Source organism: Cupriavidus gilardii (assembly GCF_013347325.1).
In the GTDB taxonomy this organism is placed as follows: domain Bacteria; phylum Pseudomonadota; class Gammaproteobacteria; order Burkholderiales; family Burkholderiaceae; genus Cupriavidus; species Cupriavidus gilardii.
On record NZ_CP054624.1, the window covers coordinates 940,671 to 1,052,621 of the forward strand.

Annotated in this window: 108 protein-coding genes and 2 pseudogenes (1 of these 110 cut by a window edge); 54 read left to right on the plus strand and 56 right to left on the minus strand. The window is 68.2% G+C overall.

Going from position 1 to position 111,951, the window contains the following annotated elements; all coding sequences use genetic code 11:
- Positions 1-249, plus strand: partial view of a CaiB/BaiF CoA transferase family protein gene (locus tag FOB47_RS04410; protein WP_174780074.1) — the final stretch only. It extends 894 nt beyond the left edge of the window; the window shows 249 of its 1,143 coding nt (coding positions 895-1,143); its start codon lies off the left edge, out of view; it ends in the stop codon at positions 247-249.
- A 37-nt stretch (positions 250-286) separates the two neighbouring features.
- Here FOB47_RS04410 and FOB47_RS04415 read toward each other — a convergent pair whose 3' ends face one another.
- The 3 genes from FOB47_RS04415 to FOB47_RS04425 form a co-directional block, all read right to left on the minus strand.
- Entirely contained in the window at positions 287-1,336 is a 1,050-nt protein-coding gene (locus tag FOB47_RS04415) for an Ldh family oxidoreductase (protein ID WP_174780075.1), read from the minus strand.
- Positions 1,337-1,380: 44 nt separating this feature from the next.
- Positions 1,381-2,949 carry a DASS family sodium-coupled anion symporter gene (locus FOB47_RS04420; RefSeq protein WP_174780076.1) on the minus strand — a complete coding sequence of 523 codons (1,569 nt, stop codon included), beginning with the start codon at positions 2,947-2,949 and terminating at the stop codon, positions 1,381-1,383.
- 103 nt (positions 2,950-3,052) lie between these two features.
- Positions 3,053-3,223, minus strand: a complete 171-nt coding sequence (locus FOB47_RS04425) for a hypothetical protein (RefSeq protein ID WP_174780077.1) — start codon at positions 3,221-3,223, stop codon at positions 3,053-3,055.
- Here FOB47_RS04425 and FOB47_RS04430 point away from each other — a divergent pair.
- Complete coding sequence (locus tag FOB47_RS04430; protein ID WP_174780078.1) at positions 3,222-3,470, plus strand: RNA recognition motif domain-containing protein; 249 nt, start codon at positions 3,222-3,224, stop codon at positions 3,468-3,470. The two genes, FOB47_RS04425 and FOB47_RS04430, sit on opposite strands and share 2 nt — an antisense overlap.
- A 37-nt stretch (positions 3,471-3,507) precedes the next feature.
- Here FOB47_RS04430 and FOB47_RS04435 read toward each other — a convergent pair whose 3' ends face one another.
- On the minus strand, positions 3,508-4,530 hold the full coding sequence (locus tag FOB47_RS04435) for a LysR family transcriptional regulator (RefSeq protein ID WP_244959289.1): 1,023 nt from the start codon (positions 4,528-4,530) through the stop codon (positions 3,508-3,510).
- 97 nt (positions 4,531-4,627) lie between these two features.
- On the opposite strand from FOB47_RS04435, the pseudogene FOB47_RS26095 reads away from it, so the two are divergent.
- From FOB47_RS26095 to FOB47_RS04450, 4 genes and pseudogenes are all read left to right on the plus strand, one after another.
- Positions 4,628-4,801 (plus strand): annotated as a pseudogene (locus FOB47_RS26095) (haloacid dehalogenase); the annotation flags it as partial.
- Positions 4,788-5,012, plus strand: a complete 225-nt coding sequence (locus tag FOB47_RS04440; RefSeq protein WP_226994950.1) for a tripartite tricarboxylate transporter substrate-binding protein — start codon at positions 4,788-4,790, stop codon at positions 5,010-5,012. The pseudogene FOB47_RS26095 and the gene FOB47_RS04440, both read left to right, overlap by 14 nt.
- Before the next feature lie 51 nt (positions 5,013-5,063).
- Positions 5,064-6,197, plus strand: a complete 1,134-nt coding sequence (locus tag FOB47_RS04445; RefSeq protein WP_053824068.1) for an alanine racemase — start codon at positions 5,064-5,066, stop codon at positions 6,195-6,197.
- 5 nt (positions 6,198-6,202) lie between these two features.
- The gene (locus tag FOB47_RS04450; protein WP_174780079.1) at positions 6,203-6,679 is read left to right on the plus strand and encodes a RidA family protein; all 477 of its coding nucleotides are present in this window, start codon (positions 6,203-6,205) and stop codon (positions 6,677-6,679) included.
- A gap of 16 nt (positions 6,680-6,695) precedes the next feature.
- Here FOB47_RS04450 and FOB47_RS04455 read toward each other — a convergent pair whose 3' ends face one another.
- From FOB47_RS04455 to FOB47_RS04475, 5 genes are read right to left on the minus strand one after another with little or no spacing between them, the layout of a single operon-like run.
- Positions 6,696-8,297, minus strand: coding sequence for a gamma-glutamyltransferase family protein (locus FOB47_RS04455; protein ID WP_244959290.1), 1,602 nt, complete (start codon positions 8,295-8,297; stop codon positions 6,696-6,698).
- Positions 8,297-10,897 (minus strand): branched-chain amino acid ABC transporter ATP-binding protein/permease, encoded by a 2,601-nt coding sequence (locus FOB47_RS04460; RefSeq protein ID WP_053824067.1) that lies wholly within the window; start codon positions 10,895-10,897, stop codon positions 8,297-8,299. Before FOB47_RS04460 ends, FOB47_RS04455 begins: the two co-directional genes overlap by 1 nt.
- Positions 10,894-11,769 (minus strand): branched-chain amino acid ABC transporter permease, encoded by an 876-nt coding sequence (locus FOB47_RS04465; RefSeq protein WP_174780080.1) that lies wholly within the window; start codon positions 11,767-11,769, stop codon positions 10,894-10,896. The genes FOB47_RS04460 and FOB47_RS04465 overlap by 4 nt, the downstream gene beginning before the upstream one ends.
- A 58-nt stretch (positions 11,770-11,827) precedes the next feature.
- Positions 11,828-13,003 (minus strand): ABC transporter substrate-binding protein, encoded by a 1,176-nt coding sequence (locus FOB47_RS04470; protein WP_174780880.1) that lies wholly within the window; start codon positions 13,001-13,003, stop codon positions 11,828-11,830.
- Positions 13,003-13,383: a hypothetical protein gene (locus tag FOB47_RS04475; protein ID WP_174780081.1), complete on the minus strand. Its 381-nt coding sequence runs from the start codon at positions 13,381-13,383 to the stop codon at positions 13,003-13,005. The genes FOB47_RS04470 and FOB47_RS04475 overlap by 1 nt, the downstream gene beginning before the upstream one ends.
- Here FOB47_RS04475 and FOB47_RS04480 point away from each other — a divergent pair.
- The 3 genes from FOB47_RS04480 to FOB47_RS04490 are packed head-to-tail and all read left to right on the plus strand — an operon-like array spanning position 13,373 to position 15,814.
- A complete protein-coding gene (locus tag FOB47_RS04480; RefSeq protein ID WP_174780082.1) occupies positions 13,373-14,374 on the plus strand; it encodes a polysaccharide deacetylase family protein in 1,002 nt (333 codons plus the stop codon). The two genes, FOB47_RS04475 and FOB47_RS04480, sit on opposite strands and share 11 nt — an antisense overlap.
- Positions 14,375-14,378: 4 nt before the next feature.
- Positions 14,379-15,149 carry a GntR family transcriptional regulator gene (locus FOB47_RS04485; RefSeq protein ID WP_174780083.1) on the plus strand — a complete coding sequence of 257 codons (771 nt, stop codon included), beginning with the start codon at positions 14,379-14,381 and terminating at the stop codon, positions 15,147-15,149.
- Between the two features lie 29 nt (positions 15,150-15,178).
- On the plus strand, positions 15,179-15,814 hold the full coding sequence (locus FOB47_RS04490; protein ID WP_174780084.1) for a flavin reductase family protein: 636 nt from the start codon (positions 15,179-15,181) through the stop codon (positions 15,812-15,814).
- A 6-nt stretch (positions 15,815-15,820) separates the two neighbouring features.
- Here the strand turns inward: FOB47_RS04490 and FOB47_RS04495 are convergent, their stop codons facing one another.
- Positions 15,821-16,372, minus strand: a complete 552-nt coding sequence (locus FOB47_RS04495; RefSeq protein ID WP_174780085.1) for a TfoX/Sxy family protein — start codon at positions 16,370-16,372, stop codon at positions 15,821-15,823.
- 205 nt (positions 16,373-16,577) lie between these two features.
- Here FOB47_RS04495 and FOB47_RS04500 point away from each other — a divergent pair, with 205 nt between their 5' ends.
- Positions 16,578-18,194, plus strand: coding sequence for an acyl-CoA synthetase (locus FOB47_RS04500; protein WP_174780086.1), 1,617 nt, complete (start codon positions 16,578-16,580; stop codon positions 18,192-18,194).
- Positions 18,191-18,799: an SAM-dependent methyltransferase gene (locus FOB47_RS04505; protein WP_174780087.1), complete on the plus strand. Its 609-nt coding sequence runs from the start codon at positions 18,191-18,193 to the stop codon at positions 18,797-18,799. The genes FOB47_RS04500 and FOB47_RS04505 overlap by 4 nt, the downstream gene beginning before the upstream one ends.
- On the opposite strand, the gene FOB47_RS04510 is transcribed toward FOB47_RS04505, so the two are convergent.
- Positions 18,781-19,788: a LysR family transcriptional regulator gene (locus tag FOB47_RS04510; protein ID WP_226994948.1), complete on the minus strand. Its 1,008-nt coding sequence runs from the start codon at positions 19,786-19,788 to the stop codon at positions 18,781-18,783. The two genes, FOB47_RS04505 and FOB47_RS04510, sit on opposite strands and share 19 nt — an antisense overlap.
- 133 nt (positions 19,789-19,921) lie before the next feature.
- On the opposite strand from FOB47_RS04510, the gene FOB47_RS04515 reads away from it, so the two are divergent.
- Positions 19,922-20,887: a DMT family transporter gene (locus tag FOB47_RS04515; protein ID WP_174780088.1), complete on the plus strand. Its 966-nt coding sequence runs from the start codon at positions 19,922-19,924 to the stop codon at positions 20,885-20,887.
- 26 nt (positions 20,888-20,913) lie between these two features.
- Here the strand turns inward: FOB47_RS04515 and FOB47_RS04520 are convergent, their stop codons facing one another.
- The 7 genes from FOB47_RS04520 to FOB47_RS04550 form a co-directional block, all read right to left on the minus strand.
- Entirely contained in the window at positions 20,914-22,485 is a 1,572-nt protein-coding gene (locus tag FOB47_RS04520; protein WP_174780089.1) for an MFS transporter, read from the minus strand.
- Positions 22,482-23,669, minus strand: a complete 1,188-nt coding sequence (locus FOB47_RS04525; RefSeq protein ID WP_174780090.1) for an HlyD family secretion protein — start codon at positions 23,667-23,669, stop codon at positions 22,482-22,484. The genes FOB47_RS04520 and FOB47_RS04525 overlap by 4 nt, the downstream gene beginning before the upstream one ends.
- A 16-nt stretch (positions 23,670-23,685) precedes the next feature.
- Complete coding sequence (locus tag FOB47_RS04530) at positions 23,686-23,925, minus strand: hypothetical protein (protein ID WP_053824057.1); 240 nt, start codon at positions 23,923-23,925, stop codon at positions 23,686-23,688.
- 150 nt (positions 23,926-24,075) lie between these two features.
- Positions 24,076-25,020 (minus strand): LysR family transcriptional regulator, encoded by a 945-nt coding sequence (locus tag FOB47_RS04535; RefSeq protein WP_053824056.1) that lies wholly within the window; start codon positions 25,018-25,020, stop codon positions 24,076-24,078.
- 23 nt (positions 25,021-25,043) lie between these two features.
- Positions 25,044-25,694 (minus strand): FMN-binding negative transcriptional regulator, encoded by a 651-nt coding sequence (locus FOB47_RS04540; RefSeq protein ID WP_174780091.1) that lies wholly within the window; start codon positions 25,692-25,694, stop codon positions 25,044-25,046.
- 157 nt (positions 25,695-25,851) lie between these two features.
- Entirely contained in the window at positions 25,852-27,426 is a 1,575-nt protein-coding gene (pdxR, locus tag FOB47_RS04545) for a MocR-like pyridoxine biosynthesis transcription factor PdxR (RefSeq protein ID WP_151021940.1), read from the minus strand.
- A 46-nt stretch (positions 27,427-27,472) separates the two neighbouring features.
- Positions 27,473-28,447, minus strand: a complete 975-nt coding sequence (locus FOB47_RS04550) for a LysR family transcriptional regulator (protein WP_053824054.1) — start codon at positions 28,445-28,447, stop codon at positions 27,473-27,475.
- Positions 28,448-28,669: 222 nt separating this feature from the next.
- Between FOB47_RS04550 and FOB47_RS04555 the strand changes: the two genes are divergently transcribed.
- The 4 genes from FOB47_RS04555 (at position 28,670) to FOB47_RS04570 (ending at position 34,420) form a co-directional block, all read left to right on the plus strand.
- Complete coding sequence (locus FOB47_RS04555) at positions 28,670-30,412, plus strand: IlvD/Edd family dehydratase (RefSeq protein WP_053824053.1); 1,743 nt, start codon at positions 28,670-28,672, stop codon at positions 30,410-30,412.
- 47 nt (positions 30,413-30,459) lie between these two features.
- Positions 30,460-32,046: an aldehyde dehydrogenase (NADP(+)) gene (locus tag FOB47_RS04560; RefSeq protein ID WP_174780092.1), complete on the plus strand. Its 1,587-nt coding sequence runs from the start codon at positions 30,460-30,462 to the stop codon at positions 32,044-32,046.
- A gap of 101 nt (positions 32,047-32,147) precedes the next feature.
- Positions 32,148-33,470, plus strand: a complete 1,323-nt coding sequence (locus tag FOB47_RS04565) for an MFS transporter (RefSeq protein ID WP_174780881.1) — start codon at positions 32,148-32,150, stop codon at positions 33,468-33,470.
- Between the two features lie 17 nt (positions 33,471-33,487).
- Complete coding sequence (locus FOB47_RS04570; RefSeq protein WP_174780093.1) at positions 33,488-34,420, plus strand: dihydrodipicolinate synthase family protein; 933 nt, start codon at positions 33,488-33,490, stop codon at positions 34,418-34,420.
- Between the two features lie 104 nt (positions 34,421-34,524).
- Here FOB47_RS04570 and FOB47_RS04575 read toward each other — a convergent pair whose 3' ends face one another.
- On the minus strand, positions 34,525-35,826 hold the full coding sequence (locus FOB47_RS04575) for a UDP-N-acetylglucosamine 1-carboxyvinyltransferase (protein ID WP_174780094.1): 1,302 nt from the start codon (positions 35,824-35,826) through the stop codon (positions 34,525-34,527).
- A 219-nt stretch (positions 35,827-36,045) separates the two neighbouring features.
- Between FOB47_RS04575 and FOB47_RS04580 the strand changes: the two genes are divergently transcribed.
- The gene (locus tag FOB47_RS04580; RefSeq protein ID WP_053824049.1) at positions 36,046-36,447 is read left to right on the plus strand and encodes a hypothetical protein; all 402 of its coding nucleotides are present in this window, start codon (positions 36,046-36,048) and stop codon (positions 36,445-36,447) included.
- Between the two features lie 110 nt (positions 36,448-36,557).
- Here FOB47_RS04580 and FOB47_RS04585 read toward each other — a convergent pair whose 3' ends face one another.
- On the minus strand, positions 36,558-37,481 hold the full coding sequence (locus FOB47_RS04585; RefSeq protein WP_198752310.1) for a LysR family transcriptional regulator: 924 nt from the start codon (positions 37,479-37,481) through the stop codon (positions 36,558-36,560).
- Between the two features lie 124 nt (positions 37,482-37,605).
- Between FOB47_RS04585 and FOB47_RS04590 the strand changes: the two genes are divergently transcribed.
- The gene (locus FOB47_RS04590) at positions 37,606-38,862 is read left to right on the plus strand and encodes an MFS transporter (protein WP_174780095.1); all 1,257 of its coding nucleotides are present in this window, start codon (positions 37,606-37,608) and stop codon (positions 38,860-38,862) included.
- On the opposite strand, the gene FOB47_RS04595 is transcribed toward FOB47_RS04590, so the two are convergent.
- The 3 genes from FOB47_RS04595 to FOB47_RS04605 all read right to left on the minus strand — a co-directional run bounded on the left by FOB47_RS04595 (position 38,847) and on the right by FOB47_RS04605 (position 41,372).
- The gene (locus FOB47_RS04595) at positions 38,847-39,497 is read right to left on the minus strand and encodes a 4-carboxy-4-hydroxy-2-oxoadipate aldolase/oxaloacetate decarboxylase (RefSeq protein WP_053824048.1); all 651 of its coding nucleotides are present in this window, start codon (positions 39,495-39,497) and stop codon (positions 38,847-38,849) included. The two genes, FOB47_RS04590 and FOB47_RS04595, sit on opposite strands and share 16 nt — an antisense overlap.
- Positions 39,498-39,547: 50 nt before the next feature.
- Positions 39,548-40,579 (minus strand): Bug family tripartite tricarboxylate transporter substrate binding protein, encoded by a 1,032-nt coding sequence (locus tag FOB47_RS04600; RefSeq protein ID WP_226994947.1) that lies wholly within the window; start codon positions 40,577-40,579, stop codon positions 39,548-39,550.
- 97 nt (positions 40,580-40,676) lie between these two features.
- Positions 40,677-41,372, minus strand: a complete 696-nt coding sequence (locus FOB47_RS04605; protein ID WP_174780096.1) for an RraA family protein — start codon at positions 41,370-41,372, stop codon at positions 40,677-40,679.
- A gap of 87 nt (positions 41,373-41,459) precedes the next feature.
- Here FOB47_RS04605 and FOB47_RS04610 point away from each other — a divergent pair, with 87 nt between their 5' ends.
- The 9 genes from FOB47_RS04610 to FOB47_RS04650 all read left to right on the plus strand — a co-directional run bounded on the left by FOB47_RS04610 (position 41,460) and on the right by FOB47_RS04650 (position 49,736).
- Entirely contained in the window at positions 41,460-42,392 is a 933-nt protein-coding gene (locus tag FOB47_RS04610; RefSeq protein ID WP_174780097.1) for a LysR family transcriptional regulator, read from the plus strand.
- Positions 42,393-42,676: 284 nt separating this feature from the next.
- A complete protein-coding gene (locus tag FOB47_RS04615; protein ID WP_174780098.1) occupies positions 42,677-43,705 on the plus strand; it encodes a sulfonate ABC transporter substrate-binding protein in 1,029 nt (342 codons plus the stop codon).
- Positions 43,702-44,913 carry an FMNH2-dependent alkanesulfonate monooxygenase gene (gene ssuD, locus FOB47_RS04620; protein ID WP_174780099.1) on the plus strand — a complete coding sequence of 404 codons (1,212 nt, stop codon included), beginning with the start codon at positions 43,702-43,704 and terminating at the stop codon, positions 44,911-44,913. Before FOB47_RS04615 ends, ssuD begins: the two co-directional genes overlap by 4 nt.
- Before the next feature lie 5 nt (positions 44,914-44,918).
- Complete coding sequence (ssuC, locus tag FOB47_RS04625; RefSeq protein ID WP_174780100.1) at positions 44,919-45,779, plus strand: aliphatic sulfonate ABC transporter permease SsuC; 861 nt, start codon at positions 44,919-44,921, stop codon at positions 45,777-45,779.
- 61 nt (positions 45,780-45,840) lie between these two features.
- Positions 45,841-46,737 (plus strand): ATP-binding cassette domain-containing protein, encoded by an 897-nt coding sequence (locus tag FOB47_RS04630; RefSeq protein ID WP_174780101.1) that lies wholly within the window; start codon positions 45,841-45,843, stop codon positions 46,735-46,737.
- Positions 46,737-47,354 (plus strand): NADPH-dependent FMN reductase, encoded by a 618-nt coding sequence (gene ssuE / locus FOB47_RS04635; RefSeq protein WP_174780102.1) that lies wholly within the window; start codon positions 46,737-46,739, stop codon positions 47,352-47,354. Before FOB47_RS04630 ends, ssuE begins: the two co-directional genes overlap by 1 nt.
- A gap of 38 nt (positions 47,355-47,392) precedes the next feature.
- Entirely contained in the window at positions 47,393-47,611 is a 219-nt protein-coding gene (locus FOB47_RS04640) for a TOBE domain-containing protein (protein WP_006577405.1), read from the plus strand.
- A gap of 17 nt (positions 47,612-47,628) precedes the next feature.
- A complete protein-coding gene (locus tag FOB47_RS04645) occupies positions 47,629-48,597 on the plus strand; it encodes an aliphatic sulfonate ABC transporter substrate-binding protein (RefSeq protein ID WP_174780103.1) in 969 nt (322 codons plus the stop codon).
- A 773-nt stretch (positions 48,598-49,370) separates the two neighbouring features.
- Positions 49,371-49,736, plus strand: a complete 366-nt coding sequence (locus FOB47_RS04650) for a TraR/DksA family transcriptional regulator (RefSeq protein WP_174780104.1) — start codon at positions 49,371-49,373, stop codon at positions 49,734-49,736.
- Positions 49,737-49,789: 53 nt separating this feature from the next.
- Here the strand turns inward: FOB47_RS04650 and FOB47_RS04655 are convergent, their stop codons facing one another.
- The gene (locus FOB47_RS04655; RefSeq protein ID WP_174780105.1) at positions 49,790-50,920 is read right to left on the minus strand and encodes an NADH:flavin oxidoreductase; all 1,131 of its coding nucleotides are present in this window, start codon (positions 50,918-50,920) and stop codon (positions 49,790-49,792) included.
- Positions 50,917-51,315 carry a RidA family protein gene (locus FOB47_RS04660; RefSeq protein WP_174780106.1) on the minus strand — a complete coding sequence of 133 codons (399 nt, stop codon included), beginning with the start codon at positions 51,313-51,315 and terminating at the stop codon, positions 50,917-50,919. The genes FOB47_RS04655 and FOB47_RS04660 overlap by 4 nt, the downstream gene beginning before the upstream one ends.
- 156 nt (positions 51,316-51,471) lie before the next feature.
- On the opposite strand from FOB47_RS04660, the gene FOB47_RS04665 reads away from it, so the two are divergent.
- Together FOB47_RS04665 and FOB47_RS04670 are read left to right on the plus strand one after the other, a co-directional pair.
- Complete coding sequence (locus FOB47_RS04665) at positions 51,472-52,395, plus strand: LysR substrate-binding domain-containing protein (RefSeq protein ID WP_174780107.1); 924 nt, start codon at positions 51,472-51,474, stop codon at positions 52,393-52,395.
- A gap of 48 nt (positions 52,396-52,443) precedes the next feature.
- On the plus strand, positions 52,444-53,298 hold the full coding sequence (locus FOB47_RS04670) for an AraC family transcriptional regulator (RefSeq protein ID WP_174780108.1): 855 nt from the start codon (positions 52,444-52,446) through the stop codon (positions 53,296-53,298).
- 49 nt (positions 53,299-53,347) lie between these two features.
- Here the strand turns inward: FOB47_RS04670 and FOB47_RS04675 are convergent, their stop codons facing one another.
- On the minus strand, positions 53,348-53,935 hold the full coding sequence (locus FOB47_RS04675) for a LysE family translocator (protein ID WP_174780883.1): 588 nt from the start codon (positions 53,933-53,935) through the stop codon (positions 53,348-53,350).
- 146 nt (positions 53,936-54,081) lie between these two features.
- Positions 54,082-55,407, minus strand: a complete 1,326-nt coding sequence (oxlT, locus tag FOB47_RS04680; RefSeq protein ID WP_174780109.1) for an oxalate/formate MFS antiporter — start codon at positions 55,405-55,407, stop codon at positions 54,082-54,084.
- 488 nt (positions 55,408-55,895) lie between these two features.
- Between oxlT and FOB47_RS04685 the strand changes: the two genes are divergently transcribed.
- The 4 genes from FOB47_RS04685 (at position 55,896) to FOB47_RS04700 (ending at position 58,555) form a co-directional block, all read left to right on the plus strand.
- Positions 55,896-56,147 carry a hypothetical protein gene (locus tag FOB47_RS04685; protein ID WP_174780110.1) on the plus strand — a complete coding sequence of 84 codons (252 nt, stop codon included), beginning with the start codon at positions 55,896-55,898 and terminating at the stop codon, positions 56,145-56,147.
- Between the two features lie 47 nt (positions 56,148-56,194).
- Positions 56,195-56,887 (plus strand): putative glycolipid-binding domain-containing protein, encoded by a 693-nt coding sequence (locus FOB47_RS04690; RefSeq protein ID WP_174780111.1) that lies wholly within the window; start codon positions 56,195-56,197, stop codon positions 56,885-56,887.
- A 265-nt stretch (positions 56,888-57,152) separates the two neighbouring features.
- Positions 57,153-57,971, plus strand: coding sequence for an RNA polymerase sigma-70 factor (locus FOB47_RS04695; protein ID WP_232963125.1), 819 nt, complete (start codon positions 57,153-57,155; stop codon positions 57,969-57,971).
- 104 nt (positions 57,972-58,075) lie between these two features.
- The gene (locus FOB47_RS04700; protein ID WP_174780112.1) at positions 58,076-58,555 is read left to right on the plus strand and encodes a carboxymuconolactone decarboxylase family protein; all 480 of its coding nucleotides are present in this window, start codon (positions 58,076-58,078) and stop codon (positions 58,553-58,555) included.
- A gap of 109 nt (positions 58,556-58,664) precedes the next feature.
- Here the strand turns inward: FOB47_RS04700 and FOB47_RS04705 are convergent, their stop codons facing one another.
- The 3 genes from FOB47_RS04705 to FOB47_RS04715 all read right to left on the minus strand — a co-directional run bounded on the left by FOB47_RS04705 (position 58,665) and on the right by FOB47_RS04715 (position 62,907).
- Complete coding sequence (locus tag FOB47_RS04705; protein ID WP_174780113.1) at positions 58,665-60,464, minus strand: methyl-accepting chemotaxis protein; 1,800 nt, start codon at positions 60,462-60,464, stop codon at positions 58,665-58,667.
- Between the two features lie 198 nt (positions 60,465-60,662).
- Positions 60,663-61,430, minus strand: coding sequence for an SDR family NAD(P)-dependent oxidoreductase (locus tag FOB47_RS04710; RefSeq protein WP_174780114.1), 768 nt, complete (start codon positions 61,428-61,430; stop codon positions 60,663-60,665).
- A gap of 142 nt (positions 61,431-61,572) precedes the next feature.
- Entirely contained in the window at positions 61,573-62,907 is a 1,335-nt protein-coding gene (locus FOB47_RS04715; protein WP_174780115.1) for an SGNH/GDSL hydrolase family protein, read from the minus strand.
- Between the two features lie 163 nt (positions 62,908-63,070).
- On the opposite strand from FOB47_RS04715, the gene FOB47_RS04720 reads away from it, so the two are divergent.
- A complete protein-coding gene (locus FOB47_RS04720; RefSeq protein WP_174780116.1) occupies positions 63,071-63,976 on the plus strand; it encodes a LysR family transcriptional regulator in 906 nt (301 codons plus the stop codon).
- Positions 63,977-63,992: 16 nt separating this feature from the next.
- Here the strand turns inward: FOB47_RS04720 and FOB47_RS04725 are convergent, their stop codons facing one another.
- Positions 63,993-64,886 carry a LysR family transcriptional regulator gene (locus FOB47_RS04725; RefSeq protein ID WP_174780117.1) on the minus strand — a complete coding sequence of 298 codons (894 nt, stop codon included), beginning with the start codon at positions 64,884-64,886 and terminating at the stop codon, positions 63,993-63,995.
- A 91-nt stretch (positions 64,887-64,977) separates the two neighbouring features.
- Here FOB47_RS04725 and FOB47_RS04730 point away from each other — a divergent pair, with 91 nt between their 5' ends.
- Positions 64,978-65,817, plus strand: a complete 840-nt coding sequence (locus tag FOB47_RS04730) for an NAD(P)H-dependent oxidoreductase (RefSeq protein ID WP_174780118.1) — start codon at positions 64,978-64,980, stop codon at positions 65,815-65,817.
- Here the strand turns inward: FOB47_RS04730 and FOB47_RS04735 are convergent.
- Positions 65,814-68,285, minus strand: coding sequence for a penicillin acylase family protein (locus FOB47_RS04735; RefSeq protein ID WP_174780119.1), 2,472 nt, complete (start codon positions 68,283-68,285; stop codon positions 65,814-65,816). The genes FOB47_RS04730 and FOB47_RS04735 overlap by 4 nt on opposite strands.
- A gap of 278 nt (positions 68,286-68,563) precedes the next feature.
- On the opposite strand from FOB47_RS04735, the gene FOB47_RS04740 reads away from it, so the two are divergent.
- Positions 68,564-68,704, plus strand: a complete 141-nt coding sequence (locus tag FOB47_RS04740; RefSeq protein WP_174780120.1) for a hypothetical protein — start codon at positions 68,564-68,566, stop codon at positions 68,702-68,704.
- A gap of 43 nt (positions 68,705-68,747) precedes the next feature.
- On the opposite strand, the gene FOB47_RS04745 is transcribed toward FOB47_RS04740, so the two are convergent.
- Positions 68,748-69,566 carry a metal-dependent hydrolase gene (locus FOB47_RS04745; RefSeq protein ID WP_053824031.1) on the minus strand — a complete coding sequence of 273 codons (819 nt, stop codon included), beginning with the start codon at positions 69,564-69,566 and terminating at the stop codon, positions 68,748-68,750.
- Between the two features lie 129 nt (positions 69,567-69,695).
- Here FOB47_RS04745 and FOB47_RS04750 point away from each other — a divergent pair, with 129 nt between their 5' ends.
- The gene (locus FOB47_RS04750) at positions 69,696-70,316 is read left to right on the plus strand and encodes a TetR/AcrR family transcriptional regulator (RefSeq protein WP_053824030.1); all 621 of its coding nucleotides are present in this window, start codon (positions 69,696-69,698) and stop codon (positions 70,314-70,316) included.
- Between the two features lie 93 nt (positions 70,317-70,409).
- Positions 70,410-71,270, plus strand: coding sequence for an alpha/beta hydrolase (locus FOB47_RS04755; RefSeq protein ID WP_174780121.1), 861 nt, complete (start codon positions 70,410-70,412; stop codon positions 71,268-71,270).
- Between the two features lie 63 nt (positions 71,271-71,333).
- Here the strand turns inward: FOB47_RS04755 and FOB47_RS04760 are convergent, their stop codons facing one another.
- The 5 genes from FOB47_RS04760 to FOB47_RS04780 all read right to left on the minus strand — a co-directional run bounded on the left by FOB47_RS04760 (position 71,334) and on the right by FOB47_RS04780 (position 76,435).
- The gene (locus FOB47_RS04760; RefSeq protein ID WP_174780122.1) at positions 71,334-72,710 is read right to left on the minus strand and encodes an MFS transporter; all 1,377 of its coding nucleotides are present in this window, start codon (positions 72,708-72,710) and stop codon (positions 71,334-71,336) included.
- A gap of 313 nt (positions 72,711-73,023) precedes the next feature.
- Positions 73,024-73,638 (minus strand): pyridoxamine 5'-phosphate oxidase family protein, encoded by a 615-nt coding sequence (locus FOB47_RS04765; RefSeq protein ID WP_174780123.1) that lies wholly within the window; start codon positions 73,636-73,638, stop codon positions 73,024-73,026.
- Between the two features lie 32 nt (positions 73,639-73,670).
- On the minus strand, positions 73,671-75,035 hold the full coding sequence (locus FOB47_RS04770; RefSeq protein ID WP_174780124.1) for an adenylosuccinate synthetase: 1,365 nt from the start codon (positions 75,033-75,035) through the stop codon (positions 73,671-73,673).
- Positions 75,032-75,502, minus strand: coding sequence for a RidA family protein (locus FOB47_RS04775; protein ID WP_174780125.1), 471 nt, complete (start codon positions 75,500-75,502; stop codon positions 75,032-75,034). Before FOB47_RS04775 ends, FOB47_RS04770 begins: the two co-directional genes overlap by 4 nt.
- Before the next feature lie 147 nt (positions 75,503-75,649).
- Positions 75,650-76,435, minus strand: coding sequence for an AraC family transcriptional regulator (locus FOB47_RS04780; protein WP_174780126.1), 786 nt, complete (start codon positions 76,433-76,435; stop codon positions 75,650-75,652).
- A 141-nt stretch (positions 76,436-76,576) separates the two neighbouring features.
- Here FOB47_RS04780 and FOB47_RS04785 point away from each other — a divergent pair, with 141 nt between their 5' ends.
- Positions 76,577-77,437 (plus strand): alpha/beta hydrolase, encoded by an 861-nt coding sequence (locus tag FOB47_RS04785; protein WP_174780885.1) that lies wholly within the window; start codon positions 76,577-76,579, stop codon positions 77,435-77,437.
- A 13-nt stretch (positions 77,438-77,450) separates the two neighbouring features.
- Here FOB47_RS04785 and FOB47_RS04790 read toward each other — a convergent pair whose 3' ends face one another.
- On the minus strand, positions 77,451-78,686 hold the full coding sequence (locus FOB47_RS04790) for a YbfB/YjiJ family MFS transporter (RefSeq protein ID WP_174780127.1): 1,236 nt from the start codon (positions 78,684-78,686) through the stop codon (positions 77,451-77,453).
- 178 nt (positions 78,687-78,864) lie between these two features.
- Between FOB47_RS04790 and FOB47_RS04795 the strand changes: the two genes are divergently transcribed.
- Together FOB47_RS04795 and FOB47_RS04800 are read left to right on the plus strand one after the other, a co-directional pair.
- On the plus strand, positions 78,865-79,458 hold the full coding sequence (locus FOB47_RS04795; RefSeq protein ID WP_174780128.1) for a TetR/AcrR family transcriptional regulator: 594 nt from the start codon (positions 78,865-78,867) through the stop codon (positions 79,456-79,458).
- Between the two features lie 181 nt (positions 79,459-79,639).
- Entirely contained in the window at positions 79,640-80,401 is a 762-nt protein-coding gene (locus tag FOB47_RS04800; protein ID WP_174780129.1) for an SDR family oxidoreductase, read from the plus strand.
- A gap of 21 nt (positions 80,402-80,422) precedes the next feature.
- Here FOB47_RS04800 and FOB47_RS04805 read toward each other — a convergent pair whose 3' ends face one another.
- Positions 80,423-81,379, minus strand: a complete 957-nt coding sequence (locus tag FOB47_RS04805) for a GlxA family transcriptional regulator (RefSeq protein ID WP_217488913.1) — start codon at positions 81,377-81,379, stop codon at positions 80,423-80,425.
- A gap of 259 nt (positions 81,380-81,638) precedes the next feature.
- On the opposite strand from FOB47_RS04805, the gene FOB47_RS04810 reads away from it, so the two are divergent.
- A complete protein-coding gene (locus FOB47_RS04810; RefSeq protein WP_174780131.1) occupies positions 81,639-82,280 on the plus strand; it encodes an HD domain-containing protein in 642 nt (213 codons plus the stop codon).
- 77 nt (positions 82,281-82,357) lie between these two features.
- Here FOB47_RS04810 and FOB47_RS04815 read toward each other — a convergent pair whose 3' ends face one another.
- From FOB47_RS04815 to FOB47_RS04850, 8 genes are all read right to left on the minus strand, one after another.
- A complete protein-coding gene (locus FOB47_RS04815; RefSeq protein WP_198753644.1) occupies positions 82,358-82,780 on the minus strand; it encodes a GFA family protein in 423 nt (140 codons plus the stop codon).
- Between the two features lie 166 nt (positions 82,781-82,946).
- The gene (locus FOB47_RS04820) at positions 82,947-83,966 is read right to left on the minus strand and encodes a Bug family tripartite tricarboxylate transporter substrate binding protein (RefSeq protein WP_174780132.1); all 1,020 of its coding nucleotides are present in this window, start codon (positions 83,964-83,966) and stop codon (positions 82,947-82,949) included.
- Between the two features lie 69 nt (positions 83,967-84,035).
- Positions 84,036-84,959, minus strand: coding sequence for an HpcH/HpaI aldolase/citrate lyase family protein (locus tag FOB47_RS04825; protein ID WP_174780133.1), 924 nt, complete (start codon positions 84,957-84,959; stop codon positions 84,036-84,038).
- A gap of 61 nt (positions 84,960-85,020) precedes the next feature.
- A complete protein-coding gene (locus FOB47_RS04830) occupies positions 85,021-86,247 on the minus strand; it encodes a CaiB/BaiF CoA transferase family protein (protein WP_174780134.1) in 1,227 nt (408 codons plus the stop codon).
- Complete coding sequence (locus tag FOB47_RS04835; protein ID WP_174780135.1) at positions 86,244-86,735, minus strand: MaoC family dehydratase; 492 nt, start codon at positions 86,733-86,735, stop codon at positions 86,244-86,246. Before FOB47_RS04835 ends, FOB47_RS04830 begins: the two co-directional genes overlap by 4 nt.
- A complete protein-coding gene (locus tag FOB47_RS04840; RefSeq protein WP_064576619.1) occupies positions 86,732-87,976 on the minus strand; it encodes an acyl-CoA dehydrogenase family protein in 1,245 nt (414 codons plus the stop codon). Before FOB47_RS04840 ends, FOB47_RS04835 begins: the two co-directional genes overlap by 4 nt.
- Entirely contained in the window at positions 87,973-88,488 is a 516-nt protein-coding gene (locus tag FOB47_RS04845) for a MaoC family dehydratase (RefSeq protein ID WP_244959291.1), read from the minus strand. Before FOB47_RS04845 ends, FOB47_RS04840 begins: the two co-directional genes overlap by 4 nt.
- On the minus strand, positions 88,485-89,837 hold the full coding sequence (locus tag FOB47_RS04850; protein WP_174780136.1) for an MmgE/PrpD family protein: 1,353 nt from the start codon (positions 89,835-89,837) through the stop codon (positions 88,485-88,487). Before FOB47_RS04850 ends, FOB47_RS04845 begins: the two co-directional genes overlap by 4 nt.
- A 215-nt stretch (positions 89,838-90,052) precedes the next feature.
- On the opposite strand from FOB47_RS04850, the gene FOB47_RS04855 reads away from it, so the two are divergent.
- Positions 90,053-90,970 (plus strand): HpcH/HpaI aldolase/citrate lyase family protein, encoded by a 918-nt coding sequence (locus FOB47_RS04855; protein WP_174780137.1) that lies wholly within the window; start codon positions 90,053-90,055, stop codon positions 90,968-90,970.
- On the opposite strand, the gene FOB47_RS04860 is transcribed toward FOB47_RS04855, so the two are convergent.
- The gene (locus FOB47_RS04860) at positions 90,967-91,692 is read right to left on the minus strand and encodes an IclR family transcriptional regulator (RefSeq protein WP_174780138.1); all 726 of its coding nucleotides are present in this window, start codon (positions 91,690-91,692) and stop codon (positions 90,967-90,969) included. The genes FOB47_RS04855 and FOB47_RS04860 overlap by 4 nt on opposite strands.
- A 308-nt stretch (positions 91,693-92,000) precedes the next feature.
- Between FOB47_RS04860 and FOB47_RS04865 the strand changes: the two genes are divergently transcribed.
- The 5 genes and pseudogenes from FOB47_RS04865 (at position 92,001) to FOB47_RS04885 (ending at position 96,886) form a co-directional block, all read left to right on the plus strand.
- Positions 92,001-93,014, plus strand: coding sequence for a hydroxymethylglutaryl-CoA lyase (locus FOB47_RS04865; RefSeq protein WP_244959292.1), 1,014 nt, complete (start codon positions 92,001-92,003; stop codon positions 93,012-93,014).
- A 22-nt stretch (positions 93,015-93,036) separates the two neighbouring features.
- Positions 93,037-94,188: a CaiB/BaiF CoA transferase family protein gene (locus FOB47_RS04870; RefSeq protein WP_174780140.1), complete on the plus strand. Its 1,152-nt coding sequence runs from the start codon at positions 93,037-93,039 to the stop codon at positions 94,186-94,188.
- Positions 94,189-94,279: 91 nt separating this feature from the next.
- On the plus strand, positions 94,280-95,314 hold the full coding sequence (locus FOB47_RS04875; protein ID WP_244959293.1) for a Bug family tripartite tricarboxylate transporter substrate binding protein: 1,035 nt from the start codon (positions 94,280-94,282) through the stop codon (positions 95,312-95,314).
- Between the two features lie 50 nt (positions 95,315-95,364).
- Positions 95,365-95,883, plus strand: a pseudogene (locus tag FOB47_RS04880) (gamma carbonic anhydrase family protein); the annotation flags it as partial.
- Between the two features lie 103 nt (positions 95,884-95,986).
- Positions 95,987-96,886: an MBL fold metallo-hydrolase gene (locus tag FOB47_RS04885; protein ID WP_174780141.1), complete on the plus strand. Its 900-nt coding sequence runs from the start codon at positions 95,987-95,989 to the stop codon at positions 96,884-96,886.
- Positions 96,887-96,949: 63 nt separating this feature from the next.
- On the opposite strand, the gene FOB47_RS04890 is transcribed toward FOB47_RS04885, so the two are convergent.
- From FOB47_RS04890 to atzF, 5 genes are all read right to left on the minus strand, one after another.
- Complete coding sequence (locus FOB47_RS04890; protein ID WP_174780142.1) at positions 96,950-97,786, minus strand: GntR family transcriptional regulator; 837 nt, start codon at positions 97,784-97,786, stop codon at positions 96,950-96,952.
- A gap of 76 nt (positions 97,787-97,862) precedes the next feature.
- Complete coding sequence (locus FOB47_RS04895; RefSeq protein WP_174106537.1) at positions 97,863-98,684, minus strand: ABC transporter ATP-binding protein; 822 nt, start codon at positions 98,682-98,684, stop codon at positions 97,863-97,865.
- Positions 98,681-99,517, minus strand: a complete 837-nt coding sequence (locus FOB47_RS04900; protein ID WP_053824016.1) for an ABC transporter permease — start codon at positions 99,515-99,517, stop codon at positions 98,681-98,683. Before FOB47_RS04900 ends, FOB47_RS04895 begins: the two co-directional genes overlap by 4 nt.
- A gap of 5 nt (positions 99,518-99,522) precedes the next feature.
- Positions 99,523-100,485, minus strand: a complete 963-nt coding sequence (locus tag FOB47_RS04905) for an ABC transporter substrate-binding protein (RefSeq protein WP_053824636.1) — start codon at positions 100,483-100,485, stop codon at positions 99,523-99,525.
- Between the two features lie 175 nt (positions 100,486-100,660).
- Positions 100,661-102,358: an allophanate hydrolase gene (gene atzF / locus FOB47_RS04910; protein ID WP_174780143.1), complete on the minus strand. Its 1,698-nt coding sequence runs from the start codon at positions 102,356-102,358 to the stop codon at positions 100,661-100,663.
- 161 nt (positions 102,359-102,519) lie between these two features.
- Between atzF and FOB47_RS04915 the strand changes: the two genes are divergently transcribed.
- From FOB47_RS04915 to FOB47_RS04930, 5 genes are read left to right on the plus strand one after another with little or no spacing between them, the layout of a single operon-like run.
- On the plus strand, positions 102,520-104,721 hold the full coding sequence (locus FOB47_RS04915) for a TonB-dependent siderophore receptor (protein ID WP_217488906.1): 2,202 nt from the start codon (positions 102,520-102,522) through the stop codon (positions 104,719-104,721).
- Positions 104,718-105,725 (plus strand): ABC transporter ATP-binding protein, encoded by a 1,008-nt coding sequence (locus FOB47_RS04920; protein WP_174780144.1) that lies wholly within the window; start codon positions 104,718-104,720, stop codon positions 105,723-105,725. Before FOB47_RS04915 ends, FOB47_RS04920 begins: the two co-directional genes overlap by 4 nt.
- Before the next feature lie 41 nt (positions 105,726-105,766).
- The gene (locus tag FOB47_RS04925) at positions 105,767-106,612 is read left to right on the plus strand and encodes a TroA family protein (protein WP_217488907.1); all 846 of its coding nucleotides are present in this window, start codon (positions 105,767-105,769) and stop codon (positions 106,610-106,612) included.
- Positions 106,609-107,016 (plus strand): hypothetical protein, encoded by a 408-nt coding sequence (locus FOB47_RS26005; protein ID WP_217488908.1) that lies wholly within the window; start codon positions 106,609-106,611, stop codon positions 107,014-107,016. The genes FOB47_RS04925 and FOB47_RS26005 overlap by 4 nt, the downstream gene beginning before the upstream one ends.
- Entirely contained in the window at positions 107,013-108,089 is a 1,077-nt protein-coding gene (locus FOB47_RS04930) for a FecCD family ABC transporter permease (RefSeq protein WP_174780145.1), read from the plus strand. Before FOB47_RS26005 ends, FOB47_RS04930 begins: the two co-directional genes overlap by 4 nt.
- A gap of 274 nt (positions 108,090-108,363) precedes the next feature.
- Here FOB47_RS04930 and FOB47_RS04935 read toward each other — a convergent pair whose 3' ends face one another.
- Positions 108,364-109,566 (minus strand): MFS transporter, encoded by a 1,203-nt coding sequence (locus tag FOB47_RS04935; protein WP_174780146.1) that lies wholly within the window; start codon positions 109,564-109,566, stop codon positions 108,364-108,366.
- A 122-nt stretch (positions 109,567-109,688) separates the two neighbouring features.
- Positions 109,689-110,609: a LysR family transcriptional regulator gene (locus tag FOB47_RS04940; protein ID WP_174780147.1), complete on the minus strand. Its 921-nt coding sequence runs from the start codon at positions 110,607-110,609 to the stop codon at positions 109,689-109,691.
- 257 nt (positions 110,610-110,866) lie between these two features.
- Here FOB47_RS04940 and FOB47_RS04945 point away from each other — a divergent pair, with 257 nt between their 5' ends.
- A complete protein-coding gene (locus FOB47_RS04945) occupies positions 110,867-111,868 on the plus strand; it encodes a Bug family tripartite tricarboxylate transporter substrate binding protein (RefSeq protein ID WP_174780148.1) in 1,002 nt (333 codons plus the stop codon).
- Positions 111,869-111,951 lie beyond the last annotated feature (83 nt).

Below are 111,951 nucleotides of genomic sequence, written 5' to 3' on the forward strand. Positions count from 1 at the left end.
AGCGATGCGTGTTTCGCGCCGGTACTCGACTGGGACGAGGCCCAGGTCCACGCGCACAACCGCGCGCGCGACACCTTCGTCGAGATCGATGGCGTCATCCATCCGGCGCCGGCGCCGCGCTTTTCGCGCACGGCGGCGGACAGGCCCACCCCCGCGTCGCCGCCCGGTGCCGACACCGAGGCGGTGCTGCGCGACTGGGGCTTCGCGGCGCAAGAGATTGCCGCGCTGAAGGGCGACGGCGTGATCTGATCCAGCCAGGCCGGCGAGCCTCTGCCGGCGACCGGCCTCACTGGCCCGGCAGCGCCACCCCGAGATCGCCGGCCACCCTGGCCAGATTGCGCCAGATCGCGGGATTGACGTCCAGTTCGTCGCCGGTGCGGGCGCGGTGGTCGGCCTCGTACTCGCCCGGGTACTGCACGCGGTCGAAGCCCGGCGCGGGCGGTGTCTCGTGCAGATAGCGGATGAACGATTCGACCTCGGTGCTCTGCCATTGCAGGCCCAGATCGAGCTGCGGATCGATCAGCACCGCGAACATGTTGTTGGTGGCCACGCCGCCGCGCGGATTGTTCGGCTGAATGGTGCCGCCGCCCGACAGCACGCCGGCCAGCAGTTCGGCGACCACGCCGAGCGCGTAACCCTTGTGGCCGCCGAAGGGCAGCAGCGCGCCGGGCGGATCGGCGAAGATCGCGCCGGCGTCGGTGGTCGGCGCGCCGCTCGCATCGATGACGCTGCGCTCCGGGGCCGGCTCGCCTTTTTCGGACAGCACGCGGGCCTTGTTGATCGCGATGGCGCTGGTGGCGATGTCCATCACCAGCGGCGGGCGCCCGTTCGGCATCGGCCCGGCGAAACAGAGCGGATTGGTCGTCAGCCGCGCAACCCGGCCGCCATAGGGCGCGACGGCCGGCGGCCGGTTGATGACATTGGTGAAGCTGAGCAGCACCATGCGCGCCTGCGCCGCCATCTCGCCGTAATAGCCCATGCGGCCCAGATGGTGCGAGTGCCGCAGCGTGAAGATGCAATGGCCATGCGCGCGTGTGCGTTCGATGGCGGCCTGCATCACGCACTTGCCGACGTGCTGGCCGAAGCCGCCGTTGCCGTCGAACACCACCAACGTGCCCCGGTCCATCGCGCAGCTGGCGCGGCCCGAGGGATTGACGCTGCCGCCTTCGACAGAGGCGCGATACTGCGGCAGCATCGACAGCCCGTGGCTGGCATAGCCGCAGCGGTCGGACTCGACCAGATGCTCGGCGACGTCGTCGGCGATATCGTCGGGCACGTTCAGTGCCACCAGAATGTCCCGCGCCAGCCGATGCGCGTCCTGCAGGGTGATCTTCATGTCGGACTCCTCGTATTGCGAGGCGCTGGTCCGTGGATCCGTCCTCAGATCCAGCCGAGCCAGCGCCAGTAGGTTGCCGCGAACAGCAGCATCATCGCGTAACCGACCAGCGTGACCGGAATGCCGATGCGCGCGAACTGGCGGCCGTTGAAGGTATCGGTGCTCAGGCACACCATGTTCTGCGGCGCATTGATCGGCAGGATGAAGCCGAAGCTCATCGTGAAGCCGAGCAGCATCGTGATGCCGACCTTGTCGATGTCGCCCGGCAGCGTCTGCAGCACCGAGATCAGGATCGGCAGCATCGCCGCCGTCAGCGCCGTGGCGCTGGCAAAGCCGAGGTGGATCACGATCAGGAAGGCGGCGAGGATCGCGAACACCGCGATCGGACCCTGCGTCGCCAGGCCCGAATTGGCGACCACGAACTTGCCCAGCCATTGCCCGGCCTGCGTGGTCAGCAGCGCGGTGCCCAGGCTGATGCCGACGCCGAACACGATCAGCGTGCCCCATGGCGTGCGTTGCTGCATCGTCTTCCAGTCCATCACGCCGAGGCGAGGCAGCATCAGGGCCACGAGGCCGACGAAGGTCACGGTGGCGGTGTCGAAGCCGTGCAGCTTGCCCTCGGTGGCCCACGCCAGCAGCAGCCCGATCGATACCGCGGCGAGGCGCTTCTGCGGGCCGCTCATCGGCCCCAGTCCTGCCAGCTCGCGCTGCACGGCCTCCTTGCCGCCGGGAATTGCCTCGGTCTCCGGCGGCAGCAGCCAGCGCACCAGCAGATACAGCACCACCGACATCGCCAGCGCCCACGGCGCGCCGGCGATCAGCCATTGGAGCCAGGTCACGCGCTCGCCCAGCAGTTTGTCCATGAAGCCGACCGCCAGCAGGTTCTGCGCCGCCGCCGTCTGGATGCCGACGTTCCAGATGCTGGTGGCCTGCGCCACGGTGATCATGATGCCGGCCGCGATATTGGAGCGCTTGTCGACGCCGAAGGCCGCGATGATCCCCATCATGATCGGCACCACGCAGGCGCTGCGGGCGGTGGCGCTCGGCACCACCAGCGACAGCGCGATCGTGACCGCGATGGTGCCGACCAGGATGCGGCGCGTGCTGGTGCCGATCGCCGACAGTGTGACCAGCGCGATGCGGCGGTCCAGTCCGGTGACCGTCATCGCCGCGGAGATGAACAGCGCGGCGGCGACCAGCGCCAGCGCCGTATTGGCGAAACCAGCGAGCGCCATGCCGAGCGCGCGCGAGGTGCCGTAAAGCGTATCGGGGTCGTCGACCGTGGGCGCGAAGCCGATCAGCGCGGCCATCAGCGAGGTGATCATGATTGCGCTGGTCTCGTAGGACACCGCCTCGCTGATCCATACGACGACGGCGAAGGCGAGGATCGCGAGCATGCGGTGTCCAGCCAAGGGCAGGTCGGGCGGGGCAGGCAGCGACAGCACGCCGATCAGCACCAGCACCGCGACGAACAGTCCCCACGGCGGTCGCTTGCTCGCAGTGGCGGAGCTCGCGGGGCTCGTCGCCGAATTTGGTGTCGCCGGTGCTGCCGGTGTCGCCGGTGCGGACCGCGTGGAATTCGTGGGCGACGCGTTGCTGCGCAGATCGGACATTGCCGTTTCCTTGGATGACGGCAGCGGCCGTGCAGGGCCGCCGGCACGAGGTGGGACGATTATCGGCCCGCGTTGTGGCGGTTGTCGAGCACAGCGGTGACGGTCATTGCGCCAGATCAAAGGCGATGCGTGCCAGCGGCGGATGCAGGGCCGATGTCTGCCGTGCTGCGATCCGCAACCGCCGGCGAACGGCTATAGTGGTCTCGTGGCCCGGCCCACCTTGCACCGCCTCGGCGGCATGCAGGCCGCGCGTCATACCCCAGGAGACCGACATGCAGGTGCTGATTCGCGGCCTGCGCCGCGATATCACCGAACAGCGGTTGCGCGACAAGTTCACGCCGTATGCGCCGGTGCGCTCGGTGGAAATCATGCGCGATGGCGACCCGGAGCAGCCATGGGCCTGGCTGGACTTCGACATGGATTTCTTTGCGGCCCTCGGGCTGCTGCGCCAGTTCGACGGACAGTACTTCGACGGCGGCGTGATGCGGCTGCATCTGGTCGCGCACCAGAGCAGCGATTGAGTCTTGTGCAGCGCGCGCTCGTCCGCACGCCGGTGTATCAGGCGCGCCGATCGCTGCGCCAGGGCGGCCGCGGTCCAAACGCCTTGCGCAACATCTCGACGAACAGCCGCGTGCGCATCGACGCTACGCGCGATTGCGGCACCAGCGCCATCACGTCCGCGTCGGGCAGCCGGTAGCCCGGCAACAGCGCGACAAGCCTGCCCGAGGCGAGACCGTCGGCCACATCCCACTCGGACCGCGCCATGATGCCCTTGCCGGCCAGGCACCACTGATGAACGACGTCTCCGTCATTGCTCTCCATCGCCGGACGCACCCGCACCGTGTGTTCGCGTGCACTGCCCGCACTGACGCCGCTGCCGCCGCGCTTCTCGCCGCCCTTGCCGCCCGTGCCACTGCCCTTGGCCGCGTCCTTGCCGTCGCGGCCGGCGAAGCGCCATAGCGTCACGTCCTCGTCGTTCTCGCGCAGCACCAGGCAGGCGTGGTGCACCAGGTCGGCGGGACGCGTCAGCGGCGGCGCCTTCGCCAGGTACTCGGGCGCGGCGCACAGGAGGCGGCGGTTCGGTGCGATCCGGTGCGCGACCCACCGTGAATCCGGGATGGCGCCGATGCTGACCAGCACGTCGAAGGCATCGCGGCCATGGACGGGCTGGCGCGGCAGCATCAGGTTGTCCGACAGGTACAGCTGCACTTCGAGGTTGGGGTGCGCATCCTGGAACTGCGCCAGCAGCGGTCCGAGATAGCGCCGTCCGAAGCCGAGCGGCCCATGCACCTTCAGCTTGCCCGCCACCGCCTGGCTGCGCTGCCGCAGCGCCTCCTCGATGGTCTGCATGTGTTCGAGCACGCCGGTGGCGTGCTGCGCCAGCAGAAGGCCCTCGTGGGTCAGGTGCAGCCGGCGCGTGGTGCGCAGCGCGAGCCGGATGCCAAGGCGCGCTTCCAGCTGGCCGAGCCGCTTGGTCACGGCCGGCGGCGTCACGTTTTCCTCGCGCGCCAGCGCGGCGAGGCTGCCGAGCCGGTCCAGCGCCAGCACGAAGCGCAGGTCGTCGATGGTCAGCTTCATCATTATTAACCCAGAGGTGAATCAAGAAATTCTATGCCATTAACCACGGCCGGGCACACGCCACCTACACTGTGGCATCGATTCCAACCGGGGCCGCACCATGACCAGCCAACCACGCCAACCCAACTACGCACGCCAATACGATGTCGTGCTGTTCGACCTGCTGACCGCGCTGCTCGATTCGTGGACGCTGTGGAACAGCGTGGCGGGCGGCGAGGCGCCGGGTCGCGCTTGGCGCGCCGCGTATCTGAAGCGCACCTATGCCTGCGGCGCCCAGGGGAACACCCCCCGCGGTGGTGGCACGGCTCAATCAGGCGATCAACGACGCGCTGGCCGATCCGGCGTTGATCCGGCAGATGCGCGAGGTCGGCGTCGAATTTCCCGCCCGTGCCGACAACACGCCGGCCAATCTCGCGCGGCTGGTCGACAGCGAGACCGCGCGGCTGCGGCCCATTCTCGAAGCCAACAAGGTGCAGCTCGATTGAGCGGGGAACGCCTCGACCAGACGATGCGCCAGATGCAATGGAAGGAAACCCATGACGCTGCATGAACTCGAAACGCCGGTGCTGGTCCTCGACCGCACGAAGATGGAGCGCAACATCGCGCGTCTGCGCGAACGGCTGTTGCCTTTCGGCGTGGCACTGCGTCCGCATGCGAAGACCAACAAGTCGGCCGACGTCACCGCGCGCATCGGCGCACCGGGTTCGGCGATCACCGTGTCGACGCTGAAGGAGGCCGGCTACTTTCTCGAACACGGCTGGACCGACATCCTCTATGCCGTCGGCATCGTGCCGTCGAAGCTGCCGCATGTCGAAGACCTGGTGCGGCGCGGGGCGCGGATGACGCTGTTGCTCGACAACGTCGAGGCGGCCGCCGCGGTCGCCGCCTATTGCCGCCAGCGCGGCCTCGGCGTGCCGGTGCTGATCGAGATCGATACCGACGGCCACCGCTCCGGCGTCAAGCCGGAGGACCCGCTGCTCCTCGAGATCGCGGCAGCGCTGCGGGGCCATGAAGGGCAGGGCGCCTGGCTCGCCGGCGTGCTGACGCATGCGGGCGATTCGTACAACTGCCGCTCGGCAGCAGCGATCGAGGCGCTGGCCGAACAGGAGCGGGCCGGCGCCGTGCGCGCCGCGCAGCGCCTGCGCGCGGCCGGGCATGCGGCGCCGGTGGTCAGCGTGGGCAGCACGCCGACCGCGCACTTCGCGCGGTCGCTCGATGGCGTCACCGAAGTGCGGGCCGGCGTGTTCGTGTTCTTCGACCTGGTGATGAACGGCATCGGCGTCTGCGACACCTCGGACATCGCGCTGTCGGTGCTGTGCACCGTGATCGGCCATCAGCGCGACAAGGGCTGGCTGATCACCGATGCGGGCTGGATGGCGATGTCGCGCGATCGCGGTACCGCGAAGCAGCCGGTCGACCAGGGCTATGGCGTGGTCTGCGATATCGACGGCAAGCCGCTGGCCGATCTGCTGATGGTCGACGCCAACCAGGAGCACGGGATCGTCAGCCATCGCACCGATCCGGACGCGACGCCGATGCTGCCGGTCGGCACGCTGCTGCGCATCCTGCCGAACCACGCGTGCGCGACGGCCGCACAGCACGGTGCCTACACCGTGGTGGCAGGGAGCGCCGACATCGAGGCGCGGTGGCCGCGCTTCAGTGGATGGTGAGCGCGATGACCAACGTGAATCGAGACGCGAATCCGATCGCCGCAACGCTCGCCGCGCAAGGTGTCGCCTATCCCGACGTGCCCACACTGGCGGCGCCGCGCGGCCACTACTCGCACGTTGCCACGGGGCTGGGGCTGGTATTCGTGTCGGGTCAGCTGCCGCTGGACGCGCGGGGCGAACCGCGCGCCGATCTGCCGCTGGCGGAACAGGCCGCGCTCGCGCTGCGCAACGTCGAGGCCGCGCTGGCCGCGGCCGGCTGCGGCTGGAAGGACGTCATCAAGGTCACCGTCTATCTGGCCGGTGTCGAACATTGGCCGGCGTTCGACGCGGCCTACCGGCGGATGCTGGGCGACGCGCGGCCGGCACGCGCGGTGGTGCCGGTGCCGGCACTGCATTATGGCGTGCTGGCCGAGGTCGAGGCGGTGGCCTTGCATCCCGCGGCGGCACAGGCACCGCTGTCGCCGCCGCCGGTACTGCGCTGAAGGTCCCCGGCGACCGCTAGCAGCCGAGCGCCATGCCGTCGCTGCGGGGGTCGTGGGCGCCCTCGATGGTGCCGTCGGCGCCGATGCGGATCGCGCCGGGATGGCCGGCGAGCGGGCTCTGCGCGGCGATCGGGCTCAGTTCATGGCGGCGCGCGGCCAACTCCCGCATCACCGCGTCGCCGGCATCGGCCTCCAGCTTCAACGTGTCGCGCGTATCCGAGAACGTCCGGCCAAGCAGAAAGCGTGGGCGCGACAGCGCCGCCAGCGGGTCCATGCCGTAGTCGATCATCCGCGTCAGCACCGCCGCCAGCGTCTGCGGCTGCCCGTCGGCGCCCTGCGTGCCGTACAGCAGCCGCGGGCGCCCGCCCTGCAGATAGAGCCCGGGATTGAGCGTGTGGAAGGGCCGCTTGCCCGGCCGCAGCACATTGTGGTGCCGGGGGTCGGTGCTGAACGCCGCGCCGCGGTTGTGCCACAGGATGCCGGTGTCGCCGGCGACCACGCCGCTGCCCCAGTCGAAGTAGACGGTCTGCAGTACGCTGGCACAGCGGCCCTGGCTGTCGACCGCGCCGAGATAGACGGTATCGCCGGTACGGAAGCGGTGCGGCCACGGTAGCGCGCGCTCGGGCCGGATTGCCGCCGCCATCCGGTCGAGATGCGAGGACGACAACATCGTCCGTACCGGCACGTCGACGAACTCGGGGTCGGCCACGTGCCGGTCGCGCTCGATGAACGCCTGCTTTACCGCCTCGACCAGCAGATGGTAGTAATCGGCGCTGCCTTCGGCGACCGCGCGGACGTCGAAGCGGTCGAGTATGCCCATGATCTGCAGCGTGGTCACGCCCTGGGTGGGCGGACGCAGGCTGACGAGGTCGCCGCCGCGATACGGCACCGTCAGCGGCGATTCTTCACGGGCCCGTGTCGCCGCGAGATCGGCCGCGCGCAATGGCGAACCGGCCTCGCGCAGGCCGCTGGCGATGCGTTCAGCCAGTTCGCCTTCGTAGAAGTCGCGGGCGCCGCGTTCGGCGATCCGGCGCAGGCTGCGCGCCAGCTCCGGCTGGCGGAAGCGCTCACCGATTTCCGGAATGCGGCCGTCGGGCAGGAACACGCGGGCAAAGCCGGGCCAGTCCCGCCACTGTCCCGCGCGAAAATCCAGCCAGAAGCGTTGCGACGGCGTGACGGGAAACCCTGCCTCGGCATGTTCGATGGCGCGGTGGAACAGCGCTTCCCATGAGGTGGTGCCACCCCATGTGTCGCGGCTGAGCCGATAGGCACGGTCCCAGGTATCGACGGTGGCGGCCGTGGTCAGGGCGGCCGCCGGTCCTCGCGTCGGAATCTCGCCATCGAAGTTCGGCGGGGCGGCGGCCGCCTGGCCGATGCCGGACAGCGTGCGCACCTGGCCTGCGCCGTCGGCAATGACCCAGAAGGCGTCGCCGCCCAGCCCCGTGAAATGCGGGTAGGTGACCGACAGCGTCGCGCCGATCGCAATCGCCGCTTCAATGGCATTGCCGCCGCTGCGCAATACCTCGCGTCCGGCCTCGCTGGCCAGCGCGTGCGGGCTGGTCACCATGCCGTCGCGGGAGCGCGCCAGACCGGGCGGGGACAACAGGCCGGCGTCCATCAGGCCACCACCGCTTGCGTTGCCACGCCGGCAGTCGCGTCGCCTTCGCCGCTGCCGTCGCCACCCAGGTACGCCTGCACCAGCGCCGGATCGCGGGCCAGCAGATCGGCGCGTCCGCTGGCGACCACGCGGCCTTCCTCCAGCACGTAGGCGCGGTCGGCCAGCGTCAGTGCCAGCGCGGCCATCTGGTCGACCAGCAGGATCGTGAGCGACGCGTCGCGCAGGCGGTCCAGCGACGCGAACAGCTCGTCGATGATCTTCGGCGCCAGGCCCAGCGACGGTTCGTCCAGCAGCAGCATGCGCGGCTGCGACATCAGGCCGCGTGCGATGGCCAGCATCTGCTGCTCGCCGCCGGACAGCAGGCCGGCGCGCTGATGCTGCCGTTCGCGCAGCCGCGGGAATCGCAGCAGCATCGATTCGATGCGGCGCTGCATCTCGCCGCGGCTCAGGCGGCCGGACGGGAATGCGCCCAGCCTGAGATTGTCGAGCACCGACAGCTCGGCAAAGACCTGCCGGCCCTCGGGCACCAGCACCATGCCCATCGCCGCGATGCGAGCCGCGTCGATGCCGGCGAGGTCGACGCCGTCGAACGCGATGCCGCCCTGCACCGGGCGGTGCAGGCCCGACAGCGCGCGCATCAGCGTCGATTTGCCGGCGCCGTTCGCGCCGAGCAGCGCCACCATCTCGCCCTCGCGCACCTGCAGCGCGATGTCGTGCAGCACCGGCGCCGCGCCGTAGCCGGTCCGCAGCGCGTTGACGCCCAGCAGTTCCGCGCCGGCGGCATCGCGCGACACGCGCCGCGGTGCGGCGGCGGCCGCATTGCCGACGGCCGCCTCGCCGAGGTACGCACGGCGGACCGCGGGATCGGCCCGTACCTCGGCCGGCGTGCCGACCGCCAGACGCTGGCCGGCATCGATCACGACGATGCGGTCGGATACCTCCATCACCAGCGACATGTCGTGCTCGACCAGGCCGACGGCGATGCCGCTGTCCGCGATGCGGCGCAGCAGCCGGCCGAGGCTGGCCTTGTCCTCGCGCGACAATCCCGCGGCGGGCTCGTCGAGCAGCAGCACGGCGGGCCGGGTGGCCAGCGCCCGCGCAATCTCGACCAGCCTGCGGTCGACGTGCGCCAGATCGGCGGCACTCGCGTCCGGATCGCCGCGATAGCCGCAGGCGCGCAGCAGCGCAAGGGCCTGCTGCCGAACCGGGGCGGCGGTAAAGCGCGCGGTGCCGAGCAGCGTGCCGAGGCGTCCGCCGCCCAGCGCGAGCGCGACATTGTCGGCGGCGCTGAGGCCGCCGAACAGCTGCGAGGTCTGATAGGTCCGCGCAATGCCGTGGCGCGCGCTATGACAGGCGCCGCGCGCGGGCAGCGCGGTGTCGCCCAGGCGCCTGCCGCCTGCGTGCGGCCGGTAATAGCCGGACAGCATATTGAGCACCGTCGATTTGCCTGCGCCGTTGGGGCCGATCAGGCTGGTCACGGCGCTGTCCGCCACGGTGAACGACAACCGGTCGACGGCGCGCACGCCGCCGAATACCATCGACAGCCCGTCGGCCACCAGCGCGCGCCGCGCCGCGGGCTCGCGCACGGGCAGCGGCATGTCGGCCGCCTCGCGCGATGCCGCGGCAACGGTGCGTCGGGTCCGCAGCCGGCGCAGCAGCGCGGTGGCCACGCCGACGATCCCCTGCGGCGCGACCCACAGCACCACCAGCAGCAGCATGCCGAAGCAGAGCAGCCGCAGGTTCTCCAGGCTGGACAGCAGTTCCGGCAGCATGCCGACCACTACCGCGCCAATCACCGGACCGGCGACGGTGCCGGCACCGCCGATCATCACCGCCAGCACGAACAGGATCGACTGCAGGAAGGAGAACATGCCCGGCGTGACCATGCCCTGCATCGGCGCGAACAGTCCGCCGGCCAGCCCGGCCAGCGCGGCCGAGAAGGCAAACGCCACCGTACGCACCAGCAGCGGATCGATGCCGATCGATGCCGCAGCGGTCTCGCTGTCGCGCACCGCCCGCATCGCCGCGCCCCAGCTGCCGCGCGAAATGCGCGCGTAGGCCGCCAGCGAGATGGCCAGCACCGCCAGCGCGATCAGCGTCAGCGCGCGCTCGCCGCCTTCGACGCCGGGCAGCGAGGGCTGCGCGATGCCCATCAGCCCATTCTGCCCACCGGTCAGCGTGCGCCACTCGACCGCCCCATGCTCGACGATGAAGCCGAACGCGATGGTGATCATCGCCAGGCCCGGTCCCTTGACGCGCAGCGCGGGCAGCGCCAGCAGCGCGCCGGTCAGCGCGGCCATGACCGTTCCGGCCAGCCAGGCCGGCCAGAACGCCCAGCCGGCCTGGCCGGTCAGGATCGCGACGCTGTAGGCGCCGATCGCGTAGAAGCCGACGTGGCCGAACGAGATCTGGCCGGTCAGGCCGATCAGCAGGTTCAGGCCCACGCCGCAGATCGCCAGCATCGCGACGCCGGCGATCACGAAGACGAAATAGCCGTTCAGCATCATCGCGGCGGCCGCGGCGCCAAGCAGCGCCAGGGCCATGGCGCCGATCTGCGGCGGCGTGCCGATGCCGGCAACGAGACGAGCGTGCGCGTTCATACCTTGCGTACCTCCGCGCGGCCGAACAGTCCCGCCGGGCGCAGTGCCAGCAGCGCGATCACCAGCGCGAACGTGATGATCTGCGTGTAGCTCGAACCCAGCGAGGCCGTGATGGCGGCCTCGACCACGCCGAAGATCAGGCCCGCGATCATTACGCCCCAGGCGCTGGACAGCCCGCCGAGAATGGCCACCGCGAAGGCCTTCAGCCCGAAGACGGTGCCCATGTCCGACTGCACGTTGAACAGCGGGGCGATCAGCACGCCGGCGACGCCGGCCAGCAGCGTCGACACCGCGAAGGCCGCGGCCACGGTGCGGCGGATCGGGATCGCCATCAGCCGGGCGGCATCGCGGTTCTGCACGACCGCCAGCATCGCCAGCCCCCAGCGGGAATGGCGCAGCACGTAGTGCAGCACGCCCGCGAGCGCCAGGCCCACGACCGGAATCAGCAGCTGCAGCGGATAGACGCCGAGGCCGTCGGCCAGCTGCAGCGAGCTTGTGGCCAGCGGCGACGGCAGGCTGCGGGGCTCGGTGCCGAAGGTCAGCGTGACGACGTTATCGAGCACGATGCCGAGCGCCACTGTGGCCATCAGCCAGGCGTCCGAGCCGCGGCTGGCGAACGGCCGTACCGCGACGAATTCGATCGCCAGCCCGTACAGCGCGCACAACGCCAACGCGAGCAGCACCGACGCCGCCATCGGCCAGCCCAGCGTCTGCGTGAAGGTGTAGGTCAAGACCGCGCCGAGCATCATCGAGCTGCCCTGGGCGAAATTGACGGTGGCGCTGACCACATAGGTCAGATGAAAACCCAGCGCCATCAGCCCGTACATGCTTCCCAGGCCAAGGCCGCTGATCGCGGCGGAGATCCATAACATCGTGTGTTCCTCGAGCGGACGTCGTCGGCGGCCTGGTCCGGCCGCTTCATTCGGTGGCTTACTTCGACGCGGCCTGTTTGTCGGCGACCGGCACGATGCGGTTGTCGATGAACTGGGCCCAGACGTAGTCGTTCTCGGTCAGCGCGTCATGCACCTGCGGCGAGAAGGGCTTCAGATAGGTCTTGATCAGGCCTTCGTAGCGATCGATCTGGTAGAAGCCCTGGCGTATCGCGTCGCCCTTGGTCGAGCCGGCGCGCTGGATGGCCAGCGCGGCCAGATGCGTGGCGTCGTAGGCGTTGGCGACGCCCACCGCGGGCGTAATGTCGTCCGGCCCCTTGATGTCGCTGTATTTCGCCTTCAGCGCGTTGACGACGCGCGTGCCGACCGGCGACGGCGCGCCGAAGAAGCTGTAGGTCTGCACGAAGTGAACGTTGCGGGCGTTCGGGCCGGCCAGCTCGGTGAAGCGTCCGCCGGCCGGGCCCCAGTGCGAGACCACCGGCACCTTCCACCCCATGCGGTCCAGCGACTTGACGACCTGGGCCGAAGGGCCGACGTTGCCGACCATCAGCAGCACGTCGGCGCCCGCGGCCTTCAGGCGTCCGAGCTGCGGCACCACGTCGACATCGTTGGCCTCGAATTTCTCGATGCCGGCCGGCTTCATGCCCTTGGCGGTCAGCGCGGCAACGATGCCCTTTTCGTTGGACTCGCCCCACGGGTTGTTGACCAGGATCAGCCCGGGCTTGCTGGCGCCGAAGGTCTTCTGCGCGTACTGCAGCATCGCCTTGTCGACCAGCTCGTCGACCGCGGACACGCGGAACACGAAATTGGGGTTGGCACCGTTGCGCGTGATCGGCGTGCCGGCGGCCCACGGCCCCATGAACGGCACCTTCTCCTGGTTGGCGATCGGCACGATGGCCATCGATACCGGTGTATCCAGGCCGCCGAACAGCACCGCGACTTTCTCCTTGTAGATCAGTTCGCGCGCGGCGAGCACGCCCTTGGCGGGATTGCTTTCGTCGTCGCGCCGGACAAGCTCGAGCTTGCGGCCGTTCAGCACGCCGCCCTTCGCATTGATCTCGTCGATCGCAATCGTCATGCCGCGCGTCAGCGCTTCGCCGGCGCGTGCCGACTGTCCCGTCATCGCCGTGATCAGGCCGATCTTGACGGTGTCGGCCGCCAGCGCCGGCACGGCGGGCAGCGCGCACGCGGCGGTGGATGCGGCGACGGCGAGCATCAGCGCGCGGCGACGCGGTTGGGGACGGTGGCGGGACATGGCAGTTCTCCGGATCGGTGCAAGGGGATGGAATTGGCGTCGTCGAAGCGACGGCGGCCGATGCGATCGCAAGAGGCATGCCACGCGTCGACACGCGAGCGCGATGCCTTGAAGGGAAAGGACCCGCGGATCGCAGACGATCTGGCCTGCATCTTGCGAACGATTTCGATATCGAGATGATCGCGATCGAAGCCGGTGCGTGCCGCACGAATGCGGTGCGGCACGTAGCGAAGCGGGGCCAGGGCGGTGCACCGCGCGCCGCCATTGCCGCGCGGGACGTTCGATGTCGCGCGGATGCCGCGATCGCCAAACCAGGAAAGACACAGGTCGATGACCCACAATCCGGATCCGCTGCCGCCGTTCGGCCCGCTGCGCTCGCATGGGCGCTTTCCCTATCGCCCCATTACCGATGTCGACGACTTCGCTTGGCCGGGTGGCGCGCGGCTTGCCGTCTATCTCGGCTTCAACATCGAACACTTCGCGTTCGGCGAGGGTCTGGGCGCCAATATCGGACCCGCGTCGCCGCAGCCCGATGTGCTGAACTACAGCTGGCGCGAATACGGCAACCGTGTCGGCGTCTGGCGCTGCCTGGAGCTGTTCGACCGGCTGCGCATGCCGACCGGCGTGCTGCTCAATACCGCGCTGTACGACCATTGTCCCGAGGTGCCGGACGCCTTCCTCGCGCGCGGCGACGAACTGATCGGGCATGGGCATACGAACGCGGTGCGCCAGAGCGATCTGGACGAGGCGGGCGAGCGCGCGCTGCTGCGCCATTGCCGCGACCGCATCGCCGCCCATGCGGGCGAGCCGCCAAAAGGCTGGCTGTCGCCGTGGATCTCGGAGAGCGCGCTGACTCCCGACTTGCTCAGCGAGACCGGTTACCGCTATACGCTGAACTGGTGCCACGACGATCGCCCGGTGCGGATGGCTACACGCGGCGGGCCGCTATGGTCGATTCCCTATCCGCAGGAGCTGAACGACATCCCGATGATCGTCGGGCGGCAGATGGACGGCGCCGCCTTCGCCGACATGATCGTCGACCACTTCGACGAGATGCTGGTGCAGGCCAACCACGCCACGCATCCGCAGCCGCTGGTGATGGGGGTCGCGCTGCATCCCTATCTGGTCGGGCAGCCGCACCGGCTGCGCCATCTGCGCCGGGCGCTCGCGCATATCGCGCGGCACCGCGACGATGGCGAGATCTGGATGACGACACCGGGCGCGATCTGCGAGGCGATGGAGGCTGCGGCCGGCGAGGCAGACGCCGTTGCGCCAACGTCGATGCCGGCGTCGACGCCAACGGTGACGACCGCCGTGGCGGCCGGAGGGTGACATCATGACGGCTCGTTCGTTGAACAAGGCCGGCACCAGGTCCACCGCGAGCAGCGCGAGGACCGCGAGGGCGGTCCACCCGACAGGGCCGGCGGCCGCGGAGCACGCGAGCGCGGAAGCCGATACGCGCATCTACCAGGCGATCTTCGACGGCGTGCTGAACCATCGGCTGACGCCCGGCACCAAGCTGCCCGAGCCGGAGCTGTGCCAGCTGTTCGGCGTGGGCCGCGCGGTGGTGCGGCGCGTGCTGGAGAAGCTGGCGCACGACGGCATCGTGGCGCTTCGGCCCAACAAGGGCGCCGTGATCGCGGAACCGACGCCGGAGGAGACGGGCCAGATCTTCGAGGCGCGCCGCGCGCTCGAACGCGTGCTGGTCGAGATGGCGGTGGCACGCGCCACGGCGTCGGACTTGCGCGATCTGCGCCGGCAGCTGGCCGACGAGCACGACGCCATGCATCGCTTCGACCAGCCCTCGTGGGCGCGGCTGGCAAGCGGCTTTCATCTGCGCATCGCGGCGCTGGCGCGCAATCCGGTGCTGCAGCGCTATCTGACCGAACTGGTATCGCGCTGCTCGCTGATCGTCGGCCTGTACGAGCCGCCCGGCCATGCACCATGCGAGCACGACGAGCACGCGGCAATCGTCGATTGCATCGAGCGGCGCGATGCAGCCGGCGCCATCGCCAGGATGGACGCGCATCTGCGCGAGCTGGAGCAGCGCATCGAGACTTGCCGCATGCAGGGCGAGAAGAGCCTGGCCCAGTTGCTCGGCCTTTGACTCACCACCAACGAGGCAAGTGCGCCAATATGGAAATCGATTTCGACGCCATTACCGAATACCAGCGCTACAAGCTGATGGCCAGTCTGATCGTGCCGCGGCCGATCGCGCTGGTCACCACGCTGGGGCAGGACGGCACCGCCAATGCCGCGCCGTTCTCGATGTTCAACATGCTCGGCGAGGAGCCGCCGATCGTGATGATCAGCGTCAACCGCCTGGCGGATGGCGCGCTGAAGGACACCGCGGCGAATATCGTGCGCGCCGGGGAATTTGTCGTGCATCTGTGCGACGAGCCGATGGCCGAACGGATGCACCGTTGCGGCGAGCGGTTGCCGCCGGATGTCAGCGAACTCGCGCACGTGGGCCTGACGGCCGCGCCCAGCTCGCAGATCGCGCCGCCGCGGATCGCCGAGGCGCCCGTCGCGTTCGAATGCCGGCTGTGGGAGACGCTCGAGACCGACAGCCGCCAGATCTTCATCGGCCGCGTGCTGCGGCTGCATGCGAGGGACGGTTTGATCGACACCGAACGCTGGCGCGTCAGGCTGCAGGACTATTTTCCGGTGGGGCGCTTCGGTGCCAGCTTCTATGTCACCACGCGCGACCGCTTCTCGCTGGAGCAGGAAGCGGGCAAACCGACCGCGTCGACCGCGATCGACGAGATCTGACGGGCGCTATCCCTGCGCCTTTCCCCGCGCCTTCCGCCGCGGCTCGGGTTGGACGGCATCCTTGTTCGCCGCCATCTTCTTCGCCGTTCCTTTCTTCGCCGCCATCTTCGTCGGCGCCACGGCGCTCGGTGCCGCCTGCTCAGGCGCCGCCTCCTTCGGTGCCGCCTTCCTCGCTGCCGGCTTGCGCCTGGCCGGTGCCGCGTTCGCCAGCCGCAGCGTGGCCTCCACCGCCGCGCGCGCCCACGGTTCCATCTCGCCCGCCGACTCCAGGCACTGCGCCGGCAGGCTCAGGCAGTGGCGTATCACCACCTCCTTGTCGCGGCTGCGATAGCTGAAGGGCTCGCACCCTTGCGCCTCGAATCGCGGCAGCGTCAGCGCATCGGCCTTCAGGTAGCAGCGGCCGTCGCTGACCAGGCCGAACATCAACCCGTCGTAATACAAGCCATGCCCGCCGAACATGCGCTTGGCCGCGATCGGCCCGATGCGGGCGGCCAGCGGCGCCATCAGTTCGAGCAGATGGTCGACGAAGGGATCCGGACGGCGTGGGGACGCGGACATGGGCGGATGGCTGGCAGACGTGCGATCCGGCGATGTTAGCACCGCCCGCACCGGGCCCTGGGGGGATGCGCCGCCGCGCGAATGCTGCTAGCCTGACGCGGCCGGCGGCCGATGTTCCGCGCAGCGGTCCGCCGCGAGCAGGATGCAGGGAACGAGCACAGAACGCGCACACGACGCGCACAGAACAGGCACAGGAGACAGCAGCATGACGCTAGACCAGCAGGCGGCGATCCGCCGCGCGCATCAGCATGGCGTGGGAGACATCTTGCGGCGTTCGGCACAGCGCACGCCCGACAAGACGGCCATCGTCTGCGGCGACGTGCAGTGGAGCTACCGCGATTTCGACCAGATCTGCGACCGCCTGGTGGCGGCGCTGTCGCAGCAGGGCATCGCCGCCGGCGACCGCGTCGCCATCCTGTCGCGCAACTCGCATGCGTTCGCGGCGATGCGCTTCGCGCTGGCCCGCATGGGCGCGGTGCTGGTGCCGATCAACTTCATGCTCAATGCCGGCGAGGTCGCCTACATCCTGCGCAGCTCCGGCGCGCGCACGCTGCTGGTCGGCGCGGGCTTCGAAGCGCTGGCGGTCGACGCGATGGCCGCGGCCGAGCGGGGCACCGGGGACGGCCAACATGCCGGGGTGCAGATCGGCCTGCAGATCTGGCTGCCTTCCGAAGACCAGGCCGACGGCGCGCCCGAGGGCATGCTGCGCTTCGACGATCTGTTGATGGCGAGCGCGCCGGCGCCCGACATCGCGCCGGTCGATCCGCGCGCACTGCTGCAGATCATCTACACGAGCGGCACCGAGTCGCTGCCCAAGGGCGCGATGCTGAGCCACGAGGCGGTGCTGTGGGAGTACGTGACCTGCATTGTCGAGGGCAATATGCAGGCCGACGACGTGGTGCTGCACGCGCTGCCGCTGTATCACTGCGCGCAGCTCGACGTGTTCCTCGGGCCGGCCGTCTACCTGGGCGCCACCAATATCATCACCGGCCAGCCGCGGCCCGACGTGATCCTGCCCTTGATCGCGCGCCATCGCGTCAATGCCTTCTTCGCGCCGCCGTCGATCTGGATCGCGCTGCTGCGCTCGCCGCTGTTCGACGGTGCCGACCTCGCTTCGCTGGCCAAGGGCTACTACGGGGCGTCGATCATGCCGGTCGAGGTGCTGAAGGAAATGCAGCGCCGCATGCCGGGCGTGCGGCTGTGGAACTTCTACGGCCAGACCGAGATCGCGCCGCTGGCGACCGTGCTGCATCCCGACGACCAGCTGCGCAAGGCCGGCTCGGCCGGCAAGCCGGCACTCAATGTCGAGACCCGCATCGTCGACGACGAAATGCGCGATGTCGCGCCGGGCGAGGTCGGCGAGATCGTTCATCGCTCGCCGCAGCTGCTGGACGGCTACTACAACGATCCCGAACGCACCGCGGAGGCGTTCCGTGGCGGCTGGTTCCACAGCGGCGACCTGGCGGTGCGCGACGACGAGGGCTATATCACGATCGTCGACCGCAAGAAGGACATGATCAAGAGCGGCGGCGAGAACGTCGCCAGCCGCGAAGTGGAAGAAATGATCTTTCGCATCCCCGAAGTGTCCGAGGTCGCGGTGATCGGCTTGCCGGATGCCTACTGGGTCGAGGCGGTGACCGCGGTGATCGTGCTCAAGGAGGGGCGGTCGCTGTCGGAGCAGCAGGTGATCGACTTCTGCAAGGCGGGCATGGCGCATTTCAAGGTGCCCAAGCGCGTGATCTTCGCCGAGGCGCTGCCGAAGAACCCGAGCGGCAAGCTGCTCAAGCGCGAACTGCGGCGCCGCTACGAGGCGCCGCGATGAGCGCCGGCGAGCCGACGCCCGACGCGTACTTCGATGCCGTCTACGCGAACGGCGACGATCCCTGGCACTACCGCACGCGCTGGTTCGAGGCGCGCAAGCGCGCGCTGCTGCTGGCGATGCTCGATCGGCCGCGCTATCGCTCGGCCTTCGAGCCCGGCTGCGCCAACGGTGAAATGACGGCCGTGCTGGCGCCGCGCTGCGAGGCGCTGCTGGCGGCGGACCGGCACGCCCGCGCGGTCCAGGCTGCGGCCGCGCGCGCCGGCCACGTGCCGAACGTGCGCGTGGAGACGATCAAGGTGCCGTCGGAATGGCCGCCGCAGCGTTTCGATCTGGTCGTGCTCAGCGAGTTCTGCTACTACCTGGCGCCGGACCAGGTCGCGCTGCTGGCGCGCCGGGTACGCGAGTCGATGGAGCCCGACGGGCTGCTGCTGGCCTGCCATTGGCGGCATCCGTTCGACGAGCAGGCGTGTCCCGCGGACGAGGTGCATCGGATCCTCCAGCAGGAGACCGGGTATGCGCGCACGGCCAGCTATCGCGAGGACGACTTCATGATCGACGCGTGGACCGCCGATGGGCTGAGGCCGACTCAGCGCGAGGCCGCCTGATTGGCCGGCTTGCGGCGGGGCGCGGCCGCGGCGCGGGGCCGGCCTTGCTCATGCTGGCCCCACTGCGTGTCCGCCTGCGTGCTCAGGCGCATCGCGAGGTAGTCGATCAGCACGCGGACCTTCGGCGGCAGCACGCGCTTGGGCGGATACAGCAGCCACACTGCGCCCTGGTAGGCCCGCGCGCGGAAGTCCCAGTCCGGCAGTACCTGCACCAGCTTGCCCGAATGCAGTGCCGCGTGCGCGGCGAAGTCGGGCAGGGCCGCGATGCCGAGATGGCCGAGCGCGCCTTCGAGCCGCGCGCCGACGTGATTGGCGATATAGCGCCCGCGCACCGCGACCGTCTGCGTCTCGACGCCGCGGCGAAAGCGCCAGCGATTGTCGTCGGCAACCTCGCCGAGGAACAGGCAGTCGTGCTCGGCTAGCTCCCGCGGCTGCGCCGGCACGCCGCGCTTGGCCAGATACCGCGGCGACGCGCACAACACCCAGCGCACCGTACCGAGGCGGCGGCCAGCCAGCCCCGGCGGCGGATCGTCGGTCAGCCGGATCACCAGATCGACCTCGTCGGCCAGCGGATCGACGCTCTGGTCGGAAAAGCGCAGATGCACGTCGATCTGCTCGTACTGGCGCAGGAACGCCGGAATCAGCGGATGGAGGACGGTCTTCGCGTAGGCCACCGGCGCGCTCAGCGTGACGCGGCCCTGTGGACTTCCGCCCAGTTGGCCGGCCGCATCGACGGCGCCGGCCGCGGCGCCCACCATGTCGCGGCAGAACCGCGCCACCTGTTCGCCGGCTTCGGTCACGCGAACCTTGCGCGTCGAACGTTCGAGCAGACGCGTGGCCAGCGCCTCCTCGAGCCGCTTGATCTGCCGGCTGACGGTGGATGGCGTGCTGCCGAGCTGGCGGGCCGCCAGCGAGAAGTTGCCGGTTTCGACGACGCGAGCGAAGACCGCGAGGTCCGGCAGCAGGGCGATCAGCGTGTTCTGGTGCATCTGGCGGGGCGTGGAGATTGATGAATCGGCGACATCAAAGATTTGCGGATGAGACCGATTATCGCCGTGGATGCAATACCCGACAATGCGCGAAACGAACTTCTTGTCCGCGCATCCGCCGAGTCCCGAAGCCATGACCGCCCCACAAGCCCGCCTGCTGATGTTGTCCGACCTGATGCTGCTTGGGGTCGCCGTGGTTTGGGGCACCAGCTACGGTGTCGCCAAGCAGGCGCTGCAGTACTACCCGGTGCTGGGTCTGCTGGCGCTGCGCTTCGGGCTGACCTTCGTGCTGCTGTCGCCGGCGCTGGCGTCCCTGCGGAGCATACCGGCGGCGTCGGTGGCGCGCGTCGCCGGGGCCGGCGTGCTGTTGCTCGGCATCTTCCTGTGCGAGACCTTCGGCCTGTTGCTGACCCGGGCCGCCAATGCGGCGTTTCTGATCAGCCTGTGCGTGGTGCTGACGCCGCTGATCGAATGGCTGCTGCTGTCGCGCCGGCCGGCGCGCCTGGAATGGGTCGCGGTGTTGCTGTCGCTGTGCGGTGCCTGGATATTGGCCGCCGGCGGGGCATGGCCGCTGTCCTTTCATCCCGGCGATGCGCTGATCCTGCTGGCCGCGCTGCTGCGGGCCATCTATGTCTGCGCGATGAAGCACAGCATGGGCCGGCAGCCGCCGCCCGCGCTCGCGGTTACCGCGCTGCAGGCTGGCGTCGTGACGATCGGCAGCGTGGCAGTCGCATGGGCCGCTGGCGCCAATGGCGCACCCACCTGGCCGCTGCCGCCGCTGCCGTCGTTACCCGGGTTCGGCGCGCAGGGCGCCTTCTGGTTCTGCCTCGTTTATCTGGTCGGCGCCTGCACGCTGTTCGCCTTCTTCGCGCAGAACTACGCGATCAAGCGCAGCAGCCCGACCCGCGTCGCGTTGCTGATAGGCAGCGAGCCTGCGTTCGGCGCGCTGTTCGCGTGGCTGTGGCTGGGCGAGCGGGTTGCGCCGTCCGGCTGGATCGGCGGCGGCCTGATCGTGCTGGCCTCGCTGCTGGCCACCGTGCGATGGCACCGTGCGATCGCGCCGGCGCACGAGGTGCCGAGAGCGGTGGAACCGACGTAGCGGCGAGGCTGGATCGCCATCTCCCGTCAATGCGCGGCGGTATCGCCAGCGTAGCGGGTCAGCACCGCCTTGATCGCCAGCAGCACGGGAATCGCCACGACGAACAGCAGCGCCAGCGACAGGAAGCCGGCATTGAAGGCCAGCGCGCCGGCCTGCCGTTCCAGCAGCGGTTCCAGCGTGGCGGCCATCGCCACGGTCGGGTCGGCGTGCGACAGCGCCTGCTGCAACGGCGATTCCATCGATGCCGCGGCGAGCGGAGCGTCCACGCCGACCGGCAGCGTCTGCACCAGCGCGCTGCGCGCGGCGCCATGGCGATGATGCAGATACGTCTGCAGGAAGGCGATGCCGATCAGCCCGCCGAACTGCCGGCCGAAGTTGAACAGCGCGGCGCCCTGGCAGGCCAGTGTGGCCGGCAGTCCGCCCAGCGTGACCAGCGTCAGCGACAGGAACATCAGCCCGAGGCCGAAGCCGCGGATCAGCAATGGCGGCGTCATGTCCGGCAGGCCGCTGTACGCGGTCGTGTACGACAGCATGCCCATCGCCAGCATGAACAGCACGATGCCGAGCGGGATCAGCTTGAACGGCGCCACGCGGGTGTATTGCGCCAGCGCGCCGCCGAACAGCAGGCCCAGCGACGCGGTGGCGGCGCTCGATGTCAGCAGATCGCCCGCATGGGTCGGGCTGAGCCGCAGCACGTTCAGTGCAAAGGCGGGCAGCAGGAAGGCGCTGCCGAACAGCGCGAAGCCGGCCACGAAGCTGACGCAGAAGCCGAAGGTGAAATGCAGATCGCGGAACAGCTGCGCCTGCAGCCAGCGCCCGCCATCGCGCCGGTGTTGGCGCCATGCCGTCAGCGATAGCGCCGCCCCGGCCAGCAGTGCTGCGTGCACGATCGGCGGCGAGTGCAGCCAGTCGTGGCGATTGCCTTCCTGCAGCACGAATACGGTGGCGATCGAGGTGACGGTCAGCAGCGCGATACCGACCGGATCGAGAGCGCGCGGTAGCGCCGCGCTGCCCACGTCGCCCCGCTGGTCAGGGAGCTCGCGACCGAGGACCAACCAGGCCAGCCCGATGCCCGACAGCCCGAATGGCACGCCGGCCAGAAACACCAGGCGCCAGGAGCCATGATCGGTGACCCATCCCTGCGCCAGCGGTGCCAGCGTGGTCGGCGCCATCACGGTCGCCAGCGCGAACACCGCCTGGCTCAGTGGCGTCCAGCGCGGCGGCGCATCGCGAAACAGCAACGCCTGCGCGGTGGCGAGCATCAGCGCGGCGCTGGCCCCCTGCACGAAGCGGCACGCGCCAAGCATCGCCAGATCGAGCGGCAGCGATGCGGCCGCGGTCGATGCCACCAGCAGTACGCCGGACCACCGCAGCACCGCAGCCTCGCCGAAGCGGCGGGCCACCGCGGTCGCGATGACAAAGCCGGCCAGTTTCGCCGCGAAGTACAGGATGTTGATCCACGCCGCCTCGTCCAGCGTCGCATGCAGGCCGCCGGCGAAATGGGCGCGATTGACCATCATCAGCGTGCCGTTGATGGCGTCGGTCAGGGCGAGCAGTGTCACCGCCGCCAGCAGCGTGGCAAAGCGCGGGTCCATCATCTGGCCTGCGTCAGATCCTGCGTCAGACCCTGCGTCAGTCCCTGCGTAGGTCCCTGCGCGAGTCCCCGCGGTAGTTGCCGGGCGACCTGCCGTGCGGCCGGCGTAGCCGACGCTGCCGCGCCAGGCCGCGTATCGATCGACACCACCGCGGACAGTCCGGGTACCAGCTTCCCGTGCAGCGGGCCGCCGCGCGTCGGCATGATCTTGACCGGCACATGCTGCACGATCTTCGTGAAGTTGCCGGTGGCGTTGTCCGGCGGCAGCAGCGCGAACTGCGCGCCGCTGCCCGGCGAGACGCTGACGACGGTGCCGTCGATCGGCACGCCGGGATAGCCATCGAGCTCGATCCGTACCGGGCTGCCGACGCGGATGCGGTGCAGCTCGGTCTCCTTCAGGTTCGCGACGACCCACGATGTCTCGACCGGTACCAGCGCCAGCGCTTGCGTGCCGGGTTGCACGTAGCGGCCGACGCGAATCTGCCGATTGCCGACCACGCCGTCGACCGGCGCACGCACCACGGTATTGCCCAGGTCGATGCGCGCCAGCTCCAGCCGTGCCATCGCGGCCGCCTCGGCGGCCCGGGCCTCGTCGACCTGCGCGGCGATCACGTCCAGCCGGCGGCGCTCGGCATCGAGCTGGGCTAGCGCGCCTTGCTCGGCGGCCGCCGCCTGTTCGGCCTCGGCGCGCGCCAGCTCATAGGTCTGGCGGCTGCTGGCATGGACTTCCAGCAGCGAGGCGTGGCGCCGGTGATCGAGCGCCGCGCGGTGCGTGGCCGACTGCCGGATGCGCAGCGTCGCCTGTGCCTGCCGGATCTGCGCCTGCTGCAGCCGATGCTGGCGCTCGAGCGTCGCCAGCGCGGCGCGGCGCGCCTGCACATCGGCCTCGGCCTGGCCCACGCGAGCCTGATAGTCGGCGTCGTCGATGCGGAACAGCACGTCGCCCGCGCGTACCCGCTGGTTGTCGTCGACGGCGACGGCACGCACATAACCGGCCACGCGCGGCGCCACCGCGGTGACGTCGGCGCGCACATAGGCGTTGTCGCTGGTGACCGTGTGCTGGCGGTGCTGCCACCAGCGATAGCCGCCGTAGCCTGCCAGCAGCGCGCCGGCGATCGTCAGCGAGACCAGCAGCGCTCGCCGCGATGGCCCCCGCGACGAAGCGGGACTCCTTGCCTGGGTCGCCATGGGTTCGCTCCGCTGCCTAGCGATCGACGAAGGAATCGTTCAGGCGTACGCCGGACCGTGGCACCGGCCTGTCGTCGAGCATCGGATGCCGATGATTGATATCGCCCAGGCTCATGCCGATGGGCGCCGGCGTGGAGGAAGGGCGGACGTCGCCGCCGCCATCGCTGTCGACATCGCCTTGCCTGGTAGCGCAGCCGGACAGTGCGGCCGCCGCGATCGCCAGCGCGATCGAACTGGGGTAGAACCGGAAAGTCATCGTTGGCCCGGCATCGTTGCATGCCGCCTCGTGGTGGAAGTGGCACGACTATAGGCAGGGTTTTCACGCAGCGGAAATCGAACGATTCGATGGCCCCCATGCGGCGTTTCGATGGGGACCGCGCCCGCTGCGGCGGGCGCGTGAGAGGCATCAGCCTTGGCCTTGTCCAAGCATCGCGGCGAACGCGTCGGCGAGGTGCCGGCGGACGTAACGATGCACCGGATCGCCGTCGGCGCCGCTGTGCCAGTGCAGACGGATCGCGACCGTCTCTTCGGTGCCTTGCACCGGCACGCAGACCAGCGCGCCTTGCGCCAGGATCAACGGCGCGACCAGCGCGGGCAGCACGGCAACCACCGGTGCGGTCTGCAGCAGACGGCTCAGCGTCAGCAGGCTCTCGACTTCGGTCGGCATCGCGCCGTTGTGCTTGACCTGCCCGAGAAAGGCGTTGCCGCCCGAGCCAAGTTCGATTGCATGGGACAGGCCGATCGCCTGCAACGTCCGCAATTCTTCGGCGCCGATGCTCGCCGGCAGCGGCAGTTGCGCCGGCGCGTGGGCGCAGACCAGATGACATCGATGCAGGTCGGCGCTGCGGTGCCAGTCCTTCGTCGCCAGCGGCACGCCGGTGACTGCCAGATCGATCTCGCGCGCGTCGAGGGCGTCCGGCATGCGCGCGGCCGGCATCGCGCGCGACGCCAGCTGGATCGACGGCGCTTCGCGGGCCAGCGCGGCGCACAGCACCGGCAGCAGCATCGCCTCCAATGGCGCTGGCAGCGCAATGCACAGGCGCGCCTGTGTCGACGACGGATCGAACTCGCCGGCGGGCCGCACCAGCCCGTAGGCCTCGTTCAGCAGCGCGCGGACCGGTTCGACCAGCGCCAGCGCCTTGGCGGTCGGTTCCATGCCCTTGGCGCCGCGCACGAACAGCGGGTCGTCGAACAGCCGCCGCAGCCGCGCCAGCATATGGCTGACGGCGGGCTGGCCGAGAAACAGCTGCCGCGCCGCGCCGCTGACGGAACGTTGGCTCGCCAGCGCGTCGAAGGCCACCAGCAGGTTCAGGTCGAGCGTGCGGAACTTGCGGTAGTCGAGGGGTTCCATGCCGTTCTCCGTCGCCGCCGCCGCTATCGGCCGTCGTCGTCGCGGCGCTCGGCGATGGCATCGAGCATCGCCTGGCCCAGCGCGGCGTCGCCTTGCCGCTTCAGCGCCTCGGCGGCGCCGAGCTTGTCCCGCAGCTCGCGGTTCTGGCTCAGCTTGAACTTGCCGATCAGCCGGGTGATGTCGATCTCGATGCCGACGATGGCGTTGAGCATCGTATCGATATAGTCGGCGGGAGCGTCCGTCATCTTCCACGGCGCCGGCTGCGAAGCCTCGTGCGCTCGTGTCAGCCGGGCCACGACGCCTCGGACGTACCGCTCCTCATCGCGGATCGTGATCCTGCCGTGCGCATGAACGACCCGGTAGTTCCAGGTCGGCACCTGCTTGTGCGATTCGTGCTTGCTCGGGTACCAGGTTGGCGTGATGTACCCATCCTCGGCGCGGAACACGACCATCACCTCGTCGCCGTTCCCTGCGTGCTGCCATACCGGATTGGCCCGGGCGACATGGGCGCGCAACGTGCCGTTGGTCCCCGCGGAAAGGTCCAGTTCGAACGGAAGATGGTTGGCGTCCAGGCCATTGGTGCCATGGGTGACCAGCATCCCGAACGGGTGCTCGCGGATCAGCCGATGCAGTGCCTCGACGTCCTGTACTTCGAAATGGGATGGGATGTACATGGCCTCGAATTCCGATGGGGTTGACCGTTGCGCCGCGCGAACGTCGGCGACGGCTCGATCATCGGTCCGACGGCGGCCGGCAGGAAGAGCCAATTTGATGGAATTCGAATGGACCAGTATTCCGGGGCGATCCCATCCCAATGCCGGTGTCCGCTCTTCAGCCGGCGCGCGATGCGGCGCGGCTTCGGGCCGCCGACGTCAACACCTTCGCCAGCGTCTTCACCGCCGCGTCGATCTGGTCGTCGCTATAGCCGCCGAGTCCCAGCACCAGGCCCGGCCGCGCGTTGGTGGCCGAGTACATCGGCGACACGGGCCTGACCGATACGCCGGCCTCGATCGCCAGCGACGCGATCCGTTGATCGTCGGTCCCTTCGGCGAGCCACAGCACCAGGTGCATGCCCTGGTCCCCGGGCTGCAGCCACGCCAACTCGTCCGGTATCCAGCGTGCGATGGCGGCGATCAGGTGCTGGCGCCGGTCGGCATAGACCAGCCGCACGCGGCGGATATGCCGATCCAGGTGTCCTTCGTCGATGAAGGCGGCCACCACATGCTGGTCGGCGCTGGGAGAGTGCCGGTCGATCAGCACGCGGGCGCCGCAGAATGCCGGCACCAGCGGCGGCGGAACGATGGCATAGCCAAGCCGCAGCGAAGGGAACAGGATCTTGCTGAAGGTCCCCAGATAGACGACGAGCTCGGGCGCGAGTCCCTGCAAGGAGGGAAAAGGATGGCCGACGTAGCGCAACTCGCTGTCATAGTCGTCCTCGACGATCCACGCGCCGGTGGCCCGCGCCCACGCCAGCAGCGCGTTTCTTCGGGCCATGCTCAACGGCATGCCGAGCGGATACTGATGCGACGGCGTGACGAACGCCGCGCGTGCGTGCTCGGCCATCGCGCGTCCTGCCTCGACGTCGATACCAGCCTCGTCGACCGGTACGCGCACCATGCCGCGCTGGTGTCCGGTGCTCTCCAGAATGCCGGTGATGCCGCGGTAGGCCGGGTCCTCGACCCACGCCAGATCATCGGCATCGAGCAGTACCTGACACGACAGGTAGAGACCTTGCTGCGTGCCGGTGGTGACGATCACCTGTTCCGGCGTGCAATGCACCGAGCGCGAGCGGCGCACGTAATCCGCGATCGCCGACCGGAGCGCGGGCACGCCTTGCGGATCGTCGTAACCGGACGGCGCGGCTGCACGCAATGCCCGCGTGCGATTGCCCAGGCGGCGCCAGACGTCGTCCGGCGCGGTGGGGCCAAGCGGGACCGAGACCGCGAACGGCACCGGGGGCAGCGGAGAGAATTGCCGCCCAAGTTCGGCAAACGCCGTGGCCCGCGTGCTGAACTGCCTGGGCGCGGCGGGTTCGTGGACATCGCGGGCCGGTGTGCGGGTCGTCGGGCGATGATGCGGGCGATCGTTCGGCCCGTCATTGCGCCCATCATTGCGCCCGTCATCAGGCCCATCGGCCAACGCCGTCGCGACCCGGGTGCCCGCGCCGGCCTGCGCTTCGAGATAGCCCTCGGCGATCAGCTGCTCGAACGCCTCCAGCACGGTCCCGCGCGAGACGCCCAGCGAGCTTGCCAGATGGCGCGTCGAGGGCAGCAGCTCGCCCGGTTTCAGTTCCCCCCGCCGGATCGCTTCGCGCAACAGCCTCGACAGCTGCCTGGCAAGCTGTCCCGCGGAGCGGTCCAGCTCGCCGATCGACGGCAATTCCATTGCGTGACGGTGTCGTGCCATGAGGTCGGTCTTCGATGCGTGCGGGGCCTTCGAAAGCGGCAGGGGCTCAGCGCCGGTCGCTGGCGCCGCGGCCAAGGTCGCCCGGATAGACGGCGCGGCCGGCCTCGCGTAACGCCTCGACCATCAGCGTCGCGGCCGGCGACAGCAGCCGGTCGGTGCGCGTGATGATGCCGAAGTCGTCCATATGGCAGGGCACGTCCAGCGGCAGGATCGCGACCATGCCGTGCCGCGCATAGTACTCGGCAACATCGGCGGCCAGTACCGCCAGCATGTCGCTCTGCTCGATCATCTGCGTGACGAACAGCAGCGCCGCGGTTTCGACCACATTGGTCGGGGGCATCAGGCTGGCGCGCTGGAACATCAGGTCGAAGCGATGGCGCAGCACGCTGCCGGCCGGCGGCACGATCCAGGTGGCCGTTTCCAGATCGGCCAGCGACAGCGCCGGGGCGTCCAGCAGCCGATGGCCGCGGCGGGCCACCACGCAGACAGGCTCGCCGGCCAGCGGCTCGTAGCGCAGCTGCAGCTTGTCATGCTCGGCGAACAGCCGGGCCACCACCAGATCGAGCTTGTCCTGCGCCAGGCGCTCCAGCAGCACGTTGCTGTTCTCGATCTCCAGCGAGACGCGCAGCCCGGGATTGTCGCGCTTGAGCTCGGCCACCGCGGGCGGCAGCAGCTTGACCGCGGGCGAGGTGATCGCGCCGACCGCGACATGGCCGAGGCGGCCGGCGCGCAGCCCCATCACTTCCTGCTGGGCTTGGTCCAGGCTGCCGACCACGGCGCGCGCATGGCGGATCATCGCGTCGCCATACAGCGTGGGCCGCATGCCGCGCGGCAGCCTCTCGAACAGCGGCACGCCCAGCATTTCCTCGAGTTCGCGCAGCAGCTTCGATGCCGCCGGCTGCGTCATGTTCAGGACCGCCGCGGCGCGATGAATATTGCCCTCCTCGGCCAAGGCGACCAGCAACAGCAACTGCCGGGTTTTCAGGCGGGCGCGGATATACCAGGGCGGGGAAGTCGGCATCGGGTTAACACGGATATCTGATTCGATATCGCAATGGCGTGAATTTTCATTAGAAGGATATCCGATCGGTTTGTACACTGCCGCCTGTCGAAAACAAAACCGATTGCCCCCGAGGCGCGACGCAGCCAGGAGACACCCTCAGCTGCCCCAATCCCGATGACGTCCCCGCCGCGCGGCCGATGCCGCGGGCCGGCGTTCGTCCCGCCGCACTCAGGAATTTCCATGCCGGATTCAAAACCCAAGCTCCGCTCCGCCCAATGGTTCGGCACCGCCGACAAGAACGGCTTCATGTACCGCAGCTGGATGAAAAACCAGGGCATTCCCAATCATGAATTCGATGGCCGGCCGATCATCGGCATTTGCAATACCTGGTCGGAATTGACGCCATGCAATGCGCATTTCCGCAAGCTGGCCGAGCACGTCAAGCGCGGCGTCTATGAAGCCGGCGGCTTTCCGGTCGAATTCCCGGTGTTCTCCAATGGCGAATCGAATCTGCGGCCGACCGCGATGCTGACGCGCAATCTGGCGGCGATGGATGTCGAGGAAGCGATTCGAGGCAATCCGGTCGACGCCGTCGTGCTGCTGGCCGGCTGCGACAAGACCACGCCGGCGCTGCTGATGGGCGCGGCCAGCTGCGACGTGCCGGCGCTCGTCGTCAGCGGCGGCCCGATGCTCAACGGCAAGCTCGATGGCAAGGACATCGGCTCTGGCACCGCGGTCTGGCAGCTGCACGAATCGCTGAAGGCCGGCGAGATCGACCTGCACCATTTCCTGTCGGCCGAAGCCGGCATGTCGCGCTCGGCCGGCACCTGCAACACGATGGGCACCGCTTCGACGATGGCATGCATGGCCGAGGCGCTCGGCACCACGCTGCCGCACAACGCGGCGATTCCGGCGGTCGACGCGCGGCGCTACGTGCTGGCCCACATGTCCGGCATCCGCATCGTCGAGATGGCAAAGGAAGGGCTGTGCCTGTCGAAGATCCTGACGCGCGAGGCCTTCGAGAATGCGATCCGCACCAATGCGGCGATCGGCGGTTCGACCAATGCGGTGATCCATCTGAAGGCGATCGCCGGCCGCATCGGCGTGCCGCTCGAACTCGAGGACTGGACCCGTATCGGCCGCGATACGCCGACCATCGTCGACCTGATGCCGTCGGGACGCTTCCTGATGGAGGAGTTCTACTACGCCGGCGGCCTGCCTGCGGTGCTGCGCCGGCTCGGCGAGGGCGGCCTGCTGCCGCATCCCGGCGCGCTGACCGTCAATGGCCGGACGCTGTGGGAGAACGTCAAGGACGCGCCGAACTTCAACGACGAGGTGATTCGCCCGCTCGATCGGCCGCTGATTGCGGATGGCAGCATCCGCGTGCTGCGCGGCAACCTGGCGCCGCGCGGCGCGGTGCTCAAACCGTCGGCCGCGACGCCTTCGCTGCTGAAGCACCGCGGCCGCGCGGTCGTGTTCGAAAACCTGGAGCACTACAAGGCCCGCATCGTCGACGAATCGCTCGAGGTCGACGCGGACTCGGTGCTGGTGATGAAGAACTGCGGGCCCAAGGGCTACCCCGGCATGGCCGAGGTCGGCAACATGGGCCTGCCGCCGAAACTGCTGCGGCAGGGCATCAAGGACATGGTGCGGATCTCCGATGCGCGCATGAGCGGCACGGCCTACGGCACCGTGGTGCTGCACGTCGCGCCGGAGGCCGCCGCGGGCGGCCCGCTGGCGGCGGTGCGCGACGGCGACTGGATCGAGCTGGACTGCGAGGCCGGCACGCTGCATCTGGACATCTCGACCGAGGAGCTGGCCGACCGCATGGAGATGTTCCGGCCGCCGAAGCCAGAGAGCCGCGCGGGCGAGGGGGGCTATCAACGCCTCTATGTCGACCACGTGTTGCAGGCCGACCAGGGTTGCGATCTCGATTTCCTGGTGGGCTGCCGCGGCGCCGAGGTGCCGCGCCACTCGCATTGAGCACGGATGGCACGGCAACCGATGAACGGCAACCAGGAGCACACGCAATGCCATTGACCGGCAATCTGCTGATCGGCGCCGCCGCGCTTCGCGGCAGCGGCGAGGCCTTCCACGCGGTCCATGCGGCCAGCGGCGAAACCATCGCGGACCCCGTTTTCCACGGCGCCTCGCGCGCCGAGGTCGACCAGGCCTGCGCGCTGGCCGCCGAGGCCTTCGACGCCTACCGGGCGCTGCCCGATACAGCGCGCGCCGCCTTTCTCGACGATATCGCCGCGCGCATCGAGGCGATCGGCGATGCGCTGATCCTGCGCGCGATGGACGAGACCGGCCTGCCGCGCGCCCGGCTCGAAGGCGAGCGCGCCCGCACCACCGGCCAGTTGCGGCTGTTCGCGGCGCTGGTACGCAGCGGCGACGCCTGGGACGCGCGCATCGAACCGGCGCTGCCGCAGCGCCAGCCGCCGCGCACCGATCTGCGCCTGCGCCGTATCGGCATCGGGCCCGTGGCGGTGTTCGGCGCCAGCAATTTCCCGCTGGCATTCTCTGTCGCCGGCGGCGATACCGCATCGGCGCTGGCGGCAGGCTGCCCGGTGGTCGTCAAGGCCCATCCCGCGCACCCCGGCACTTCGGAACTGGTCGGCCGTGCGGTGCAGCAGGCGGTGGCCGCGGCGGGGCTGCCCGACGGCGTGTTCTCGCTGCTGTTCGATGCCGGCCACGCGGTCGGCGCGGCATTGGTCGCGCATCCGGCCATCCAGGCGGTCGGCTTCACCGGCTCGCGGCGCGGCGGCCTCGCGCTGATGGCGATCGCCGCGGCACGGCCCGCACCGATTCCGGTGTATGCCGAGATGAGCAGCGTCAATCCGAATATCCTGCTGCCTGCCGCACTGGCACGGCGCGGCGAAGCGCTGGCGCGCGACTTCGTCGCCTCGGTGACGCTGGGCTGCGGCCAGTTCTGCACCAATCCGGGCCTCGTTCTGGCGGTCGGCGGCGAAGCGTTCGAGCGCTTTGTCGCGGCCGCGGCCGGCGCGATCGCCGCGGTACCCGCCGGCGTGATGCTGACCGCCGGCATCGCGCGAGCCTATGCCGACGGCGTCGAACGGCTGATTTCGCATCCGGCGGTCGCCACGGTCGCGCAAGGTGCCCGGGTCCCGGGCCGCGCCACCGCGACCCTGTTCCGCGTGCGCGCCGCCGATCTGCTGGCCGACGCACGCCTGGCCGAGGAGTGCTTCGGCCCGTGCAGCGTGCTGGTCGAATGCGCGGATGCCGGGCAGCTGCGCGAGGTGCTGCAGCAGGGCGAGGGGCAGCTGACCGCGACGCTGCATCTGGACGATGACGACCACGACGCCGCCCGCGCGCTGCTGCCGGTGCTGGAGCGCAAGGCCGGCCGCATCCTGGCCAATGGCTTTCCGACCGGCGTCGAGGTGTGCGACGCGATCGTCCATGGCGGACCGTTCCCTGCGACATCGGACGGGCGCAGCACCTCGGTCGGCACCGCGGCGATCGAACGCTTCCTGCGTCCGGTCTGCTACCAGAACCTGCCCGATGCGCTGCTGCCCGACGCGTTGCGCGACGGCAATCCGCTCGGGCTGCGGCGCCGTGTCGGCGGCAAGCCGGAAGGGTCGCCCGCGCCAGCCTGAGGCTCGCGCATCGACGCCCATCCCATTTCCAAGAACAAGGTGAGGAGACCCATATGAACAGCCATTCCACGGCCGGGCTGGAGCAGCCCGTACCGCAGACCATGCCGCAGCCCGTGCCGCTGCCGCACGACACCACCGACACCGCTGCCGCCGACGAATCGCGGATCATCGGCATGCTGACCCGCAAGCTGATCCCGTTCCTTGCACTGATCTATGTCGTGGCCTACATCGACCGCTCGGTGGTCGGCTTCGCCAAGCTGCATATGAACGCGGCGGTCGGCATCAGCGATGCCGCCTACGGTCTCGGCGCGGGGCTGTTCTTCATCGGCTATTTCCTCTGCGAGGTGCCCAGCAACCTGGCGCTGGAGCGCTTCGGCGCGCGCCGCTGGTTCGCGCGCATCCTGCTGACCTGGGGCCTGATCACGATGGCGATGGCGCTGATCCACAACGCCACCACCTTCTACGTGCTGCGCTTCCTGCTGGGCGCGGCCGAGGCGGGACTCTATCCCGGCATCCTGTACTTCCTGACCAAGTGGTTCCCGATGCGGCATCGCGCCCGCATCATCGGGCTGCTGGTGCTGGCGCAGCCGATCGCGCTGATCGTCACCGGCCCGATTGCCGGCTGGGTGCTGTCGACGCCGGGGCTGTTCGGGATGTCGAACTGGCAGACGCTGTTCGTCGTCAGCGGCCTGCCCGCGGTGCTGCTGTGCCTGCCGACGCTGCGGCTGGTGCCGGAGTCACCGGCGGACGCGAAATGGCTGTCGGCGCGAGACCGTGCCTGGATCGAGCGCGAGCTGGCGGCGGACCAGAAGACTTTCGCGCTGAAGTCGCACGGCAACCCGCTGAAGGCGCTGAAGGACAAGCGCGTGCTGCTGCTGTCGCTGCTGTTCCTGCCGTTTCCGCTGAGCATCTACGGCCTGTCGCTGTGGCTGCCGACCATCATCAAGCAGTTCGGCGTGACCGACGCGAGTACCGGCCTGCTGTCGGCGGTGCCGTACCTGTTCGCGGTGGTCGGTCTGTATCTCGTGCCGCGCCATTCGGACCGCAAGGGCGAGCGCTACTGGCACATCGTCGTGGTATCGGGCGCGGCGGCGCTGACGATGGCGGCCAGCGCCTGGGTCCAGACGCCGGCGCTGCAATTCCTGTTCATCTGCCTGACGGCCTTCTCGATCTATTCGATCCAGGCGGTGGTATGGGCGTTGCCGGGCCAGTTCCTGACCGGCGCCAGCGCCGCGGTCGGCATCGCCACCATCAATTCGCTGGCCAACCTCGGCGGCTACCTCGGCCCTTATGGCATCGGCCTGATCAAGGACGCCACCGGAAGCCTCGCCGCCGGCCTCTATTTCCTCGCCGCGATGCTGGTGTTCGCGGTGGTCATGACCTTCGTGGTACGCGCCGCGCTCGAGCCGCGCGCGGCCCGCTGATACGACAAGCCCTGCCCATGCCCGACACCTACGCTTCGCCGCGCTATCGCGGCATCTTTCCGGTGGTGCCGACCACCTTCACCGAAACCGGCGAACTGGATCTGCCGAGCCAGAAGCGCGCGGTCGATTTCATGATCGACGCCGGCTCCGACGGCCTGTGCATCCTGGCCAATTTTTCCGAGCAGTTCGCGCTGTCGGACGACGAGCGCGAGGTGCTGACGCGCACCGTGCTCGAACATGTGCAGGGCAGGGTGCCGGTGATCGTCACCACCACGCACTACAGCACGGCCGTCTGCATCGAGCGCAGCCGGCGCGCGCAGCAGATGGGCGCGGCGATGGTGATGGTGATGCCGCCCTACCATGGCGCCACCTTCCGCGTGCCGGAGCCGCAGATCCACGAGTTCTATGCGCGCCTGTCCGATGCGATCCGCATCCCGATCATGATCCAGGATGCCCCTGCCAGCGGCACCGTGCTGTCCGCGCCCTTCCTCGCGCGCATGGCCCGCGAGATCGAACAGGTGGCGTACTTCAAGATCGAGACGCCGGGGGCGGCCAACAAGCTGCGCGAACTGATCCGGCTCGGCGGCGACGCGGTGGAAGGGCCGTGGGATGGCGAGGAAGCGATCACGCTGCTGGCCGACCTGGAGGCCGGCGCGACCGGCGCGATGACCGGCGGCGGCTTTCCGGACGGCATCCGGCCGATCATCGAGGCGCACCGTCGGGGCGATGGCGATCGGGCCTTCGCGCTGTACCAGCGCTGGCTGCCGCTGATCAACCACGAGAACCGGCAGGCCGGCATCCTCGCGGCCAAGGCGCTGATGAAGGAGGGCGGCGTGATCGCCTGCGAGGCGCCGCGCCACCCGCTGCCGCCGATGCATCCGGAAACGCGCAGGGAGCTGATCGCGATCGCACGGCGGCTCGATCCGCTGGTGCTGCGCTGGGCCAAATAACGAAGCAGCGAAAGGGGCAACGTGGCGGCCTTGCGGGCCGCCACGTTGCATCGCGAAGGGCGACGGCCTGCCTGGCGTCGTCCTGGCCGTTTCCGCTGACGGCCTTACTCGCCGTCGGTCCACTCCACGTGCACGCCGAGACTGCGCAGGTTCTCGACGAAGCGCGGGTGGGCGCGCCGGATCGGCGCCGCGTTGCGGATTTCCGAGCGGCCGTCGATGCTGGCCGCGACCATGAACAGCGCGATGGCGACGCGGATGATGTACGGGCTCTCCACCACGGCCGGCGCCAGCGTGTTGCCGCCGAAGGTGATCAGCCGGTGCGGGTCCGACGAGAATACATGCGCGCCGAACTTCGACAGCTCGCTGGTCCAGCCCAGCGCGCTGTCGTAGACCTTGTTCCAGAACATCGCATTGCCCTGCGCGCGCACGCCCAGCGCGATGAAGATCGGCAGCAGGTCGACCGGGAAGTAGGGCCACGGCGCGGCCTCGACCTTGGTCAGCACGTTGCTGGTGAACGGCGTCTGCACCTGCAGCGGGCCAGAACGCTCGGCGCGCGACCAGCCGTCCTCGTGCACGATGCGCACGCCGAACTTCTCGAAGGTGCGATCGATCAGCGGGAAATTCGCCGGCGCGCCGTTGCGCACGACCACATCGCCATTGGTGATCGCGCCCAGCGCGAGGAACGTCGTGATCTCGTGGAAGTCCTCGTCGAAGGTGAACTCGCCGCCGCCGAGCTTCTCGCCGCCATGCACGGTCACGCGCGAGGTGCCGATGCCCTCGATGCGCGCGCCCATCATCGTCATGAAGCGGCAGAACTCCTGCACATGCGGTTCGGACGCGGCGTTGGTCAGCGTCGAGGTGCCACCGGCCGCGGCCGCGCACATCACGAAGTTCTCGGTGGTGGTCACCGAGGCATAGTCCAGCCAATGGTCGATCGGCCGCAGCGGGCCGTCGCTGTGGAGCAGCAGCGAGCCCTGCGCGCGTTCGACCTCGCCGCCGAAGCGCCGGAAGATCTCGACGTGCGGATCAATCTCGCGTACGCCCAGCGTGCAGCCCTTGACGTTGTCCTCGAGGCGCGCGACGCCGAAGCGGCTCAGCAGCGGCGGCACCAGCATGATCGAGGAGCGCATTTCCTCCGGCAGGTGGTGGCGGGCGGGATCGAAGACGGTGTCGCGGTGATGCAGGTCCAGCGTGCCGCTGTCATGGTCCATGCGGACATCGGAGCCAAGCGTGCGGAAGATATCGAGGATCTTGCGCACGTCGGTGATGTCCGGGACCCGGTGCAGCCGCACGGGCTGGTCGGTCAGCAAGGTGGCGCACAGCACCGGCAGCACGGCGTTCTTGTTGGCGGAGGGTACGATGCGGCCACGCAGCGGCGTGCCGCCATGCACGATCAGATTCGACATGAGGGGAGAGCGTCCGTGCCGCGCCGGCAGGCGGCGCCGAACGGCGGTAAGCGGTGGAAACGGACGGCATTGTACTGCCCCGGCCGCCGGCGCGGGCGATCGCCGCCGCCGCTATAATGCCCGGCTGCGGGCGCGCCGCCACCATGCGGCCTTTGCATCGCCTGCGCCATCCCGCCACGCCAGAATCATCGCGCAACACCGGTCCCGATCCGCGTCGACATGAACGCCCCGTTTCCGATCCGCAAGGAATGCCCACCCGGGGCCTGTGTCTGCGGGCGCGAGCAGCTGCTCGACGATCCGCAGGCGGACATCCGCGTGCTGCGGCTGACCAAGGAGGAGGAGAAGCGGCTGATCGCGCGGCTCGAGGACGTGCAAACGCTCGAGGACCTGCGCCGCATGCAGCAGAAGATGCACGAGCTGCTCGGCATCACGGTGACGATCGAGCCGAGCATTCACGGCGTGCGGACCGTGCGCGGCTTCAGTATCGAGCTGGCAGAACAGCTGGGCTTGTGCAAGAAGACCCGGCAAACCATCCCCGCCGCGATCCGGCGCTGCCTGGAGCGCCATCCCGAGATCGCCTACGCGATTCTCGATGCGCAGGGGCTGCTGGGCGAGGGCTGACGTTCTCCCACGCCTACCTCCGTCGTCCCCGCGAAAGCGAGTCCCAGCGGCTCTTGTTGCGCCGAAGCCAACGTCACTGGGTCCCGGCGTGCGCGGGGATGACGGTGAAATCAATTCCACGGCGCTCCGTTCGCCCACGCGCGGTCGATCTCGTCGATCAGCCGGCGCACCTTCGGCGACAGATGGCGGCGGTTCGGATAGACCGCGCAGACCGGCGCGCCGGGGCCGGTGAACCGCTCGAGCACCGGCACCAGCGTGCCCGCCCGCAGATCGCCGCCGACCAGGAAGGCCGCGATCTGCACTAGCCCCGCGTCCGCCAGCGCCAGGTCGCGCATCGCCTCGGTATTGTTCATCCGCCAGCGGCCCTCGATCGCGAGCGTACAGGCGCTGCCGTCGACGGTGAAACGCCACGGCGGTGCCATGCCCGCATGCGTATAGACGATGGTCTCATGGCGCGCGATATCGTCAAGCGTCGCAGGCGTGCCGTGCCTGGCCAGATAGGCCGGCGTGGCGCAGGTCACCAGCCGGTGCGGGGCCAGCACCCGGCGGATCAGCCCGCTGTCGTGCTCGCCGCCGACGCGGATCGCGACGTCGATGCCGTCGCGCACCAGATCGCTGTATTCGTCGGAGAACGACACCTCGGCCCGCAGCTCCGGCCATTGCGCCAGGTACCGATGCAGGATCGGCACGATGTGCAGGCGCCCGAGCGTGACCGGCAGATCGATGCGCAGGCGGCCGCGCGGCACCTCGTTGCGCCAGGCCAGCGCGGCCTGTGCTTCGTCGACCTCGGCCAGGATGCGCACCGCATGCTCGTAGAACAGGCGGCCCTCGTCGGTCAGGCTGACGCTGCGCGTGGTCCGCTGCAGCAGGCGGGCCGCCAGTCCCGCTTCCAGCCGGCCGATGCATTTGCCGACCGCCGAGCGCGAGATGCCCAGCCGCTGCGCCGCCAGCGTGAAGCTGTGCGCCTGCGCGACCTGCACGAAGGCGCGCACATCGCCCAGGTGATCGAGCGCGATGCCTTCCCCATTAGGCACGATTCGTCCCCAGTGTTGCGAAAGTCGGCTACTTTATCACCGCATTGGCAACGATTACGCTTGCCGGACTCGCGGGCGGCCCGGCGAATTGGGGCCGGCACCGCGTCAGACGGAGCGATTGCCAATGAACGACATCCATCAAGCAAGATTCGACGATTCCCCTCTTGCCGGTCCATCCGCGGCATCCGGCGACACGCCCCCCAACCGCTGGCCCGCGGTCGCCGCGGTCGGCCTGGCCACCTTCGGTGTCGTCACCACCGAGATGCTGCCGGTCGGCCTGCTGACGCCAATCGCGCAGAGCCTGCAGGTATCGGCCGGCAGCGCTGGCCTGATGCTGTCGGCGCCCGCGCTGCTGGCCGCGCTGTTTGCCCCGCTGATCGTTCTGGGTGCCGGTTCGATCGATCGCCGGCGTCTGCTGGCCGCGCTGCTGCTGGCATTGGCCGGCGCCAACGTGCTGTGCGCGCTGGCGCCGACGCTGCCCTGGCTACTGGCCGCAAGGGTGGTGGTGGGCTTCTGCATCGGCGGCATCTGGTCCGTGGCCGGCGGGCTGGCGCCGCGGCTGGTGGCCGCGCCATCGGTCGGCTGGGCCACGGCGATCATCTTCGGCGGCGTGTCGGTGGCCTCGGTGGTTGGCGTGCCGCTGGGCGCCTGGCTGGGCGAACTGGTCGGCTGGCGCGCGGCCTTCGGCGCGATGGCGGTCTGCAGCGGCCTGATCTTCGTGCTGAACATCGCGACGTTGCCGCCGCTGCCGGCCGCCGCAAGCGGCGCTCGGCAAGGAATGCGCGCGCAGTTCCGCAACCGCGGCGTGCGGCTCGGCCTGACGGTCACCTTCTTCCTGGTGGCCGGCCACTTCATGGCCTACACCTTCGTCCGCCCCTTGCTGCAGCAGGTATCGGGCTTTGGCGCCGGCTGGATCGGCGTGCTGCTGTTCGGCTACGGCGTGGCCGGCATGATCGCCAACTTCGCCGCGGGGCCGCTGGCGGGGCGGCATCCGGGACGCGCGCTGCTGGCCGTCGCGCTGGCGCTGAGCGCGACGCTGCTGCTGTTCGCGACCTTCGGCAACACCATGACGAGCGGGGCGGCGTTGCTGCTGTGCTGGGGCCTGTCGTACGGCGCGGTGTCAGTGTCGGTGCAGAGCTGGATGCTGCGCGCAGCCGACGGCATCGACGGGATCGAGGCCGCGACCGCGCTGCTGGTGTCGGTGTTCAACCTCGGCATTGCGCTGGGTTCGTTCTTCGGCGGCATCGCGGTCGATGTGGCGGGGCTACAGACCACGCTGCTGATCGCTAGTGCGCTGACGCTGGCGGGGCTTGTCACCAGCGTGCGCATGCAGCGCGCGCCTTCGGCGGCTTCCGCCGGCCTCGCTCAATGCAGGCCGTAGCGCGCCAGCGTGTCCTGCAATTCCAGCAGCTCGACCATGGTGGCACCGCCGGCGAGCTGCTCGCGCATGCGTTGCTCCTTGCGTTCGCGCGCTTCGCTGGCTTCGATGACCTGCGCCACCTGCTCGCGCGCCACCACGACCAGGCCGTCGCGATCGCCGACCACGATATCGCCGGGGCGGATCGCGGCGCCGCCGACGATCAGCGGCACGCCGAGCCTGCCCGGCTGCTGCTTGTTGGTACCGCGGATGCAGACGCCGCGGCAGAACACCGGGAAGCCCATCTCGACGATGCTGGACGCGTCGCGCACCGCGCCGTCGATCACCAGCCCGGCAAGGCCGATCGTCTGCGCGGCGAAGGTCAGCACGTCGCCCCACGGGCCGGCGTCGGCGAAGCCCTTGGCGTCGACCACCAGTACGTCGCCGGGCCGGGCCTTGGTCAGCGCGTAGTGGATCATCAGGTTGTCGCCCGGACGGATATCGACGGTCAACGCCGGTCCGGCCAGGCGCATACCGGGATCGAGTGCGGCGATGCGCGGATCGACGGCGCCTTGCTGGCCCTGCGCCTCGTGGATGGTGGCCGTGCCGAGCCGCTTCAGGCGGTCCAGCTGGGCGATGGTGATGTCGGCGTGCGTCATGGCGAGCGGGGAAGCAGAGATCGGGACAGGGATGAAGGCAGGGTTACGGTTCAGTCGACGGTGGCGCCGGAGCGCTTGACCAGCGATTCCCAGTAGGGCATTTCCTTGGCGATGAAGGCGCGGAACTGCGCGGTGGTGCCGCGCACGTCGGCCGAGCCCATGTCCGACAGCCGGCCGGCGATATCGGGCTGGCCCAGCACCGCGTTCAGCGCGGCGTTCAGTCGTTGCACCAGCGGCGCCGGTGTGTCGGCCGGCACGAACAGCCCGTACCAGTTCTCGATCACGAAGCCGGGAAAGCCGGCTTCCTGCATCGTCGGCAGATCGGGCAGCGTGCGGGCGCGTTTCGCACCGGTGGTCGCCAGCGGGCGCAGCCGTCCGGATTTCAGTTGCGGGGCGATCGCGGTGGTGGTCTCGAAGGCGATCGGCACCTGGCCGGCAATCACGTCGCTGAGCGCCGGCCCTTGTCCGCGATAGGGGATATGGACGATATCGAGCTGGCGTTCGAGCTTGAGCATTTCGCCGGCCAGATGCTGCGGGCTGCCGCTGCCGCCCGACGCGTAGCTGTATTTGCCGGGCGCGGCCTTGGCGAGCGCAACCAGCTGCGCTACCGAGTTGACCGGCAGCGCACTGTTGACGTACAGCACCAGCGGCACCGACGCAATCTCGCCGACCGGAGCCAGCGCGCGGGTGGGATCGAGTTTGAGCTGGTACAGATTGCGGTTGATCACGATCCCGGTGTTGTTGCCCAGCAGCGCGGTGCAGCCATCGCCCTTGGCGCGCGCGACGAACTCCGTGCCGATATTGCTGCTGGCCCCGCCGCGGTTGTCGACGATCACCGGAATGCCGAGCTGCTTCGACAGCCCGGGCGACACGATGCGCGCGAGAATGTCGGTGGTGCCGCCCGGCGGATACGGCGACACGATCCGCAAGGTCGCGCACGGGTAGGGCTCGGGGGCCGCGGCGCGGGCGGCCGTGGCGATCAGGCCGAAGCCCGCGATCGCGCCGGCGGCCAGCAGCACGGTGCGGTATCGGCGCGGAAGGTGGCGTGGAAGGCGGTGCGCGGGTGTGGGTTCGATGGTCATGCTGTCTCCTGATGCATGTGGTGCGACGTGGTCCGTCGTCTGTCGATGAAGCCGAGGCCGGCAGCGGTGAATGGCTGCGGACAGGCTTTGGCAACGGCTAATGGCCGGCGCGCTGCAGCACGTGGTAGCCGAACTGCCGGCGAGCCTCGCCCAGCGCCATGCCGGCCAGCGCCGCATCGACAATGCGCTGCTCGACATCGCGCGTCCGCAGCGCGCGCTCGATCACGCGCTGCGCCTGCGATCGCGGAATGACGACCACGCCGTCGGCATCGGCCAGGATGTAGTCGCCCGGTACCACGCGCACGTCGCCGAGGCTGACGGGCTGCCCGACCGCCGAGACCTGCACGCGATCCTTTCCGGTGCGCATGAAGCGGCCGCGGGCATAGAGCGGATAGCCGGCGGCATCGGCCTGCGCGGTGTCCCGGCAGACGCCGTGGATCACGGTGCCGGCGACGCCGCGGTGTGCCGCCAGCCGGCTCATGATGCCGCCCCAGACGGTGCAGTCGAGCCGGCCGCCGTTGTCGAGCACGGCCACCGCGCCCGCCGGGATGTCGTCAAGAAAATCGCCGACGGTGCCGGGGCAGGCCACGTCCACCGGCACGAAGCTGACGGTGAAGGCCGGGCCGAACAGCGCCGGCGCGCCGGCGATCGGCTGGATGCCCAGCGCGCTGCCGGGCAGGCGGAAATAGTCCAGGGCGTCGGAAACCTCGGCGGTGGAGAGCTCGCGTACGGCCTGCAGCCAGCCCTCCTTCCGCTCGTCTCCGTGCCCATCTGCGCATTGCATAGCATCCATGTCGATGTCCTCGTAAGCTCGAAGCGCAGTTTCAAGTAAAGTGCGAGCCGGATCAAACATCGATTATTGGACTCGGATTCATAAAAAATGAACTTGAGACAGTTGAGCTATTTCTGTGCCGTGGTCGACGCCGGCAGCGCCGTCGAGACCGCCAACCGCCTGTTCGTGGCACCGACGGCGATCAGCATGCAGATCGCGCAGCTCGAGGACCAGCTCGGCGCGCCAGTGTTCGATCGCTCGACGCGGCCCATGTCGCTGACCGCGACCGGACGCTTCCTCTATCCGCGCGCCAAGGACCTGCTGTCGCAGATGCGGCGGCTCGACGAGGAGGCGCGTGCGGTTGCCGCCGGCAATCTCGGCTGGCTCGGCATCGGCTTTACGCGCTCGGCGATCTTCTCGATCCTGCCCGCGGCGGTCCGCCGTTTTCGCAAGCGCTTTCCCGACGTCCATCTGGACCTGGTCGAGCAGCTGTCCGAGCATCAGGGCGCGCTGCTGCGGCGCGGGCGCATCGACGTGGGCATCTCGCGCTATATCGGGGAGTTCGAGCGGCCGGCTGACCTCGACTACACGATCCTGTTCGAAGAGCCCTTCGTGGCGGCGCTGCCGGCGACGTCGCCGCTGGCGCGGCGCAAGTCGTTGCGCGCGGCCGAGCTTGGCGCGATGGCGCTGATCCGGTATCCGAAGGATCCGCAGAGCGGATTCGCGGACCTGATGGTGGCGGCGCTGCGCAGCGCCGGTTGCGATCCGAGCGCCGGCCATGAGGCGATCGAGATCCATACCGCGCTCGGGCTGGTCGCCGCCGGACTGGGCTTTACGCTGGTCGGCGCCTCGGTCGGCGAGGCCAACCGGCCCGACGTCGCCTTCGTACCGATCGCCGATCTCGACACCGATGCAACGGTGGTCGCGATCACGCGCGCCGATCGCTCGCCGCCGGCGGTGCAGGCCTTCGTCGCCGCGCTGAAGGAGGGCAGGGGCGGCGCCCACAGGCGCGTACCGCGACGGAGGGGTCCTGCGGCATAGCGGGCCATGCCGCCTGCCATGACCTGACATGAGGATTCGTCCCGCCTGCGGTTCCCTCGTGCGGGCCGTCGCCGGCAGGAGGTCGCCATGGGGCCTGCGCGACGTCATCGGCCTGCCATATCGGCAGGACGGCGTATCGGGCCAGGCCAAGGTCGTGATTCCAGCGGCCGGTACCGCGGTGTCGCACATGCGCTGGCCGCGTATCGAAATCCGAAACGCTTCGTTTGTCATGGCGGCCCGTCGCGCTATCGTCGGGGCTGTTCCGATCCCCGATCCATCAAGCCATGACGCTTTCGCTCCTGAATCAAGGGCTGCGCCGGCTGCGCACCCTTCGCGGCCTGGTGGCGCTCGCCATCGCGTACGCCGCCGTGGCGTCCTCGGGCGCCGCGCTGGCGCAACCGGCCACCGACACGTTGCGCATCGGCTATCAGAAGTCTGCCAGCCTGCTGGTGCTGCTCAAATCGCAGCAGTCGCTCGAGCGGCGGCTGGCACCGCTGGGCACCGCCGTCAAATGGGTGGAGTTTCCGGCCGGCCCGCAATTGCTCGAGGGCTTGAACGTCGGTGCCGTCGATGTCGGCTTCGTCGGCGAAGCGCCGCCGATCTTCGCGCAGGCGGCCGGCGCCGACTTCGTCTATATCGGCTTCGATCCCGCCGCGCCCGGGTCCGAGGCCATCGTCGTGCGCCGCGATTCGCCGCTGCGCTCGGTGGCCGATCTGAAGGGCAGCAAGGTCGCGCTGAACAAGGGGTCGAACGTCCATTACCTGCTGGTCAAGGCGCTGGAGAAGGCCGGCCTGAAGATTAGCGATATCCAGCCGGTGTATCTGGCGCCGGCGGACGCGCGAGCAGCCTTCGAGCGCGGCGCCGTCGATGCCTGGGTCATCTGGGACCCGTTCCTGGCCGCCGCGGAAAAGCAAATCGGCGCGCGTGTGCTGGCCGATGGCCGCGGCCTGGTCAACAACTACGCCTATTACCTCGCCGCCCGGCGCTTTGCCACGCAGAAGCCGCAGATCGTCGAGGCGCTGTTCGATCAGCTGTTGCGAGAGGGCCAGCGCCTGAAGGCCGATACCCGTGCCGCGGCGGCGCTGATCGCCCCGCAGCAAGGGCTCGACGTCGACGTCGTCGAACGCACGCTGAACCGCAGCGAATTCGGTGTGGCGCCGCTGACCCCGGCCGTGGCCGCGCAACAGCAGCAGATCGCCGATACCTTCCACGCGCTGAAGCTGATCCCAAAGCCGATCCGCATCGCCGACGCGCTGCCCGCAAAGCGAGACGCCGTCGCACAGCGTGCGCCGAACGCCGGAGATGCCCGATGAAAGTCCTGTGGTTCCTGCCCACGCATGGCGATTCGCGCTACCTGGGCACCGCCCGGGGCGCGCGCGCCGCGACCTTCGACTACTTCAAGCAGGTGGCGATCGCCGCCGACAGCCTCGGCTACGAGGGCGTGCTGCTGCCGACGGGCCGCTCCTGCGAGGACTCGTGGATCCTGGCCTCGAGCCTGATCGATGCCACGCGGCGGCTCAAGTTTCTGGTGGCGCTGCGTCCAGGCCTGATGCAGCCCTCGCAGACCGCGCGCATGGCCGCGACGCTGGACCGCTTGTCGGGCGGGCGGCTGCTGGTCAATCTGGTCACCGGCGGCGATCCGGAAGAGCTGGAGGGTGACGGCCTGTTCCTGTCGCATCGCGACCGCTATGCGCTGTCGCGCGAATTCCTGACGATCTGGCGCGAGATCCTGGCGCGCAGCCATGATGGCGAGGCCTTCGACTTTGCCGGCGAACATCTGCGCGTCGAGGGCGCGAAGGCGCTGTATCCGCCGATCAGCCGGCCCTATCCGCCGCTGTTCTTCGGCGGCTCGTCGCCCGAGGCGCACGATCTTGCCGCCGAGCAAGTCGATACCTATCTGACCTGGGGCGAGCCGCCCGAGGCGGTGGCGCAGAAGATCGCCGACGTGCGGGCACGCGCCGACGCGGTCGGCCGCCAGCTGCGTTTCGGCATCCGCCTGCACGTGATCGTGCGCGAGACCGAGGACGAGGCGTGGCGTGCGGCGAGCGAACTGGTGTCGCATCTGGATGAGGAGATCGTCGCCGCGGCCCAGCGCAAGTTCGCCGCGATGGATTCGGTCGGGCAGCGGCGCATGGCGCAGCTGCATGGCGGCCGCTTCAACAAGCACGACGTCCGCCAGGGCCTGGAGATCGCGCCAAACCTGTGGGCCGGCGTGGGGCTGGTGCGAGGCGGTGCCGGTACCGCGCTGGTCGGCAATCCCGAGCAGGTGGCCGCTCGCATCGAGCAATACGCGCAGCTCGGGCTGGAGTATTTCATCCTGTCCGGCTACCCGCATCTGGAAGAAGCGCACCGCTTCGCCGAACTGGTGTTTCCGCTGCTGCCGCTGGCCCATCGGGAGGCCGCCGAGCGCGTGCTGACCGGACCGTTCGGCGAGATCGTCGCCAATACCTTCGTGCCTTCGAGCGCCGCGCAGGCGGCCACGAAGGGGGGCACGCAGGGCGCCAATCTGTCCGCGAGCTGAACGCCATGTCGAATTCATCGAAAAGCGGTGCCGCGCTGGCGGCCGACTTCCATGCGGGCGCGCCGGCGCGCGCGCTGCTGCCCAAGGGTTGGGCGGCATCCGCGCTGCGGCGCGGCTTGCCGTGGCTGGTGCCGGCGCTGATCCTGCTGCTGTGGGAGTTGGCCTCGCGCAGCGGCTGGCTGTCGAGCCGCGTCCTGCCCGAGCCGCTGGCGGTCGTGGCCGCGTTCCGCACGCTGGCGCTGTCCGGCGAGCTGTGGCAGCACACCGCCGTCAGCGCGTGGCGTGCGCTGGCCGGGCTGGCAATCGGCGGCGGACTCGGCCTGTTGCTCGGGCTGCTGAACGGTACCTTCCGGACTGCCGAGACGCTGCTCGACTCGAGCCTGCAGATGGTGCGCAATATCCCGGCGCTGGCGCTGATCCCGCTGGTGATCCTGTGGTTCGGCATCGACGAGGCCGCCAAGCTGTTCCTGGTGGCGGTCGGCGTGTTCTTCCCGATCTATCTGAACACCTTCCATGGCATCCGCTCGGTCGACAAGGGCCTGATCGAGATGGCGCGCAGCTACGGGTTGTCCGGCTGGGCGCTGTACTGGCAGGTGATCCTGCCGGGTGCGCTGCCCTCGATCCTGGTCGGGCTGCGCTTCTCGCTGGGCCTGATGTGGGTGCTGCTGATCGTCGCCGAGACGATTTCCGCGCAGGCCGGCATCGGCTACCTGACGATGAACGCGCGCGAGTTCCTGCAGACCGACGTGGTGCTGGTCGGCATCCTGCTCTACGCGTTACTGGGCAAGCTGGCCGACCTGCTGGCCAAAGGACTGGAGCGCTGGTGGCTGCGCTGGCATCCCGGCTACCAGAGCCCCGGCGCCTGAGCCCGCCGACGGGCCGACCGCGCGCGAGCAACACGAACGACTTCCTGCTGGAGCAGAACTGATGCATGCCACGCAACAACACTTGCCGCTGCGGCGCGGGGGCCGTGAGGCCGGCGAGCCAGGCCCGCCCGCCGCATTGCGGACCGCCGGCGACAGGCCCGGCCGTAGCGACCGTCCCGCCCGTCCGCACGGCACCGAGGTCGCGATCGGCGGCCTGCACAAGGCCTACGGCGACCGCGCCGTGCTGCAGCAGATCGATCTGCGCATCGCGCCGGGAGAATTCGTCGCGATCGTGGGCCGCAGCGGGTGCGGCAAGAGCACGCTGCTGCGTCTGGTCGCCGGACTCGAGCGCCCCGGCGCTGGTCGCATCGCGCTCGATGGCCGGCCCCAGGACGGCCATGACGACGGCACCCGCATCATGTTCCAGGATGCGCGGCTGCTGCCGTGGAAGCGCGTGCTCGACAACATCGCACTGGGCCTGCCGGGGCGGGAAGGCCGCGAACGCGCGCGCGAAGCGCTGGCGCAGGTCGGGCTGGCCGAGCGCGCCAACGATTGGCCGGCGGTCCTGTCCGGCGGCCAGCGCCAGCGCGTGGCGCTGGCCCGCGCGCTGGTGCATCGGCCTCGCCTGCTTTTGCTGGACGAGCCGCTGGGCGCGCTCGATGCGCTGACCCGCATCGAGATGCAGCAATTGATCGAGCGCCTGTGGCTGGCGCACGGCTTCACCGCGCTGCTTGTCACGCACGATGTGGCCGAGGCCGTTGCGCTGGCCGACCGCGTGGTGCTGATCGAGGGCCACAGCATCGCCTTCGACGAGCGCGTGCCGCTGCCGCGCCCGCGCAGCCACGGCTCGCCTGCATTCGCCGCGCTCGAGGAGCGCGTGCTGCGGCGGGTGCTGCGGCAGCCCGCCACCGAATCCCCTGACAACGACGCGCGGACCCGCGCATTGGCAACGCTCTGATGAATATCGTCGGCATACTCGGCAGTCCTTCCACCCCTTCCCGTTCGGCCTACCTGCTGGAGCTCGCGCTGTCGCGGCTGGACGCCTTCACGTCCTCCTGCCGCTCGATCCGGCCGCGCGACCTGCCGGCGCAGGCACTGACGCAGGCCGATTTCGGCGACGCCCGCCTGCAGGAGGCGGTGCGCGCGGTCGGTGAATCGCAGCTGGTGATCGTCGCCACGCCGATCTACAAGGCCTCGTACAGCGGCGTGCTGAAGGCCTTCCTCGATCTGCTGCCGCAGGACGGCCTGCGCGACAAGACCGTGCTGCCGCTGGCCACCGGCGGCAGTCCCGCGCATCTGCTGGCGCTCGACTATGCGCTCAAGCCGGTGCTGTCGGCACTCGGCGCCCGGGACATCCTCGACGGCATCTACGCGACCGACCAGCAGCTGCCATCGCGCCCAGAGGGCGGCTACACCGCGACCGGCGATATCGTCGAACGGCTCGACCGCTCGGTGCAGCGTGTCGCCGCGCGGGCGCGCGAACTGCAGCAGCGCGAGGCCGAACTGGCCCGTGCCGCAACGGCTTCCGCAAACAGCGCACCGTGGCCCGCCGAGCGCGTGCGCTGGTCGGTCTGATATTCCAGGCATTCGGCAATTTCATCGAGGAACCTGTCATGACGATTCATGCCATCAACGTGCGCAACCAGTTCCGCGGCAGGATCCGCGAAATCATCGAGGGACCGGTGGTGTCCGAGATCGATGTCGAAACCGCCGGCGGGCTGGTGGTGACCTCGGTCATCACGACCCGCTCGGTCAAGGAGCTCGAGCTCGCGGTCGGCAAGGAAGTGATCGCGCTGGTCAAGTCGACCGAAGTGTCGATCGCCACGCTATGACGCGAGGGGACAGCGATATGCAACAGAAGCGGCGGCAGCTGCTGCAGGCCGGCGCCGGCATCGCGGCATGGACGCTGGCCGGCGCGGCACGCGGGCAAGCGGGCGGCAAGCCGGAGACGGTGCGGATCGGCTACCAGAAGTCGTCGACGCTGATGATCCTGCTGAAGTCGCGCGGCACGCTGGAGAAGGCGCTGGCCCCCCAGGGCGTCTCGGTGTCCTGGCACGAATTCACCTCAGGCCTGCCTCTGCTCGAGGCGCTCAATGTCGGCGGGCTGGACCTCAGTGCCGATGTCGCCGACGCGGTGCCGCCGTTCGCGCTCGCCGCCGGCGCCAGGCTGACCTACTACGCGATCGAGACACCGTCGCCGACGGCGCAGGCGATCGTGGTGCCGCGCGACTCATCGCTGACGTCCATCGCGCAATTGAAGGGCCACAAGGTCGCCTTCGCCAAGGGCGCCGGCGCGCACTACCTGCTGCTGGAGGCGCTGGCCCGCAATGGGCTGTCGATGCGCGATATCGAACCGGCGTATCTGACGCCGGCCGATGCGCGCGCCGCGTTCGAGCGCGGCAACGTGTCGGCCTGGGTCATCTGGGACCCGTTCCTCGCGGCCGCGCAGCGCCAGGCGCAGGCGCGCGTGCTGGCCGACGGCACCGGCCTGGCCAGCTATCGGCGCTTCTATCTGGCGGCCAGCGACTTCGCACGCCGGCGCGCCGATGTGCTGGCCACCGTGTTCGATGCGCTCGCGCAGGCGGGAGAGTGGGTCAAGGCCAATCCGGCCGCCGCGGCCGAATGGCATGCACCGTTGATCGGACTCGACGCGGCTACCGTGCAGATCGCGAACCGGCGCCGCAGCTACCAGTTGCAGGCGGTGGACACGCCGGCGCTGGACGAGCAGCAGCGCATCGCCGATGCCTTCCACGCGCAGCAGATCATTCCGCGCAAGGTGGTGGTAAGCGCCTCGCCGGTCTGGCGGCGGCAGGCCTGAACGGCGTTTGCGCAGCGCCGCTCGGCGCCGGCACATCGGCACCGATTGAAGCCTTGGCATTCGATCAACCCGTGTACTAACCTCGTTCTACGTTGCGGCGAACCGGGTTTACGCCGCCGCAGCGGCGCCATTGCAGGCGCGCACGCAGGACAGTTGTCCTGCCTTTTTTCAGCCCATTCGCAATCCTCCCGTGGCCATGCGCGGCAGGAATGATCCGCGCTGGCCAACACAGACCCGAACGATAACGGGGCCGAAGAGGTCCCCGTCGTCGTTCACGAGCGCGCATCGCAATGCATGCCGATGCCGCCTTTGTCCGCGACCTGTCCTTGTGGTCGCGTGCGGACTTCTCCGGCAAGACGCTGGCTTCGGATGACCTGCGACGAAGCGGCGCGCTCGCGTCCGCATTGCGGCCTCGCGGGGCTTCACGCGGCTTGACGCTTCACGTAATCGCGTGACAGGCCGCCCCTTCCTGGATCTGTCCCGATTTCGCCCGGCGTCGCGACCCTGTTGGCCAAACGGCCGGCCCGCCGCCGGTTGCACCGCATCCGACCCGGCTGATGATCCTGGAGGATGGGCTGTACGCGCGCGACGCCGGCGACAACTGGAAGAAGTACGAGAACGGCAACTGGGTGTCGGTGCACGCGCCGCAGGCGCCGCCGGGCATGCAGTAGCGGGATGTCGGCGCTTGGGGAACGGCCAGCGAACGGGGATGTCGATCAACGTATGGCGCCGCCTCGGCAACTGCCGAGATGACCGGCGTGATGGAGGCCGACATGACACATCTGAACAGCGAACAGATCGCGGCGCTCGGGGAGTGCCTGGACCGGCGCGAACGCGAGCTCGATCCGCTCTATCAGCAGGGGCGCGACCGTCCCCCGACCAACCCGCTACGGGAGCCGCAGGACCTGGCCGACACCGCCGAGGGCGTCAACGAGGAGCTCGACCGCGCCGCGCTGCAGCAGCACTACCGTGGCGAGCTCGATGACATTGCACAGGCGCGCGAGCGCCTCGCGTCCGGCGATTACGGCGTCTGCGAAGACTGCGGGGTCGAGATCCCGTACGAGCGCCTGCTGGCCAATCCGACAGCGACGCGCTGTGCGCCCTGTCAGGCACGACGGGAACGGACGTTCGCCACGTAGCACATTGATGGACCCTCCCGCGATGCGCGGGAGGGCCGGGCCCATGCGGCCGTTCACGCCACCAGCGGCAGCGCTTCGCGCATCCGCAGTTCCACCGGCTTGATCTCGCCCAACGGCGACAGCAGCGCGGGGTCGAAGGCACGCGGTGCGACGCCTTTCGCCACACGCATCGGCCAATCGGGATTGGCCAGCGCGCCGCGGCCCAGCGCGACCAGGTCGGCGCCATCGGCCAGCGCGTCTTGCGCTCGCGCCGGATCGTGCAGGCTGCCGTTGGCGATCACGGTCAGATGCGGCGCGGCAAGCCGCGCATGCTGGACCAGCGTGCGCGTGTCGCCGGGGAAGGCAGGCTGCCAGGCCTCGAACTCCGTCACGTGCAGGAAGTCGATGCCCGTCGCGGCCAGCGTGCCGAACACGATCGCCGCGCCCTCGGCTCCCTCGGCCCACTTGTGCGTGAAGTCATTGACCTTGCCTTGCGAAATGCGCACGCCGACAGGAAAGGCGTCGCCGACCGCGGCACGGACAGCCCGCGCGGTCTGCTCGGCGAGCCGGACGCGTTGGCCGATGGCACCGCCCCAGGCATCGTCACGGCGATTGGTGTAGTCGGTCAGGAACTGGTCGAGCAGATAGCCGTTGGCGCCGTGGATCTCGATGCCATCGAAGCCGGCGACATCGCGGGCGAGCCGGGCCGCTTCGGCAAACCCCGCGATCGCCGCGTCGATCTCGTGCGGCTCGATCGCGCGCGGCGTGCGATAGGCTCCGTTGCCGCGATAGACGGCCATCTGCATGCCCCTGGGCGTGATGCTCGATGGGCCGACCGTCTCGTCGCGGAAGCGGTTGCCCTGCGACAGCGCGCCCGCATGCATCAGCTGCACGAAGATGCGGCCGCCGGCATCGTGCACGGCATCGGTGACCGCGCGCCAGGCGCGCGCCTGCCCGAGATCGGTCAGGCCCGGCTGCCCCGCATAGCCCTGTGCATAGGCGCGATCGGTGTAGGTGCCTTCGGTGACGATCAGGCCGAAGCCGCCGCGCGCGAAACCCGCGTAGTAATCGGCCATCGTCGGCGTCGGTACGCCCTCGGGCGTCGCACTGATGCGCGTCATCGGCGCAACGACGAGCCGGTTGCGCAGCGCGATGTTTCGAATGTCGAGCGGATCGAACAGCGTCGGTCGTACGTCGGCGTTCATGCCGGCTCTCCTTCGGCCACCGCGATGGCCTCGATCTCGATCAGGGCGTCCGGCGAATACAGGCTCGAGATCTCGACGATGGTATCGGCCGGGTAGGGCGCCGAGAACCACTTGCGGCGCAGCTCGACGATCTTGCCGAAGTTGTCCATCGACTTCAGGAAGATCGTGACCTTGGCGACGCGGTCCAGGCTCGAGCCGGCGGCTTCGAGCGCGCGCTGCAGATTGCGGAAGGCCTGCTCGGCCTGCTTGTCGAAGTCACCGCGGCCGACGATATTGCCGTCGTCGCCGATGGCGGCCTGTCCCGAGATGAAGACCAGATTGCCGACGCGGATGCCCTGCGACAGCAGGAAAGGCGCGTACGGATCGGGGTGGGTGCGGACTTGTTCGAGCAGCATGGCGAACTCCAGGATAAAGTTGAGGGAATTTCATCCGTCAGCCGGCGCTGGACATGGCCGCTGCGGAGAACGTCCCCAGTATCGTGATCTCACCCAGCACCGACAAATGGTCAATTCTCAACGTATGGATGAGATGAATTCATGCATGAGGCTGCCATGAGACGCCTGCCTCCCCTGAGCGCGCTGCGCGCCTTCGAGGCAGCCGCCAGGCGCCTGAGCTTCAAGCGCGCGGCCGACGAATTGAACGTGACCGCGACCGCGATCAGCCACCAGATCCGTCTGCTGGAGGAATGGCTCGGCGTCAGGTTGTTCGAGCGCGAAACCCGCAAGGTCGATCTGACCGCGAGCGGGCGGCTGCTGTTTCCGGCGATCCGCGATGGGCTCGACGGCTTCGAGCGCGCGGTGGCGGCGGTGCAGCGGCAGCGCGCGGCCAATATCGCCACGCTGTCGTCGACGGTCGCCTTTGTCGCCAAGCGGCTGGCGCCGCGCGCGGGGTCGTTCCGCGCCGCGTATCCCGACTGGACGCTGCGGCTCGATGCGTCCAACGCTGTCGTGGATCTCGACGGCGATGCCGACGTGGCGATCCGCTATGGCGGCGGCCACTATCCCGGCCTGACGGTCGAGCCGCTGTTCCAGGACCGTTTTGCGCCGGTCTGCAGTCCGCATCTGAAGCTGTCGTCGCTGGCCGACCTGCGTCACGCCGAGCTGATTCATTTCGAATGGGGCGCCGGCGTGCGGCAGGACCCGCGCGCCGCGGTGTGGCGGCATTGGCTCGAACGGGCGGGCGATGGCGCCGGCGAAATCGATGCCTCCGCGGGCCTCACCTTCACCGACGAGATCCACGCGATCCAGGCCACCATCGCGGGGCAGGGCGTTGGCTTGCTGAGCCTGACGCTGGTCGCCGAAGAACTGGCCTCCGGCGTGCTGGTGCAGCCGTTCGATTTGTCGCTGCAGAGCTTTCGCTACGACCTGGTCTACAGCCCGCGCGCGGCAGAACGGCCAGCCACTCGGCTGGTGCGCGACTGGGTTCACGCCGAGTTTGGCGCCGTACCGCCGGAAACGGCCTTGACGCCCGGCTAGAATGGCGCGCATGCAATCTGAGCACTCCTGACAAACGGGCAACCGACGATGACGAGTACAGCGACGCCGGTGTTCTGGCGCGATCCTTCCCTGTCGTTTATCGAGGCGCGTTGGATCGAGGACGGCCGCCGCATCCACTACGGCGCGCATTCGCACGAGACCTTCTCGATCGGTGCGGTGACCGGCGGGCGCAGCATCTACGTCGGTGGCCGCATGCGCGCCGAAGTCGGTGCCGGAGCCGTGGTGCTGATGAATCCCGAAGAGGTGCACGCGTGCAATCCGCTCGACGATGCGCCATGGTCGTATCGGATGCTGCATGTCGACGCCGGCTGGCTGGGTTCGCTGCAGCACGATCTGGGCTTTGACCGCAACTGCGACTTCCAGGCCTTCTCGACGTGGGTCAGCGACGATGCCGCGCTGCATCGCGCCCTGGGCCGCTTCCATGCCTTGCTGACCGACGAGGACATCGAGCCGATGCGCAAGGAGGAGGCCGCGATCGTTTTTTTCTCGGCGGTGCATCGGCGTCTTCTTCCCGCGCCGAGGCCGCGGTCTTTCGATACCGGCGAAAACGGAGCGCATCGCCAATGGCCGGAATATCGCCTGCGCCGCGCCGCCGAATTCATCGACGCCAATTTCGCCCGGCCGCTGCGGCTTGGCGATATCTGCGCCACTGCGCAACTGTCCGAATCGCATCTGATCCGCGCCTTCAAGCAGCACTATGGGCTGACGCCGCACGCCTATCTGGTCAATCGGCGCGTGCAGTACAGCCGCAGCCAGCTCAAGCGGGGCCGCGCGATTTCCGATGTCGCGCTGGAAGCGGGATTCGCCGATCAGGCCCACCTGCAACGGGTGTTCAAGCGGATGGTGGCCGCCACGCCGGCGCAGTATCAGCGGATGCGCTGAGTACCGGTGTGCTGCAGGTCGGACCCGAAGTCGGGCCCCAAGCCGGGCCTTAATGCTCCACCAGGAACAGGGCGCTGGCGACCAGCAGCAGCGCCATAGAGCGATTGAAGAGGCGCACGCGGCGCGCATCGCGCAGATAACCGCGCAGGAACGCCCCGGCATAGGCCCAGCAGGCGATCGACAGATAGCAGACCACGAAATAGATCGCCGCGAAGCGCCACACCTGTACGCCGGCGCCATCGGCCGCGTAGACGCCGATGCCGGCCACCGACGCCAGCCAGGCCTTGGGATTGAGCCATTGCATCGCGGCGCCGTACAGGAACGACGGCCCCTTGCCGCCGCCGCTTGCCTCGATCGCTCCCTCGTCGGTAGCCAGTTTCCACGCCATGAACAGCAGGAAGGCGATGCCACCCCAGCGGATCGCCGTCGTCAGCGCGGGCCACTGCGTCAGCAGTCGATGCATGCCCAGGCCGACCAACAGCAGCAGCACGGAAAAACCGACGGTCGCGCCGGTGACATGACGCAGGCTCGCGCGCAGGCCGTGCTGCGCCCCGGCGCTGAGCGCCACGATATTGACCGGCCCGGGCGTGATCGAGGAGACCAGGGCAAAGGCGGCCATGGACAGCAGCAGGGGCAGAGAGGCCATCGTTGCGCTCCGGATTGGACGATGGCGCATGCTAGAAGCGGCCATGGGCCGCTGTATTGAACAAAACTGCTTCGGCAAAAAAACGGGCTTCCGAAGAAGCCCGCATCAGTTCCGGCGTGTGCCGGGGTGGAGATCGATCAGGCGGGTACCTGCGTGCCGGCTGCCGCCGCCTCCTCCTTCGAGAACAGCCGTCTGGATGTCGCCACATGCCCCGCCAGCACCGGCCGCAGCACCATCAGCGCCAGGAAGGCCGCGATCAGATCCATGGTGGCCACCGTGTACAGCACGGTAGACCAGGTACCGGTTGCCTCCATGATCAGGTTGCCGATCGGCACGAACAGCGCTCCGATGCCCTTGGCGGTATAGAGCACGCCGTAGATCTTGCCGATGTGCTTGGTGCCGAAGGCGTCCCCGGCCAGCGCGGAGAACAGCGAGTAGACCTCGCCCCAGGCCAGGAACACGACGCCGGACAGGATCAGGAAGGCATACGGGTTGTGGCCGAAGTACCCCAGCGCGATGATCCCCATCCCCTCCAGCGAGAAGGCGATCACCATGGTTTTCTCGCGGCCGATATGGTCGGAGATCCAGCCGAACAGCGGACGCGAGATCCCGTTCATCACGCGGTCGAGCATCAGTGCCAGCGGCAGGGCGGCCATCACGAAGAAGTGCAGGTCGACCTGGAAGTCCTTGACGCCGAGGTCCTTGGCGATGACGCCCAGCTGCGCCACGGCCATCATGCCGCCGGTGACGACCAGCACGAACATCACCAGCATCAGCCAGAACAGCCTGGTGCAAAGCGCTTCCTTCAAGGTGTAGTCGCGCGTGGCCTGCGCCAGCTTGTTCGATGCCTTGACCTCGGTTGGCTTCGGCGAGCGCAGGAACCAGGCGGCCGCGAACGCCAGCGTGCCTTGCAGCACACCGAAGAACAGGAAGGTGTGCTGGAAGCCCGAGGACTCGATCATCGCCGCGATCGGCAGGATCGTCGCGGCCGAGCCGGCGCCGTAACCGCCGGCGGTCAGGCCGACCGCAAGACCGCGGCGGTCGGGGAACCACTTGATCGCGTTGTTGATGCAGGTCGCGTAGATCGAACCGACGCCAAGCCCGCCGACCGCGGCGCCGACGTAGAAGCCCATCAGCGTGGTGGCCTGCGAATTGATGACCCACGAACTGCCCATCAGCAGGGCGCCGAACGCCACCATCATCCGGGGCCCGAACTTGTCGATGAAATAGCCCTCGATCGGCGCCAGCCAGGTCTGCACCAGCACAAAGACCGTGAAGGCGATCTGGATATTGGCGCGCGACCAGCCGAAGGTTTCCTGGATTTCCGGGACGAACAGCGTCCAGGCATATTGGATGTTGGCGGTGGCGACCATGCAGATGACGCCAACGATAAGCTGCGTCCAGCGCGTCTTTTCGGAGACCTGCGGATTGGGGCGGAATGCCGCCGTCGACGAATTATTCATGGCGCACTCCTTCAATCGTTTGATCCTGCCTGTCCGAATGTGCGGTGCCGCACCTCGGCTGGGATATCGTCGCTAGCATTTCAATGTCTCCTGTATCGTTGGCTTCTATGTCCGTTACACATCCGCTCCTGAAACAAAAAACCCTGCGCTATTGCGCTGCCGGCGGCGGCAGGCGCGATCGGAACTGAAGGATGGGGCGAAGCGGGCTTGCTTAAACTGATCTGGCGGCGATGGACGACCCGGTCGAATCGTTTTCCATGCATTCCTCCTTGCCGTTGCTGTCCCTCTGTTGGGGTGCCGGTTGCCATCACGGACATCGCCCCGCTCGCATTGGGTGTGGCGATGGGTTACAAGGTATGTGATATATCAATTAAGTCAAGTGAAAGGGATGGCAGGGTTTTCACCAGCAGGGATTCATTCCTGAAATCACTATGCTGCGCCGCTTCAGGTGCATGAAGAATGATTATGGAAAATAAAATGATTGCCCTTTGAAAATGGCCGGCAAGGCGGCAGGCGTGATGACGCCGTGCAATATCGGATACCGCTTCGAGAGCGAGCCGGAAGATTATTGGCCTGGTTTGGCTGGTTTTCCGGATATTTTGCCGGCGATATTCAGGTTCATTATCGGCATGGCTGTACCGAATCGATCCATAACCGCCGGCGATGCCGATTGCGCATCGCCGGCTTGCCGGTATCGCGGTAGATTGACGCTCTCCATGGCGAGGGCAGGCGGCCTTTGACAGCAGACCGCGCCTGCCGGAGCCTGTCTGCGCAAAGGAGGGCGATCATGAATCCATCGACATCCCCGACCGGCAATCGGCAACCGGCCGATCCGCAACTGGTCGCGTGGTCCTGGCTGACGCGCACCGGCCTCGATGTGGCCGCGGTGATCCGTACCCAGGATCGCGTACGGGTCGAAGGGCGGATGCAGGCGCAGTGGGACGACGGGCCGCTGGAACTGGCCTATCGGCTCGAATGCGAGGCGGACTGGCGCTTTGTCCGGCTCGATGCCCGCACCGTGTACCAGGGCGACACGCGGGCGCTGCAGCTGGCCTGGGACGGCAGGCAGTGGACCGATGGGCAGGGCCCGCGCGACGACCTCGCCGGGGCCGCCTATATCGACATCATGGCCACGCCGATCACCAACACGCTGCCGGTCTGCCATGCCACCTGGGAGCCGGGCGTGGCCCAGGTCTTCACGATGGCCTACGTCCGCTTGCCCGAACTGCGGGTCGAGCCGGTCCGGCAGCGCTACACCTTGCTGGCCACGGACACGGACGGTTGCCGCCGTTTTCGCTATGAGACGCTCGGGCCGGCGGGAGAGCGTCAGGGCGCCGCCAGCGGCCTGGGCGGCTACCACGGCCAGGACTCGGCATTCACCGCCGAGCTGACCATCGATGCCGGGGGCCTCGTCATCGGCTATCCCCCGTATTGGGACCGGATGCCGGCGGCGCGGGCGCTGGCCGGGAGCGGTACCTGACCGTTTGGCAGCGCAACGCTGTCACAAACGGACCTCGCCAGACGTCTTGCGTATGACTGGCTGCTACAGTGCCACGCCGGCACCTCAGCCGTGCCGCGGCCCCGCCACGATGCCATGGCCTTGACCTTTGACGATCTGGAACGCGATGACCCGCCTACCCGATACCCGCGACCGGCCCGACCCGGCCGCCACGGCCGCGCCGGCCGATCCCGCCACGCTGACGTTCGCCCGGCTGCGGCCGCGCCTGCACGGCATCGCCTATCGGATGCTCGGCACGGTCGCGGAAGCCGAGGATGTGGTGCAGGACGCCTGGCTGCGTTGGCATGAGGCCGACCGCGGCAGCATCGACAACGCCGAGGCCTGGCTGGTCACCGTCACCACGCGGCTGTCGATCGACCGGCTGCGCATGGCCAAGGTCCAGCGCGAGCACTACGCCGGCATCTGGCTGCCGGAGCCCGAACTGACGGAGTCGCCCGCCACCCCGGAGCAGCTGACCGAGCGGGCCGACGATCTGTCGGTGGCCTTCCTGATGCTGCTGGAACGTCTGACCCCCGAGTCGCGCGCGGCCTTCCTGCTGCGCGAGGTGTTCGACGCCGACTACGCGGACGTCGCCCGCGCGATCGGCAAGAGCGAGGCAGCCTGCCGCCAGCTGGTCAGCCGTGCGAAGGTGCAGCTGCGCGACGAGCGGCCGCGCTTCGCCGTCCCGCGCGAGACGCATCTGCGCCTGCTGCAGGGGTTTGCCCAGGCGATGGAGCGCGGCGACATGGCGGCACTGCAGTCGATGCTGGCCGAGGACGCGGAGCTGATCGGCGACGGCGGCGGCAAGGTGCCGAGCTTTCCCAAGCCGCTGGTCGGCGGCTGGCGCATCGCCAAGGTGTTCGCGGTCAGCGCGCAGCGCCCCGGCACGGCGGTCAGCGTCGAGCTGGCGCTGCTCAATGGTGACTGGGCCTTGCTGCGCTTTGTCGACGGCCAGCTGGAATCGGCGCAGTGCTACGAGACCGACGGCGAGCGCATCGTCCGCATCCACGCCCAGCGCAATCCCGACAAGTTGCTGCGCATCGCGCTTGCGCGCGGCGCCTGCTGAGCGCTTGCATGTTCGTTTATTTCAGAGGCGCGTGGCCGCTGGCCACCGCCGTGATGACCGCCGCGCTCCCCCCGGTGCGCACCCATTTGGACCAGGAGAAAGCCATGACCCAACGCCTGAATTACATCCAGCAATCGCCCGAACTGTTCAAGGCCTATCTGAACTTCAGCCAGGCCATCGATGGCGGCGCCGTCGAACGATCGCTGCTCGATCTGGTGTCGATCCGCGCGTCGCAGCTCAATGGCTGCGCGTTCTGCCTCGACATGCACGTCAAGGAAGCCAAGCTGCACGGCGAGCGCGAACTGCGCCTTTACCATGTCGCGATCTGGCGCGAATCGACGCTGTTCTCGCCGCGCGAGCGCGCGGTGCTCGAATGGACCGAGACGCTGACGCAGCTGCCGCCGCATGGCGTGCCGGACGACGTCTACGCGCGCGTGCGGGAGCAGCTGTCGGAGAAGGAGTTGTCCGACCTGACCTTCGCGGTGATGGGCATCAACGGCTGGAACCGGGCCAACGTGGCGTTCCGCACGGTGCCGGGTTCGGCGGACAAGATGTTCGGGCTGGACAAGGCCGGGTTGGAATAACGGTCGCCGGCCACAACGGCGAACCGATCCGTCGTCCCCGCGCAGGCGGGGACCCAGCGATTACAAAAGACACTGGGTTCCCGCGTGCGCGGGAACGTCCCGACCATCCTCACGCCAGCCGGAACAGTCCCACCGCGCCGGCCAGCTTGTTCGCCTGCGCCTGCAGCGCCGATGCGGCCGCCGACGACTGTTCGACCAGCGCGGCGTTCTGCTGCACCATCTCGTCGAGCTGGCCGACCGCCTGGTTGACCTCCTGAATGCCGCGCGTCTGCTCGATAGCGGCATTGGAGATTTCCGAAATCACCGTGCTGACCTGCGCCACATTGCCGACGATCGCCGTCATGGTCTCGCCGGCCCTGCGCACCTGGCCCGAGCCCGACGCCACCTCGCCGACCGTTGATTCGATCAGCGTCTTGATCTCCTTGGCCGCTTGTGCGCTGCGCTGGGCGAGCCCCCGGACCTCGCCGGCGACCACCGCGAAGCCGCGGCCCTGATCTCCCGCGCGGGCCGCTTCCACGGCCGCGTTCAGCGCCAGGATATTGGTCTGGAAGGCGATGCCCTCGATCACGCCGATGATGTCGGAGACCTTGGCCGAGGCCTGCTCGATCTTGCCCATCGTGCCGATGACCTCGCCGATCACCACGCCGCCTTCGGAGGCGATCCGCGAAGCCGCGACCGCGGAATCGTCCGCCTGCCTGGCCGAGGTTGCCGATTGCGCGACGGTGGCGGTGATCTGCTCCATCGATGCGGCCGTCTGCTGCAGGCTGGCCGCCGCGGACTCGGTGCGCTGCGACAGATCCAGATTGCCGGCGGCGATCTCGTCGGCCGCATGGCGCACCGAGTCGCTGGCGTCGCGGATCTGGCGCATCACGATGCACAGCTTGTCGACGAAGGTATTGAACGCCCGCGCGATCTGCGCGACCTCATCCTTGCCGTCGGCAGGCAGGCGGCGCGTCAGATCGCCATCGGCCGAGCCGATCGCCTCCATCACGTCGCGCACCTGCGACAGGCGGCGGAACGAGGCCGCCGTCGCCATGGCGGCCAACGCGGCGGCGACCAGCGCGATGACGATCAGCGTCAGCGCGGAGGCCATCAGCACCGAGCGCATGCCGGCGGTCGCTTCGGTCTTGTCCAGCGCGATCACCGCGAGCCAGTCGGTGTTCGGAATCGCGCGGGCACGCAGCAGCTTGGCGGCGCCGCCGACCTGCACTTCGGTCGGCGCGGCAGCCGTGAGCAGCGCGGCCAGTTGCACGGCGTCCAGGCCCGGCACCAGATCGGCAACAGGCTTGAGCGTCAGCTTGTCATCGGGATGCGCAACGATCAGCCCGGACTGGGTCACCAGCATGCCGAAGCTCGATGGCGTCGGGTGGATCGCCTTGACGGTGGCGATCACGCGGTCCATCGCCACGTCGCCCGACACCACTGCCTTGACGCCGCCGTCGGCGATGACCGGCGCGGCAAAGGCCACCACCAGCTTGCCGCTGCCGGCATCGACATAGGGCGGCGTCACCACCGGCTTGCCGGCGGCGGCTGCCTGCCGATACCACGGACGGCCGGTCGGATCGTAGCCCGGCGGAATGCCGGCCGGGTTCGAGAACATCGCCCGCTTGTCGTCATAGCCGACATAGACGTTGACGAAGCCGCCGGCGTCCGCGACCTGCTTCAACGCCGCCGACGGATCGGCCTGCAGCACCGCGTCGCGCAGCGAGGCGATCATCCGGCCATGGCTGTCGACCCAGTCGGCGATCGCGCCGGCATGGCCCGCCTGCAGCGCGGTCAGCGATTCGTCGATCGCCGTGTCGTTGTAGGAGTCGGCAACCACATAGTTGATGGCGGCGTTGACCGCCAGCGCGGCCACGACGATAGCCACGCACAGCGCGACGATGCGCGAGCGGATGGAGGAGAACATACGAAGCAATTCCAGGAAAGGGCCGCCATGGGTGGCGCCGGCCAATTGACGAGGCCTGCGGTAGCAGACGCGATGGCTAACGGCCTGCGGCGGGAAATCTTCACCCCGCGGGCGATATGGAATTGCGCTGGAATGACATGAAGATCGCTGATGTGGCTGATGCTGCACGCCGTCGGAAAAACGCGGCCACCCCAGCCCTTACTGCTCGCTGTAATTCCACAGCAGCCCGCCGTCGATCACCAGCGTGGCCCCGGTGATGTAGTCCGCGTCGGCGCTGCACAGGAAGGCCGCCAGCCCCGCCACGTCGCCCGGTTCGCCCAGCCGGCCCAGCGGGATATTGGCCAGCAGCGCGCGCAGCTGGTCCGGGCGTTGCTGCAGCGCGTGATTGATCGGGGTCTGGATCGCTCCGGGCGCGATGTTGTTGACGGTGATGCCGAACGGCGCCAGCTCGATCGCGAGGTTGCGCATCAGCATCCGCAAGCCTCCCTTGCTGGCGCAGTAGCTGGTGAAGTTGGGGAAGGGCAGGTCTTCGTGCACCGAGCTGATATTGACGATCTTGCCGCCGCGTCCCTGCTGACGGCAGTGATGCACGAATTGCTGCGACAGGAAGAACGGTCCCTTCAGGTTGACGTTCAGCACGCGGTCGTAGTCTTCCTCGGTGACCTCGCCGAATGGGGCGCGGATTTCGATGCCGGCATTGTTGATCAGCGCGTCGATCGAACCGGCGGCATCGGCGGCCTCGCGGAAGAGCCGCTCGACCTCGCCCACGCCGGAGACATCGCCTTTCACGACCCATGCCTGCACGCCAGCCTCGCGGATCTGCTTGCACACCTGCTCGGATCGTTCGTCGAGCCGATGCACCGCGACCACCACGTTGGCGCCTTCGCTTGCCAGCCGCAGCGCGATGCCGCGGCCGATGCCGGAGGCGGCGCCGGTCACCAGCACAGTCTTGCCTTGCAGTCTCATCTGCGCACCTCTTGACGGGAGGCCGCCGAGCGGCGGCCGATGCTGCGGGACAGGGTTATCCCGGTGTGAGTCGGTGCTCGGGCGTGAAGTTCCGGAACGGCGACGGATTCGGGAAAGGGCTGCGCCGCGCCGGCATCGCGGTTCAGTCGTCCGTGGCGTCGGTGGCATCCGTGGCGATCGTGGCCACAGTTGCCACAGTGGCCACAGTGGCCACCGCGGCGGCCGCGACTTCGGCCATTCGCCGATAGCCGGCGTCGCCCGGATGCAGACGATCGCCACTGTCGTAGCGCGCCAGCATCGCCTGCGGCCGCGCCGGATCGCGCAACGCCGCATCGAAATCCGCGACGGCGTCGAACTCGCCGCTGTCGCGTATCCAGGCATTGATCGCCTGCCGCAGCGCTTCCTTTTGCGGCGGCGCATCGTAGCCGCGGATCGGCGTGCCGGCCAGCGCGCCGGCGAACGGGGTGATGGTGGCGCCGATCACCGCGATACCGCGATCGTGCGCGCGGCGGATCAGTGCGCGGTAGCCCTCGATCATCTTGGCCACTTCTGGTAACGCGGTCTGCGGGGCAAAGGTCGAACCCGGCCAGCCGATATCGTTGATGCCGATCGCGACGATGGCCGCGCGCACTCCGGTGTGGCCGAGGACGTCGCGCCCGAAGCGCGCCAGCACCGATTCGCCCATGCCGTCGCGCAACAACTGCCCGCCCGAGATGCCGGCATTGAGCACCGCCAGTCCCCGCGGCACCAGCCGTTCGGCCAGGCCGTCGGGCCAGCGGCGATTGGCGTCGACCGTCGAGCCATTGCCCTCGGTGATCGAATCGCCGATCGCGACCACCGCTGCGGTGCCGTGGCTGGCCTCGACCTCGATGGCGGCGAGCAGCAGCCTGCCGCTGAAGGATGTCGCATCCGGCAGCGTGGCATCGCGCATCGCGTCGCCCCGCGCCAGCCAGGCGGTCTGCCGGCCGTCCCAATGAAAGCCGCCGGGCCGGACCGGTTCTGGCAGATGCAGGCTGACCGCAAGTCTGCTCAGCGGAGGGACCGGCAGTTCAATCGCATCGCTGGTCACGGTGCCGCCGGCCGGAATCGTGATCGACGGGCGGCCGCCGAAGGTCGCCGCGCGGTCGGTTCTCGCATCGATGCCGTTGCGCCCGGCGGCGAGCGCAAGCCGGGCCCCGCCGATCGTCACCGGCTCGCGCCCGTATCGATTCGACAGCACCAGGCGCGCACGCGGGCCGCCAATGCTGATCCTTGCGACCTGGCGCAGCGTCTGATTGTCGAGCCGTGCCGGCACGCCGGTCGGCAGCGGCAACTCGCCGGCCTGCCAGATCGGCTGTTCGCTGGCGGTCCAGGTCGGCAGCCACCGGGCCGTGGATGCTTCGGCAGCGAGCGCGGCAAAGGCCGCGGTGCCCAGCGCGACGGCGGCGCAGGCGCGCAGCCAGCGTTGGCGCAAGGCATCGGAGAAGGAGGTCGGCATAGTTGGAATCGTCCTGTGAGAGCCCGGCCGCGAGCCGGTACAGGCATCACGCTACGGTATGCCGATCCATCGCAGAAGCTGGCAGAATGGCATGTCGCTTATTCGATATTGGAATGAGCCATCCGAATACGCGTTGCGGCCCAACGCCGACAGGAAACCGTCCATGGACACCATTCGCGCAATGCAGACCTTTGTCAGGGCCGTCGAGCTGGGCAGCCTGTCGGCCGTCGCGCGCGAACAGCAGGCATCGCAGCCGACCATCAGCAAGGTGGTGGCCGCGCTCGAGAAACAGTTGGGCGTCCGGCTGCTCGAGCGCAGCACCACGAGCCTGTCGCCGACCGAGGCCGGGCGCCGCTTCTACGAGCGCGCGCGGCGCGTGCTGGAGGCCTTCGGCGAGGCGGTCGGCGATGCGCAGGGCCAGGCCGAGCGTCCGTCCGGGCTGGTCCGGCTCAGCGCGCCTGTCAGCTTCGGCGTGCTGCGGCTCAACACGCTGGTGCTGGCGTTTCAGCAGCGCTATCCGGACGTGGAGATCGAGCTGCTGTTCGACGACCGCTATGTCGACCTGGTCGCCGAGGGCGTCGATCTGGCCCTGCGGCTGGGCGCGCAGTTGCCGCCCAATGTGGTCGCGCGGCGCATCGCCGTGTCGCCGCGCATGCTGGTCGCCAGCCCCGCGCTGATGGCGGAGCACAAGCGCGTGCGCCGCCCCGGGGACCTGGCATCGCTGCCTTTGCTGCGCTTCACGTGGCTGGCCGGCGGCGACGCGATCGTGATGGAAGGTCCGGACGGCACGGCCACCATCGAGGCGCCATGCCGCTATCGCGTCAACAACTCGCTGGCGATCCGCGAGGGCTTTGTCGCCGCCGCCGGCTTTGGACTGACGCCGGCCTGGCTGGTGCAGGATCTGCTGGACGACGGCACGCTGGTGCGCGTGCTGCCACGCTGGCATGGCACCGCGCAGGATGCCTTTCTGGTCTATCCGAGCCGCCGCTATCAGCCCGCGCGCGTGCGCGTGCTGATGGATTTCCTTGCCGAGCGCATCCCATTGCTGCCGGGAATGCAGCCCGTGTAGCGGGCCCGGGACGGGACTACACGGACGCCACGATGGTGTCGCGCAGCCAGCGATGCGCGGGGTCGCGATGGACGCGCTCATGCCACAGCATCGACATCTCGTAGCCCGGTATCTCGATCGGGGCCTCGACCACCTTGATACCGGCGGCATCGCGCACCAGGCGCGACGGCAGCATCGCGACCAGATCGGTGCTGGCCAGCACGGACAACACGAACAGGAAATGCGGCACCGACAGGACGACCCGGCGTGACAGCCCGCGCGCCGCCAGCGCCTCGTCGGTCGGCCCGAGAAAGCCGCCGCCATCGGGCGACACGATCACGTGTTCTAGCCTGCAGAACTGCGCCGGCGTCGGCTTGCGCCTCAGGCCGGGGTGACCGGCGCGGCCGGCCAGCACATAGCGCTCGGTGAACAGGGGGCGGCGATGCAGGCCCGGCGGCGCGCCCTCGGTGGTATGGAACGCAAGATCGATCTCGCCTTGTTCCGCCTGCCGCGCCAGCAGCGACGGCACCGCCTGCATGACAGCGAGCCGGGTGCCGGGCGCCATCGTTCGCAAGCCGTGCAACACCGGCAGCACGACGGTCGATTCGGCGTAGTCGAAGGCCGCGACGCGCCACGTGTTGGTCGCCCGCGCCGGATCGAACCGGTCCTGCGGGGATACCGCGCGCTGCAGCGCCTCCAGTGCTTCGCGCAAGGGCTCGCGCAACGCCTCGGCACGGGCCGTCGGCCGCATGCCGCGCGGACCGGGCAGCAGCAGCGGGTCGCCCAGCGTGTCGCGCAGCTTGGCCAGCTGCACGCTGACCGACGGTTGGGACAGATTCAGCCGCTCGGCCGCGCGCGTGACATTGCGCTCGGCCAGCAACACGTCGAGCGTGATCAGCAGGTTCAGATCCAGCCGTCCGAAATTGTTCATGACAATACCTGGAATTTCAGAAATTCATTTCCAATATACCGGACGCGACCCTAAGCTGGCCTTCTCTTGCAATGGGCAATGGAGGCTCACGATGAACGTTCTTCTGGTCTATGCGCATCCCGAACCGCGCTCGCTGAACGGGGCGATTCGCGACTTTGCCGTCGAGCGGCTGAAAGCGGCCGGCCATACGGTGCAGGTATCCGATCTGTACGCGATGCGGTGGAAGGCCACGCTCGATGCCGCGGACAATCTCGGCCACCGGGCCGGCGAGCGCTTCGATCCTTCACTTGACTCCAAACAGGCGTTCGAGAACGGCACGCAAAGCGAGGACATCGCGGCCGAGCAGCGCAAGCTGCTGTGGGCCGATGCAGTGGTCCTGCAGTTTCCGCTGTGGTGGTTCTCGATGCCGGCGATCCTGAAGGGATGGGTGGAACGCGTCTATGCCTACGGGTTCGCCTATGGCGTGGGCGAACACTCGGATGCGCGCTGGGGCGACCGTTATGGCGAGGGCACGCTGGCCGGCAAGCGGGCGATGCTGGTCGTCACCGCCGGCGGATGGGAGTCGCACTACAGCCCGCGCGGCATCAACGGACCGATCGACGACATCCTGTTCCCGATACAACACGGGATCCTGCACTACCCGGGTTTCGATGTGTTGCCGCCCTACGTGGTCTACCGGACCGGCCGCGTCGATGCGGCACGCTTTGCGATCATCCAGGACGAGTTGGGACAGCGGCTGGATCGGATCGACACGACAGCGCCGATTCCATTCCGGCGGCAAAACGGTGGGGATTATGCGATTCCGCAGTTGACCTTGCGGGACGACCTCGCGCCGGGGGAGACGGGCTTCGGGGTGCATGTTGCGGGCGTGCACGAGGCACGCCCGCCGGCCGCATCGGCAATCGGATCCGATGCGGTGATGACGCCTTAGCGAGGCGTCAGCTCGATCCGCTTCTCCGCCGCCCGCTCGACCGCCTTGCGCGAATACACCAGCGGGAACGTCTGCCCCTTGGCCCACACCGGTGCCAGATCACGGTAGTGCGGGTTGGCCGGGTCGCCCGACTGTCCTGGGGTATTGATCACGCGCCCCTGGTCCCAGTTGCCGACGTCGAGCACCATGCGGAACGACGCGCCCGCGGTCAGGTGGTAGTCGCTGTTGCGATAGCTGGTGTTCATCGGGGTGAAGGCGGAGCCGCCGACGCCGCCGGCATCGACGTTGTACTGGGCGCGGGTGGCGTCGTCGACGATGTTGGCGAGCGGATGGCGGAAGATCGCGCGATGCAGCGTGCCCCAGTTGGCCAGTTTTTCCGGCGAGGGCGATCGCCGTTCCAGTTCCGCCATCGCGGCCTTCAGCGACGTCAGCATGACTTCGTCGCGCCGCGCCACCGGCATCCACGAGTCCGGCTGCTCCAGCACCGCCAGCACGCGGGCCGCGTCGCCGGCGCCAACCAGCTTGGCCGCGTCCTCCGGCAGCGCCGCGCGCACCACCGCGGGCCGCAGATGGTTGCTGAACCAGATCTCGAACAGCGCGGCCGGCACGCTGTCGGCGCGCACATTGCCGTCCCACCCGCGCAGCAGCGCGACGGCGCGCTGCACCTGCGGGTCCTGCAGCAGCGATGCCGCGGCGCCGGCATTGCCGACGGTGCGCATCACGGCCAGCGTGCGCTGCGCGGGCAGCGACACGGTGTCGTTCTGCCATGCGATCGAATCGCGCAGCGAGCTGACCGGTGCGGCCGCGACCAGGCTCTTGAGCCGGCGCGCCCGTGAGCTGTCGCTCCATTCGTAGCCGACGCCGAGCTTCGCGGCAGGGTGATCCGGCGGAATATTGTTCTCGTTGGCCGTGACAATATGGCCGGCGGACGGGTTATAGGCCCACGGCAGCTCGTCCATGTTGCGGTAGCCGGCCCACTCGTAGCGGCCGTCGCCCGGTACCGGAAACAGACCGTCCCAGTTGGGGCGGATCACCGTCAGGCCGCCCGGAATCCAGCCGATATTGCCGTTGCGGTCGGCATAGACCTGGTTTTCGCCGGGCGCGCCCCAGCGATTCATCGCCGCGCGGAACTGGTCCCAGTTGGTCGCGCGCATGTAATCCATCGAGCCGAAGTACGGCGCCATGCCGGCATCGAGCCAGGCCGCGCGCAGCGCCCAGGCGCGGTGGCTGGCATCGTCGGCATGCAGCACGGGGCCATGGCGCGTGAAGTCGATCGTGACGGTGCGCGGTTCCGCCTCGCCGCGGACCGCGATTTTCTCGGTGATGGTCTCCATCGGCTCCCAGCGTCCGCGATAGCGGTAGGACTTGGGCTGCGCGGGATCGGTCTCGTAGACGTACAGGTCTTCCTGATCCATGTAGAAGCGCGTCAGGCCGAAGGCGATGGTGCCGTTGTGGCCGATCGAGATGCCGGGCAGGAAGGGCTCGCCCGCGCCGATCACCGACAGGCCCGGCGCATTCAGATGCGAGACATAGCGCAGGCTCGGCGCGCCGTGCGCCCGGTGCGGGTCGTTGGCGAGAATGGGCCGGCCCGTCGACGTCCGGCTGCCGGAGATCACCCAGTTGTTCGAGCCCAGGCTGCGGCCGGTGTCGCTGTTCGCATCGACCGCGGCGTAGAGCTGCTCGACCGGCACCGTACCGGCGGCCGCCTTCTGCCAGGCTTCCTTCGGGAAGTTCGCCGCGGCCGTGGCCAGCGTATAGGCCTTCTTCAGCGCGGCGGCGGGCACCGCGCACGGGTCCAGGCCCTCGGGCAGTGTCGGCGTGATCGGCGGATCGAGCTCGCGCCGCAGCCAGTCCGCGCGCGCTGCCTGCTCCTTGGCCTGGCAGTACAGCGTGGCGCGGTCGACCTCGCCGGTGAAGTTCAGCGTCAGGCCGTGGTGGCGGATGCGGACGATGTCCTCGGCGCGCCAGCGCGAGGGCTTGTAGCCAAGCTGCTTGAACTCGCGCGGCAGCAGCTCGGGCTGCGCCTCGGTCAGCGCCACGTAGGCGTTGACGCCGGCAACGAAGGCTTCGGCCACGCGCTTTGCGTCCGAGCCGTAGGCCAGCCATTCGCGGTACATGTCGCCGCGGTACAGCACCGCGCGCGCCATCCGGTCGCCGTCGACATAGGCCGGGCCGAAGTCCTTGGCCATCTCGCCGAGTCCGCGCTTGCGCCAAAGGTCGATTTGCCACAGCCGGTCGCGCGCGGCGATGAAGCCTTGCGCGTAGAAGGCGTCGTACAGCGTGCCGGCGTAGATGTGCGGCACGCCCCAGCGATCGATCAGGATGCTGGCCGGCTTCTCCAGGCCAGGGGCGGCATAACGGTCGGTGGGGGGGGCAGCGCCAGCCGTGCCGGCCAGCATTGGCAGGGCAGCGGCGACAGCGAGGTGGCGGAGCAGGGTGGCGGCGGGCCGCCGGCGGACGATGCGCATCGGGTCTCCTTGCTTTGTTGGTCTTGGTGGAGCGCGTGCCGGATGGTGGCTCAGCGGAATCCGGCCACCGAAGCATAGCCGAGCGGACGGCGGCATGGGGAAGCGATGCACGGTGATCGCACGGATCGCGGGGGAGGCGGACGAGGCGGGCGCGTAAGGCCATGCGGTTGTCAAAATTGCACGCGGCGCGGCATGGCGCGCCGCAGCGACGGGCGCGGTTGCACCTCGGCACGATCCATGCGTCATCGGAAGGACTTCAAGCCCTTCGAGTCATCGCCATGGCAAAGAAAGAGGAGTACGGCACCAATGCCGAGGCCGCGCGCGCGTCGACGCGCGGCCGCCACCTGATCGCGCGCCCGATGCTGTGGGTGTTTATCGCGATCGTGCTGATCGGCCTGCTGATGCTGTCGTACTGGTAATGCAGTCGGGCGACCGCCGAAGCGCGATCAGCCCTTGGTACGCTCAGGCGCCTACCGGCACGTACTTGTCCCGATGGGCCTCGAGCCATTGTGCCGAGGCGCTGGCGTCGTGGTCGGTCGGGTGAAAGTCGCGGCGGAAGTAGTCGCGCCATGCGCCGAACGTCTGGCGGATCAGGCCGCGCTTGCCGAGCAGGAACCGCATCGCGCCGGCCCAGGTCCGCCATTGCCATAGCGTGCCGTCGCGGCGCAGGTTGTCGATGGTCTGACGCAGCGCATCACCGAGGAAGGTGATGCTGATGCGGCGGAACCAGGTAATGCGCCATTCGTGCGAGCCGCCCAGCGCCTGGTACAGGTCGAAGGCGGTGTTGCGATGCTCGGTCTCCTCGGCGCTGTGCCACAGCCACAGCGTCGCCAGACGCGGGTCCTGCTCGCCGAGCATGTCCGCGTTGCGCAGCATCCAGTCGGCAAAGATTGCGGTGAAGTGTTCGAACGCCGCGGTGATCGCCAGCGGATGGCGCGGGTCCACGCCCTCGAGCTGCTTGAGCCGTTCCTTCGAACGGACCTCCCAGGCATTGACCAGCCCCTGCCTGCGCAGGTGTTCGTTGTAGAGGCCGTGCAGGCGGCGGTGGGTGGCCTCCTGGCCAACGAAGCCTTGCACCTCGGCGCGGAAACGGTCCTGCTGCTCTGGCGGCAGCGCCTTCAAGCCATTGCGCACCGCATCGATAAAGAACTGCTCGCCGACCGGAAAGCTCATCGACAGCGCATTGAGGAACGCCGTGCGGAACGGATCGCCCGCGCACCAATGCCGCGGGATCGGCGCTTCCATATCGACGAGCAGGCGGCGAACGACGAGATGCGTCACGGTGGTCTCCCAGGGGGTGTTGCCGGCACGTCGCCCGGCTGGTACTGCGGAGTACCGATCATGATGGCGCGCATCGGTACTGTCAAGTACCATGGCGGCGGATAACGAGCGACCCATGCCTAGCCGCCCATGCACGCACCCGCCATCCTGACCGCCGGCACCGCGCCGGACCGCAGCGAACATCGACGCCGCCTGCTCGAGGGCATGGCCGGCGCGGTCGCGCGCAAGGGCTATGCCGACGTCACCATCGCCGATATCGTGGCCGAGGCCAACGTCTCGCGCCGGACCTTCTACGAACACTTCGACTCCAAGGCCGATTGCCTGATGGCGCTGTACGTCAGCGCCAGCCGGCATGCGCTGCAGGTGCTGCGCGACGCGATCGACCCGCGCCAGCCGTGGACCGCCCAGGTCGAAGGCGCGATGCGCGCCTACCTCGGCTACATGGCGGGCAACCCCGCTTTGCTGCGCACGCTGTTCATCGAGATCCTCAGTCTCGGCGGTCCCGGCCTGGCGGTACGCCGGCAGGTCCATCGCGAACTGGCCGAATTCATCCAGCGCACCGTCGGCACCGATCAGCGCCGCCGGCAGCGCCTGCCCTACGAGAGCGCACTGGCCCTGGTCGGCGCCGTGCACGAGCTGGTGCTCGAGCGGATCGAGGGCGCGGGGCCGGCACGGCTGGAGGGATTGGTGCCGTCGGTGTGCGATCTGGTTCGGCGGATCGTCGGCGAAGAGGGGCGGGCCACAAACTGATATCGTACGAACGCCTCGTCGTTCCCACATCGCCGTTCCGGCATCGTCGTTGCGGCGTTGTCGCTCTCGCCAGACCATTCGGAGGTTCGTTGCATGCCCGTGTTTCGCGACCTGGATCAGGAATCTCTCGACAAGCAGTACAACAACCGTGCCGCGGTGCCGCAGCACCCGGCCATTCTTGCGCGATGGGCGGCGGATGCCGCGGCCTTCCGCCAGGCGCATGCGGTCCAGGAGGACCTTTGCTATGCCAGCGATCCGAAGCAGACGCTGGACTATTTCCCCGCCGGTGGGCCGGGCCGGCCGCTGCTGATCTTCATTCACGGTGGTTATTGGCAGGCGCTGGACAAGTCCGACTCGAGCCATCTGGCCGCCCCGTATCTGGCACGCGGCATCGACGTGGCGGTGCTCAACTACCGGCTTGCGCCCCAGGCGACGATGGCCGAAATCGTGCGCGACAACCGGGGGGCCGTGGTGTGGCTGCACCGAAACGCGAGGGTGCTGGGCTTCGATGCCGAGCGCGTCTTTGTGTCCGGCCATTCGGCAGGCGGCCAACTGGTCGGCATGCTGGCCGGCACGCAATGGCAGGACTTCGGTCTGCCGGCGGACGTGCTGAAGGGCGCCTGCTCGATCAGCGGGCTCTATGATCTTGAGCCGATCCGCCTCTGCTATCTGAATCGTGTGATCGGTCTGACCGAGGCCGATGTCGCCGCCTACAGCCCGATGCGTCATCCGCCAACGACCACGCTGCCGATGATCCTGACCGTCGGCGGCGACGAATCGGCGGAGTATCACCGCCAGCAGGACGAGTATGCCGCGCTGCTTCGGCAGCGCGGCGTGCCGGTCCGCATCGTCGTGCAGACGGGCGGGCACCATTTCGATGCGCTGGATCGGCTCGGCGATGCGCAAAGCGAGCTGGCGGCTGCCGTCTTGGCAATGATCGAAGCGGCAGCGTAACGCCCGCTCAGGCAGATTGGGCCGCCTGGGTCCGCTGCGGCGGATCGTCCAGGCAGAAGGCGGTCAGCTCGCCGAAATGGACTCCAGCGCTTCGCCCCGTGTCTCGATGCCGAACCGGTAGACGATCCACGCGGCCGCCAGAAAGGAGGCGGCGCCCAGCGCGAATACGCCGGACTGACCCGCAAGCGGTAGTACCAGCCCGACCAGAGAGGGTCCGATCAGGGAGCCGACCCGGCCCACCGTGGAAGCCATGCCGCATCCTGTGGCGCGCGCCCTTGTCGGGTAAAGCTCGGGGGTGTAGGTGTAGAGCACCGCCCACATGCCGAACATGAAGAACTGCATCATGCCGCCGGACAGAAACAGCGCGGCCGGGTCCGCATGCATGCCCGCGACCCGGCCGTAGAGAAACGCGGCCACGGCGCCGCCCACCAGGGTCGCCACGCATGCCGGCTTCCTGCCCCATCGCTCGACCGCCCAGGCGGCGAACAGGAAGCCGGGAATGCCGCCGATGGAAATGTAGACGGTATAGAGCACCGACTTGGTGACACCCATGCCGCCCTGCTGCAGCAGCGCCCCGATCCAGGTATTCAGCCCGTAGAAGCCCAGCAAGGCGAAGAACCATAGTCCCCACACCGTCATCGTCCGATTGCGGTACTCGGCAGACCACAGCACCTTTACGCCGAAGGTCTGTGCATCGGCGGTCGTCACCGTGGCGGTGGCTTCGGGCAGCGAGGTCAGCTTCAGGCGGCGCATCACCGTGGATTCGATGCCGTCGACAATGCGTGCCGCCTCCTCGTGTCGTCCCTTGGACTCCAGCCAGCGCGGCGATTCCGGTACGTAGCGACGGACCACGAAGAGAAATAGTGCGGGCACGGCGCCGAGCATGAACATGGTGCGCCAGTCGTATGCCGAGAGAACATAGTAGGACATCAGTCCTGCGCAGATGAAGGCGATCGGCCAGTTGCCATCCATCAGCGCCAGATATTTGCCGCGCTGGCGCGCCGGAATGAATTCCGACAACAGCGTCTGCGCCAGCGGCAGTTCCATGCCCATGCCAACGCCCAGCAGCAGCCGGTACAGGCCGAGGGTGACGGGGTCGTTTGCCGTCGAGCACAGAAAACTGCCCACGCCCCAGACGATCATGCTGACCTGGAAGACCGGCTTGCGCCCGAAGCGGTCCGCCAGCATGCCGGAGCCAAGGGCGCCGACTGCCATGCCGACAAAGCTGGCGCTGCCCAGCATCCCCGCCTGCGCGCTGGTCAGCCCAAACTCGGTGCGGATTGACCCCAGCAGATACGTCATCATGGCGAGATCGAGATTGTCGAAGAAGAACGCCATCGCAATGACGGCGAACAGACAGCGGTGGTAGCCGCAGATGGGTAAGCGTTCAAGGCGGTCGCCGACGCGCACACGCATCAGCTCGATCGGTGTCACTCTCATGTTGTCTCCTGTCTTGTCGTGGCCGTCTCCGTGCGGAGCGGCGGTGTGCAACATGGCCGTGCGGCATGTCGTTCGCTACTGTCGCGCGGGATGGCAGGCGGGGCCCGCGTAGGGATGCCAACGACTGTCGCCATGGCGCCAACAGGTTCGGTCGGCGTGGCGTATGGGGCTGACCATCGCGCGATGGGGGGATGCGCGCAAACACAAGACACTGCGGAATACGTGGCCGCCAGGACATCGAGCAGGCTGGCCACGCCTGGCGGCCCATCGAAGCGGGCCAGGTGAGAGCGATCGGAGTGAGAAGGGGCAGGCCTCAGCGGGCGAAGCGCTGCGTATCGAAGGCTTCCTCGGGCAGCGCCGACAGCGTCGCGCCGGCCGGAAACGGATAGCGCAAGTACGGCGCCCGGGGCTGGCCGGGCGGCGAATATTGTCCGTCCGCGAGAATCCGCTTCTTGGCCGACAGCGAGCGGACCTCACAGCAGTACGCCACGATCTGGTTTGCGGCCCCGTCTTCGATTGGCGTGTAGTCCTTCTCGGGCCGGAACTTGTCGAGCGCCACGTACTGATGCGCCCGTATTTCGTCGGTCTGGTCGCGCAAGGTGGCGACGCATCTCGCGATGACGCTGTAGTACTCGAGGCTGGTGTTCTGGCCTTTGGGTGCCTTGAGCAATGCCACCGGGCGGTCGACCTCGATGGTCACGTGAGGGTTGGCACGGATAGCCGAAGCCAGTTTGCCGTAGCGGGAGCTATGGATCAGGAAGGCATCGCCGGTAAAGGTGAAGCTCTGCGCCGTCACGTAAGGGAAGGGGGTGTCGTGGACGGCGACCCGGCAAATCAGTTCGTCCTTCAATAAGGCTTCGATGGCGGGCCAGTCGGACCAGGCCAGGTCGGTTCTTCGCATGTCGTTGGTCAAGTAGGCGGGCGTCATGTTTGCACTCGGGTCGAGAGGTTTGGGGGAGTTCAGTACAGAGAGCGCAGCTGGTCGCGTGCCGGACCGAGGCCGATGCCAAGAAGGCGGCAGGAGACGGCGTCTTCCAGCCAATGCAGCAGCGCGTCGAGCTGCGGTGGCAACGGGTCTTCACGGCCTTTGGGCAACGCGTCGAAACGAAACGCCGCAAACTCGCGGACGGCGGGCTCCGCTGCGCCATGAGGGGCACCATCGAACAGCGGGATGGCCTGGCGCGGTGTGTCGGCGAACCATGCCAGGCAGTCGCATTTGTTCAGGAACCACTCATCGATGCCATGCTGGCGCATGGTCATTCGCAGTTGTGCGACATCGAGCAGTCCAATGCGACGCGGCCGGCCGGTCACGGTGCCGTACTCGTCGGCCAGCACGCGAAGGGCGCTGCCGATGTCGAAGGCGTCGTCGCTGGCAAGCAGACGAGCCGGCTCATGGTGGACGGCCTCGCGATGCCGGGCACCACGGTCTGCGGCCGCCGTCGCGCAGTATCGCGCCGAGCGCGTGCCGCCAAGCTCCGACGGGAACGGTCCGGCACCAACGCGCGAGACGATGGCCTTGGCGACGCCGATGGTCTTGCGGTGGTATTTGCACGGCAGGTCGCCGCCGACATATGCATAGGCCGGCACGGTATGGCTGGAGGTCACCCACGGCTGTTCGCCGTGCGTCAAGTCGAGCAACACGGACTGGGCGCCCTCGAACAGCACGCGCGCACCGCCCTCGACGCGCCGGAGCAGGTGGTCCGGCTCGGCGGTGACGAAGCCGCGTACGGTCCGCCAGGCGGCGCGCATACGTGCGATTGCCGAGCTATTGGTGAGCATGCCGGCATCCATGCCAACCCGTGTGTCCGGCTTGCTCAGATGGCGGAACACCGCTTCGCTGTCCGCGACCAGGTCGCGTAGCTGGAATGCCACCCGCATGCCGCCGCGCATGCGGGTGGCGTGGTCGGCGTGGCAGGGGCCGATGCCATTCCCCGTGGTCCCGACGCCGCCGCCCTCGTCCCGATCGCGCGCCACATGCGCGGGTTGGACCAGCAGGCAGCGGTCGCTGACGATCAGGCGCCCGCGCAATGAGATGCCCCGCGACGCCAGCATGGCGATCTCGTCGGCCAGGTCGGCCAGGCCGATCGCGCATCCCGATCCGATGTAGAGCGACAGCGACGGGTGCAGGACGCCGGAGGGAACCTGGCGCAGTCGAAGTGCGCCGCCGGGGGCATCGATCGTGTGGCCCGCATTGGCGCCGCCGTTGAAGCGCGCGATGACGTCATAGTCGCCGGCGAGATGGTCGACGATTCTTGCCTTTCCTTCGTCCCCGTATTGCAGGCCGACCAGCACGTCGGCATATCCGGTGCGGGATACCATCGTCATGCGTCGACGGCCAGCGCGAACGTGGCCTCGATCTCGACCGGAGCGCAAAATGGCAGGCTGGCGACACCGATCGCAATGCGCGCGTGCTTGCCCTTGTCGCCGAAGACGAAGTTGATCAGCTCCGACGCGGCGTTGACCACGGCAGGGGCATCGTGGAAGCCCGCTGAGGTAGCCACGAAGCCGCCTATGCGAAGCACGCGCTGAACCCGCTCCAGATCGCCGCCGGTGGCGGCCGCGACCCAGCCCAGTACGTTGGCCACGCAAAGCCGCGCGGCTTCGCGGGCTGTGTCGAGCGACACGTCGTCAGGGACACGGCCCGTCGCAAATGCCTTGCCGCCAACCATTGGCAATTGGCCGGAGACCGTCAGGACCCCACGGTGCAGGGTATAGGGGACAAACAGCGCGGCTGGCACTTCGAGCGAGGGCAGGACGATTCCCGCCTCCCGGATGCGGTCGATGACTGGCATGAGCTTCCTCGTGAGCAATGGCGACGCGCTGCCGGCGCCTTGCACGGCAGCGTCGCCATCTCACTGTGCCTCGCGCGCCGGGACCCTGTCCCTTGCGGCGAGGCCATGCGTTGTCGCGCGGACGCCAGATTGCGCGCCTGTGCGCTACTAACGCGGTGCCCTATCCTGAAAGTATTCGGTCGGCGTCATGCCCAGCGCGCGACGGAACATGGCGCTGAACGCGCTGGGGCTCTCGTATCCAAGTTCGAGCGCGATGTCGGTGATCGGCTTGCCTTCGGCCAGCAGCCGCACGGCGGCCATCAGCCTGGCCTGTTGTTTCCAGCGGCTGAAGGTGAGGCCAGTCTCCTCAGGAAACAACCGGATGATCGTGCGTTCGCTGGCGCCAACGGAGCGGCTCCATTCCTCGACGGACGTCTCGTCGGACGGCTCGGCGACGATGCGGGTGCAAATGCGGGCCAGGCGTGCATCGCGGGGCATGGGCAGATGGAGCGGCACGACCGAGAGCGGCCGCATTTCATGCAACAGCAGCCTGGCGACCAGACCGTCGCGGCCTTCCTCCTGATAATCGAGCGGCATGCTCACCGCCGCCGAGATCAACTCGCGCAGCAGCGGCGGCACCGCCACCACGCAACACGTCGTCAGCTCGGCGGGGACGGCGTCCTCCCGGACATAGACGGTACGCATTTCCACGTCGCCGCACGCCTTCATCGCATGCCGGACATTGCAGGGCACCCAGACCGCCCGCTGCGGGGGAACCACCCAGGATCCCAATTCCGTGGTCACCAGAATCGCCCCGGAATAGGCATAGATCAGCTGGCCCCGCGGGTGCGAGTGAAAGTCGATGTAGAACCGGTCGGGCAGCTCGCGAGCCATGCCGCCGAGCGGGCGGTCGATATGCTGGTAGTCGTCGCGATTCTCGCTCTTTCCGAACATGGCGTCTCCGAGATAGCGGATGTCATCTGGCGGGGCGCCGTTGGCGGCGCGGCCATTTATCTTGGGGTTCGACGTGAGCGCGTCGTATTTTTTTCCGGGATCGATGTCCGCATCGAACCAGAATGTTCGGAGCCAAATTTAATGTCAGTGTATCGAAACTTCAATCAGGAATCGCTTGATCGGCAGTACAACGTTCGCGGTGGCATTCCGCACTATCAGGCGATCTTCGACCGGTGGGCCAAGCAAAGCGCGGAGATTCGGCAGGTGCATGCAGTCAGCCAGGATCTCGCCTACGGCGATGACGCCAAACAGACGCTCGATTTCTTTCCCGCCCGCAGTGCCGCCCGGCCATTGCTGATCTTCATTCACGGTGGATATTGGCAATCGCTGGACAAATCCGATTTCAGCTATCTGGCAATCCCGTATCTCAAGCGTGATATCAATGTCGCCGTGGTCAATTATCGGCTCGCACCGACCGTCGCAATGGCCGATATCGTGCGCGACAACCAGGATGCCGTGGTGTGGCTGTACCGGCAGGCGCAGAAGCTGGGCTTCGATGCGGATCGCATCTTCCTGTCCGGACATTCGGCCGGGGGGCATCTGACTGCGACGCTGGCCGGCACACACTGGCAGGACTTCGGGGTGCCGGCGGATGTGCTCAAGGGCGGGTGCGCAATCAGCGGCCTTTACGATCTGGAGCCGATCCGGCTCTGTTATCTCAACAAGGTGGTGGGACTGACCGAGGCGGACGTGGCCGCCTTCAGTCCGATGCGCCATCCGCCTTCGACCCGGCTGCCGATGATCCTCACCGTCGGCGGCGACGAGTCCAACGAATATCATCGCCTACAGGCCGACTATGCGGCGCTGCTGCGCCAGCATGGCGTGCCTGTGGAGATCGTCGACCAACCGAGTGGCCATCATTTCGATGCGGTCGACGCCCTCGGCGACGCACGCGGCGCGCTGGCCGCGGCCGTGCTGAGGATGATTGAGGCAGCGGCGTAACGACGCGGGCGTGTCAGGAGCGGGCCATCTGCGAATTCCTCGCCTTGGCCGGTAAGCAGAGGTCCGCCAGCAACGCCACCACGAGGAGCGCCGCGGCGGTCAGAAACAGCAGCCGGTGCGATCCGCCGCTCGCGTTGAACAGCGCGGAATAGGCGTAACCGGCGACGGCCATCGCCGCCGCCGACACGATGCTGGCGCGGCTCCAGGCAATGTTTTGCCGCGGCGCATGGTCCGGGACGAGTTCATGCACACGGGCCAGCGCCAACGGCACCATGCCGGGCGCGAAGGTGCCGATCACGACGGTCAGGGCACCGAGCACCAGCAGGTTGTCGGTGACATACACCGCGGCCAGCACGATTGCCAGCACCAGCGACACCAGCCTGATACCCGGGCCGGCGCCCAGCCGATCGGCGAGAAAGCCGTACAGCGGCGGTCCAGCGATGGCGCCCAGCCCATAGACCGCCCAGAACACCGCGCCCAGATGCGTGCCGGCGCCCAGGCCGCGCGCGATGAAGTCCACCAGGAACACCATCGGCACCACCGCTGCGGTCGCCATCAGCGCGTACTGCAGGTATAGCATCCAGACGGCGCCGCCGAAGTGCGGCTTTGCGGACGGCGCCGATCTTGCCGGCGCCGCGTCAGCGCGATCCAATTGCCGTGGCGGCCATGCGAACCAGCTGGCAGCCGTCAGCAGGGCCGACAGTATTGCCAGCCCGATCCAGGTTTGCGCCAGCCCCAATTCCAGCAACAGCGGAATGATGGTGCCCGATCCCGCAATGCCGAGCCCGAGGCCGAGGAAGATGGCCCCGCCCGCGGCGCCTTTGCGCGCCGGCGGCACGTGCGGCAGGATGGTGCCGGCGACCAGCACCATGACGATCCCGCCCGCCATGCCGGACATGAAGCGCCACGCGAAGTACCAGCCGAACGACAGCGGCACGGCACAGGCGAGGAAGGCGGCGGTGATCCACACCATCATCAGCCGCAGCGTGCGTTCGTTACCGAGCCGCGCGCCAACGGTACGGCCGATCAGCGCGCCGCAGACATAGCCGGCCAGATTGGCGGCGCCCAGATAGATCACGCTGGAAGCGGGAAACCAGTGGGCCTGGATCAGCTCGGGGATCAGCGGCGTGAAGGCGAAGCGCGCCAGTCCGATGCTGTCGAGGCTGGCGCACAGGCCGGCAAAGATGTAGCGCCAGACCAGCGCGCGGTCGAGTTGTGCTGGCGTGTAGGAAAGAGGACGTTTGGTCATGGGTTGATGTAATGGGGGGGCAGGGCAGGCATCGTCCGGCGCCGGTCCGATGGATGGCCAATGTTTGACGCCATTGTCATGTTTGATAAGTTAGTCAAGATTGACGGAAGTGTCAATCATCGGCTTAAATGGCAACATGTTTTCAAGGGCTTTGCAGCCCGAGCATTCGGAGAAACAGATGGCTGGGGTTCGCCAATTCGATGAAGGCCTTGCGCTGGACAAGGCGCTGGCGCTGTTCTGGCAGAAGGGCTATGCCGCGACCTCGATGCAGGAGCTGGCTGCGGCCACGGGGGTGCAGCGCGGCTCCCTGTACAACGCCTATGGCGACAAGGAAACGTTGTTCCTGCGCGTGTTCGATGTCTATCGCGAGCGCTTCGTCGGGCAGATGCGCGAGGCGCTGGACAAGCCGAGAATGCGCGACGCGCTGCGCAGCTTCTTCGCTTGCGTGATCACCTCGATGACCACGTCGATGGCCAGCGGGATGCCGACCCGCGGCTGCCTCAGCACCAAGACCGCGGTGGGCACCGAAGATCTGGAGGGGCCGTTGCGCACGGCCCTGAGGGGCTTGCTCGACGATATCGAGCAGGTGCTGTTCGAGCGCTTGTCGCGTGAGGGCGAGCAGGCGCTGCTGGCGCTGCCGCCGCGGCAGGCCGCCCGGCTGATCGTCACGTTCACGCGGGGGCTGGTCGTGGTCGAACGGGTCTATCAGGACGAGAAGCGGCTGCGCGCCACGGCCGACAATCTGATCGCCATGTTGCTCGGGCCGCAATAGCGCCTGTTCGCGATGCCCGCGATGCCCGCGAGGATGCGATAACGCATTACCGCGGTGCGCCATTGTTCAAGCCGCGCCAACAGTCCTGCCAATGCCGGGGCGATGATCTTTTGGCCGCCGCCGCGCATAGTTCTCCCATGTCGCAACCCTTCCATCCGCGACCTTCCAACGGAGAACTGACATGAGTACCGACCAGCCCGCCGACAAGCGCACCGAAAACCAGGTTGCCATCGTGACCGGCGCCTCCCGCGGCATCGGCGCCGCGATCGCGCAGCGCCTGGCCCGCGACGGCTTTACCGTCGTCATCAACTATGCCGGCAGTGCCCGCGACGCGGAAGCACTGGCGGGGCAGATCGAGCAGGCCGGCGGGCACGCGATCACCGCCCAGGCCGACGTCAGCGACGGCGCGGCCGTGCGGCGCATGTTCGACGCGGCCGAGACCGCGTTCGGCGGCGTCGACGTGCTGGTCAACAACGCCGGCATCATGCGTCTGGCCACACTGGCCGACAGCGACGACGCCTTGTTCGACAGCCAGATCGCCATCAATCTGAAAGGCACCTTCAACACGCTGCGGGAGGCATCGCGACGGCTGCGCAGCGGCGGGCGGATCATCAATCTGTCCTCGAGCGTGGTCGGCCTGTATCAGCCTACCTACGGCGTCTATGCAGCCACCAAGGCTGGCGTCGAAGCGATGACGCACGTCCTGACCAAGGAATTGCGCGGCCGCAATATCACCGTCAACACGGTGGCGCCCGGTCCCACCGCTACCGCGCTGTTTCTCGACGGCAAGCCTGAGCAGGTCGTCGAGCGCCTGGCCAAGCTCGCACCGCTGGAGCGGCTCGGTCAGCCGGAGGACATCGCCGGTGTGGTGTCCTTCCTCGCCGGCCCGGATGGTGGCTGGGTCAATGGGCAGACGCTGCGCGCGAACGGCGGCGTGATTTGATGCCCGAGTATCGCGCCCGCGCTAGCGGAAGCTGGCGCGATACTGCGCCGGGGAAATACCGAGCCGCTGCTGGAACAGCACGCGCATGCGGTCCACCGTCACGAAGCCGCACTTGTAGGCGATCGACTTCAACGGCAGGGCGCTGCCCTCCAGCAGATTGCGCGCGATATCGATGCGGGCGCGCTCGATGAACGCATGCGGCGTCATGCCAGTATCCGCGACGAACAGGCGCACCAGATTGCGTCCGCTCATGCCGACTTCGGCGGCCAGCGCATCGAGCGTCAATCTGGCGCCGATATTTGCCATCACATAGGCCTGCACGCGGGCGACCGGAGAATCGGCCTGCGTGGGCGCCGCGGCCAGATAAGGGCTGAACTGCGACTGGCCGCCCTGGCGCTGCGCCACCACGACAAGCCGCTTGGCCACGGCCAGCGCCACCGCGGCGCCGTGGTCTTCCCGCACCAACGCCAACGCCAGGTCGATGCCGGCGGTGACCCCGGCCGAAGTGACCAGCTTGCCGTCGCGCAGATAGATGCGGTCGTACTCGACCGTGGCCGCGGGAAAGCGCTCGGCCAGGTGAGCGGCGTTTTGCCAGTGGGTCGTCACCGTGCGGCCATCGAGCAGGCCAGCGTGGCCCAGCACGAAGGCGCCCGTACAGACCGAACCATGCAGCCGCGCGCGCGATGCCGCGGTACGCAGCCACTTCGAGACCGTGGCATCCGCCGGCGCGGCCGGCAGCCCGGGGCCACCCGCTACCAGCACGATATCGAGGCGTGGCGCCTCGTCGTTCAGCGACAGGTCCGGCACCAGTTGCATGCCGTTGGACGCGCGCAGCGGCTTGCGAGTCTTGCTGACCAGCACCGTCTCATAGCGGTTCTTGCCGCGGATGAAGGCATTGGCTTCGGCGAAGACGTCGACGGGCCCGGCGACATCCAGCGCCTGCACGCCATCGAGCATCAGGACGGCTACGGTGGTCACGCTCATGGAGTCGGTTTCCCGGTGTTGTCTTCAAGCGTCGTCACGATGTCCGGATCTGACGGATCCACATCATTGTAGCCAAACGCAGCGCAGACCAGAATGAAAGCGCGAGACCGGGACCGCAATACCGACCAAGGATGGCGGAGTTCCGGCTGGCGGTTTCCTTTCCACTGCTGCGATGGCCAAGGCGTCGTCTTCATGCGGATTCTTGCCGATCCGTGCCGATGCCCGCCATGCCGATCATTCAGGAGCAATTACGATGGCTGAAATCATTGCCGGCATTCGCGTGCCCGACAGCGCGATGGCGCGTGCAGCGACCCAGCTGGTGCGCGACACCGAAGACGATCTGCTGTACCACCATAGCCGCCGCGTATTTTTCTGGGGCGCGCTGACGGGCGAGCGCAAGGCGCTGGCCTACGATCCCGAGCTGCTCTATATCGGCGCGATGTTCCATGACATGGGGCTGACGCCGCGCTATGCCAGCGACGACTTGCGCTTCGAAGTGGACGGCGCCAATGCGGCGCGGGACTTCCTGAAGGGGTACGGTATTGCGGAGCGGGATATCGACGATGTCTGGGCGGCCATCGCACTGCATACGACCCCCGGCATCCCCGAGCATATGCGGCCGACGGTGGCGCTGGTCACGGCGGGCGTCGAAATGGATGTGCTGGGGCTGTGCTATCACGACTTCACCGGCGAGCAGCGCGACCACGTCTGCCAGCATCACCCACGCGAGCACAACTTCAAGGAAAGCATCATCGACCATTTCGCCGAGGGCACGCGCCGCAAGCCGTTGACGACCTTCGGCAACGTCAAGGCCGATGTGCTGGCACTGAAGGACCCGAGCTACCAGCGCCTGAACTTCTGCAGCATCATTCTCGGGTCGGCCTGGCCCACCTGATCCGACTTGAGCCGCCTTGCGCCAAGCTGGCTGGGACCGGGCGCACGATCGGCTCGTGCGCCGGTCCGGAATCCACGCTAGCGGCCCGGCCGCGGACCCCTGGCTCCGAACTCCGCGACGAGCGGACCATACTCTTCCATCTGCGGGAACCTGGCAAAGCTATGCGCCGCCCCGGTCTTTGCCCAAGGCAGCGCTTCGCTCGTATAGGTTTCGACGTACGGCGCAAACCATGCGGCATCGTCGAGCATGGTGGGGCGCACGTTCACAAACCCCATGCTGGGTTCCATCTCGGTGAATACCCAGCTCTTGCACCAATCGCAATGCCGGTGGTGGATCTGTTCGCCATGCATGCCACCGACGACGGGGTTCCCTTCGGTCACGCGAAAGCCAGCCTGGGGAATCGCCATCGATAGCGAAAAGGCGCTGGCGCTCATTTTCTGGCAGCCGGTGCAGTGGCACGCCATCGTCAGCAGCGGCGGAGCGGTGATTTCAAAGCGCAACCGTCCACATCGGCATCCACCGGTCCAGGGCAAGTTCCAATCGTCCATCGCGATCTCGTCGTTCGTTTGGGGAGACGAAATTCTATGATGGATCGGAACTCTCCCCGACATGCATGTCCATGCCGTGGCGATGACGGCCCCGGTGACAATGGCATGCGGGCGGACTTCATTGCAGTGTCAGGCCGATTGCCTTGGTCGCCGCCTGATAGGTCGGCCAGACGCGGCCGATGAACTGACGCAGGGCATCGCCGGTCAGCGGCGTGTCCTGGCTGCCGAGTTGTTGCCGAACCGTCTTGACCTGCTCCGATTCGGTGATCGATCTGGTCACCAGTTCGGCCAGCCGCGCCGCGATCTCCGGCGGCATGCTTGCTGGGCCCAGCAGCATATTGCATTCGGTCAGGTTGCGGAACACCGGACTGGTGAAGCCCTCGTCTGCCCATGTGGGGATGCCCGGCAGCCGGTCGCTGCGCGGACCGGAAATGATCAGGATCGGCTTCAGTCCCCCGGACTGAAGGCCGCCAGTCATGCCGAGCAGCGAGCCGGCGCCGACATCGATATGGCCGGCCAGCAGGTCGCCCATCATCGCGCCGGTGCCCTTGTAGTTGATGATGTCGAGTTGGGCGCCGGTTTCCTTCTTCAACTGGGCCACCATCAGTTGCCAGCCGGAGCCCACTCCATAGTTGCCGACAGAGACCGGGCGCTTGCGGGCCAGCGCGAGCACCTCCTTGAAGGTGTTGGCAGGCAGGTTCCTGTTGGCGACCATCACGCCGACGCCGGTGCTGACCGCGGCGATCGGCAAGAGATCGCGCGACGGATCGATCGGCGGCTTGCGCAACAGCACCGGAGCCTGGGCCAGCTGGCTGTGCAGCGTGAACAGCAGCGTGTAGCCGTCGGGCTCGCTGCGCGCCACCGTTTCGGCGGCGATCATGCCGATGCCGCCGGGCTTGTTCTCGACCACGACGGGCACCTTCAGCACGCTGGTGAAATATTCGGCGAACGCGCGGGCCGTGCTGTCGTTGGACGAGCCTGGCGCCTGCGCGGCGATGATGCGGATCGGCCGGGTCGGCCAGTTGGCGGCGCGTGCCGACGCGAGCGGCCACGGCAGCACGGCAAGGGCGGCACCAGCGCGCAGCAGCCGACGGCGTTGGCCGTCGACCAGCCATTGGGGTGGGTTGTCAGCCTTCATATCGTCTCCGTATCGTTGTTATCACTGCTCGGCGGTTTGTCGCGGCCGCCAGCCGCGCCGAAGCGGACGCTACATGCCGATCAATGCAGCGCGCTCGACCAGATTTCGGACGATGCGGATCGACGCGATGTCGATCATCTTGCCGTCGTACTGGACGGCGCCCAGCCCCTGTGCCAGCGCGGCGTCGTAGGCGCGCATCATGTCGCGGGCGCGAGCGACATCGTCGGGCGACGGCGAGAAAACCTGCTGCGCCAGTTTGACCTGAGACGGGTGGATCGCCCACTTGCCGATCATGCCGAGGATCATCGCGCGGCGCGCTTCCTGCAGGTAGACGTCCGGATCGCGGAAATCGGCGAAGGGACCATCGACGGCGTCGAGCCGGTGAGCACGCGCGGCGATCGTCAAGCGGTGCCTCTGGTAGTGCCAGATATCGCCCGGATAGCCGCCGCTGCCGCCGATATCCCGAACGGACACGCCCTGGCTGGCAGAGTAGTCGCCCATGCCGAAGATCAGGCATTCGAGCCGAGGCGTGGACGCCGCTATCGCTTCCACGTTCATCATGGCCTCGACCTCTTCGATCAACACGTCGATGCCGATCCGATGCGGCAGCTTGAGCTTGATCTCCATCATCGTCAGCAGCTTGTCGACGAACTGCACGTCGGCCGCGCCCATCGCCTTGGGCAGCATGATCACGTCCAGATTGGCGCCGGCGCCTTCGACCACTTCGATGATGTCCTCGTAGGCGTATTCGGTGGTCAGGTCGTTGATGCGCACGCAGCGGACGGTCCTGCCCCAGTCGAGCCCGTTCAGCGCGTCGACGATCTTTGCCCGCGCTGGCCGCTTCTCGGCCGGCGCGACGGCGTCCTCGAGATCGAGGAACACGAAGTCGACGTCCATGGCGGCGGCCTTGCTCATCATCTTCTCGCTCGAGCCCGGCACCGAAAGCTGGCAGCGGCGCAGGCGCCGCGGTCGTTGTTGTGCATCCCTCTGCATCGCGGTATTTGCTCCTTGGTGGTATGCGCTGTCGCCAGGCGGACCATGGCGATTCAGCTTGTCAGGGCCGCAGCGCGGCGATTTCGGTGGCGGTGAAGCCAAAGTCCGCCAGCGTCCGTTCGGTGTGCTCGCCAACCATCGGCGCGCGGCGCCGCACCCCACCGGGAGTCGCGCTCATGCGCACCGGGGTTCCGGCGACCGTCAAAGGCCGTGCCGCGCCCGGCTGTTCGACCTCGACGAGCATGTCGCGCACGCGAAAGTGCGGGTCGGCGAAGATGTCGCGTGCATCGAACACGGGGCCGAAGGGGATCTCGCCGCCGAGTTCGTGCGCCAGTTGCTGCTTGGTAAAGCGCCGGGTCCACGTGGAGACGATTTCGTCCACGGTTTCGCGATGCGCGACACGGGCGTCGTTCGTGGCGAAGCGCGGATCGTGCTGCAGCTCGGGCCGCTGCATGCACGCAACCAGCAGGGCCCAGAAGCGATCGTTCGGCACGCCCAGGCTGACGTAGCCGTCGGCGGCGGGAAACAGTCCGAACGGGCACAGCAGCGGGTGGCCGTTACCTTCCGGTCCCGGCGCATGGCCGGTCACGCCGTACTGGAACACCAGTCGCTCGCAGATGGCCAGCACCGCATCGACCATCGCGACGTCGACGAACTGGCCCTGACCGGTACGCTGCGCGCGCCAGCACGCCGCCGCGATGCCATAGGCGAGGAACATGGCGGGCACGATATCGCCAATGCCGGGGCCGATCTTGGTCGGCGGGCCGCCGCGGCGTGCCCCCGTGATGCCCATGATGCCGCCCATCGCCTGCGCGACCGGGTCATAGGCTGGCCAATCGGCGTAGGGACTCGCGCCGCTGCGAGGGTCGCCGAAGCCGCGCAGCGTTGCGTAGACCAGCCGCGGGTTCTCTGCAGCCAGCCTTTCGTAGCCCAGCCCGAGACGGTCCATCACACCCACGCGATAGTTCTCGACCAGCACGTCGGCCTGCCGCACCAGCCGCAGCAGCGCGTCGCGGCCGGCCGGCTCCTTCAGGTCCAGTTCCACCGATTCCTTGTTGCGGTTGATCGAACCGAAGTAGGCGCCGTATCCCCGCTGCTCCAGTCGCAGCGCGCCGTCCAGATGCGGGCCGTTGCGGCGAGTCAGGTCACCGCCCGGCGGCTCGATCTTGATCACGCGCGCACCCTGGTCGGCCAGCATCATCGACGCATACGGTCCGGCCAGCATCTGCGTCAGGTCGAGCACGACCAGGCCATCCAGCGCGCCGGCGGGGCGCTCGTTTCGGCTCATCGCTCGCCCCAATGGCTTTTTCGCTTGAGCAGCACCGTGCGTTCGGCCTGCACGCACAGCTTGTCGTGCTGGTTGATGCCGTAGTGGCGAAAGCGAACGAGGCCGGCGTCCGCGCAATCGGGCGCGTCTTCCACCGCCAGCACCTCGGAGTAGGCGTACAACGTGTCGCCATGGAAGACCGGATGCGACAGCCGGATCTTGTCCAGGCCGACTTCGCGCAGGCAATGTTCGGCGGTGTCCTGCGCAGCAAGGCCCAGCACCATCGACAGATTGATGCCGCCGAACACCACCCGTTGCGAGAAGATGCCGTTGGCCGCGCGCCGCATCGCGTCCTCGTTGAAATGACCCTCGGCGGTGTTCATCACCATATTGGTCAGCAGCACGTTGTCCATCTCGGTCACCGTCTTGCCGCGCGCGTGGCGGATCAGCATGCCGGGCGAGAAATCCTCGAAGTAGCCGTCGTGGCTTGTCAGCGCATGCGTCTTCATGCCGTTGCCCTCCCGGCGCCCTGACGCTGGTCGAAGGCGCGGCTGGCGATCATGGCCTCGACCTCCGATCGGCCCAGCAGGCTGTTGGCGATGATGCGCTGCTGGATTTCCGAGGTGCCTTCGAAGATCTTGGTCAGCCGTGCGTCGCGCCAGTAGCGCTCGACCGGGAACAGCCTGGTATAGCCGGCGCCGCCGAAGATCTGCAGCGCGGTCGACGTCACCCGCTCGGCCATCTCCGAGGCGAAGTACTTGACCATCGACGCTTCCTTGTCGCAACGGCGTCCGCTGTCGATCTCGTTGCAGACGTAGTACAGCAGTTGGCGCGCGGCCTCGATCTCGGTCGCCATCGTGGCGATCTTGAAGCGGATTGCCTGATATTCGGCGATCGGCATGCCGAACTGCCTGCGCTCCAGCGAGTAGGCGATGGCATCCTCGAGCGCGCCCTGGGCCAGTCCGATCGCACGCGCGGCGGTATGCGCGCGGGCGCCCTCCAGACCCTTGGCCATCAGCAGGAACGCCTTGCCCTCGCCGCCCATCAGGTTGCGGGCGGGGACGCGCACGCCATCGAGCGCCAGTTCGAAGGTCTTCCAGCCGAAGTAGCCGATCTTGGGAATCGGTGAGCCTGTCATGCCCGGCGGGAAGCTGCCGCGTTCCTTCTCGATCATGAAGCAGGAAATGCCTTCCCAGCGCTTGTCCGGGCTTGGTGGCGGCGAGGTGCGCGCGAACAGGATCAGGTAGTCGGCGCCGTCGGCGAAGGTGCACCAGTACTTGTTGCCGGTCAGCACCCATTCGTCACCGTCGCGCTCGGCCCGGCACGAGATCGACGCCAGATCCGAGCCGGTGTCGGGCTCCGACAGGGCACTCGCGTTCAGGAATTCGCCGCGGACCACGCGCGGCAGATAGGCTTGCCGCATGTCCTCGGGCATGGCCTTCATGATCCAGCCGCCCTGGGCGCGCGCGACGATGGATGCGACCGACATCCAGCCGCGCGACAGCTGCTCGCAGATCAGGCAGTACTCGAAGATGCCAAGGCCGAGGCCGCCGTACTGCTCCGGTATGGTGATGCCGAAATAACCCATCTCCGCCATCTTGTCGCGCAGATCCATCGGGATCTCGGCGTCGGGGCCGTCGAGGGCGTTGGCGACGGGCAGCACCTCCTTCATGGTGAACTCGCGCGCCGCCTCGCGGATCATCTGGCGCTCTTCCGTCATGTAGCCCTTGCCGTCTGCCGATATGGTCATGCCCTGGTCCTCACAAGATTCGAACGTTTGAACTCGATCACCGCTTCGCCGCGCTGGTTGGTGCCACGCGTGTGCCAGGTCACGATGCCGTAGCCGGGACGGTTGCTGGCGAGCCGCCGCGCGACCACCTCGGAGCTGGCGTACAGCGTGTCGCCGGGGTAGACCGGCTGCCCGTAACTGAGCTCGTCGACGCCGAGGAAGGGCCCGCCGCCTTCCGACAGGTCCTCGACCGACAGGCCGAAGACGGTGTTGAACACCAGCAGCGGATTGACGGGAATGCGCGGATGTCCGGTGGCTTGGGCCACCGCGGCATTGGTGTACTGCGGGTTGTAGTGCAGCGTCAGCACCGAGAACAGCGTGTTGTCGGCTTCGCTGACAGTGCGGCCCCAGTGATGGATAAAGGCGCGGCCGGGCTCGAAGTCCTCGTAGCGGTTGCCGCGGACGCGCAGCCTGGCCTCGGTCTTGAGCCGCGCCACGATCGGGTCCACGGAAGCGGTGTCCTGGGATGTCATCGGATTGCCTCGAACAAGGGGTCGATGGAAGGGAGCTGGTCCAGCGTTCGCACCACATCGGCCAGGCGGCGGAAGCGCGTGCCGCCCAGCACCGGCGTGACGATGGCCTCGGCCTTGGCCAGCAACTGCTGCCACTGCCGGTCGGGATCGGTGGCGGGCACCGCGACATTGGCGCTCTCGCGCAGAGCACGACCGTCGCGCGTGCGAATTTCGACCACGGCAGTGTTGCGGTCTCCACCTTGGTCGGTGCGCAGCATGACCCGTTCACGAGCACGCGCAAGGCGCGGATCGGTGGCCTGCTGGTCGGTGTAGTTGCCCAGGGACGCGGTCGATATGCCGTCGAGCGCCATCACCGCAAGATGCTGGATCGCGAACTTGATCTCCAGGCCCGTGCGCGGCTGCGCAATGTCGCAGACGCCGCGATGCGGCCCGGACACGAGAATGGCCATCGTCTGCATGTCGTCAAGCCCGATGCCATGCTTGCGGCGCAGTTGAGCCACGGCCTCCAGCGTGGAGTGGGTCAGATAGCAGGACGCGTGGTACTTGAACAGCGTCTTCTCGATCGCCATGGTGCCGCGCGGCTCGAAATGCGTGGGCAACGGCTCGCCATCGGGCGCCTGCGTGGCGGCAAATCCCTGGGCGCATTCGAGCGCGGTGGTGTTGGCGGTAAAGCCGCGCGCCGCCAGCCGGGCCGCCATCACGCCATGCATCGCCGCCTTGCCGGCATGCAGCGGCTTTGCCATCGTGCCGAACATGCATTTGAGGCCGGCCGCCTGCGTGGCCGCCAGGCCGAGCGCGTGGGCGCTGCGGTCGGGGTCCAGCCGCATCAGCCGCGCGCAGGCCGCCGCCGCGCCGATCGCGCCGGTCGTTCCAGTGGGATGCAGACCGAAGCGGTACTGCGCATCGCCAATCCGCTCGCCGATGCGCGATTCCACCTCGTGCCCGATCACCAGCGCGCGCAGCAGGTCGATGCCGTTGGCGCGTTCCAGTTCCGCGACGGCAAGCGCGGCGGGAGCGACCGGTACGGTGGGGTGGCCGCGCATCGCGGAAGCGACGTCATCGAAGTCGAGCGCATGGCCCGCGGCCCCATTGATCAGCGCGGCATCGGCGACATGCGCGCGGCTGCCGGCCAGCACGGTACACGGCGCGTCCGTGCCGCCGCCGTGTTCGGCGGCCAGCATCCTGACCAGCGGCTCGTCGTTGGCGGCGATGGCCACCGCCAGCCAATCCAGTAGCGCGTGGCGGGCCCAGACCAAGGCCGCCGGCCCGATGGCGGTGTCGTCGACCGTACTGATCCACTGCGCCATCGCGGCGGTATAGCCGGGTGCTGTCTGATCCGATCGTTCCATGTCCACCTGGTCGATGCGCCCGGAATTGTGGGCGACGGTTGTTGCGGGTGGAGGCAGTATCGGCCGGGCCGGCTTCGGCGGGCATCACATATGTGATGGTTGACATTGGCCGCCAAACATCATGTATGTGATGGCGGGGTGACGGACGGAAGGGCAGACTGCAGGTCGCGCGGTCGCATACCGCTTGTCCTCCAGCCAACCTCGACATCCATACCATGACCGACGATTCCATTCGCCTGCGCCGCTCCGTCCTCTACGTTCCCGCGGCCAACGCCCGCGCCATCCACAAGGCCGCCACGTTGCCATGCGATGCGATCGTGTTCGATCTCGAGGATGCGGTGTCGCCGTCGATGAAGGGCGCCGCGCGTGCACAGCTTGCGCAGGCGCTGTCGGCGCAGGAATTTGCCGGACACGAGATCGTGCTGCGCGTCAATGCGCTGGGCACAGCCGAGTTCGAGAACGATCTGATGCTCGCCGCCAGCGCGCGCGTCGACGCGGTACTGTTGCCGAAGGTCGGGGACGACGCCGATGTCGTGGCGTTCGCCCGCGCCTGCGCGGCGCGGGCGTGGGACAAGCCGGCGGCGCTATGGGCAATGGTGGAGACGCCGCAGGCAATCCATCGGCTCGACGCGATCGTCGCGGCAGGGAGGGCGGCGACGCCTCGCCTCGAATGCCTGGTGATCGGCACCAACGATCTGGCCAAGGACACCGGTGTATTTGCCGGCGAGGCGCGTCGCTATCTGTTGCCCTGGCTGATGCAGGCCGTGCTGGCGGCGAAGCGCTACGGGGCCGACATCCTCGACGGCGTCTGGAACGACTTCGGGGACCGGGCTGGCTATGCCGCGGAGTTGACGCAATCGGTGCGGATGGCCTTCGACGGCAAGACGCTGATCCACCCGTCGCAGATCGATGCCGCCAACGCGGCATTCGCCCCGTCGGCACAGCAGGTCGCGGAGGCCGGACGGATCGTTGCCGCGTTTGCGGCAGACGCGCATGCCAATGCGGGTGTGATCAATCTCGACGGCAAGATGGTCGAGCGGCTGCATCTGGAGCAGGCGTCGCGGCTGTTGGCTCGCCACGAGGCGATCGTGCAGGCAGAACTGCGGCGAAGCGGGGCAACGCAGCGCGCCTAGCAGTTTCGCGCGACCGCCAGCACCGCGGGCAGCAGCTGCTTGCGGCGCGCATGCAGTCGTGCCACCGGCCCGCCGGTGCCGATGCCCAGCCATTGGCCGCGGATCGGCGTCGCCAGTAGCGTTGCCAATACGCCGGCGCCCGGCGTGGCGAGGTTGGCGGACTCGTAATAGCCCTGTTCGCGCGCCTGCCGCACAGCGCGCATGGTATCGGCCAGGCGCGCCGGCGGCCATGCCGGTTTGTGCTCCGCGTTATAGCGTCGCAGCAGGCGGCCCACCTCGTCGTCGTTCATCCGGCTCATCAGCATGATGCCGATGGCTGTCAGGTGCATCGGGCGCATGCCGCCGGATACGGCGGTAAGCCGAAGCGCATGCGGGGACTCGATGACCGACAGGTACTGCAGCATGATGCCGCTCTGGCGGCCAAGCAGCACGGTCTCGCCGGTTTCTTCGGACAGCCGCCGCATGGCGTCATGCACGGTGGCACTGGCGCCATGCTTGCGCGTGGTCCAGTCGCAGAGGAACGACACGCGAACAGAGGGGCAGAAAGTCCGTGCCTGCGCGTCGAACTCCATATAGCCGCGGGCCACCAGCGTGCGCACCAGCATCGAAGCGCTCGATTGCGGTATGCCGAGCTTCTCGACGATTTCGCTGACCCGCAACGGCCGGCGCTCTCGTTCGAACAGCTCGAGCAGATCGAAGACCCGGTTCGCTGACTTCACCATGCCTGCATCCATCGACTGTCTCCCATGCCGCGCAGCCTGGGCTGCGGGTCATTCTGATGTTGGTGCGTATGGTAAACCGGGGCGTTTCGCCTGCGATGGAGACGCGCCGGTCAGTGTCCAAGGTGTTCATTGCTTCGAGCCCCGCCGGCTGCGCGCGGGGCCGGAAGCTTTCGCGGTGGTTAGACTTTCCGATCTGGAACTGTCGTCTACTCTAATGATCGCTGTAGATCATTTCCGGAATGGCATACATTGCTCCCACCTGGCCGCGCCAGATCGCCGATCTGCCGGCCCGTATCGTTGCGAGAGCCATGAACGCCAGCCATCTTTCCTCCCTTCCAAGCCGCGCCGTGATCCGCGAGGTCGGCCTGCGTGACGGGCTGCAGAGCGTGCAGACCATCGTGCCGACCGAGCACAAGCGTGAATGGATCCGCGCCGCCTATGAGGCCGGCCAGCGCGAGATCGAGATCGGTTCGTTCGTACCGGCACGGCTGCTGCCCCAATTGGCGGATACGGCCGAACTGCTCGCCTTCGCCAGGACGCTGCCGGGACTGTTCTGTTCGGTGCTGGTGCCAAATCTGCGCGGTGCCGAGCTGGCGCTGGCCCACGGCGCCGACCTGATGCTGGTGCCGCTTTCCGCCAGCCACGCGCACAGCCTGGCGAACCTGCGCAAGACGCCGGACCAGGTGGTGGCCGAGGTGGCCCGCATGCGCGCGGCCCGCGATGCCGCCGGTGCCCGCACGCTGATCGAAGGCGGGGTTGGCACAGCGTTCGGCTGCACGATCCAGGGCCATGTCGATGCAAACGAGGTATTGCGCCTGATGCAGGCGCTGCTCGATGCCGGCGCGGACCGCGTCAGCCTCGCCGATACGGTCGGCTATGCCGGTCCAGCGCAGGTCGCATCGCTGTTCGAACGCGCTGTCGCGATGGCCGGCGACCGGCTATGGTGCGGCCACTTCCACGATACCCGCGGACTCGGATTGGCCAATGTCTACGCGGCGATGCAGGCTGGCGTGAGCCGCTTCGACGCCTGCCTTGGCGGTATCGGTGGCTGCCCGCATGCGCCGGGCGCCAGCGGCAATGTCGCGTCCGAAGACCTGGCCTATATGCTCGGCAGCATGGGCATCGACACCGGCGTCGATATCGGCGCGCTGCTGCGCCTGCGCGGGCGGGTTGCAGGCTGGCTTGCTGGCGAGACCTTGCACGGCACGTTGTGGCGCGCCGGCTTGCCGAGGACATTCCCCGGCGTCGGCGCCGACCAGGATGCCGGCCCTGATGTGCCGAGCCGCTGTGGCGCGGCAACTTCCCCGACTTTCCACGCCTGATCGCCGCCAATTGGCTCATATCATGACGCAAAGCAACGAATCCCTGCCGCTTGCCGGCATCCGCGTGGTCGAGTTCACCCATATGGTCATGGGGCCGACCTGCGGCATGATCCTCGCCGACCTCGGTGCCGAGGTGATCAAGGTCGAACCGCCGGGCGGCGACAAGACGCGCAATCTGCCGGGCCTGGGCATCGGCTTTTTTCGCGCCTTCAACCGCAACAAGAAGAGCGTGGTGCTCGACATCACGACCGACGAGGGCCGCGCCGCCGCGGCGGAACTGGCGGGGCAGTGCGACGTGCTGCTGGAGAACTTTCGCCCCGGTCTGATGCGCAAGCTCGGATTGGACTACGACACGCTGTCGAAGTCCTGTCCGCGGCTGATCTATGTCTCGCACAAGGGCTTCCTGCCGGGGCCGTACGAGAACCGGCTGGCGCTGGACGAGGTGGTGCAGATGATGGGCGGCCTGTCGTACATGACCGGGCCGAAGGGGCGGCCGTTGCGCGCCGGGACTTCGGTCAACGACATCATGGGGGGCATGTTCGGCGCGATCGGCGTGCTGGCCGCGCTGCGCGAACGCGATCGCACCGGGCGCGGCCAGGAGATCCAGAGCGCGCTGTTCGAGAACTGCGTGTTCCTCGCCTCGCAGCATATGCAGCAATTCGCGATGACCGGCGAGGCACCGCCGCCGATGCCCTCGCGCGTGTCGGCCTGGAGCGTCTACGACGTCTTCGCGCTGGCCGACGACGAGCAGCTGTTCATCGGCGCGGTCAGCGACAAGCAGTTCGTCACGCTATGCACGGTTCTGGAGCGGCCCGACCTGCTCGACGTGCCCGAGTACGCCAGCAATGCCTCGCGCGTCGCCGTGCGGCCGCGGCTGCTCGAGCAGCTCGGCGGCATCCTGCGGCATCACCGCGTCGCCGAACTGGCGCCGAAGCTCGAGGCGGCAGGCATTCCCTACGCGCCGATCGTCCGCCCGGATCAGCTGCTCGACGACGTGCATCTGAAGGAGAGCGGGGGACTGGTGCCGATGCAGGTCGAGGACGGCTCGACGGCGCCGACCGTGTTGCTGCCGCTATTGATGGGGGGCCGCCGTCCCGGCGTGCGTAGTCCCTTGCCCAAGCCCGGGGAGCACAACGACGAAATCCTGTCGCGCCTGGGCAAAGGCGCGCGCTGACCTCACCGGCGCGCCCGGCGTGCGATGCACGCCGGGCAAGCCCGAACAGGCCGCGGCACAGCGGCCGAACACGACCATCCGGAGACAACTGATGAATTCCTCTCGCCCGCGTTCTCCCGCGCCCTCGCTTCCGAACCGCCGCAACGTGATGAAGCTGGCCGCGGCGGCCGTCACGTTCGGCGTGCTGGGGGTGCCCGCGCTGTATCCCCATCGCGCCGCGCAGGCGCAGCCGGGCTCCGGCAAGCCGATCCGGCTGATACTGCCGATCAGCGCCGGTTCCGGCGTCGATGCGATCGCCCGGGCCGCTGCGCCGGCGCTTGGCAAGGCGCTCGGCCAGCCGGTCGTCATCGAGAACATGCCCGGTGCGGGCGGCATCACCGGTACGGCTGCGGTGGCCAAGGCCGCGCCGGACGGCACCACGCTCGGCATGGTGTCGAACAACCACGCGATCAATCCCAGCGTGTTCAAGTCGATGCCGTTCGATGCGATCAAGGACATCACGCCGATCAGCGTGTTGGGCGCGACCTCGCTGGTGCTGGTGGTCAATCCCAAGATGCCGGCGCGCAACGTCAAGGAGCTGGTCGCTCTGCTCAAGGCCAGGCCGGACGAATACAACTACGCGTCCTCGGGCAACGGTACCGTGATTCATCTGGCCGGCCAGATGTTCCTGGAGGAGGCCGGCGTCAAGGCCCGTCACATTCCGTACAAGGGAACCGGTCCGATGGTCACCGATCTGCTGTCGGGCCAGGTCCAGATGGGCGTGGTCGCGTTGAACGCCGTGCTGCCGCACCTGAAGGCGGGCACGCTGCGTGCGATTGGCCTGTGCGGCGCCACCCGATCGCAGGCGGCCCCCGATATCCCGACCATCGCCGAACAAGGCTTGCCCGCTTACGACATCGAGGGCTGGTTCGCGCTCGTCGGTCCGGCCAACATGCCGCCCGCCGAAGTCCAGCGCCTGCACGACGCCTTCGCCAAGGCCTTCACCAGCCCAGAGGTGGTCGAGGCGCTGAAGAAGCAGGCGACCGCCACGCGCCCGACCACGCCGGCGCAGGCGGCAAAGTTCTTCGCCAGCGAGGTCGCGCGTTATGCCACGCTGGTCAAGAAGGCCAACGTGTCGATCGAATAGCGTGACGCGTCACGCGGGCCTTTCTTCTCCCTACCAACGCATCCTCGAACATGGCTCTCTACCAGCTCGGCGACCTGACGCCGTCCATCTCCGACACCGCCTTCGTTGCGGATCAGGCCACCGTCATCGGCAACGCGCAGCTTGGCGAGCAGGTCACCGTCTGGCCCGGCGCGGTGATCCGCGCCGACAACGAACCCATCGCGATCGGCGATCGCGCCAACGTGCAGGAAGGCGCGGTGCTGCATACCGACCCAGGCTGCCCGCTGCGCATCGGTACCGACGTCACCATCGGGCATCAGGCAATGCTGCATGGCTGCACCATCGGCGATGGCGCACTGATCGGCATCCAGGCGGTGATCCTGAACAACGCGACGATCGGCAGCGAATCGCTGGTCGCGGCGGGCGCGCTGGTCACCGAAGGCAAGTCCTTCCCGCCGCGCTCGCTGATCCTCGGCTCGCCGGCCAAGGCCGTGCGCGAACTGAGCGAAGAGGAAGTGCGCAACCTGCGCGCCAACGCCGCCGACTACGTCAAGCGCGGCGCCGACTACAAGAGCCAACTGAAGAAGCTGGCCCGACAGGGCATTTCCGCCCGAATAAACACGACAAGGAGGAGATATGAACTTGCCCGCGAAGGTGTGGCGGACGGCTGTTGCCTGCATGCTGGCGGCCGCCATGTCGGTCACCGCCGTGCCCGCCACGGCGGACTCAAGGACGGACCGCGACCGCCTCATACTGCTTGGCACCAAGGGTGGCCCGAGCGTGCGTGACGTCGACCAGGTGCCGACGTCGAACGCGGTGGTGCTCGGCAAGGACACGTATCTGGTCGACGCAGGATATGGCGCGGCGCTCCGGCTCGTCGAAGCCAGGATTCCGCTGACTTCGGTGCGTGCCATCCTGCTGACGCATCACCATTCCGATCACAACCTCGACGTTGGGCCTCTGATCTACAGCGCGTGGACCGGAGGGCTCGCCAAGCCCGTCGGCGTCTACGGGCCGCGCGGCGTGGAGAACCTCGTCGCCGGATATCTGCAGTCCAATGCCTTCGACATGACGACGCGCATGCAGGACGAAGGACGTCCCGACCTGCGCCGGCTGATCGACGTCAAGACGTACAGCGAAGGGCCGGTGATGGAGAACGAGCGGATCAAGGTGACCGCGCTGAAGGTCGCGCATCCGCCGATCGACGACAGCTATGCGCTGAAGATCGAAGTGAAGGGCGGCAAGACGATCGTCTTCTCCGGCGATACGACCTACTTTCCGCCACTGGCGGCGTTTGCCAGAAATGCCGATTACCTGGTGCACGAGGTGATGTACGTGCCGGCATTGGAGCGCCTGACGCAGCGGTCGCCAAATGCCAAGACGCTGATGAAACATCTGCTGGCCTCGCATACCCCAACCGAGGATGTCGGCAGGATCGCCGCGGCGGCCGGCGTCAAGAACGTGGTGCTGACGCATTTCGTCCCCGGAGCGGATCCCGCCATGCACGACGAGCAGTGGCTGGAGGGCGTGCGGAAACACTACGGCGGTAACGTAGTGCTCGGCCGCGATCGCCTGGAAATCCCCTTGGACTGATGGAGTTGAAATCGTTCCGGATCGGGCAGGAAATCGGCGCCGGAGGATGCCGGCCTCGCGGCGTCAGGTGAGGCCGTCGCCCGCGGCCCCGCCCTGATGCCGCGCCAGATGCAGTTGGTGCAGCGTGATCTTGCGGACCTCGGCCTGGCTGCTGCCGATATGCGCGCGCAGCAGCATCGTGGCCTGGTCGGCGCGCTTGGCCAGGATCGCGCGCAGGATCTGCGCGTGCTCTTCGTAGGTGGCCTCGATCCGGAACGACTTGGTGAAATCCAGGCTGCGCACCATGCGGATGCGCTCGGTGATGTCGCGATGTACCCGCGCCATTTCGGCGTTGCCGGCCGCCTCCACCAGCGCGCAATGGAATTCTTCGTCCCATTGCCGGACCTGCGCGCCATCGGTACTGCGGCGCGCCGGCTCGACCAGCCAGATCGCGGTCAACCGCTCCAGGCGGGCACGATCGACCGCATTCCCGCAGACCGCGGGCTCGGTGCACAGCCGCTGCGCCGCCGTGGTTTCCAGCACCATGCGCAGGTCATAGAGCTGTTCGTAGCGGTCGAAGTCGAACGGCAGAACACGCCAGCCGCTGCGGAACAACACCTCGACATAGCCCTCCTGCTGCAGGCGCACCAGCGCCTGACGCACCGGCGTGCGCGACACGCCCAGCCGGGCGCATAGTTCCAGTTCGGTGAAGCGGTCCCCGGGCACCAGCCGGAACTGGCCGATATCGCGTTTCAGTCCATCGTAGACCTGGTCGGCAACCGAGCGCCGCGGGCCCGTGGCGACGGCGGCGGGCGTTGCCTTTGGGGGCGCCGCCCCGGTGCGCTCGAGGGCGGTCTTCGGGCTCGCCTTCGTGGGCGCCTTGATGGTGGCCGCGCGTGCCGGCTTGCCGAGGGTCTGCATGGAAAGAAGGTGTCTCCGTCTTCTGCTGGTTCGAAGCATACCGCGCGGCGGGCCGGTCCGGCACGTCGCGCGGCGCTCAGCGCCGTACCTCGCGCTGGAAGATTTCCATGCTGAGCCGCTTGGTATCGACGAAGCTGGGCTGCGACAGCGTCTCGACGGTGCGGGGCCGCGCATCGCCGTAATGCAGGATTTCCGCGACACGCGTCGGCCGCTTGGTCAGCAGCAGCACTTCGTCGGCCAGATAGACCGCTTCCTCCAGATCGTGCGAGACCAGCATCATCGTGGTACCGGTCTGCATGAACACCTCCTGCAGCTTCTCGCGGATGAACAGGGTCATCTCGAAATCCAGCGCCGAGAAGGGTTCGTCTAGGAACAGCACTTCGGGCTTCGGCGCCAGCGCGCGCATGATCGACGCGGTCTGCTGCTGGCCCCCGGACAGCTCATACGGATAGCGGTTCAGGTCGAACTTGACGTCGAAGGAGGCGACCAGCTCGGCCATGCGGCGGTCGACCTCGGCCTTCGATTGCCCGGCCAGCTTCAACGGGTAGGCGATATTGTCGATGGTCCGCATCCACGGGAACAGCGCCTCGCGGTAGTTCTGGAACACGTAGCCGATCTTCGTGTCCTTCAGCGACTTGCCGTCGAACAGGATTTCGCCGGCGTCGATCGGCACCAGCCCGGCAATCATGTTGATCAGCGTGGACTTGCCGCAGCCATTGGGGCCGAAGATCGAGACAATCTTGCCCTTCGGAATATCGAGATCGAAATTCTCGTACAGCGGCCAGCCGGCGAAGTACTTGGTCAACCCACGGATGGTGATATGCGTGCCGGCGGGGCCGGGGCGGAAGGCCGGCTTCGGCGTGTCCGCGAAAACGGGGGCGTTGATCACTGCGCTCATCTGCCGCTCCAATGCACGATCCGGCGTTCGATCACCAGAAACAGGATGTTCAATACATAGCCGAGCGCGCCCGCGGCCAGGATCGCCGCGTACATGCTCTTGACGTTCAGCACCTGCTGCGCGTCGATGATGCGATGGCCAAGACCGTTCTCCGAGCCGATGAACATCTCGGCGACAATCACGATCACCAGTGCCATCGACACCGCCGAGCGCAAGCCGACGAAGGAGGGCTGCAGGCTTTCCCAGATCAGCACGTCCTTGAAGATCTGCCAGCGCGAGGCGCCCATCACCTGTGCCGCCGCCACGCGCTGCTTGCGCGCGTTGATCACGCCGTAGGCGCTGTTGAATACCACGATCAGCAGGGCGCCGAACGCGGCGATCGCCACCTTGTTGATGTCCGATACGCCGAAGATCAGCAGGAACAGCGGGATCAGCGCCGACGACGGCGTCGAGCGAAAGAAGTCGATCAGGAATTCGACGCTGCGATAGGCCTTCTCGTTGCTGCCGAGCAGCACGCCCAGCGGCATGCCGACCACCGCGGCCACCAGGAAGGCCTGCAGCGTGCGCGCGACCGTCACCAGGAAGTCGGTCAGCAGCGGACCGCCGAGCAGGCCCGATACCAGCGTGGCGATGGTGTCGGACGGCGGCGGCAACAGGATGGCCTTGATGAAACCGCCGCGCACGGCGAGGTCCCAGATGATGAACAGCACCAGCGGGCCAACGAAGGGCAGCAGGCGGCTGCCCAGCGACGGTTTCGGCGGCGCCGGCGTGGCTGCCGCCGCCGCGGCGGCCCACGGCGGAGAGGCTGGCGAAGTCGTGGTCGTTTCCGGCATGGCAATCAACCCTTGTAAAGCATCGAATCGACCAGCACGCGCTTGCTGAAGATGCCCTTCTCGGCGAACAGGTCGAAATACTTCTGGAAGTAGGCGACGTCGCTGGGCTTGAAATCGGTCGAGAACACGTAGTCGACCATCGGCACCTCGGCCGTCAGCGCGCCTTCGATCGCGGTATAGCCCTTCAGCGATGCGCGAGCCTCGGGCAGGTTCTTCTGCACCAGTTCGACGCCGCGCCGATAGGCCGCGATGTACTTGCGCGCCGCGTCGGGATGCCTGGCGATGAATTCACTGGACAGGCTGGCCGAGCCGCCGAACCAGGGCGCCATTGGATCGCCCAGCAGGTATTTGGCGATCACGCCTACTTCCAGCGTGCGGGTCGCGCCATTGAGGCGGCCGATCGTGCCGGTCGGCTCCAGCGTGTAGCACGCTTCGATCTGCCCGGCGGCGATCGCGGCCACATGCTGGCCGATCGGCAACTCGACCACGGTGGCGCCGGTCGCACCGGCGCGCTCGAGCACCGTCCTGGCCATCAGCACGTTCTGTACGCCAGGTCCGCAGCCGATCTTCTTGCCCTTCAGCTCGGCGATGCGCTGGATCGGACTGTCCTTGGCGACCAGGAATTCGTCGAGGACGTACCTGGCATTGCTCGGATTGGCGCAGAAGATCTTGACCAGTCCCGGCTGTGCGATTTCGCCGATCGCCAGCGCGGCCGATGCGGTTCCACTGGCGCTGCCCTCGGCGCGCCCGGCGAGGATGGCTTCGGTGACCTGCTGCGGGCTGGCGAACTTGAGCGCCTGCACGTTCAGGCCCGCCTCCTTGAAGTAGCCCTTGTCGATGGCGGCGAAGAAGGGCAGGCCAGAGGCCACCGGCCAGAAGCCGATGCGGATCGGCGGCGTGCCTTGCGCACGCACGATGGCGGGGGCGGCGATGGCGCCGAGCGCGGTCGCAGCGGCGGCCTTGAGCATGCGGCGGCGGCCGCGTTGCGGCGCCGTGGCGGTGGCGGGAGCCGGCAACGCGTCGGCGGCACGGAAGGGCATGGATTCACGGGGCATCAGATCGCTCCTGGAGGTTGAGATCGCTGGTCGGTAGTAAGGGACGGGATGGATTCGGTGTGCGCAGTGCTGGGCTGCAAGGAACGCGTCAGGCGTTCGCCGCGACATAAGCGCGCCAGCCGCCGAAGTGGCTGATATCGGTGGCGCCGGCCAGTGCGAACGGCTCGCACAGGAAGCCCTGCACCTCGCCGCCGTCGTCCAGGCGGATGCGTCCGATGCCCAGCGGCGCGGGGATCAACGCGACGAACGAACCGTAGGCCTGCACCGGCATCTGCCAGATTTCCACCGCGATCCGGTGCCCGGTGCCGGGCGCGACGCGCAACAGCCCGGGCTTTGCCGGCGTGCTGTCCGGCAGCGCATAAAGCCGATAGTCCGCGGCGGTCATGGCGTGGGATACCAGGCGCCCGTGGCGCTCGGTCAGCTGGTGGTTCAGCGGCATGCCGCTCAGATGCGCGCCCACCACGGCCACCCGCACGGTGTCCTGGTCCGCCGGTACGAGCCCCGGGATCGGGCCGGGCGCGGGCAACGGCAGGCCGGTGGCGCCCTGCGTCAGTCCGCTGCGGTGGTGGTAGCGCTGCCCCAGTTCGGCCAGTTGCAGATCGCTGCCGCACGGGCCGATCAGCGTGACGCCGAAGGGCAGGCCGTCCGCGCGCAGGCTGCTCGGCACCGACAAGGCCGCGTAGTCCAGCAGGTTGACGAAATTGGTATAGGCGCCGAGATGGCGGTTCAGCGCGATCGGGTCGTCGCGCATCTGCGCGATCGTGTAGTGGGTCGGTGCGGTCGGCACCAGCAGCAGGTCGATACGCTCCCACATCGCTGCCGCGCGCTGTCCGAGGGCACGCAATCGCGTCTGCGCGTCGAACACGTCGGCCGCGCTGTAGTCGCGGCCACTGGCAATGATGCCGCGCACCGGCTCGAACACGTCGGCTTCGTGCGCATCGAAGAAGCCCCGGATCGCGGCATAGCGCTCGGCCACCAGCGCGCTGTCGTAGAGCAGGGCAGCGGCTTCGGCCAGCGGCGCGTAGTCGATCGTCACCGGCTCGCCGCCCAGTTCGCGCAGCCGTTCGATCGCGGCGCTGAACTCGCGCTCGGCCAGCGCATCGCCGCGGAATTCGAGCGTGTCGGGCACGCCAAAGCGGAAGGCGGCGGGAAAGGGGCGCCGGCAAAGCTGCAGAGGGCGCGAGTAGGGATCGAGCGCATCGTAGCCTTGGGCAACGGCCAGTACGCGGCATGCGGTGTCGACCGTGCGCGCGAAGATGGACACGCAATCGACGCTCTGCGCCGCCGGCAGGACGCCGCGGGCGCTGATCAGACCCTTGCTGGGCTTGAGCCCGACGATATTGTTCAACCCCGCCGGCACGCGGCCTGAGCCCGCGGTATCGGTACCCAGCGCGAAATCGACTTCTCCGGTGGCCACCACATAGGCCGAGCCCGAACTCGATCCTCCGGACACATAGCGGGCATCGAAGGCGTTGGGCACCGCGCCATAGGGCGAGCGCGTGCCGTTCAACCCGCAGGCGAACTGATCGAGATTGGTCTTGCCGTACAGCGATGCACCAGCCGCAAGCAGCCTCTGCACCACCGGCGCGCTGTCGCGGGGCATCCGGTCGAAAGCGCGGCAGGCCGCCGTGGTCGGGTAGCCGGCCAGGTCGATGTTGTCCTTGATGGCAAACGACAGGCCGACCAGCGGGCCTGTGGCCGCGCCGGCCAGCGCAGCGTCGAAGCGGCGGATCCAGGCCGGGGAGATCTTGTCGTGAACAGTGAGGTCGGTAGCGGCAGTTAGCATTTTTGGTGCATCCAATCTTGTATCCAAGATGGAATGCAACCGCCGTGCCAGCTGCCGTCGTGGCTGTGCTCGCGGCGCGGGGGCGCCCGCGAACACGCGCTGCCTGAACCGGTGCGATTGACTTCTAATGATAATGAAATATCATTATCGACTTTATCGGCATGATTGATCTCGGCCATCTCGCCGATCCCACCGACCCGGACCTGCTCACCTTGCGCTCGACCATGCGAAGACGATCCCATACGAACCGATGGCAGCAGCGCGCCACGATGGCGCTGCTTGCCGCGGTGCCCGGCATCTGCACGGCGCAGGAAGGCGAGGCCCGCGCGATGACCGAGCTCGAAGCGGTGACCGTCACCGGCACGCGCGAGCGGGCCTATCGCGCGGTGGTCGCGCCCACCGCCAACAAGAGCGATACCGCGCTGAAGGAAACGCCGTTTTCGATCCAGACGGTGACGCGCGAACTGATCGAGGACCGCGGCGTGTTCACGCTCGGCGAGGCGATTCGCACCGTTCCCGGTGTGACCGCCCAGGTCGGCTGGGGCGGCAGCAACGACCGCTTCCGGCTGCGCGGCTTCGCCACCTCTGCCAACCTGAAGAACGGTTTTCGCCGCAGCGTCTTCGCTGCGCTCGACGAGATGGCCAACATCGAGCAGATCGAAGTGCTGAAGGGCCCGGCGTCGGCGCTCTATGGCCGTTTCGAGCCCGGCGGCGTGGTCAACATCGTGACCCGCAAGCCGCTGGACAAGCCGCAGCACAGCGTGGAATTGACCGGCGGCAGCCACGACTTCCGGCGCGCGACGGTGGACAGCACCGGTCCGATCAGCGATACGCTGAGCTACCGGATCACCGGCTCGTGGCAGGACAACCGCAGCTTTCGCGATTTCGTCGATGCACAGACGCTGTTCGTCTCGCCGGTGCTCCAGTGGAAGCTGGCGCCGCAGACGCGGCTGACCGCGGAATTCGAATTCGGCCGGCGGCGCGGCGCCTTTGATCGCGGTTTCGGCAACAGTCCGCTGTTCCTGAACGTACCGATCCACTACAACTATGGCGAGCGGGATGCGCTGCTGGACAATGACAGCGCGCTGGGTTCGCTGGTGCTCGATCATCGCTTCGACAATGGCTGGATGCTGCACGCCGGGGCGATGCGATCCTATGCGCGCACCGACGCGGTCTGGTACCCGTACGGTTTTCCTGCCATCAGCGGCGCCGACGGTCCCGACCCGCAGGTCAATCGCCGCAAGCAGCGCAATATCGACCGGCAGACCGATACCACGCTGATGGCCGAGGCCTCGCGCCGCTTCGACACCGGCGGCATCGGCCACCGCGTATTGATCGGTGCCGATTACAACTGGGACGAGTGGGACTTCAGCGCGCAGGCGAACCTCGGACCCGGCGGCTTTCCGGTGAACCTGCCGATCGATCTCCATCACCCGGTGCATGGTGCCAGCGCCGGAGCGCTGCTGCCGTACGACGGCTCCCGCTACGCCAGCCGCAATCTCGGCCTGTACGCCCAGGACGAGCTGCAGTTCGGGCCGCATTGGCGCCTGCTGCTCGGACTGCGCTACGACCGCGCGCGGACCAGTGCACGCGCCCAGTACCTGCAGGCCGCCGGCACGCTGATCCGGCATGACGATGCGCTGTCGCCGCGGGTGGGGCTGACGTGGACGCCGGCCGAGCCGGTGTCCCTGTACGCCAGCTGGGCACGATCCTTCCTGACCGAGCCGTCCGGCGGCATGCTGCGCGCCGGCACGCTGCCGGCGCCGTCGCGGGGCAAGCAGACCGAGGTCGGTGCCAAGTTCAGCCTGCTGGACGGGCGGCTGGAGCCGACCGTCGCGCTGTTCGACATCCGCCGCAGCAACGGCGTGGTATCCGATCCGGACGACTTCAACTATGTGATCCAGGTCGGCGAACAGCGCAGCCGCGGCTGGGAGATCGACGTGCCTTTCAGCATCACGCCACGCTGGCGCGTGCTGGCGAGCTACACGCAGTACAAGGCGGAGATCGCGGCCGACAGCAATCCCGCGCTGGTCGGCAAGCTGCTGGCCAATGCGCCGCGCCGCACCGCCAGCATCTGGACCACCTACGATTTCGCCGGTGCCGCGTCCGGGCTCAGTGTCGGCATCGGTGCGACCTATGTCGGCGAACGGCAGGCCAATACCGAGAACACCTTCGCGCTGCCTTCCTACACGCGCTGGGATGCCAATATCGCGTACCGCTTCGGCAAGGCCCGGCGCTACAAGGTGCAGCTGACGGTGCAGAACCTCGGCGATCGCCGCTACTACGATTCCGGCGGCGCTTTCGTGCCGACCTATCCGGGAGCGCCGCGCACCGTGTTCGCCAGCTTCGGAGCGACGCTGTGACGGTGCTGGCGACCACGGGCCTGTTCGCCGGCCATGGCGGCCGCCCGCTGTTGGGGCCGCTCGACCTGGCCATCCCGAGCGGGCGGTTCGTCTGCCTGCTGGGCGCCAACGGCGCCGGCAAGTCGACGCTGATCCGCACACTGTGCGCGATGCAGGCGCCCGTGGCAGGGCAGGTGCATCTCGATGGCGAGCCGATCCATGCAATGTCCTCCGCGCAACGCGCGCGGCGTCTTGCGGTAGTGCTGACCGAGCGGGTCGACGGCACGCTGATGCGCGGCTACGAATTGGCCAGCATGGGGCGCTATCCCTATCTCGGGTGGGCGGGCCGGCTCAGTGCGGACGACCACCGGATCGTGCACCAGGCGCTGAGCAGCGCCGGCGCGCTGTCGCTGGCGGATCGGCTGGTTGCCGAACTGTCCGATGGCGAGCGGCAGAAGATCATGATTGCGCGCGCGCTGGCGCAGCAGCCGCGCCTGCTGGTGCTCGACGAAGCGACGGCCTTTCTCGACCTGCCGCGCCGCGTCGGCACGATGCAGCTGCTGCTGGATCTCGCCCACCGGAATGGCCTGGCGGTGCTGCTGTCCACGCACGACCTCGAGCTGGCGCTGCGCTATGCCGACGAGCTGTGGCTGATCGACGGCCAGCGCAGCATGCATGTCGGCGCGCCGGAGGACCTGGCCATCGACGGCGTGCTGGGAACGAGCTTCGCCGCCGACGGGCTGACCTTCGATCTCGAGCGCGCGGAGCTGCGCGTGGGACCGGCAGGGAGAAGCGCGATCCGGGTCGAAGGCGGCGGGCTGCGCGCCAGCTGGGCCGCACGCGCGCTCGAGCGGGGAGGGTTTGTCCACGATCCCGCCGCCGCGCTGACGCTGCGCGCCGATGCGAGCGGATATACCGTCGTCGGCAGCGATGGGGTGGCGACGTGCCATTCGACGCTCGGCGCGCTGGTCGACGCGTTGCGGTCGGCGTCGAACGGCACCGCGATCGCGCAGGGGCGGCCGTGAGCCGGTGCCGGCCCACGCTCGCGCCGGCGATTGCAGCGGCAATGGCGCTCGCCGTGCTGCTGTGCGGCTGCACCCGGATCGACGCGCCGCCGCGCGCGACGTGGCCGAAGCAGGTCGTCGGCGCTGCCGGGCCCATCGCCAATCTCGATGCCGCCTGCGTCGCCGACTATCGTCCCGGGGTCGATTACTTCCCGCACAAGACGACGTTCTCCCACGCGTCGCAGCTCGAGGTCGAGTACGGCCCGCATTACAAGCGCGTTCGTTTCACGCCGAGCGTGGGCACCGGCGAACGGCTCGAATATCTGCTGGTCCAGTGCGGTACGCCGGTCCCCCCGCATCGCGGCGAGGTGCCGGTGATCATGGTGCCGATCCAGCGCCTGGTGACCGGCAACGCGGCCATGCTCGGCGCGCTGGACGAGCTGGGCCTGGTGGACCGTCTGTACGGCACGGAGAACGTGCGCAGCGTGACGGTGCCATCGGTGCGGGCCCGGATCGCGCAGGGCCAGGTCCACGACATGTGGGGCTATGGCCATGCGTCGATCGAACAGGCGATGTCGGTGCAGGCCGATGTCTACCTGAGTTTCTATTCGGCCTATCCGCAGGGCAATATGCATCCCCGCCTGTGGGAGCTGGGTGTGCGTGCGATCGCGCAGGCGGACCATCACGAGCCCCATCCGCTCGGGCGTGCGGAATGGCTCAAGCTGCTGGCGCTGCTGTCCAACCGCGAGCAGCGCGCCGACGCGCAGTTCGCGTCGATAGAGACGGCATACCGGCGCCTGGCCGGGTTGGCGGCCGGCGCACCGAATCGCCCCGCGGTGATGTCCGGCTTTGCCGCGGGACGCCAGAGCTTCGAGACGTTGGCGCGGACAACCAGCGCGCGCGCTTGATCGCCGATGCCGGGGGACGCTATGTGCTGGACGGTGGCGGCCCCGGCAGCCTGGTTTATCTGCCGTTCGAGCGCGTCTATGCACGCGGCGCCGATGCGCCAGTCTGGCTTGGCACGGTGGGAGGACGGGCCGATATCGAGGCGTGGATCGCCGCCAGTCCGCTGCATGGACGCTTTGCCGCGGCTGCCGGCCGCAACGTCCACGCATGGGATCGCGGCTATACCGGCGCCTGGGCGTACCCGTATCAGGACCAAAGCATGACGCGGCCGCATGTCCAGCTCGCCGAGGCGATCGCCGCGCTGCATCCCGAACTGGCGTCGGAAGCGGCAGAGATCCTCGCCGCCTCGCGAAAGGACACGCCGGCTTCCGGCCTCACCTCTCCATTTTTGCGGAAACTACCGTGACGACCCTGACTTCCGCCGCGGCTTCGCTGCCGCGCGTTTCCACCCGGCGCGGCCCGCTGATCTTCGCCGGCCTGGTGCTCGCCACGCTGGTGTTGCTGGTGACCGAGCTCACGCTGGGCGCGGTGGCCGTGCCGCTGCCCGCCGTGCTGCAGGCATTGACTGCGCAGCCGGTGGAGGCCGAGGTCTGGCGCGATATCGTGCTGGGCTTTCGGCTGCCCCGGGCCATCAATGCGATGGTCAGCGGGGCCGCGCTCGGTGTGTCCGGCCTGCTGTTGCAGACGCTGTTCCGCAATCCGCTCGCCGATCCCTTCGTGCTGGGCATCGTGCACGGGGCGCGGCTCGGCACGGCGCTGCTGGTCACCATCGCAGGCGTCGCGGGCAATGCGTTCCTGCTGCGCTACGGACTGGTCGGCGACCTCGGCATGGCGGCGGCATCGATTGCCGGTTCCACCGCCGTGCTGGCCCTGCTTGCGGTGCTGTCGCGCCGGGTCGGCACGGTGACGCTGCTGATCACCGGCCTGATGCTCGGCTATCTGGCGGTCGGCCTGATCAGCGCCTCGATGCACTTTATCGACGAAACGCAGGCGCGCGCGTTCAAGGCCTGGGACGACGCCAGCTTCGCCGGTGCCACGCGCCGGCAGCTGGAGCTGCTGGTCCCCGGCGTGGCGCTTGGCCTGTTCGGCAGCGTGCTGCTCGTCAAGCCGCTCAACGGCCTGCTGCTCGGCGAGCGCTATGCCGAGTCGATGGGGATTCCGGTGGCGCGCGTCAAGCGCGCCGCGTTGCTGGCCACGGCATGGCTGACCGGGCTGGTGACGGCATTCTGCGGGCCGGTGGCTTTCCTTGGACTGGTCTCCGCGCAGGTGGCGCGCGCGCTGTGGCGCTGCGCCGACCATCGCGTGCTGCTGCCGGGCGCGGCGCTGGTCGGCGCGGTGCTCGGCCTTGCCGCCGACCTGGTGGTGCATCTGCCCTGGAGCCGGCATGTGTTCCACCTGAATGCGGTGATCGGCCTGGTCGGCGCGCCAGTGGCGCTCGCCATGCTGTACCGGACCAAGGCCCTGCATCGGGCCGAATGAGATTCCCCGGTAGGCAGTCCACATCGAGGAAGTGCAATTAACCGCCAGGATTCGAACCAAACCTTCAAAGCCGGCCTGCACCAGGCAGGGGTTTGTCCGGGGAATCGGCGGCGCCAGGCAGATCGACGATCTGCTGGCATAAAGGGGTATTTCGGCGCCTATCTGCGCGATCCGGACGGCAACAAGGTCCAGGTGGTTCATCGGGGCGACCTGCCCACGATTTCTGGCTGACAGGCAGGCGCGGCCGATCCGATGCGCGGGGCAGGCGCCGCGCTCACCGCCGCATGCCCGCAACCGACACGAACGCCACCAGCGCGGTGGCGGCCAGGCCGCTGCCCGTCATCACGATGCCTCGCCATCCGGCCTGGGCGTAGACCAAGCTGGCCACCGCCGAGCCGGCCGCACCGCCGATGAAGATGGCGGTCATGTACAGCGCATTCAGGCGAGCGCGGCTGGCGGCATCGAGCGCATAGATCGCGCGCTGGCCCAGCACCATGTTCATCTGCACGGCGAAGTCGAGCACGATGCCTGTGGCGGCGAGAGCGTAGACGCCGTACGGGCCGGAGGCCAATCCCGGCACGAAGCTCAGCGCGGCGAGCGCCATCGCGGCGAGGGATGCGATACGGGTATGCCCCGCATCGGCAAGGCGTCCGGCAACCGGCGCCGCGACGGCGCCCAGCGCACCGACCAGCGCGAAGACGCCGATCTGCGCTTGCGACAGGCCGTGGCGGCCGGCCAGTTCGAGCGGTACGGCGGTCCAGAACAGGCTGAAGGCGGCGAACAACAGACCCTGATACAACGCACGCTGACGCAGCAGCGGGAAGCGCATCAGCAGGTGCCACAGCGACGCCAGCAGTTCAAGATAGCGCGCACGGTGTTCCGGCACGCGGCGCGGCAGCGTCAGCGCGATGATGGCCACGGTGGCCAGCGTCATCGCCGCCGCCGCGACAAAGACGGCGCGCCATCCCAGTGCCTCCGCCAGCAGGCTCGACAGCGGCCGTGCCAGCAGGATGCCCGACAGCAGGCCCCCCATGATGGTGCCGACGGTGCGGCCGCGCGTGGCCTCCGGCGCCAGATGCGCGGCCAGCGGAATCAGGATCTGCACGCTGACGGAGCTCAGCCCGAGCAGCAGCGATACCAGCAGGAAAGGACCGGGCTGCGTCGACAGCGCCGCGGCCACGAGGCTCGCCGTGGCCGCCGTGCCGCTGAGCAGCAGCAGCCGGCGGTTTTCGTAGAGGTCGGCCAGCGGCACCAGGAAGAACAGGCCAACTGCATAGCCGATCTGTGTCAGCGACACGATCAGGCTGGCATGGCTGGGGGACAGGCCGATCTGTGGGCCGATCAGTTCGATCAACGGTTGCGCGTAATACAGGTTGGCTACGAGCACACCGGCGCAAAGCGAGAACAGTGCGACCAGCGTGGCCGGCATCGCCGGCGCGTGGGAGGCCGATGGGGCGAGAGCGGGAGAAGAGGGCATGTTGAGGGCCTCGGACTTGTCGGTTGGAATGCCCGAAGCTTAGGGGGACGGGGCATTGCGGTGAATCCCATGCCGGCGCAAATCAGCGTTGCGCCGCGGGCAATGCGCTGCGTGCAGGGCCATCAAGGACGGCCCTGCGCCAGGGCCGGCAGCCCCTGCAGAAACGCGAGAAAGGCGGCGATACGGCGGGAGCCTCGCTGGTTCGGCAGGTACAGCGCCGAAACGCCGCTGCTCACCTGATCCGGATTGACGGTCCAATCGTCGAACAGGCGTTGCAGTCGTCCGCAAGCGATATCGCCATCGGTGATCCAGTCCGGCAGCAGACCGATGCCGGCCCCGGCCAACACAAGTTCGTGCAGCACATCGATGTTGTTGCTGCGGAAATGCCCGTGGACCGGCACGATTTGCCGTTGTCCGTCCCGCTCGAACGTCCAGACCTGGTCGCGCGCACCGTGGCCGAAACGGAAGCGCAGGCACGCATGGCCGACCAGATCATCGGGAAGCGACGGCGCGCCATGCCGCTGCAGGTAGGCGGGGCTCGCGACCACATGCCGGCGGAACATGCCGATCTGTCGTGCGATGACATTGTCGTACGACGGGGCATTGCCGATGCGCACCGACAGGTCGAAGCGGTCGCCGAGCAGATCGACGATGTCGTCGGTCAGCGTCACCTCCAGGTCCAGCTGCGGGTACCGCTCGAGCAGCGTGCCCAGATGTGGGGCGATGCAGCGGCGGCCGAAGGCAACCGGGAGAGACACGCGCAACTGGCCGACCGGTACGTCGCCGCGGTCGGCGATCAGCGCATCGGCTTCCTCGACCGCCTCGAGAATCCGGCGCGCCTGCTGATAGTACGCGGCGCCCGCTTCGGTGACGGTGACCTGGCGCGTCGAGCGATTCAGCAGCACCGCGCCGAGCGATTGCTCGAGGCCGTCCAGCGCGCGCGTCACCGACGAGGTCGCCAGATCCAGCCGTCGCGCCGCGGCCGAAAAGCCTTTGGCGTCGACGGTCTCGACGAACATCTTCAGCGCAAGCAGTTTGTCCATTGCGGTTCAGCGTCCGGCGTTGCCGGTGTGGGAAAGGTCGGGTTCATCGCCGGCATGATACGTGCAACGCGAGGCAGCACGACGGCTTCATCGAGACCTGATCGAGACCTGATCGAGACCTGATCGAGACCTGATCGAGACCTGATCGAGACCGCGCGCGGTGCGGATTGGATAAGATGGCGCCGGCCGGTTCCCGCCGGCATTGCCTGAGCACCATAACAACGATCGCCAATCACAACACGAAAGGAGACCGCCTCATGACGCCTCGCGTCCGCCATCTTCCCCGCCGCACCGTTCTCGGTATCGCGCTCGCCGGCCTGGCAAGCGCAATCGTTGGGCTGCCGACGCCAGCCAGCGCCGCCGAATATCCGACCAAGCCCATCCGCTTCATCGTGCCCTACGCCGCCGGCGGCACCACCGACCTGGTCGCGCGCACCGTCGGCCAACGCGTCGCCGAAAAGCTCGGCCAGCCCGTGGTGATCGAGAACCGGCCGGGCGCCGGTGGCAATATCGGCATGGAGGCCGTGGCCAAGGCGGCGCCGGACGGCTATACGATCGGCTTCGGCGCGATCTCCACCAATGCGCTGAACCCGCATATCTACAAGGCGATGCCGTTCGATCCGCGCCGCGACTTCACCGCGGTCAGTTTGCTGGGCACGTCGACCATCGTGCTGGAGGTGGGCGATCAGCTGCCGGTCAAGACCGTGGCCGAACTGGTGGCGTACGCCAGGCGCAATCCCGGCCTGACGTATGCGACAGCGGGCACCGGCACGTCGATGCATCTGGCCGCCGCGATGTTTGCGCAGATGACGGGCACCAGCCTGACCCACGTCCCGTACAAGGGCAGCAGCCCGGCGATCAACGACATGCTGGGCGGGCATATCCCCGTGATGTTCGACAACCTGCCGGCCTCGTTGCCGCATATCCAGGCGGGCAAGCTGCGCGCGCTGGCGGTGGCGGGCAGCACGCGCTCCCCGGCATTGCCCAATGTGCCGACGCTGGCGGAGGCGGGATTGGCCGGCTATTCGGTCGAGCCATGGTTCGGCGTGTACGGGCCCGCCGCCATGCCGGCCGATATCGTGCAGAAGCTCAATGCCGCGTTTGTCGAAGCGCTGGGCAGTGCCGCGGTGCGCGACAAGCTGGTGCAGGCCGGCTTCAATCCGAAGTCGTCGAGCGCCGCGGAATTGCAATCGCTGACGCAGGCGGAGTACGAGAAATTCGGCAAGGTGGCGCGCAGCGCGAATATCACGGTGGATTGAATCGCGTTTTTCCGTTGTGTCCCCTCGTCCCCGCCTTTGCGGGGACGACGGGAATGGGACATCGACACGCTGGTCACGCACCT

Coding starts and splice junctions, on each gene's coding strand:
- FOB47_RS04770 (WP_174780124.1), bottom strand. CDS start 75,035: ATGACGATGGTATCCCGCACCGGATATGCCGACGTGCTGGTCGGCCTG.
- FOB47_RS04860 (WP_174780138.1), bottom strand. CDS start 91,692: ATGGTGAAGTCAGCGAACCGGGTCTTCGATCTGCTCGAGCTGTTCGAA.
- FOB47_RS04570 (WP_174780093.1), top strand. CDS start 33,488: ATGCCCGACACCTACGCTTCGCCGCGCTATCGCGGCATCTTTCCGGTG.
- FOB47_RS04935 (WP_174780146.1), bottom strand. CDS start 109,566: ATGCCCTCTTCTCCCGCTCTCGCCCCATCGGCCTCCCACGCGCCGGCG.
- FOB47_RS04740 (WP_174780120.1), top strand. CDS start 68,564: ATGGCAAAGAAAGAGGAGTACGGCACCAATGCCGAGGCCGCGCGCGCG.
- FOB47_RS04525 (WP_174780090.1), bottom strand. CDS start 23,669: ATGGCGACCCAGGCAAGGAGTCCCGCTTCGTCGCGGGGGCCATCGCGG.
- FOB47_RS04640 (WP_006577405.1), top strand. CDS start 47,393: ATGACGATTCATGCCATCAACGTGCGCAACCAGTTCCGCGGCAGGATC.
- FOB47_RS04520 (WP_174780089.1), bottom strand. CDS start 22,485: ATGATGGACCCGCGCTTTGCCACGCTGCTGGCGGCGGTGACACTGCTC.
- FOB47_RS04440 (WP_226994950.1), top strand. CDS start 4,788: ATGCCTGCGGCGCCCAGGGGAACACCCCCCGCGGTGGTGGCACGGCTC.
- FOB47_RS04650 (WP_174780104.1), top strand. CDS start 49,371: ATGACACATCTGAACAGCGAACAGATCGCGGCGCTCGGGGAGTGCCTG.
- FOB47_RS04580 (WP_053824049.1), top strand. CDS start 36,046: ATGAACGCCCCGTTTCCGATCCGCAAGGAATGCCCACCCGGGGCCTGT.
- FOB47_RS04695 (WP_232963125.1), top strand. CDS start 57,153: ATGCTCGGCACGGTCGCGGAAGCCGAGGATGTGGTGCAGGACGCCTGG.
- ssuC (WP_174780100.1), top strand. CDS start 44,919: ATGTCGAATTCATCGAAAAGCGGTGCCGCGCTGGCGGCCGACTTCCAT.
- FOB47_RS04800 (WP_174780129.1), top strand. CDS start 79,640: ATGAGTACCGACCAGCCCGCCGACAAGCGCACCGAAAACCAGGTTGCC.
- FOB47_RS04480 (WP_174780082.1), top strand. CDS start 13,373: ATGACCCACAATCCGGATCCGCTGCCGCCGTTCGGCCCGCTGCGCTCG.
- FOB47_RS04865 (WP_244959292.1), top strand. CDS start 92,001: ATGAACGCCAGCCATCTTTCCTCCCTTCCAAGCCGCGCCGTGATCCGC.
- oxlT (WP_174780109.1), bottom strand. CDS start 55,407: ATGAATAATTCGTCGACGGCGGCATTCCGCCCCAATCCGCAGGTCTCC.
- FOB47_RS04630 (WP_174780101.1), top strand. CDS start 45,841: ATGCATGCCACGCAACAACACTTGCCGCTGCGGCGCGGGGGCCGTGAG.
- FOB47_RS04735 (WP_174780119.1), bottom strand. CDS start 68,285: ATGCGCATCGTCCGCCGGCGGCCCGCCGCCACCCTGCTCCGCCACCTC.
- FOB47_RS04500 (WP_174780086.1), top strand. CDS start 16,578: ATGACGCTAGACCAGCAGGCGGCGATCCGCCGCGCGCATCAGCATGGC.
- FOB47_RS04940 (WP_174780147.1), bottom strand. CDS start 110,609: ATGGACAAACTGCTTGCGCTGAAGATGTTCGTCGAGACCGTCGACGCC.
- FOB47_RS04615 (WP_174780098.1), top strand. CDS start 42,677: ATGACGCTTTCGCTCCTGAATCAAGGGCTGCGCCGGCTGCGCACCCTT.
- FOB47_RS04655 (WP_174780105.1), bottom strand. CDS start 50,920: ATGAACGCCGACGTACGACCGACGCTGTTCGATCCGCTCGACATTCGA.
- FOB47_RS04560 (WP_174780092.1), top strand. CDS start 30,460: ATGCCATTGACCGGCAATCTGCTGATCGGCGCCGCCGCGCTTCGCGGC.
- FOB47_RS04730 (WP_174780118.1), top strand. CDS start 64,978: ATGAACGTTCTTCTGGTCTATGCGCATCCCGAACCGCGCTCGCTGAAC.
- FOB47_RS04435 (WP_244959289.1), bottom strand. CDS start 4,530: ATGATGAAGCTGACCATCGACGACCTGCGCTTCGTGCTGGCGCTGGAC.
- FOB47_RS04430 (WP_174780078.1), top strand. CDS start 3,222: ATGCAGGTGCTGATTCGCGGCCTGCGCCGCGATATCACCGAACAGCGG.
- FOB47_RS04445 (WP_053824068.1), top strand. CDS start 5,064: ATGACGCTGCATGAACTCGAAACGCCGGTGCTGGTCCTCGACCGCACG.
- FOB47_RS04875 (WP_244959293.1), top strand. CDS start 94,280: ATGAATTCCTCTCGCCCGCGTTCTCCCGCGCCCTCGCTTCCGAACCGC.
- FOB47_RS04790 (WP_174780127.1), bottom strand. CDS start 78,686: ATGACCAAACGTCCTCTTTCCTACACGCCAGCACAACTCGACCGCGCG.
- FOB47_RS04670 (WP_174780108.1), top strand. CDS start 52,444: ATGACGAGTACAGCGACGCCGGTGTTCTGGCGCGATCCTTCCCTGTCG.
- FOB47_RS04470 (WP_174780880.1), bottom strand. CDS start 13,003: ATGCTCGCCGTCGCCGCATCCACCGCCGCGTGCGCGCTGCCCGCCGTG.
- FOB47_RS04550 (WP_053824054.1), bottom strand. CDS start 28,447: ATGCCGACTTCCCCGCCCTGGTATATCCGCGCCCGCCTGAAAACCCGG.
- FOB47_RS04900 (WP_053824016.1), bottom strand. CDS start 99,517: ATGCCGGAAACGACCACGACTTCGCCAGCCTCTCCGCCGTGGGCCGCC.
- FOB47_RS04575 (WP_174780094.1), bottom strand. CDS start 35,826: ATGTCGAATCTGATCGTGCATGGCGGCACGCCGCTGCGTGGCCGCATC.
- FOB47_RS04590 (WP_174780095.1), top strand. CDS start 37,606: ATGAACGACATCCATCAAGCAAGATTCGACGATTCCCCTCTTGCCGGT.
- atzF (WP_174780143.1), bottom strand. CDS start 102,358: ATGCTAACTGCCGCTACCGACCTCACTGTTCACGACAAGATCTCCCCG.
- FOB47_RS04425 (WP_174780077.1), bottom strand. CDS start 3,223: ATGTCGGTCTCCTGGGGTATGACGCGCGGCCTGCATGCCGCCGAGGCG.
- pdxR (WP_151021940.1), bottom strand. CDS start 27,426: ATGGCACGACACCGTCACGCAATGGAATTGCCGTCGATCGGCGAGCTG.
- FOB47_RS04600 (WP_226994947.1), bottom strand. CDS start 40,579: ATGACCATCGAACCCACACCCGCGCACCGCCTTCCACGCCACCTTCCG.
- FOB47_RS04855 (WP_174780137.1), top strand. CDS start 90,053: ATGACCGACGATTCCATTCGCCTGCGCCGCTCCGTCCTCTACGTTCCC.
- FOB47_RS04760 (WP_174780122.1), bottom strand. CDS start 72,710: ATGAGAGTGACACCGATCGAGCTGATGCGTGTGCGCGTCGGCGACCGC.
- FOB47_RS04610 (WP_174780097.1), top strand. CDS start 41,460: ATGAACTTGAGACAGTTGAGCTATTTCTGTGCCGTGGTCGACGCCGGC.
- FOB47_RS04495 (WP_174780085.1), bottom strand. CDS start 16,372: ATGTCCGCGTCCCCACGCCGTCCGGATCCCTTCGTCGACCATCTGCTC.
- FOB47_RS04925 (WP_217488907.1), top strand. CDS start 105,767: ATGGCGCTCGCCGTGCTGCTGTGCGGCTGCACCCGGATCGACGCGCCG.
- FOB47_RS04795 (WP_174780128.1), top strand. CDS start 78,865: ATGGCTGGGGTTCGCCAATTCGATGAAGGCCTTGCGCTGGACAAGGCG.
- FOB47_RS04490 (WP_174780084.1), top strand. CDS start 15,179: ATGGAAATCGATTTCGACGCCATTACCGAATACCAGCGCTACAAGCTG.
- FOB47_RS04460 (WP_053824067.1), bottom strand. CDS start 10,897: ATGAACGCGCACGCTCGTCTCGTTGCCGGCATCGGCACGCCGCCGCAG.
- ssuE (WP_174780102.1), top strand. CDS start 46,737: ATGAATATCGTCGGCATACTCGGCAGTCCTTCCACCCCTTCCCGTTCG.
- FOB47_RS04450 (WP_174780079.1), top strand. CDS start 6,203: ATGACCAACGTGAATCGAGACGCGAATCCGATCGCCGCAACGCTCGCC.
- FOB47_RS04715 (WP_174780115.1), bottom strand. CDS start 62,907: ATGCCGACCTCCTTCTCCGATGCCTTGCGCCAACGCTGGCTGCGCGCC.
- FOB47_RS04720 (WP_174780116.1), top strand. CDS start 63,071: ATGGACACCATTCGCGCAATGCAGACCTTTGTCAGGGCCGTCGAGCTG.
- FOB47_RS04835 (WP_174780135.1), bottom strand. CDS start 86,735: ATGAAGACGCATGCGCTGACAAGCCACGACGGCTACTTCGAGGATTTC.
- FOB47_RS04750 (WP_053824030.1), top strand. CDS start 69,696: ATGCACGCACCCGCCATCCTGACCGCCGGCACCGCGCCGGACCGCAGC.
- ssuD (WP_174780099.1), top strand. CDS start 43,702: ATGAAAGTCCTGTGGTTCCTGCCCACGCATGGCGATTCGCGCTACCTG.
- FOB47_RS04945 (WP_174780148.1), top strand. CDS start 110,867: ATGACGCCTCGCGTCCGCCATCTTCCCCGCCGCACCGTTCTCGGTATC.
- FOB47_RS04515 (WP_174780088.1), top strand. CDS start 19,922: ATGACCGCCCCACAAGCCCGCCTGCTGATGTTGTCCGACCTGATGCTG.
- FOB47_RS04895 (WP_174106537.1), bottom strand. CDS start 98,684: ATGAGCGCAGTGATCAACGCCCCCGTTTTCGCGGACACGCCGAAGCCG.
- FOB47_RS04755 (WP_174780121.1), top strand. CDS start 70,410: ATGCCCGTGTTTCGCGACCTGGATCAGGAATCTCTCGACAAGCAGTAC.
- FOB47_RS04885 (WP_174780141.1), top strand. CDS start 95,987: ATGTCGGTCACCGCCGTGCCCGCCACGGCGGACTCAAGGACGGACCGC.
- FOB47_RS04555 (WP_053824053.1), top strand. CDS start 28,670: ATGCCGGATTCAAAACCCAAGCTCCGCTCCGCCCAATGGTTCGGCACC.
- FOB47_RS04510 (WP_226994948.1), bottom strand. CDS start 19,788: ATGCACCAGAACACGCTGATCGCCCTGCTGCCGGACCTCGCGGTCTTC.
- FOB47_RS04725 (WP_174780117.1), bottom strand. CDS start 64,886: ATGAACAATTTCGGACGGCTGGATCTGAACCTGCTGATCACGCTCGAC.
- FOB47_RS04465 (WP_174780080.1), bottom strand. CDS start 11,769: ATGTTATGGATCTCCGCCGCGATCAGCGGCCTTGGCCTGGGAAGCATG.
- FOB47_RS04645 (WP_174780103.1), top strand. CDS start 47,629: ATGCAACAGAAGCGGCGGCAGCTGCTGCAGGCCGGCGCCGGCATCGCG.
- FOB47_RS04840 (WP_064576619.1), bottom strand. CDS start 87,976: ATGACCATATCGGCAGACGGCAAGGGCTACATGACGGAAGAGCGCCAG.
- FOB47_RS04705 (WP_174780113.1), bottom strand. CDS start 60,464: ATGTTCTCCTCCATCCGCTCGCGCATCGTCGCGCTGTGCGTGGCTATC.
- FOB47_RS04890 (WP_174780142.1), bottom strand. CDS start 97,786: ATGCAGACCCTCGGCAAGCCGGCACGCGCGGCCACCATCAAGGCGCCC.
- FOB47_RS04775 (WP_174780125.1), bottom strand. CDS start 75,502: ATGCCAGTCATCGACCGCATCCGGGAGGCGGGAATCGTCCTGCCCTCG.
- FOB47_RS04535 (WP_053824056.1), bottom strand. CDS start 25,020: ATGGAACCCCTCGACTACCGCAAGTTCCGCACGCTCGACCTGAACCTG.
- FOB47_RS04810 (WP_174780131.1), top strand. CDS start 81,639: ATGGCTGAAATCATTGCCGGCATTCGCGTGCCCGACAGCGCGATGGCG.
- FOB47_RS04485 (WP_174780083.1), top strand. CDS start 14,379: ATGACGGCTCGTTCGTTGAACAAGGCCGGCACCAGGTCCACCGCGAGC.
- FOB47_RS04660 (WP_174780106.1), bottom strand. CDS start 51,315: ATGCTGCTCGAACAAGTCCGCACCCACCCCGATCCGTACGCGCCTTTC.
- FOB47_RS04825 (WP_174780133.1), bottom strand. CDS start 84,959: ATGCAGAGGGATGCACAACAACGACCGCGGCGCCTGCGCCGCTGCCAG.
- FOB47_RS04850 (WP_174780136.1), bottom strand. CDS start 89,837: ATGGAACGATCGGATCAGACAGCACCCGGCTATACCGCCGCGATGGCG.
- FOB47_RS04845 (WP_244959291.1), bottom strand. CDS start 88,488: ATGACATCCCAGGACACCGCTTCCGTGGACCCGATCGTGGCGCGGCTC.
- FOB47_RS04530 (WP_053824057.1), bottom strand. CDS start 23,925: ATGACTTTCCGGTTCTACCCCAGTTCGATCGCGCTGGCGATCGCGGCG.
- FOB47_RS04870 (WP_174780140.1), top strand. CDS start 93,037: ATGACGCAAAGCAACGAATCCCTGCCGCTTGCCGGCATCCGCGTGGTC.
- FOB47_RS04830 (WP_174780134.1), bottom strand. CDS start 86,247: ATGAGCCGAAACGAGCGCCCCGCCGGCGCGCTGGATGGCCTGGTCGTG.
- FOB47_RS04540 (WP_174780091.1), bottom strand. CDS start 25,694: ATGTACATCCCATCCCATTTCGAAGTACAGGACGTCGAGGCACTGCAT.
- FOB47_RS04415 (WP_174780075.1), bottom strand. CDS start 1,336: ATGAAGATCACCCTGCAGGACGCGCATCGGCTGGCGCGGGACATTCTG.
- FOB47_RS04455 (WP_244959290.1), bottom strand. CDS start 8,297: ATGGACGCCGGCCTGTTGTCCCCGCCCGGTCTGGCGCGCTCCCGCGAC.
- FOB47_RS04905 (WP_053824636.1), bottom strand. CDS start 100,485: ATGCTCAAGGCCGCCGCTGCGACCGCGCTCGGCGCCATCGCCGCCCCC.
- FOB47_RS04565 (WP_174780881.1), top strand. CDS start 32,148: ATGCCGCAGCCCGTGCCGCTGCCGCACGACACCACCGACACCGCTGCC.
- FOB47_RS04820 (WP_174780132.1), bottom strand. CDS start 83,966: ATGAAGGCTGACAACCCACCCCAATGGCTGGTCGACGGCCAACGCCGT.
- FOB47_RS04690 (WP_174780111.1), top strand. CDS start 56,195: ATGAATCCATCGACATCCCCGACCGGCAATCGGCAACCGGCCGATCCG.
- FOB47_RS04665 (WP_174780107.1), top strand. CDS start 51,472: ATGAGACGCCTGCCTCCCCTGAGCGCGCTGCGCGCCTTCGAGGCAGCC.
- FOB47_RS04765 (WP_174780123.1), bottom strand. CDS start 73,638: ATGACGCCCGCCTACTTGACCAACGACATGCGAAGAACCGACCTGGCC.
- FOB47_RS04915 (WP_217488906.1), top strand. CDS start 102,520: ATGATTGATCTCGGCCATCTCGCCGATCCCACCGACCCGGACCTGCTC.
- FOB47_RS04420 (WP_174780076.1), bottom strand. CDS start 2,949: ATGTCCGATCTGCGCAGCAACGCGTCGCCCACGAATTCCACGCGGTCC.
- FOB47_RS04780 (WP_174780126.1), bottom strand. CDS start 76,435: ATGTTCGGAAAGAGCGAGAATCGCGACGACTACCAGCATATCGACCGC.
- FOB47_RS04505 (WP_174780087.1), top strand. CDS start 18,191: ATGAGCGCCGGCGAGCCGACGCCCGACGCGTACTTCGATGCCGTCTAC.
- FOB47_RS04605 (WP_174780096.1), bottom strand. CDS start 41,372: ATGGATGCTATGCAATGCGCAGATGGGCACGGAGACGAGCGGAAGGAG.
- FOB47_RS04700 (WP_174780112.1), top strand. CDS start 58,076: ATGACCCAACGCCTGAATTACATCCAGCAATCGCCCGAACTGTTCAAG.
- FOB47_RS04785 (WP_174780885.1), top strand. CDS start 76,577: ATGTCAGTGTATCGAAACTTCAATCAGGAATCGCTTGATCGGCAGTAC.
- FOB47_RS04595 (WP_053824048.1), bottom strand. CDS start 39,497: ATGACGCACGCCGACATCACCATCGCCCAGCTGGACCGCCTGAAGCGG.
- FOB47_RS04710 (WP_174780114.1), bottom strand. CDS start 61,430: ATGAGACTGCAAGGCAAGACTGTGCTGGTGACCGGCGCCGCCTCCGGC.